Genomic DNA, 109563 nt, shown 5'->3' with positions numbered 1-109563 from the left:
TGCCAGCCCCCACCGCTGGGAGCACGGGTTGCCTCCGCCGCGGGGCACGGGGGGGGGCTCCCCTGCCTTGCTCTAGGGTCGTCCCCGCCGTTGTGCGTGATTCTTACCCCGACCGGGGGAAAAACCACCCACGGTGACGAACCGTTAGTCTTGTCTTCCGTGAGTGACGCACCCGCCCAGCCTGTAGACGACACCCCCGAGCAGCTGCGCATCCGCCGCGAGAAGCGGGAACGGATCCTCGAGCAGGGGCAGGAGGCCTACCCGGTCTCGGTGCCGCGCACCCACGCCCTCGCCGAGATCCGGGCGAAGTACCCCGACCTGGAGCCGGACGCCGCGACCGGCGAGCAGGTCGGCGTCGCTGGCCGGGTGATCTTCGTCCGCAACACCGGCAAGCTGTGCTTCGCGACCCTCCAGGAGGGCGACGGCACCCAGCTGCAGGCAATGCTCAGCCTCGCGAACGTCGGTGTGGACGCGCTCGCGGCGTGGAAGTCCGACGTCGATCTCGGCGACTACGTGTTCGTGCACGGCGAGGTGATCAGCTCGCGTCGCGGTGAACTGTCGGTGATGGCCGATTCCTGGCAGCTCGCCGCCAAGTCGCTGCGTCCGCTCCCGGTCGCGCACAAGGAAATGAACGAGGAATCCCGGGTCCGGCAGCGGTATGTCGACCTGATCGTGCGCCCGGAGGCAAGGGAGATGGCCCGCAAGCGGGTCGCGGTGGTGCGTGAGCTGCGCAACGCGCTCGAACGGCGCGGATTCCTCGAGGTCGAGACCCCGATGCTGCAGACCATCGCGGGCGGGGCCGCCGCGCGTCCGTTCGTCACGCATTCGAATGCGCTCGACATCGACCTCTACCTGCGGATCGCGCCGGAGCTGTTCCTCAAGCGCTGCGTCGTCGGCGGAATCGAAAAGGTCTTCGAGATCAACCGCAATTTCCGCAACGAGGGCATCGACTCGACGCATTCGCCCGAGTTCGCGATGCTCGAGACCTACGAGGCCTACGGCACCTACGACGATTCCGCGACGATGATCCGCGAATTGATCCAGGAGGTCGCGCAGAACGCGCTCGGCACCCAGGTCGTCACCCTCGCAGACGGGACCGAGTACGACCTGAGCGGCGAGTGGAAGACGATGGAAATGTATCCGTCGCTGTCCGCCGCGATCGGGGCATCGGTCACGCCGGACACCACCGTCGACGAATTGCTCGCGCTTGCCGCGAAGGTCGGGCTCGAGGTGCCGAAGGACAAGGGGTACGGCCACGGCAAGCTCGTCGAGGAACTGTGGGAGCACCAGTGTGGTGATCAGCTGAACGAGCCGACCTTCGTCCGCAATTTCCCGGTCGAGACGTCGCCGCTGACCCGGCAGCATCGGAGCCTGCCCGGGGTCACCGAGAAGTGGGACCTGTACGTCCGGGGGTTCGAGCTGGCGACCGGGTACTCGGAACTCGTCGACCCGGTCATCCAGCGGGACCGCTTCGTCGACCAGGCCCGCCTCGCCGCGGCAGGCGACGACGAGGCGATGGCGTTGGACGAGGAGTTCCTCGCGGCGATGGAGCACGGCATGCCCCCGACGACGGGGACCGGGATGGGCATCGACCGGCTGCTGATGGCGTTGACCGGATTGGGTATCCGGGAAACGATCCTGTTCCCAATTGTGCGCCCATCCGCACGCTGATCCATTTCGAATAGATTTGTCGAGCTCGAGCACTCGCAATTCTCGCCCCGGGGGTACACTCGCGGAATCCGGTGCGCGGGGCCCGGAATACGGAATTGTTCGAAGGGAACTCGGGACATGGCAAAGAAGGTCACCGTCACTCTTATCGACGACGTGGATCAGGAATCGACCGCCGACGAAACGGTCGAGTTCGGGCTCGACGGGGTGACCTACGAGATCGATCTCTCCTCGGAGAACGCGGCGCGACTGCGGGATCAGCTCGAGGAATGGGTCGCGCACGCCCGCCGGTCGACCGGCAGGCGGCGTGGAAAGCCCGCTCCAGCGGTAGGAAAGTCGCGGGTCGCTGCCGATCGGGAACAGAGCGCGGCGATCCGTGAGTGGGCACGACGAAATGGTCACCCGGTTTCCGCGCGGGGACGAATCTCCGCAGAAATCACCGAGCTCTACAACAAGGCGAACTGAACCGTCGTCCCTACTCGCACGTTTCGCCTGTCCGCGTCCGGCTGCACTGCTAGCCTGCGCGGACAGGCGAACACGGTGCGAAAATCAGGGGGAATGACGTGCGGGTGCGAAATGTCGTCGCGGCGAGAGTCGGCGCGGTTCTCGTCGGGATTGCGTCCCTGTTCTTCGGCGGCGTCGCGGGCGCGACGCCGCTGCCCGTGCCCTACCAGTTCCTCGCCGGCGTTCCCCTGGAACTCGGCAATCCCGGCGGGTCCGCGCCCGGCTCCAACGACTGGTCGTGCACCCCGACCGCGGAGCACCCGAATCCGGTGGTCCTCGTCCACGGCACCGGCGGAAACCGGCAGACCAACTGGGCAACCTATGCGCCACTCCTCGCCAACGAGGGGTACTGCGTCTACTCGCTGACCTACGGCGCCTACGAGCAGCTGCCCTGGCCGTTGAACGCGATCGGCGGGATGCGGCCGATGGAGGAGAGCGCGGCCGAACTGGGCGCGTTCGTGGACCGGGTGCTGGCGTCGACGGGGGCGGCCAAGGTCGACATCATCGGACACTCCCAGGGCACCTTGATGCCCACCTACTGGGTGAAATATCTCGGCGGCGCCGACAAGGTCGACCGGTACGTGTCCCTCGCACCGCTGTGGAAGGGGGAGGGCGCGTTCGACCTGCCCCGTGCCCTCGCGTCGTACCGCGATCTCGGTGTCGACGCGGCGGGCCCGGTGATGGCACCGTTGTGCGGCGCGTGCGGGCAGTTCCTTGCCGGCTCACGGTTCATGACCCAGCTGCGGGACGGCGGCGTCTACGCCCCCGGCGTCACCTACACGAACATCCTCACCCGGTACGACGAGCTGGTGGTGCCGTACACCAGCGGCTACGAGGAGGGCCCGAACGCGACCAACATCGTCGTCCAGGATCACTGCGCCCAGGATTTCGGCGACCACCTGTCGATCGCAGGCGAACCCGTTGCCGCCGCCCTGGTGCTCAACGCGCTCGATCCGGCGCATCCGCGGCCGGTCCCGTGCGTGTTCGTTCCGCCGGTGGTCGGCTGAGCGTCACCCGAAGGTCAGGACCTCGACGATCGGGCGGCGCGGGGTGTCGTTGAGTGGCGTGGGGCGGGTCGGGATTCCGACCCGCAGCAGCAGCTGCGGCACCTCCGCGCCGGGGATCAGCGTCCGGACGATGTCCCGGCTGCGGTCGATGTCGGTGAGATGGGTCAGCGGGCACGTCGCGAGCCGCTGCACCGTCGCTTCGAGCGCGATCGCGGACAGCGCCCGGCCGCACCGGAGCCACGCGGCGGCGTCGTCGGCGGTGGTGCTCAGGACGAGGACGGTCGATTCGTCGTCGGGGCCGTCGTCGGTGCGGGTCGCGCCGTGCGGATCGGGGAACCTGCGACCGACCGGTACGCGCTGCCGTTCGGTGCGGGTGGCAAGGGCGGCCTCCGGGATGCCGTCACCGTCCCGGATATGGCCCGCCCACCAGCGCAGTTCCGCCTGGTAGGAGGCGTCGTAGCGGCGCGCGGCCAGGCTCGACGCGGTCGCCTCCGCCAGGACGGGGCGGGCGTCGGCGCCCAGGAATGTCACCGTCACCTCCGCGCCTGCCGCGCCGAGCAGGTTCCGCAGCAGCGGGGTGTCGGGCAGCGGGGCGAACGCGGTTCGGTCGGTGCGCCTGCGCCGGATCGCCGCGAGCAGGTCGAAGTCGTGCGACTGTGGCCGGGCGTTGTTGGCGAACCGCATCGCCGCCACCAGTTGCGGGCGGGCGGGGTCGGGAAACAGGTCGATGTGCGTCTGCCAGCGCAGCGCGGTCAACGCGACGGTCAGATGCTGCAATGCGGCGCCGCAGCTGATCATCAGCTGGCGTCCGCGGGGGTCGGCGGCGACCAGCAGCCGGGCCGGGTCTGCGGACAGTTCGAGTCGGCCCGCGTCGTACCGCCACCGCCAGGGCTGGCTGTTGTGCACCGACGGTGCCCGGCACGCCAGGTCGACGGCGGTGCGCACCACCTCGGTGTCGGGAATGAGCGCGTCCATGGCGTTGTCCTCACTGTGCGGTGTGAGGACCAGTGTCGGCCTGGCGAAATCGGGCGACTAGGGCCGTTGGTCCCGACTTGGCCGGACGGATACGAGACCGGTCGGTCTCCCGGTGTTCGCTGTTGGCGTAGCGGCCGGTGGAAACGAAATACCTGGATGCCGCGTTGTCACGGGTAAGCATGCAGACTGTCCCCGTTGTCAATGGGATGGAGGCGGCGCAGGCCGCATCACCGGCCACTACAGTGGGAGGTGCGGCTCGTAAATCCCGCTGGGGATCTACCCATAAAGAACGTGAGGGAGAGCGATGTTCGAGAGGTTCACCGACCGCGCACGGCGCGTTGTTGTCCTGGCCCAGGAAGAGGCCCGGATGCTCAACCACAACTACATCGGCACCGAACACATCCTGCTCGGCCTCATCCACGAGGGCGAGGGTGTTGCGGCGAAGTCGTTGGAGTCGTTGGGCATCTCCCTCGAGGGCGTGCGCAGCCAGGTGGAAGAGATCATCGGTCAGGGCCAGCAGGCCCCGTCCGGTCACATCCCGTTCACCCCGCGCGCCAAGAAGGTGCTGGAGTTGAGCCTGCGCGAGGCGCTGCAGCTCGGCCACAACTACATCGGCACCGAGCACATCCTGCTCGGCCTGATCCGCGAGGGTGAGGGCGTCGCCGCCCAGGTGTTGGTCAAGCTCGGCGCCGACCTGAACCGGGTCCGTCAGCAGGTCATCCAGCTGCTGTCCGGCTACCAGGGCAAGGAGCCGCAGGAGACCAGCGGCGGCCGCGGCGAGGCCGGGACCCCGTCCACCTCCCTGGTCCTCGACCAGTTCGGCCGCAACCTGACGCAGGCCGCGCTCGAGGGCAAGCTCGACCCGGTCATCGGCCGCTCGAAGGAGATCGAGCGGGTGATGCAGGTGCTCAGCAGGCGCACCAAGAACAACCCGGTGTTGATCGGTGAGCCCGGCGTCGGCAAGACCGCCGTCGTCGAGGGTCTCGCGCAGGCGATCGTCAACGGTGAGGTCCCCGAGACCCTCAAGGACAAGCAGCTGTACACGCTCGACCTGGGTTCCCTGGTCGCGGGCAGCCGTTACCGCGGTGACTTCGAGGAGCGCCTGAAGAAGGTCCTCAAGGAGATCAACACCCGCGGCGACATCATTCTGTTCATCGACGAGCTGCACACCCTCGTCGGAGCGGGCGCGGCCGAGGGCGCGATCGACGCGGCGTCGATCCTCAAGCCGAAGCTGGCCCGCGGCGAGCTGCAGACGATCGGCGCGACCACCCTCGACGAGTACCGCAAGTACATCGAGAAGGACGCCGCTCTCGAGCGCCGCTTCCAGCCGGTGCAGGTCGGCGAGCCGACGGTCGAGCACACCATCGAGATCCTCAAGGGCCTGCGCGACCGGTACGAGGCGCACCACCGCGTCTCGATCACCGACGGCGCACTGGTCGCGGCGGCCACCCTCGCGGACCGCTACATCAACGACCGGTTCCTGCCGGACAAGGCGATCGACCTCATCGACGAGGCCGGTGCCCGGATGCGCATCCGCCGGATGACCGCGCCGCCGGACCTGCGCGAGTTCGACGACAAGATCGCCGACGCCCGCAGGGAGAAGGAGTCCGCGATCGACGCGCAGGACTTCGAGAAGGCCGCCAGCCTGCGCGACAAGGAGAAGCAGCTCGTCGCGCAGCGCGCCGAGCGTGAGAAGCAGTGGCGCTCCGGCGACCTGGACGTCATCGCGGAGGTCGACGACGAGCAGATCGCCGAGGTGCTCGGCAACTGGACCGGCATCCCGGTGTTCAAGCTGACCGAGGAGGAGACCACCCGGCTGCTCCGCATGGAGGATGAGCTGCACAAGCGGATCATCGGTCAGGAGGACGCGGTCAAGGCGGTCTCCAAGGCGATCCGGCGTACCCGCGCTGGCCTGAAGGATCCGAAGCGTCCGTCCGGTTCGTTCATCTTCGCCGGTCCGTCCGGCGTCGGTAAGACCGAGCTGTCCAAGGCCCTGGCGAACTTCCTGTTCGGCGACGACGACGCGCTCATCCAGATCGACATGGGCGAGTTCCATGACCGGTTCACCGCGTCGCGACTGTTCGGTGCCCCTCCCGGCTACGTCGGCTACGAGGAGGGCGGCCAGCTCACCGAGAAGGTGCGCCGCAAGCCGTTCTCGGTCGTGCTGTTCGACGAGATCGAGAAGGCCCACCAGGAGATCTACAACACGCTGCTGCAGGTGCTCGAGGACGGCCGCCTCACCGACGGTCAGGGCCGCACGGTCGACTTCAAGAACACCGTGCTGATCTTCACCTCGAACCTGGGCACCGCCGACATCTCGAAGGCGGTCGGGCTTGGCTTCACCTCCGGTAGCGGCAACGAGTCGAACTACGAGCGGATGAAGCTCAAGGTGCACGACGAGCTGAAGAAGCATTTCCGTCCCGAGTTCCTCAACCGCATCGACGACATCATCGTCTTCCACCAGCTGACGCAGGACCAGATCATCCAGATGGTCGACCTGATGATCGGCCGGGTGGAGAAGCAGCTGAAGAACAAGGACATGGACATCGAGCTGACCGAGCGGGCGAAGTCGCTGCTCGCGAAGCGCGGCTTCGATCCGGTGCTCGGTGCGCGGCCGCTGCGTCGCACCATCCAGCGCGAGATCGAGGACCAGCTGTCGGAGAAGATCCTCTTCAACGAGGTCGGCCCCGGTCAGATCGTCCTGGTCGACGTCGAGGGCTGGGACGGCGAGGGCGCGGGCGAGGACGCGAAGTTCACGTTCGCCCCGAGCCCGCGGCCGGTCGCGGTGCCGGACTCGTTGCCGGTCGACATGGCGAAGGCAGGCGAGGCCCCGGCCGAGGGCGGCGGCGCCGAGTAGGTCACGCATGACGAACGCCCCGCGAGCGAAGGCTCGCGGGGCGTTCGTCGTCCCTGTGCCCGGTGGTGGTTGCGGGAGCGTCAGGCGCGGGACGCCCGGTCGAGGCGCTCGGTCGGTCCCCGGTCAGCGTCGATGGACGTCACCAGCTCTCGGACGATTCCGAGCAGCGTCTCGTCGATCCGGGTCCGGGCCGCCGTCAGGGTCTCGGCCGTCAGGTCGTCAATGTCCGTGAGGCCTCACTCGCGCTCGAAGCGCGCGCGGACGGCGAGCATCTTCGCCCGCAACTCGTCCTCGGTGATCACCCCGCGCTCGAGCAGGGTGTGGGCGGTGACGATCGCCGATCTGGCGCGGACCGGGAACCCGACGTAGACCGACTCCCCGAGTGCGTCCTCCGCGTTGCGGCGGTCGAGATTGTCCAGCGCGCCCCGCCAGGACAGGCATTCGCACGTGGCCTGCATGCTCGACTCCCACGGTGACGGCGGGCCGTCCAGCTCGGGCAGGGCCTCCTCGCGCCGAGTTCCCGGGGCGAGGGTGGACAGCAGCACCTGATATCCGGTGCCGCCCATCACGCGCCAACCTCGGTCGGCGACTCGGTGGCGGTCCAGTCCACCTGCGGCAGCGCGACACCGATCATCGTGTCGCGGGTGACGATCGAAGCGAGCTGGTCTTCCGTCCAGCCCTCGGTGCCCTCGGGGCGCATCGGCATCACCATGAACCGCGACTTCTGATTCGAGTCGTGCACCCGGACCTCGACGTCGGCAGGGAAGTGCAGCCCGAACTCGCCGAGCACTTCCCGCGGCCAGCGCACCAGCCGACGCCGGTAGTTGGGGGTGCGATACCAGTCGGGAGACATGCCAAGGACCGGGCGCGGATAGCAGGAGCAGAGGGTGCACACGATGACGTTGTGCACGGTCGGGGTGTTCTCCAGGACGTAGAACCAGGTGTAGTCGCTCGGCGTTCCGGATCCGGTGGGGTCGCGCCAGTCGATGCCGATCTCCGCGCAGGTCTCGGTGCCGTCGGCGAGCAGGCGGGCCTTGAACTCCGGATCCGTCCATGCCTTTGCGACCAGACGCGACCCGGCCGCCGGGCCGATCGACTCCGCCCATTCGGAAAACCGGCGATGGTCCTCGTGGGAGAACAGGCCCTTCTCGATGGCGAGTTCGCGGATCGCGGTCTCAAGGACCTCGAACTCGCTGACCTCGGGAGACTCCTGAATCGGTGCGTGCTGGTCGTGGCTGTCGTTCACTGCGACTCCTCCTTGGCGTGCTCGAGCCACCGCTCGGAGCATTCGGTTTCGAGGGTGTCGCCGTCGCATCCGGTGTAGTTCGGCCAGAGCTCGCGTTGCCGGAAGCGGACCACGTAGAACGGCTCGGTGCGGCCGTCGTCGCGGCCCCACGCCTCGTCCTCGGGGATCACCCAGTCGGGACGGTGTTCGACGACGATTCCGGTGTGGCCTCGGGTGTAGGCCTGGGTCCGGGTGTGGAACATGGTCGTTGCGTCGCGGACGGTGACGCGATCGCCGATCTCGAATCTGGTCATGACGGTGCCTCCGCGCGCGCCCCGGTCAGCCTGGCCCGAACCTCGTCCAGCTTTGCCGAGAGTTCATCGGGTGTGACTAGGCCCTTGTTGATCAGCGTCTTTGCGGCGACGGTTGCCCAGCGTGCGTAGTACGGCAACCCGAAGTACAGGGTGGCACCGAGATCGTTCTCGGCCCGCCTGCGCTCCTCGGAGTTCCACACCCCGCGCCAGCCAAGGCATTCGCAGGTGACGTAGGTGTTCATCTCCCACTGCTCCTCGACCTTCTCCAGAAACGGCGTTGGCAGGTCGGGTTGCCCGCCGACGTCGTGCAGGACATGGCGAAGCGTGGCGAACAGGTCGTTGGAGATCGTGTAGGGGGAGTCGAGGGGAGTGCGGAGTGTGGGGGAGATGCGGGTGACCTCGCTCTGGAGGTCGTCGAACGTGCGGGGTGAACTCATGTCGAGTCCTTCGAAAAGATGTGTGCGACAACGCGAAAGGCTCAGTAGGTGATCCGCGCGGCGCGGGTCAGTGGCACGGCAGGCCAAGAAGGTGGCGGCCGTCGTGCATCAGTTCGTGCATGTACATGCCGGTGCGTGAGATCGCGCCCTGGTCGAATCCGACCAGGTACAGGGCGAGAAGTGCGAGGAGAACGATTCCGGCGGCGAGCAGGGCCGCGCCCATCGACTGCGTCGCGCTGCTTGGTGAATGGACTACAGCCATGTTTCCTCCCGGGAACGGCATGATCGTCGCGATTCAACGGGGTTCGGTTGTCGAGGCTACACCGTCCGCGGGCGCGGGCAGGGGGAATCGGGTGGCGGGCGGAGTCGGGGTGGTGTCCACTTGACCGGTGGCCATGAATGTCGATGCTCGGCCCGCGCGCGCCCTGCTCGTGCTGACGGGGCTGATTCTCGTTGCTGCGGTGGCGAATCTGAACCTGGCGGTCGCGAACGTGGCGTTGCCGGACATCGGGCGGGCCTTCGACGCGAGTCAGACCGAGTTGAATCTGATCGCCGTCGGCTACTCGGTGGGACTCGCCGCGTCGGTGCTCTATCTCGGTGCGGTCGGCGACCGCTACGGCCGGAAGCTGATGCTGATTCTCGGGATGACGCTGTCGGTACCGGTGTCGCTGCTGGCCGGGTACGCGCCGAACCCGGAGGTGCTGTTCGCGGCGCGCGTGGCAGGCGGCGTCTGCGCGGGTCTGGCGTATCCGACGACGCTGGCGTTGATCACCGCGTTGTGGTCGGGGCAGGCGCGGACCCGGGCGATCGCCCTGTGGTCGTCGATCGGGGGTGGGCTCACCGCGCTCGGTCCGCTGGTCGCGGGTGCGCTGCTCGAGCGATTCGACTGGGGGTCGGTGTTCCTGGTGACGATCCCGCTCGCGCTGGTGGCGTTGGCGATGACGGTGCTGGTTGTGCCGAGTCACGTCAACGAGTCCACCGATCCGGTCGACCACCTCGGGGGCCTGGTGTCGGTGGTCCTGGTCGCGGCGCTGGTCCTCGGGATCAACTTCGCACCCGTCGACGGGATGGCGGTGACCGCGATCTCCGCGTTGGGGATCGCGCTCGCCGCGGGCATCGCGTTCGTGATCCGGCAGGAACGGGCTCGGAATCCCTTGTACGACTTACACATTGCTCGACGCCGGATCTTCTGGGTCGCTGCGGTCGCGGGAATTATCGTGTTCGGAGCGTTGATGGGGACGATGTACATCAGCCAGCAGTACCTGCAGAACGTGCTCGGTTACTCGACCCTCGCGGCGGGCTCGGCGGCCCTGCCCGCCGCGCTGGTGATGGTTCTGGTGGCCCCCCGATCGGCGCGGCTCGTCGAGTCGCACGGGTCGCGTTTCACCCTGCTTGCCGGGTATGTCGCGATCGTCGCTGGACTGCTGGTGGCCTGGCTGATGTGGGACGAGACGGCGCACTATTGGCGGATCGCGCTCGGCTTCATGCTGCTCGGCGCGGGTGTCGGGCTGGCGGGCACCCCGGCCTCGCATTCGCTGACCGGGTCGGTTCCGGTGTTCCGGGCCGGAATGGCCTCGGGCACGGCCGATCTCCAGCGTGACCTTGGCGGAGCGATCGTGCAGTCCGTTCTCGGGTCCTTACTGACGGCCGGATACTCGGCATCGTTCGCGGCCACGATCGCGGCCACCCCACAGGCATCGGCGGTGAGCGAGCAGACGCAGGCCGCGCTGGAGAAGTCGTTCGCCGGCGCCGTGAACATCGCCGAGCGCTACCCGCAGTACTCGGAATCGATCCTTGCCGCCGCACGAGCGGCGTTCCTTGCCGGTGACGGTCGCGCGTACGCGGCGGCAATCGGAATCGTGCTGCTCGGCGCGGCGCTGGTGTTCCTGATGTACCCGAAGCGAGACGCGGAGCTGGCGCTCCTCGAGCGGTACCGCGCCGAGGATGCGACCGAGCCGATGGCGCGGTCCGGGCGGTGACCGGACCCGTCCGTCGTCCGGCACGACAGGGCGGCGGGGAGGGGGGAGACTGGGACGCATGCCCACTCGTACCGCACGCACCGCATGGAACGGCACTCTCCAGGATGGGTCCGGTCAGACGGAACTGACCAGTTCGGGCCTGGCGACATTCGACGTCTCCTTCCCCACCCGGGCCGCCGACGCCGCGAACGGCGCGACCAGTCCGGAGGAATTGATCGCGGCCGCCCATTCGGCCTGCTACGCGATGCAGTTGTCAGCGCTGATCGGGGAGGTGGGCGGGGTGCCGCAGAGCCTCGAGGTGACCGCGGTGGTGGGCCTCGGCCCCGACGATCCCGGATTCAAGCTGACCGGAATCGCGATCACCGTGCGCGCCGAGGTCGACGGACTCGATGCCGACGGCTTCGCGTCGGTTGCGCAGGCGGCGAAGGAATCATGCCCGGTCAGCAAGGCACTGACCGGCGTCGACATCACATTGGACGCCGCCCTCGTTTGATTCCGTACAAAAGATTGACCCTCGTCACCCGGCGAATTCTCGGTTATCCTGGATTCCGCCGCACTGACAGGTGAATACACCGTGAAGCGCGGAATTCCGTTTGAAATATCGGAATCTCCCTGGAAGTACCTGGCACAGGGTGAATGGCATCCGAAGGTCCAATGGTCGATGCCGTGGGTAGCACTTGTGCCGACGAACTGAGGATCACTCCCCGTGACGAACTCCGCCAAGGCTCCCGCTCGCCGTCTCGCCGCCAAGATCGCCCTGGTCGGCGTCTTGACCGCTCTCCCGGTCGGCGTCGTTGCCGCCCCGGCCGTTGCCACCAATCTCGGCGGCAGCTGCAACATCGACGGAAACGTGAAGGCAGTGAAGGACTGCCCCGCCGCGGAGTAGGCCGATGGTCAAGCCCGGTTCGGGGCGCGTGCAGGAACAAGATGTCGATGGTGGACGTTTCAACCATTCGTGACTCCCGAACCCGTTGACCAGTCCGCAGCCACCACCGTCGTGCTGGAGGTGTGGTCCGACATCGCCTGCCCGTGGTGCTACATCGGCAAGAAGCGCTTCGATACCGCGCTTGCGCTGTTCCCGCACCGCGACCGGGTGCAGGTGGTGTGGCGGTCGTACCTGCTGTCCCCGGACACCCCGGTCGGTCTGCGGCGCCCCGAGGTCGACGCCCTCGTCGAGATGAAGGGCATGCCCGCCGCCCAGGTGAAGCAGATGTTCGCGCACGTCGCGAGCACCGCGGCCGCGGACGGCCTGGTCATGGACTTCGACACCGTCATCGCCGCCAACACCGTCGACGCGCACCGGCTGATTCACTGGGCAGGGGAGCGTGGCGAGGACCTGATGTCCGCGCTGTTCCGCGCCCATTTCGAGCAGGGCCGGGTCGTCGACGACCGGGACGAACTGGTTGCGATCGCCGCCGAGGTCGGACTCGACGCGGGCGCCGCGCGGGCGGCACTGGACGCCGACGCCGAGGCGGATCGTGTCCGAGACGACGTTGAGCAGGCCCGCGCGCTCGGCGTCACCGGGGTCCCGTTCTTCGTCGCCAACCGTGCAATCGGCGTCTCGGGTGCGCAGCCCGTCGAGGTGTTCACCCAGTTGCTGGAGCGGGCGTACGCCGACGCCAACCCGATCGTCACCCTCGCAGGCGCGTCGGACGCCGACGGCTCCTGCACCGACGGCTCCTGCGCCGTCTGACCCCACCCGCGGGTTCCCTAATGTCACATTCGGGATCGTGAGGTGACCGAATGTGACATTAGGGAACGTTGGGTACCGGGGGTCGGGCTAGCTGGCGACGGCGGGCGCGCGCTGCGCACGCCCGGCGCGCTCGGTGAGAAACGCGAAACCGAGGCCGAGTGCCAGCCACAGCGTTGCCTGGATCGCCAGCGACGAGACCCGGAACTCCCACAGCAGGGTTGCCGGGAAGTCCTCCCCGACCTCGTTGACCCCCGGCATCAGCACATAGCCGACCGCGACGATCGCGAGGAAGGCCAGGGACGGCGCCCCGACCTGCACGGACAGGTAACCGGTCGACGCGACGAGCCGGGCCACGTACGCGGCGACACCGACCGCAACCAGTCCGAGGACCACCGTCGCCAGCCACAGCCAGGTGCGCTGATTGATCGTGTCGGGGTCGCCGACCGCGGGCGGGTTCGCCGGGTACTTGAAGAACGGCACCGCCTCGATCGCCAACCAACCGGCCCCGGCCAACGCCAGTGCGAGCGCCGGACCGGACATGGCGGTGACCCGCCGCGCGTAATGCGCGACGACGGCGAAGATCGCGCCGAGCGCGAGGCCGGCGAGCGTGGTCGCGAGAAACAGGCCGATGCGCTGGCCGTCGCGGCTGACCAGGGCATCCTCCCCGTGCGAGTGCCCCTCCTCGGCTGTCGCCCCGCCGTGCGCGCCCGCGTCGGCTGCGTGGTCCTCCGCCGGGGCGGCGGACTCCTCGATCGCGATGGCCGCATCGATGTGCGGTTCGCCGATCACGAAGGCGACGGCGCCGGCAAGCAGGCCCGCGACGAGGCCCGCGAGCAGGCCGCGGATGAGGAGTTTCGTGAAGTTCTCGGTCAGTGGCACGGCAGGCCCAGCAGGTGGCGACCGTCATGCATCAGTTCGTGCATGTACATGCCGGTGCGCGAGACCGCGCCCTGGTCGAACCCGACCAGGTACAGGGTCAGCATCGCGAGCAGGACGACACCCGCGATGATCAACGCGACACCGACCGATTCGGTCGACGTGCTGGGGGTGTGAACGACAGCCATAGGTTCCTCCTGGGATAAACGCGTCCCGCAAAGTCCATGCGATGGCGGCGGGGTCTGGCTGTCGAGGCAGTGCCTCGATCACAGTGGCGCGACCGCTCCGGAGTTGCACCGGAATTCCCGTCCGACATCGCTATTACTGGCGCACTGTCGCACCGAGGCGCCCGCCGTGTCAATTGGGACGAATCCCCCGCCCGCGGTACGGAACCGGCCGTGCCGCGGGCGAATCCGGTCAGGATGTCGCCGATCGTGGCTGCGACCACCGCGTGCCTGCCGCGCAAAATACCGGGCAGGCACGCGCAGGACCGTTGTGGTCAGCCCTGCTTCGCCGCGACGTCGAGCACGACCTCGAACTCGAGCAGCGAGGCGCCGGTCGCGACCGGCTTCTTCGCCTCACCCGCGTGCGCGGCGCGGGCGTCGCCGTCCCGCCACGCGGCGAAGGCGTCCTCCGATTCCCATTGCGTCACCACGAAGTAGCGGGTCTCCCCACCGGTCGGGCGCAGCAACTGGAAGCCGAGAAACCCGGGGGAGTTCTCAACGGTTCCGGCGCGCTGCGCGAAGCGCTTCTCGAGTTCGGGACCGGCGCCCTCGGGCACCTCGATTGCGTTGATCTTCACCACTGCCATGGCCGAGAGGGTACTCCCGATTCCTGCGAAGACCGCGACCTCACTCGGCGGTGGCGGCGCCGTCGCCGAGATGCTCGGTCAGCACGGCCATCTGGGTCCTGCCCGCATCGGCGTGCACCGCGCGTCCGGTGTCGGTCACGTCGACGAAGACGCCGCGACGGTCCGATTCGCACAGTGATCGCGCCACCAGGCCCGCCTTCTCGAGGCGGGCAACGCTGCGGGAGAGCGCGCTCGGGCTGAGGTACATGTCGGCGGCCAGTTCCTGCATGCGGGGATGCCTGCAGGTGACCGACACCAGCCGGTCCAGCGTCTCGAAGTCGCTCATGCTCAGCCCGTGTGCGCTCTGCATCCGCCGGTCGAGCTCGCACGCGATGCCGTTGTACCGGCTGAGCAGGGCGCGCCAACTCTCGCGCAGCTCCGCTTCTGAGGTCATGGCCGCATCATAGTGCGGCCCACAGATCAGTGCAAGGAAAATAAATGCAAAGAGAATTTATGCTTGTGCATTGATTGCACATGCATCTAGTCTGGCTGGCGTGACTTTCACCGAAACCGCCCCGAACCCAACGACATCGGATTCCTCAGTCCCGCAGCAGGGTTGGACCGGCCGGCTGTGGGGGATCCTCGCGGTGCTCTGCGTCGTGATGTTCCTGGACGGACTCGACGTCTCGATGGTCGGCGTCGCGCTCCCGTCCATCGGCACCGAACTCGGCCTCGACACGACCTCCCTGCAGTGGATCATCAACGGCTATGTGCTCGGCTTCGGCGGCCTGCTGCTGCTCGGTGGGCGCACCGCCGACCTGCTCGGCCGTCGCCGGGTCTTCCTCGCCGCACTGGCCGTCTTCGCGGTCGCCTCGTTGATCGGCGGCCTCGTCGACAACGGAACCCTGCTCATCGTCACGCGCTTCGTGAAGGGCCTCGCCGCGGCGTTCACCGCCCCGACCGCGATGTCCATCCTGACCACCACCTTCAGGGAGGGGCCTGCCCGCAACCGGGCGCTATCGATCTTCTCGGTGTTCGGTGCCAGCGGCTACTCGTCCGGCCTGATCCTCGGGGGGCTGCTCACCAGCGCGGGCTGGCGCTGGACATTCCTCATGCCGGTGCCGTTCGCGGCCGCGGCCCTCGCGGCGGCGTGGGTGCTGATCCCGCGGGACCGGCCCGCCGACAGCGGTGGTCACGACCTCGGTGGGGCGATCACCCTCGTCGCGGGCATGATGCTGGCCGTTTACACCGTCGTCTCCGCCCCGTCGCGGGGCTGGGCGGATCCGCTCACCCTTGGATCGTTCGCGCTCGCCGCCGTCCTGCTCGCGTCGTTCTTCCTGGTCGAGAACCGGGCGGCGCACCCGCTGGTGCGGCTGAGCATCCTTCGGGTCGGCACCATCGTGCGCGCCAATCTCAGCATCGTTGCGCTGTTCGGTTCCTACCTGAGCTTCCAGTTCATGATGACGATTTTCCTGCAGTCGGTCCTCGGCTGGTCGCCGTTGAAGATGGCGCTGGCGCTGCTCCCGACCGGATTGATCGTCGCCGTTGCCTCGCCGTTCGTCGGACGGCCGATCGACCGGTTCGGCACCTCGCCGATGATCCTGGCGGCGCTTGCCTCGCTCAGCCTCGGCTACCTGTGGTTCCTGTTCGTCGGCAACGATCAGCCGTCGTACGTGGTGGCCATCCTGCCCGCGGCGATCCTGCTCGGCGTCGGGTTCGCGCTCGGCTTCACCTCGATCATGGCGCAGGCCACCGCCGGGGTGGACGACGCGGAGCAGGGGCTGGCGTCGGGGCTGGTGCAGACCTCCGCCCAGGTCGGGGCCGCCCTCGTGCTGGCATTGACCACGGCGCTGGTCACGGCAGGCTCGCACACCGCCGAGGCGGCGGGCGCGGGCTTCGCGCAGTTCCGTCCAGGCCTCGTCCTGGTGACCGGGGTGGCGCTGGTCGGCCTCGCGATCACCGCCGCGCCGCTGATCCGGCGCCGTCGGTACACCGCGGTTCCCGCCCCCCGGCGGGACTGATCCGGGAGACTGCGCAACTGCGGCACGGTACCGGGCTAGCCTCGGTGCCGTGCTGCATGACGAGGGTGGGACGGGCCGACCGATTCTGTTGCTCCACGGGCTGATGGGCAGTGCCCGCACCTGGCGCCGACACGTGCCGTGGCTGCGCGAGCACGGGCACGTGTACACCTTCGACGCGGCGGGCCACGGCCGACCGGCACCCCCACGGTTGACCACCGAGGCGTTCGTCGACGACCTCACCGCCGCGCTCGCGCCGCTCGAGGAGCAGATCACCGTGATCGGCCACTCGATGGGCGGGCTGCACGGCTGGTGCTTCGCCGCCGCCAACCCCGACCGGGTGCGCGCCCTGGTTGTCGAGGACATGGCGCCGGACTTCCGTGGCCGTACCGCAGCGGACTGGGCGGCAATGATCGGTGCCTGGCCGACGCCGTTCCGCGACGAGCAGCACATGGTCGACTTCTTCGGACCCGTTGCCGCGCAGTACTTCATGGATTCGTTCGAGCGCCGGGAGGACGGATTTCACCTGCACGGTGAGGTGCCGGTGTGGCGCGACATCTCGGAGGAGTGGGGTACCCGCGACTTCTGGGCGCCGTGGTCGGCGGTGCGGGCGCCCGCACTGCTCCTGGAGGGGGAGTACACCATCACCCCGCCCGGTCAGATGCGCGCGATGGCCGAGACGGAACGGGGATCGACGACGCGATACGAACTGGTCGCGGGCGCCGGGCATCTGGTGCACGACGACCGGCCTGCCGAGTTTCGCGCTGCGGTGGAAGCGTTTCTGGACGGGTTGCCTGGTCACGTCCCCGCTCGGTGACCGTCACCCGCCGGGGTCGCCCGGGTGGCACCCGCGGCGAAGGCGCGCTCGAAGCCTGCCGCGCCAAGCGCGCTCGTCGCCGCGGCCGTGATCCGGTCGACGTCGCCACGCTCGCCCCCGGGCAGCGGTGCACCGACCGAGTCGCGAGCGGCCGCCGCGGCGCCGAGCAGTCGGGCGGCCGCCGCAGGCCACCCCGCCAGCACCTCGGCCCCGGCAAGGCCCTCCATTGCCAGGGCCGCAGCCCGGGGGTCGCCGAGGCGCAGCGCAGCGGCGTGCCCCTCCTCGTGCAGTGCGCGTGCGTGGTCGGCGTCGCCGCGCAGCTCGGCGAGGAAGCCGAGTTCGGCAAGCATGAGCGTGGTGATCGGACCGAAGTCGCTGCGCCTGCCCCAGTCGAGCATCGACCGGAGTCGGGGTTCCGCCTCCTCGAGGCGTCCGGCTCGGCGGTCCGTCAGTCCGAGCCCGATCTCGGCGGACACCTCCCCGTTCCGGTACCCGTGTTCCCGTGCAAGGCGCCGTGACCGCTCGTGCAGTTCGCGGGACGCGGCGAGATCACCGGTCAGGAGCGAGATTCGGGCCAGGCCGCACAGTCGATCGGTCACCTCGCGCCACAGGCCGAGCTCCCGAGCCACCCGGAGACCGTCGGCGTGCAGGCCCCGCGCGCGGGCGTAGTCGCCGGTGACTTCCGCGACAGTGGCGAGCGGGTAGGCAGCCTGGGCCTGACCCCAACGGTCGCCGAGCTCCCGGAAGATCGACATGGCCCGCTCGCCGTCGCGGGCGGTCGCGGCCAGTGCGTCCGGTCCGGTGTGGCACTGGGCCCGCGTGCACAGGGCCGCGCCCGTCGCCCACGGGTCGTCCTCCGCGCTCAGCCGGGCCAGCGCCAGGTCCGCCCATGCACGCCCGCCCACCACGTCGACGGCCCCGTATCTCGCGTACGCGAGGAACCAGGTGGCGCGGCCCCGGCCGGGGAACTCGCCGCCTGCCGGTGGCAGTGTTGGCTCGGTGCCGCGGTCGCCGGACCCGTCTGGTGTGTCACCAAGAATTCGAATTCCGCTGTGCCAGTGGGCGGCTCGGATGGCGATCGGATTCTCCGGGTCACCGGCGTTCCGCAGCGCCTCGCCGAGCCAGCGGTCGGCCTCGGTGAACCTGCCACGCAGCACCCAATACCAGGTCAGCGCGTCGGCCAGCCGCAGCCCGAGATCCGGGTGGTCGGCGCAGCCGACGGTCACAGCGCCGCGCAGATTCGCGCCTTCCGCGTCCAGCCGGGCCAGCCAGGCCGGCTGTGACTCTCGATGCAGGTGTGGCCGGGCGGTCTCGGCCAGTTCCGTGAAATGCAGGCAGTGCCGCCCGAGCGTCGCGTCGCGTTCCCCGGATTCGGCCAGCCGGTCGGCGGCGTAGACGCGGATCGACTCCAGGAGTCTGTATCTCGGTCCGTCCGGTGTCTCGGCAACGGACACCAGCGAACGGTCGACCAGACCGGAGATCAGGTCGAGCACATCGGACGCGTCGATGCCCGCATCCGAGCACACCACCTCGGCGGATTCGAGCGTGCAGCCGTCCGCGAAGACGGCAAGCCGATGGAACAGGGTGCGCTCGGCGGCGGTGAGCAGGGAACTGCTCCAGTCGATCATCGCGCGCAGGGTCTGTTGCCGCGGGGGCGCATCCCGGTAGCCGGAGGTCAGCAGCCCGAAACGGTCCTCGAGCCGCTCGAGCAGGCGGGCCACGCCGAGCACCCGGACGCGAGGTGCGGCCAGTTCCAGCGCGAGGGGGATCCCGTCGAGTCGCGCGCAGATCGCGGCCACCGCCGCGGCATTGTCCGGTGTCAGCGCGAAGCCGGGTGCCGACGCGGCGGCGCGGGAGACGAACAGTTGCACCGCGGCCGACTCCGCAATCGGCTCGTCGCCACGGGGGAGTCCCAACGGTTCCACGGCGAACAGTCTTTCGCCGCCGATCGCCAGCGGGGCCTGGCTGGTGGCGAGGATCCGCAGGCCGGGGGCGGCGGCGAGCAGGTGGCCCGCGACGAGGCCGACGGCGGCAACCAGGTGTTCGCAGTTGTCGATCACCAGCAGCGCCCGCCGGGTGCGGAGGACCTCGGTCAGGCGCTGGAGGTCGGTGCCGGTGTCGGGCGCGGGGAGGTCCGGAGTGGGGAGGTGCTCGCGGATGCCGAGCGCCGCCAGTGCCGCATCGGCGATGATCGAGGTGCCCGACTCCGGTGCGGGTGTCAGTGCTGCCAGCTCCACTAGCCAGGTGCCGTCCGGGCTCGAATCCCTCAGCTGCCGAGCGACTTCCACGGCGAGGCGGGTCTTGCCGACGCCGCCGGGGCCGGTGAGGGTGACCAATCGCGAGTCGTCGAGCGCGGCGCGAATGCCTGCCACCGCCGGAGCCCGCCCGACGAGGGCGGCGACCGGTACCGGCAGGTTGCCCCGCGGCGGGGGACCGCTCGCGTGGGCCCGCAGCACGCTGGGGTCGCCGCGCAGGATCGCGGTGTGCAGGGCAACGAGTTCCGGGTCGGGATCCAGGCCGAGGTCCTCCGCGAGGAGCGCACGCAGCCGCGCGAAACTCGCGAGCGCCTCCGGCTGCCGACCGGCCCGAGACAACGCCCGCATGTGGGCCCCGCGCAACCGGTTTCGGAGGGGGTTGCGGTCCACCAGGTCCGCCAGTTCGGCGACGAGCGTCGCGTGCTCGCCGAGTTCGAGGCGGGCCTCGGCCCGATCCTCAAGCGCGGTGAGCCGGGCCTCGTCGAGTCGGGCGGCGACGCCCCGGGCGAACGGACGGTCGGCGTGGTCGGCGAACGCCGGACCGCGCCAGAGTCCGAGGGCCTGATCGAGCAGGGCGATGCGCTCCCGAGGATCCGGCGCGGTCCGTGCCAGCGTCGTCAACCGGTCGAACTGGGCCGCGTCCACCGCATCGCCGTCGACCCTGAGCAGGTAGCCCGACGCCTCGAGCGCGACCGACTCCCGTCCCCCCGGCTCGGCCTCCCCGAACGCTCGGCGCAGCAGCGAAACCTTGGCCTGCAGGGTGTTCGGTGCGCTCGCCGGCGGCTCGTCACCCCACAGTGCCTCGATCAGTCGATCCGTGGACACCGGCCTGCCCGGCCGCACCAGCAGCGCGGCGAGCAGCGTGCGGACCTTGGGTTCGGTGATCGCGATCGGCTCGCCGCGCGCGGCCTCGACGCGTAGTGGGCCGAGGACTCCGAACCGCATGCCGCAACGGTAGTGCAGATCACCGACATCGCAGGGGGCGTCAGCGGACCGCAAGCGATACGCAAGGGGGTCCGTGCAGGCTCGGATCCGTCAGCAGCACACCGCCGCAGGAGAAAAGGGAAGGGCACACAATGAGCAGCAGCGCGAACGTCCCGGTCACCGTGATCGGACTCGGGCCGATGGGGCAGGCCATGGCCGGCGCGTACCTCGACAGGGGGCACCCGGTGACCGTGTGGAACCGGACGGCGAGCCGCGCGGACAACCTGGTCGCGAGGGGCGCGAGTCGAGCCCCGACACCCACCGAGGCCGTGCGGGCGAGTGAACTGGTGATCCTGAGCCTGACCGACTACGGCGCGATGTACGACATCCTCGACACGGTCGGGGACGCACTGGCCGGGCGGGTGGTGGTCAACCTCAGCTCCGACACCCCCGAGGCGACCCGGGTCGCGAGCGGGTGGCTCGCCGATCGGGGCGCCGACCTCCTGGTCGGCGGGGTGATGGTGCCCGCCCCGATGGTCGGGGGAGACGGCGCCTACGTCTTCTACAGCGGCTCCGCGGCAACCATGGACGCGCACCGGCAGACCCTCGCCGCAATCGGCCGACCCGATTATCGCGGTGCGGACCCGGCGCTCGCGCAGCTCTGGTACCAGGCGCAGCTGGAGGTGTTCCTGACCGCGCTGTCGAGCTTCGCGCACGCCGCCGCGCTCGTCGGCTCGGCCGGGGTGACCGCCACCGAACTCGTGCCCTATTCCGCGGAGACGTTCGCGTTGGCCGCGTCGATGCTGTCGGAGTCCGCGACCCGGTTCGACGTCGGCGATCATCGCGACGACGGTGCCAACGTCGCCATGATGGCGGCGACCGCCGACCACATCGTCGGCGCCAGCCGCGCCGCTGGCATCGATCTCGCGCTGCCGCTCGCGGTGCAGGAGCACTACGAGCGGGCCGTTGCGGCGGGGCACGGCCGGGACAGCTGGACCAGCCTGTTCGAGGTGATCCGCAAGCCGGGCGACCGCTGACCGAGGCGCACCGCCGCCCGGCCCCCGGGCTCGTCAGTGCTCGGGGCCGCCCTCGCCTGCCAGTGCGAACAACCCGTCCTCGGTCTGTTCGATCAGCCCGTCCACCAACAGCGACCCCAGCGCGCGGTCCCGCTGGGTCGGGTCGGCGTGCCACACCAGATCCAGACGGGCGCGTTCGACGGGGACGTGACTCTCGCGCAGCACGCCGAGCAGCAGGCCGCGCACCTGCCGGTCGGTGCCCGCGAACCGCTGCACCTTCCGCGGCGGGCCGGTGTGCGCGGGGCGGCCCGCGGCCACCCAGGCGCAGTCCGTCAGCGGACACCGGTCGCAGTCCGGGGTGCGGGCGGTGCACACCGTCGCACCGAGCTCCATCAACGCGGCGGAGAACACCGCGGCGCGGGCGCGGGTGCGGGGTAGCAGCGCCTCGGTGTCGGCGAGGTCCCTGCGGGTGGACGGATTCCCCGGTTCGGCGGACCCGTGCACCGCGCGGGCGACGACCCGTCGAACATTGGTGTCCACCACCGGAACTCGTTGACCGTAGGCGAAGCAGGCGACGGCCCGGGCGGTGTAGTCGCCGATGCCGGGCAGGGTGAGTAGCACCTGCACGTCGGCCGGGACCGCGTCGTCGTGGTCGGCGGCGAGGACGCCCGCGCACTCGTGCAGCCGCAGCGCCCGGCGCGGATAACCGAGCCGACCCCAGGCGCGCAGCACCTCGCCCTGGCTGGACGCGGCCATCGCTGACGGCACCGGCCAGCGCTGCACCCACTGCTCCCAGATCGGGGCAACCCGGGCCACCGGCGTCTGCTGCAGCATGATCTCGCTCATCAGGATGTGCCAGGCGGTCACGTCGTCGCGCCGCCAGGGCAGGTCACGGGCCGCACGCTCGTACCAGCCGATCAGCGCGGAGGAATTCACCGGAACGTCACACCTGTCCTTCGTCGATTCACCAGGTCGCCGCCATGTCCGATTCGGGGCCGGGTGCACAATGGCAGACATGCCGAATTCGAACCCCATTTCAGCCTGGAAGGCCCTCAAGCAGGGTAACGAGCGGTTCGTCAGCGACACCTCGCTGCACCCCAGTCAGGGCATCGCCGACCGGGCGAAGCTCGTGAACTCGCAGCATCCGACCGCAGTGCTGTTCGGATGCGGAGATTCGCGGGTCGCCGCGGAGATCATCTTCGACCAGGGACTCGGCGACATGTTCGTCGTGCGCACCGCCGGACATGTCATCGATAGCTCAGTTCTCGGTTCCATCGAGTATGCCGTCGACATCCTCAACGTGCCGCTGATCGTGGTGTTGGGCCACGACAGCTGCGGCGCGGTCGCCGCCACCCTCAAGGCCCTCGACAACGGCGAGGTGCCCGGCGGATTCATCCGGAGCATCGTCGAACGGGTCGCGCCGTCGATCCTGGTCGGGCGCAACGAGGGGCTGTCCACCATCGACGAGCTCGAAGGCAGGCATGTCGTCGAGACCGGTCATCTGCTGATGGAGCGGTCTCGGATCATCGCGGAGAGGGTCGAGAACGGCACCTGCGCGATCGTCGGCGTCACGTACACCCTCTCCGACGGCGGCATCAAGCTGCGCGGTTCGGTCGGGGAGATCGGGGAGGTCGTCGACGAGAAGGACGCCCTCTAGCGCCGGTCGGTGCGACACGCCGGACCTGGTGGCTGGTACCAATACCACGGGCACTTACCGTGGTAGCCGTGATGGAACCGTCCGGGCCGCTGCCCTCCGAGATCTACTGGCGACGTCGCTGGCTTGCCATCGGTGCAGCGGTCGTCGCGCTGGTCCTGCTGATCTGGATCGTCACCGCCCTCCGCGGCGGTGGCGACGACGATCCGACCGCCGAGGCGGCGGCCGCGAGCTCGTCCCTGACGTCGACGACCGCCGCCTCGGACACCACGTCCGCCACCGAGTCCGGTGCCGCGGACGGCGGCGAGTCGACGACCGAATCGGGCGACGACGCCCCGTCGGGCACCGCTGCCGCTGCACCGGCGGGTCAGTGTGCCGACAGCTCCCTCGCCATCAAGGTCAGCGCGGACAAGGCGACCTACCAGGCCGGGGAGGAACCCGAGTTCGGGATCGTCGTCACCAACATCGGCAACGCGTCGTGCGACCGGGATCTCGGCGCGGGCATGCAGCAGGTCCTCGTGTACAGCCTGGACGGCCAGCAGCGACTGTGGTCGAACAACGACTGCTACCCGAACTCGACCCCCGACGTGCGGACCCTCAAGCCGGGCGAGCAGGCCGCGTTCACGGTCAAGTGGTCCGGCTCGACGTCCGAGCCGGGGTGCGCGGCGCCCCGGACCCCGGTCGGCGCCGGCGCGTACTCCGTCGTCGGCCAGCTGGGGAACCTGCGTAGCTCCCCGGAGCCGTTCAACCTGAGCTGAGCTCCCGCCCGTCGGCCCCGCCCGTCCGCCGAGTGAACGGAACCGTTCAGTCGATCTAATCGAGTGAACGGAAGCGTTCAGTCGAACGGTCCCGCGATCGAGGTTTCGGCGAGCCGGGACAGGCCCTCCCTGATATGGCGGGCCCACAGGCCGCCGATCCCGTCGACCGACTGCAGGTCGGCGGCCGTCGCGGCCAGCAGGCCCTGCAGCGTCCCGAACGACGCGACCAGCCGGTGCACCTGGTGGAACTGCAGCCGCGGCACCCGCGCCAGCACCCGGTAGCCGCGGGGGCTCATCGGTGCGTCGAGGGCCTCGATCGTCGCCGGGTATCCGAATGCCCGTGCCAGGGTGGTCAGGTCCAGCAGGTCCGCGTCGGTGAGCTCGTCCAGCGCGGCGAGGGCACGCTCGACCGCCTCGGTGGATGGTTGGCCGGTGCCCGCCAGGTAGTCGCGCGCCACCAGCTGCCTGGCCACATCGTTGTCCCCGACGAGTTCCTCGAGTTGCAGCGCAAGTTGCCTGCCGTCGGTGCCGAGTTCGAGCACGTCGCGTTCGATTTCCACCGACACCCGACGCACCATCTCCAGCCGCTGTGACACGGTCAGCGCGTCGCGGAGGGTGACGAAGTCCTCGATCTCGACGACCGAGAGGGCGTTGGTGACCTCGGTGAGGCGCGACTTGTACCGCTCCAGGGTGGCGACCGCCTGGTTCGCGCGGGACAGGATCGTCGGCGACCCCTCCAGCACGTGCCGTACGCCGCCGACGTACACCGAGACGATGCTCATCGACTGGCTCACCGACACCACCGGGTACCCGGTCTGGATCGCGGTCCGCTCCGCCGCCCGGTGCCGGGTGCCGGACTCGACGGTGGGGATCTTGTAGTCCGGGACGAGCTGCACGTTCGCGCGGACGATCCGGGTGCCATCGGTGGACAGCACGACGGCACCGTCCATCTTCGACAGTTCCCGCAGTCGGGTCGGGGCGAACTCCACGTCGAGTTCGAACCCACCGTCGCAGAGTTCCTCGATCTGCGGGTCGTAGCCGAGCACGATCAGCGCACCGGTGCGTCCGCGCAGAATGCGTTCGAGCCCGTCCCGCAGTTCCGTCCCCGGCGCCAGCCTCGCGATCGTCTCGCGAAGCGTGGCCGCGGTGACCTCCATCGCCGTCCCCCCCCTTGCCTCGCCGTCGCCGAGTGGCGCGTGCCGGTGCGCGGGAGGCCGTCGTCCCGCGCAACTGTGTCGCGACTAGATTACCGAGACATGAGCGGTACCTGGACGTTGCCTGATGATCTCGAGATTCCCACCCGACCGGATTTCTTCCCGGAGCCCGGCGGAGCACTGCCCCAGCACTGGGCGAAGTGCTTCGGGTGCGGTGACGACCAGCCCACCGGACTCGTCATGCACTTCACCGCGACCGAGGGCATCGAGGTGGTCGGCAGGCTGACCGTCGCGTCCCGCTACCAGGGCGGCCCCGGCGTGATCCACGGCGGGATCCTCACGACCGCGTTCGATGAGACGCAGGGCATGGCGTGCATGGTGCTCGGCGTGCCGGTGGTGACCGGGCACCTGCAGATCGACTTCGCCCGGCCGATCCCGCTCGGGTCGGTGCTCGAGTTCCGAGCCCGGATCGACGGTCTCGTCCGGCGGAAGGCGTACACCAGTTCCGAGGTCCGGATCGTGGAGGGGCCCGCGGCGAGCGACGAGGTGGCCGCGACGTCGCGGGGCCTGTTCCTCACCATCAAGCCCGAGCACTTCACGCCGATGGCCGAATTCGTCGACGGGGAGCCCACCGCACCGAGCTTCGGCAATTCGACGCTGTAGGGCCTGCCTCCTAGACCACCTCCATCCGGCGCGGCACCGCGCGCAGCGCCTCCCTGATGGTCGCGACCTCGTCGACCCGCATGCCCTTCGGATGCGGGCCGGAGTCGCGCGGCACCACGGCATGAGTGAAGCCGAGGCGTTTGGCCTCGGCGAGCCTGCGTCCGACGGCGGTGACCCGGCGGACCTCGCCTGCCAGCCCGACCTCGCCGAGCACCACGAGCCCGGACGGCAGCGGCTTGTCACGGTCGGCGGACACGATGGCCAGCGCCAACGCCAGGTCGGCGGACGGTTCGGTCAACCGCATCCCGCCGACGGTGGCGGCGTACACCTCCTTGTCGTGGGTGCGGATGCTCGCGTGCTTGGCGAGGACCGCGAGGACCATCGCGACCCGGGCGGCGTCCATGCCGCTCACCGCGCGGCGCGGTGACGGGTTCTGCGTCGGCACGACCAGCCCCTGCACCTCCCCGAGGAGGGCGCGTTTGCCGTCCATCGCGACGGTCACCGCGGTCCCGGGAGCGGTGTCGTCGCGGTGGTGGAGGAACAGGCCGGACGGGTCGGTGACGCATTCGATGCCGTCCTCGTGCAGTTCGAAGCAGCCGACCTCGTCGGCCGACCCGAACCGGTTCTTGACCCCGCGGAGCATCCGCAGCGTCGAATGCTTGTCGCCCTCGAAGTGCAGCACCACGTCCACCAGGTGTTCGAGGGCGCGGGGGCCCGCGACGGCGCCGTCCTTGGTGACGTGCCCGATGAGCAGCACCGGGATGCCGCTGGTCTTGGCGAGGGTGGTCAGGGCCGCGGTGATCGCGCGGACCTGCGTCACCCCGCCGGTGACGCCGTCGACGTCGGCGGCGAGCATCGTCTGCACCGAGTCGACGATCAGCAGGGTCGGCTTCACCTGCTCGACGTGCCCGAACACGGTCGCGAGATCCGATTCCGCCGCCAGGTACACCCGGTCGTGGACCGCGCCGGTGCGGTCGGCGCGCAGACGCACCTGGCCTGCCGATTCCTCGCCCGTCACGTAGAGGGACCGGTCGTCGGGGCCGCGGCGCGCCCAACGGTGCACCACCTCCAGCAGCAGCGTCGACTTCCCGACACCGGGCTCGCCGGCGAGCAGCACCACCGACCCCGGCACGATCCCGCCGCCCAGCACCCGGTCGAGTTCGGGCACGCCGGTCGGTTTGGCCCGGCTGACGGTGGCACTGACCTGAGTCAGGGGGGTCGCGGGCGAGGTGGGCGTCAGCCCGGTGCCCGCACGGGCGGCGCTGGCGCCGGGCCGGTTGGCGACGGCGGTGAGGACGGGCGCGGCCTCCTCGACGGACCCCCACTCACCGCATTCCGGGCAGCGGCCGACCCACTTCGCGACGGCGTACTGGCAGGCGGTGCAGCGGTAGCTGGTCTTCGGTTTGGCCACGCCGGTGAGCCTAGGACCCGGCACCGACATTTAGCCTGACGGCGGGGCTCGCGGGCGGGTTCGGTCAGGAGACCGTCGCGGACCGGTGCTTCGCGGCGAGGGCCCGGTACCCCTCCGCGTTGTGCCCGATGTGCGCGACCTCCTCGTCGGTGAGTTGGCGCCGCACCTTCGCGGGCACCCCGGCGACCAGCGACCGGTCCGGGATCTCGGTGCCCTCGAGGACCACCGCGCCCGCCGCGACGAGGCAGTGCGCGCCGAGGCGGGCACCGTTGAGGACGACGGCGCCCATCCCGATCAGCGTGGCGTCGCCGATGGTGCAGCCGTGCAGGACCGCGTTGTGCCCGACGCTGACGTTCGCGCCGACCGTGAGCGGCAGCCCGGGATCGGCGTGCAGCGTGACGTTGTCCTGGATGTTGCTTCCGGTGCCGACCGTGATCGATTCGGCGTCGCCGCGCGCGACCGCGCCGTACCAGATGCTGGCCTGCTCGCCGAGGGTCACGTCACCGATGACGGTGGCGGTCGGTGCCAGCCATGCCGAGTCGGCGACGGTTGGCGTCGCGTCGTCGAAGGACACCACGTGCGGACCGGTCATGCGCTTCTCCTGATCGTCGGTCGAGCAGACTGTGCTGCACTCTATTTCGCGCTGCCCCCGGAACGACCGTGGCCCCCGACCTGGTACAGGTCGGGGGCCACGGCGGCGGTTCGGATCAGTGGCCGCCGACGAGTTCGGCCAGCGTGCCGGTGCCCGCGTTGCCGGAGACGTCGGACTCGTGGCGGTCGAGGACCGGGCCCGCGTCGACGGGGGCGTCAACGGTGATCTCCCCGGAGCGCTCGAACGTGAACGTGACCGGAACGGTCAGGCCGGGCCGGACGGTCTCGGCGACGTCGTTCAGGGTGACCAGGATGATGTCGGACTCGATCTGCTCGCCGTCGTCGGTCACCGTTGCGTCGGGGGTGCCCGCGCTCAGCGCGGTCTGCGGCTTGATCACCCGGCCGCCGACCTCGCCCGCGATGGTGACGGAGGCCGCCTTGTCGGTGGTGATCTTGGTGAGCCGCTCCGGCTGGAACTCGCTCTCGTTCACAGCGGTGAAGGCGAGGGCAACGGTGCCGCCCGCTTCCAGGCTGTGCTCGGACGCCGAGTCGGGGTACACGATGTGCACATTGCGCAGCGAGATGTCGCCCTGGTTGGCGTAGTTGCCGTTGACCGCGGCGACCTGCGTCGCGGTCTGGGAGATCTGGCCCGCGCTGCAGGCGGACAGCGAGATGGCCGCGGCTGCGGCCAGGGCAACGGCGGTGGCGACTCGGCGAGTCGACGCGTTCAGTGCTGTCACGGGGTGTCCTCCACGGCGTCGGGTCGTGTAACTCAACTAGGCAGAGTAGTAGTCACGCGGACATCGCGCGTCCCCGGGTCGATCTTCCCGGGTTGCGCACCGTTCGCGGGGTGCGCAAATCCCGGGGGGACGGGCCCCCGATCGGGTCCCGTCGATGCATGTTCGTGACCTCGTGTCAACCCCTCTGATCAGCCCACTGTGCGTCTGACCAGGGACGTTGGAACCGGTATCGGGAGAACCCGTGATAAACTGGGCAGATCGAAAGGGGCACGGGACAGATGATTTTTAAGGTCGGAGACACCGTCGTATACCCCCACCACGGAGCGGCGCTGATCGAGGCAATCGAAACTCGCACCATCAAGGGTGAAGCAAAGGAATATCTCGTACTGAAGGTCGCGCAGGGCGACCTCACCGTCCGGGTCCCCGCAGAGAACGCCGAGTACGTCGGCGTTCGTGACGTGGTGGGCCAGGAGGGTCTGGACAAGGTCTTCCAGGTGCTGCGCGCACCGCACACCGAGGAGCCGACCAACTGGTCGCGGCGGTACAAGGCCAACCTGGAGAAGCTGGCCTCCGGCGATGTGAACAAGGTGGCGGAGGTCGTCCGTGACCTGTGGCGTCGCGAGCAGGACCGCGGCCTGTCCGCGGGGGAGAAGCGGATGCTCGCCAAGGCTCGCCAGATCCTCGTCGGTGAGCTCGCGCTCGCCGAGGGCACCGACGACGCCAAGGCCGAAACCATTCTCGATGAGGTCCTCGCGGCTGCGTCCTGACGCCCGACGCAGGACGATGCAGACACGAATGCACCACAGATGAACACCGTGACAGGCCCGGCCGACGCACCCAGCGGAGGCCGGGTCGTCGCATTGGTGCCCGCGGCGGGGCAGGGCACCCGGCTCGGGGCGGGGATACCGAAGGCGTTCGTGACGCTGCGCGGCCGGACGCTGCTGCAGTGTGCCGTCGGCGGACTCCTCGACTCCGGCGCCGTCGACCGCGTCGTGGTGATCGTGCCGCCCGACGATGTCGACCGGATCCGCGGTGAGCTGCCCGCTGGCGTCGACGTCGTCGGCGGCGGAGCGGAACGGACCGACTCGGTGCGGGCGGGCATCGCCGCGGCGGGGGACGCGGACCTGCTGCTCGTGCACGACGCCGCCCGCGCGCTCACCCCGCCCACCCTGATCGCCAGGGTGGTCGCCGAGTTGCGGGCGGGCCGCGACGCGGTGGTGCCCGCCCTCCCGGTCGCCGACACCATCAAGACGGTGGACCTGCTCGGCGTGGTCACTGGGACCCCGGATCGGTCGCAGCTGCGGGCCGTGCAGACCCCGCAGGGCTTCGCCGCGGAACTGCTCCGGCGGGCATACCTGGCCGCCGACACGATCGCCACCGACGACGCCGGACTGGTCGAACGAATCGGTGCGCGGGTCCGCACCATCGCCGGCGAACCCCTCGCCTTCAAGATCACCACACCGCTCGACCTCGCGCTGGCGCGGGCGTTGACGGACCCCGACACCAACGAATAGGAGTGCGCGGCAGTGCGAGTGGGCATCGGAACGGATGTGCATCCGATCGAGACGGGACGGCCATGCTGGATCGCGGGCATCCTGTTCGAGGGCGAGGACGGATGCGCGGGCCATTCCGACGGTGACGTCGCCGCGCACGCGCTGTGCGACGCGCTGCTGTCCGCGGCGGGCCTCGGCGACCTGGGTTCGGTGTTCGGCACCGGCCGCCCCGAGTGGGACGGTGCGAGCGGGGCGACCCTGCTCATCGAGGTCCGCAGGCTGCTCCGTGAACACGGCTTCGAGGTCGGCAACGCCGCGGTCCAGGTGATCGGCAACCGGCCGAAGGTCGGGCCCCGGCGGGCCGAGGCGCAGGACACCCTCTCGGCGGTTCTCGGGGCGCCCGTCTCGGTGTCCGCGACGACCACCGACGGCCTTGGGCTGACCGGACGCGGTGAGGGCATCGCCGCGGTCGCGACCGCGCTGGTCATCACCGCAGCGGCGGACCGGTAGGATCGCACGTCGTGACCCTGCGACTGTTCGACACCGAAACGCGGGCCCTGCGTGAGTTCGTCCCGCTGGTCCCCGGCTACGCGTCGATCTACCTGTGTGGGGCCACCGTGCAGGGCGAGCCGCACATCGGTCACGTGCGCAGCGGGGTGGCGTTCGACGTGCTCCGCCGCTGGCTGACCGCGCACGGCAACGACGTCGCGTTCGTCCGCAATGTCACGGACATCGACGACAAGATCCTGAACAAGGCCGCCGACGCGGGCCGGCCGTGGTGGGAGTGGGCCGCGACCTACGAGCGGTCGTTTACCTGGGCGTACGACCAGCTCGGGGTGCTGCCGCCGTCGGTCGAGCCGCGGGCCACCGGACACATCACCCAGATGGTCGAGCTGATGCAGCGTCTCATCGACGCCGGGCACGCCTACCCGTCCGCGGGCGACGTGTACTTCGACGTGCTCAGCTGGAAGGCATACGGGGCGCTGTCCGGGCACAAGCTCGACGACGTGCACCAGGGTGAAAGCGCAGCCGAGGGCAAGCGCGACCCGCGGGACTTCACGCTGTGGAAGGCGCAGAAGCCGGGCGAGCCGTCCTGGCCCACGCCGTGGGGACGCGGGCGACCCGGCTGGCATCTCGAGTGTTCCGCGATGGCGGGTGCCTACCTGGGAGCCGAGTTCGACATCCACTGCGGTGGACTGGACCTGGTGTTCCCGCACCACGAGAACGAGCTCGCCCAATCGCGCGCCGCCGGCGACGGGTTCGCCAGGTACTGGCTGCACAACGGTTGGGTCACCATGGGCGGCGAGAAGATGTCCAAGTCCCTCGGCAACGTGCTGTCCGTCCCCAACGTTCTGAAAAGGGTGCGGCCCCAGGAGCTTCGGTTCTATCTCGGCGGCGCGCACTACCGGTCGATGCTGGAGTACTCCGATCACGCGCTCGATGTCGCCGCCGAGACCTACCGCGGTATCGAGGCGTTCGTGCTCAAGACCGCCGAGCGTGCGGGCGACGTACCGGTCGGCACCTGGACCGAGGCGTTCGCTGCCGCGCTCGACGACGACCTCGGGGTGCCGAAGGCGCTCGCCGAAATCCACGGCCGCCAGCGGGAGGGCAACCGGGCGCTGACCGCGGGCGACCTCGACACGGCAGTCGTGATCGCCGGGCAGGTGCGGGCGATGATGGGCATCCTTGGTGTCGATCCGCTCGACCCGCACTGGGCACGCGAATCCGGCGACGCCACCGCCGCCCTCGACGCACTGGACGTGCTGGTCCGCGCCACCCTCGACGCCCGCCAGCAGGCCAAGGCGGACAGGGACTGGGCGGCGGCCGACGCGATCCGGGACCGGCTCGCCGCCGCGGGCATCGCGGTCACCGATACGGCAAACGGGCCAGAGTGGTCCCTCGAGAAGAACCGCAACGAAGCAGGGTAGTGATGGCAGGCAATTCGAGCAGGCGCGGCGCGGTCCGCAAGAGCGGCACCAAGAAGGGGCAGGTCACCGGCTCCGGCGGCAAGGGGCGGCGCAGCCTCGAGGGCCGGGGGGCCACCCCGCCTGCGGTCGAGCGGACCAAGCACCCCGCCGCGAAGCGGGCCCGGGCGGCCGAGAAGGCCGCGGCCTCCGGACGTCCCGGCGGCAGCGCGCCCCGCGGTCGTGGCGGATCGCCGCGCAAGGGCGACGCAGGCCCGGAGAACGTCCTCGGCCGCAACCCCGTCCTGGAATGCCTGCGGGCCGGTGTGCCCGCGACCGCGCTGTACGTCGCGGTCGGCACCGAGAGCGACGACCGGTTGTCCGAAAGCGTCCAGATCGCCGCGGACAAGGGCATCTCCATCCTCGAGGTGCCGCGCACCGATCTGGACCGGATGAGTGCCAACGGCCTGCACCAGGGTGTCGCGCTGCAGGTGCCGCCGTTCCGGTACGCGCACCCGGACGATCTTCTCGCCAATGCCCGCGCCCAACAGGAGCCCGCGCTGCTGGTGGCGCTCGACAACATCACCGACCCCCGCAACCTCGGCGCCGTGGTCCGTTCGGTGGCTGCGTTCGGCGGTCACGGCGTGGTGATCCCCCAGCGGCGCAGCGCATCGGTCACGGCCGTTGCCTGGCGCACCAGCGCGGGCGCCGCGGCCCGGCTCCCGATCGCGCAGGCCACCAACCTCACCCGCACCCTCAAGGACTGGGCCGCGAAGGGCGTGCAGGTCGTCGGCCTCGACGCGGGCGGCGACACCACCCTCGACGAGTACGACGGCACCGGCCCGGTTGTGGTCGTCGTCGGCTCCGAGGGCAAGGGCCTCTCTCGTCTGGTCCGCGAAACCTGCGACAGCATCCTGTCCATCCCGATGGCGGGCCCCGTCGAGTCGCTCAACGCGTCCGTCGCCGCGGGCGTCGTCCTCGCCGACATCGCCCGCCAGAGGCGCTGACGCGCCCGTGCGCGATTTTTACCCCAACTGGGGTAAAAATCGCTCACAGTCGCTGATCTGCGGAGAAGCGGACGACGTCCCCGGGCACCAGTTGTGCGGCCGCGCCCAGATCCGCGTCGGCCACGACCGCGATCACCGGGTATCCGCCGGTCACCGGGTGGTCGGCGAGAAAGAGGACGGGTAGCCCGCTGCCGGGAACCTGCAGTGCCCCCGGAACCATGCCCTCACTGGGCAGTTCGGCGGTCACCGCTCGGACGAGGGGCGTGGGTCCGGCGAGCCGGGCGCCAACACGGTTGGTCTCGGTGGTCACCGTCCACGCCTGCTCGGTCAGGACGCGCAGCGCGCCGGGATCGAACATGTCCGCGCGAGGACCGATCCGCACCCGAAGCACGGCCGGTCGTGGCGGGGTGGGTGGCGGCGGGACGAGATCCGATGCGGGCCACTCCCGGGGGGACGGTCCGATCGGCAGCCGATCGCCGGCCCGAACGGGATCGGGACCGAGGCCGGCGAGGGTATCGGTTGCCCGGCTGCCGAGGGTGACGGGCGCGTCCACGCCGCCGCGCACTGCCAGGTAGCTGCGCAGGCCGCCGGTCACCCGGCCGAGGGCGAGTACGTCGCCGGGGGCCAGGTGCACGACGGTGTAGTCGGGGTGCGGAACCCCGTTGACGGACAGCGGAACCCGAGCCCCGGTGACCGCGACGGTGGCCGGCGCGGCGGCGCGCACTCGCAGTCCGCCGAGCAGCACCTCAAGGGTCGCCGCGTGGGGTGCGTTGCCCACCAGTCGGTTTGCGGTGTCGTGGGAGGTGAGGTCGGCGGCGCCCGACCGCCCGACCCCGAGGTGTGCGTAGCCGGGTCGACCCCGGTCCTGCACGGTGACCGATGCGCCGACCCGCTCAACGAGAAGCCATCCCACGAAACTGATTGTCGCGCATCCCTGGCGGCGGCGCCGGAGCGCCGTAGCATCACCGCATGGTGACCGCGCTGCTCTACGGTCTGGGGACCGCGCTGCCGATGCTCGTCGGCGCCTTCGTCGGGTTGCGGTACGACCTGCCCCGTCCGCTGCTGGCCGCATTGATGGCGTTCGGGTCGGGCGCGATGGTGGCCGCCGTGTCGACGGAACTGTTCCAGCCCGCGTTCGAGGCCGAGGGCATTGTGGTGGCCGGTGTCGCGCTGATGCTCGGTGCGCTGGTCTACGTCGTCGCCGACCGCCTGATCGAGAACAAGCTCGGCGCCGCCGCACTCGGGTGGGCACTGATGCTGGGTGCACTGCTCGACGGGATCCCGGAGAACACGGCTCTCGGCGTCTCCCTCGGTGTCGAGGGCGGGCTGGTCCTGCTGGTCGCGATCGCGGTCGGCAACGTGCCCGAGGCGGTTGCGGGTGCGGCGTCGATGCGGGCGCAGCCGAACTTCGACCGTCGCAGGGCCGCGCTGCTGTGGACGGTCACCGCCGTCGTGCTGATCCTCGTCGTGGTCGCGGCATATGCCGCGGCCGACAGCATCTCCCCGCAGCGGATCGCGGTGATCCAGGCGTTCGCTGGCGGTGCCACGATCGCGGTGCTCGCCGACTCGTTGATGCCGGAGGCGTACCGGGAGGGCGGCTGGTGGGTCGGGCTGTCGACGGCGCTCGGCTTCCTGGTCGCGTTCGCCCTGGGTGGCTGAATCTCGGCCCAGCCAACCGCTGAATGGGGGTTCATGCGTCACCTGCTCGCCCAGATCGACGCATGAACCCCCGTTCAATGCTTCGGGGGGGTTAGACGGGGTGGAAGCGGACGGTGGCGCCGGGTCGCAGCAGGGCAGGCGGATCGCGGTCCGCATCCCACAACCGGGCATCGGTGGTGCCGATGAGCTGCCAGCCGCCAGGCGACGATCGCGGATAGACGCCGGAGAACTCGCCAGCCAACCCGACCGCGCCAGCGGGAACAGCGGTGCGGGGCGTCCCTCGGCGCGGGACGTGCAGCGACGCAGGCCCCCCGACGAGGTAACCGAATCCGGGGGCGAAGCCGGCGAACGCGACCGTCCACGTCGCGGCGGTGTGCGCGGCAACCACCCCATCGACCCCGAGCCCGGTCAGCGCCGCCACCTCGTCGAGGTCCGGCCCGTCGTACCGGACGCCGACCCGGACGGTATCCCGGCGCCCGGTGTCCGCGTCCGGCAGCGGCGGGGTGTCGCGCAGCCAGCCGAGCACCGTCGCCCGGTCGACGACCGTCCGGTCGAAACGCACCAGGATGGTGCGGGCCGCGGGGACCACCTCGTCGACTCCGACCGGGCGGGTCCCGTCGAGCGCCCGGAACGCCGCGAGAACCGCGTCGAGGGAGTCGAACTCGGCGAGCATCGCGCTGTCCCCGACGTCGAGGATGCGCATCACACGAAGGGCGCCACGTCGACGCCCGCGCCGTCGAGCCGTTCCCGGATCCTGACCGCCATCGCGACGGCGCCCGGCGAGTCGCCGTGCACGCACACCGACTCCGGCCGGGCCTCGAGGACGGTGCCGTCGACGGCCTCGACCCGACCGTCCTCGACCATCCGAAGCACCCGCGCGGCGACGGCGTCCGGGTCGGTCAGCACGGCCCCCGGCTGCGAGCGCGGGACCAGTTCGCCGGTCGGCAGGTAGCCGCGGTCCGCGAACGCCTCGGTGACGGTGCGCAGTCCGGCCGCCTTCGCCTCGGCGAGGAACACCGACCCGGGAAGCCCGAGGACCGGAAGGGTCGGGTCGTATGCGACGACCGCCGCCACCACCGCCCGCGCCTGTTCGCGGTGTCGGACCACCGTGTTGTACAGCGCACCATGCGGTTTGACGTACCCGACCGCGGACCCGGACACCTGCGCGAGGCCGTTGAGCGCGCCGATCTGGTAGATCACGTCGGCGGTGAGATCGGCGGGGGAGACGTCGATGAACCGGCGGCCGAAGCCGGCCAGGTCGCGGTAGCCGACCTGGGCGCCGATCCGGACCCGGCGCGCGGCGGCGGACCGGCACGTCGACAGCAGGGTGGCCGGGTCGCCCGCATGGAAACCGCAGGCCACGTTCGCGCTGGTCACCAGCGCCAGCATCGCGGCGTCGTCGCCGAGGCGCCAGGTGCCGAAGCTTTCGCCGAGGTCGCTGTTGAGATCGATCATCGCCACGGGGCTGATCCTAGGCCGCGACCGCGAGCCGCCCGACACATCAGGCCGCGACGAGCCGCCCGACACATCAGGCCGCGACGAGCCGCCCGACACATCAGGCCGCGACGAGCCGCCCGACACATCAGGCCGCGACGAGCCGCCCCATGTTCGCGCGGCGCCGCGACCCGACGAACCGGCAGATCAGGTAGATCACGAACGAAATGGTGGTGACGAACGTCGACACCGGCACCCCGGGCGCGAGGGAGAGCAGGATCCCGCCGACCGCAGCGAGTTCGGCGAACAGGATCGCGAGCAGTGTCGTCTTCAGCGGGCTCGAGGTGATCCGGGCGGCCGCGGCGGCAGGCGTGATCAGCAGCGACAGCACCAACAGCGCACCGACGATCTGGACGCCGAGGGCGGCGGCGACGCCGACGAGGACAGCGAACACCAGTGACAGCCCGCGGACCGGGACGCCCCGCGCCCGCGCGACGTCGGGGTCGGTGCTCGCGAACAGCAGCGGCCGGTACACGAGCACCAGCACGGCGAGCACGGCAACCGCGCACACCAGCAGCAGCTGCAGACCGCTGTTGCCGACGCCGACGATCTGCCCGACGAGGAGTGAGAAGCTGGTGCCGGTGCGGCCGGGATAGAGCCACATGAACAGCACCGACAGACCGAGGCCGAACGACATGATGACCCCGATCACCGAATCCCGTTCGCGCGCCTTGCTGCCGAGCAGCGCGAACAGGACGGCGGCGATCACCGAGCCGACGATGGCGCCGACCCCGACGCTGATCCCGGCGAGCAGGGCGGCGGACGCACCGGTCAGTGACAGTTCGCTGGTGCCGTGCACGGCGAACGACATCTGCCTGCTGATGATCAGCGGGCCGATCGCGCCCGCGAGCAGGCCGAGGATCGCGGCCGCCAGCAGCGCCTGCTGGACGAAGTCGTACTGCAGCAGGTCGAGCGTGGTCCGCCAGTCGAGCATGCTCGACAGCGCGTCGGAGAGTTTGTCGTTCATGCGTCGCGGTCCTCGTGGTGTGCGCAGTCGGTGCTCAGTTCGCCAGCGCCGCCGAGCGCGTCGATCGCGTCGCCGGTCCCGACGACGACGAGCCTGCCGCGTACGTGCAGCACCTCGACCTCGGTGCGGTACAGCTCGGACAGCACCCGCGAGGTCATCACCTCGGCGGCGGTGCCGATCCGGAACCGGCCGTCAACGAGGTAGAGGACGCGGTCGACGAGCGGCAGGATCGGGTTGATCTCGTGGGTGACGAACAGGACCGCGGTGTCGTGGCTGCGGCGCCTGCGGTCGATCAGGTCGGACACGCGATGCTGGTTCGCCAGGTCCAGGCTGAGCAGTGGCTCGTCGCAGAGCAGCACCCGGGGGTCGCCGACCAGTGCCTGCGCGACCCGCAGACGCTGCTGCTCCCCGCCGGAGAGGGCGCCGATCGGGGCATTCGCGTACGACTGGGCGCCGACCTCGGCGATCGCAGCGTCGACGATCGCCCTCCTGGTCCGCCGCCCCCGCAGCCCGGTGCCCCAACGGTGCCCGTCGACGCCGAGGCCGACGAGGTCACGACCCCGCAGCGGCAAACCCTCGTCCATCGACTTCTGCTGCGGGATGTATCCGACGTGCGGGTTGCCGACCCGGACCGGGCTGCCCGCGATCCGGGCGCTGCCCGCGGTCAGCGGAACCTGGCCGAGGAGCATCTTCAGCAGCGACGTCTTGCCCGACCCGTTGGGGCCGAGGACCGCAATGAACTCGCCAGGGGCGACGTCGAGGTCGAGCCCCGACCACAGCGTGCGGGCGCCGTAGGACAGTTCGGCACCCTTCAGTTCGAGTGCGCTGGCGGTGCTCATGCGGCGGGTGCGGCGGCGGCGCCGTCCAGCGCCTGCGCGAGCCGTTCCGCGGTGCCGATCTGCCACTGCACGTAGTCGATGCCGTCGGGGAGGGTCTCGGTGACCTCGACGACGGGGATCCCGGCGGCCTCGGCGACCTCGCGGATGCTGCGGGTCACCTTGTCCTCGGTCTGGCCGTTGTAGACGAGCACGGACACCTTCTTACCTGCCAGCAGGTCCCGGGTGGCGGCAATCGCGGCGGGCGGCGGGTCGTTGCCCTCCTCGATGGCGCGGGTGAAGTCGGCCGGCGTTTCGTCGCGCAGGCCTGCTGCCGCGAGCAGGTAGTGGGCGATCGGCTCGGTCTGGGCGATCGCCGTCCCGGGGTGCCGTGCGGCGATGCCAGCGGTGACGTCCGCGACGGAATGCAGTTTCCCGTGGAACGCGTCGGCATTCGCGGTGTATGCGGCGGCGTTCGCGGGGTCGAGTGCGGCGAGTTCGGTGGCGACGCGGTGGGCGACGGAGTCGACGGTCGGGACGTCGAACCACACGTGCTCGTTGCTGCCGCCGTGCGAGTGGCCGTGTCCGTCCCCGGCCTCGGTGTCGTCGGCAGGCGCCGCGGTGTCGTGCCCGGCATGGTCGTCGCCCGCGTGCAGGTCGGACTCGATCCCGAGCAGGTCGACGGCGGTAACGGCGGGCTTGTCGGGCAGCGCGGCGAGGATGTCGTCGATGAACTCGTCGTAGCCGCCCCCGTTGTGCACGACGAGATCGGCGTCGGTCAGGGCTGCGGCATCCCGCGGTGACGCCTCATAGGAGTGGGGGTCGGCGGACGGTTCGTCGATCAGCGCGGTGACGTCCGCGTGCTCACCGGCGACGGCGGTCGCGACCGAGCCCCACACGTTCGTCGAGGCGACGACCTGGATGCGCCCGTCCCCGGCGGCGTCGGAGGCGGCGGTTCCGCAGGCGCTCAGGCCAAGGACGGTGACGGCGGCCAGTCCCAGTGCCGCCCCGGCCCGGCGGCCGAGCCCGCCGCGAGCGGGGCGCGGGGCGCGGTGGGGCGACGGCGGGGGGAGCGGCATGCCCATAACATTAATGGAAACCGTTTCCGTTGTACATTGGCGGGGTCGTGCGTTCGGTCACCCGACCGGGCGCGTACCGTCCCGTTATGCCCCGCTCCCCTCATCCGCATCGCCAGGCGACCCTGGCCTCCCTCGCGGCGGAGCTGAAGGTGTCCCGCACCACCGTCTCGAATGCGTACAACCGGCCCGATCAGCTCTCCGCCGAGCTGCGCGCTCGAGTCCTCGAGGCGGCCAAGCGGCGCGGCTACCCCGGCCCCGACCCCGTCGCGCGGTCGCTGCGCACCCGCAAGGCGGGTGCGGTCGGCCTGCTGCTGACCGAGGCGCTCAGCTACTCGTTCCGCGACCCCGCGGCAATGAGCTTCCTGGCGGGCCTTTCCGAATCCTGTGAAGAGGCGGGGCAGGGCCTGCTGCTGATCCCTGCGGGGCCGGGTCGCGCCGCCGACGACGCCGCCGCAGCCGTTCACAAGGCAGGCGTCGACGGATTCGTCGTCTACTCCGTCGCCGACGACGACCCGCACCTGGCCGCCGTCCTGGAACGCCGCCTGCCCGTCGTCGTGTGTGACCAGCCCCGCCGGGTCCCCGACGCCGCACTGGTCGGCATCGACGACCGCGGCGCAATGCGCGAGCTGGCGGACCACGTCACCTCATTGGGGCACAGCGAAATCGGGATCCTGTGCATGCGTCTCGGGCGCGACGCCCGCAACGGTCGCGCCGACCCCGAACGGCTCCGGTCGCCCCACTCCCACGTCCAACGGGAACGCATCGGCGGCGTGCAGGATGCGATGGTGGCCGCGGGCCACGACCCCGAGACGCTCACTGTCATCGAGAGCGCCGACCACACCGGCGACGCCGGATACGCCGCAGCCGAACGCGCCCTGGCGATCAACCCGCACATCACCGCGCTGGTGTGCACCACCGACGTCCTCGCGCTGGGAGCACTGGAATTCGCCAGGTGGCGCGGCATCGACGTGCCAGCCGAACTGACCGTCACCGGCTTCGACGGGGTGTCCAGGGCGCTGCGCATGGGATTGACGACCGTCCGGCAGCCCGCGGAGGAGAAGGGCAGGCGGGCAGGCGAGTTGCTGCACCGCACCGCGCAGTCCGGGATCGTCGACGTCGAGATGCTCGACACCGAACTCATCCGTGGCCGCACCTCGGCGCCGCCCCGCACCTGGCAGCGTGGCCCCGCCGAGTGACCCCAGCAGCGTGGCCCCGCCGAGTGACCCCAGCACGTCTCGCTGAGTAGGACCCGCCGGCGACCGTCGCCGATCCGACCTAGGTTGACCGTCGGGCGGGTCACTGCAGTGCGTGTGCCGAAACCGGCCACCGGTGCCCGCCCGTGACATGGGAGGTTCATCGATGGCGTCGGCCGAGGAATTGCGGGCAGTCGTGGAGCGCTACGTGCACCTGATCGCGACGGGCACCGGCGCGGAGATCGCCGCGCTGTACGCGGAGGACGGCAGCGTGGAGGACCCGGTCGGCAGCGAGCCCAAGGTCGGGCGGGCCGCCCTGGCAGAGTTCTACGACCGCGCCGCCGCGATGGAGAACACCACCGAGCTGCTCCGGGTTCGCGTCGCGGGCAATGAGGCGGCCGCGCACTTCCGGGTCGCCTCGAAGGCGGGCGACACGACATACACGACCGAGCCGATCGACACCTTCCGGTTCAACGACGCGGGCGAGATCGTCGCCCTCCGCGCCTACTGGGCGCCGTCGGACATGATCGTGTCGTAGGCGCTGCGCGCCGTGCGTGATGGGTACCCCGACCGGGGTGCACATCACGCACGGCGGCGGAGCCGATTCAGCTGAGGAGCTGGGCGCAGCGCAGCAGGCCGATGTGGCTGTACGCCTGCGGGTGATTGCCCAGCGAGCGCTCCGCGACCGGGTCGTACTCCTCGGCGAGCAGGCCGGTGGGGCCCGCGGCGTCGACCAGCTGCGCGAACAGCGCCTCCGCGTCGGCGCGCTGCCCCACCAGCAGGTACGCCTCCACCAGCCACGCCGCGCACAGGTGGAAGCCGCCCTCCCCGCCGGGCAGTCCATCGTCGTGGTGGTACCGGTACACCGTTGCGCCGCTCCGCAGTTCGGCCTCGGTGGCGGTGACGGTCGCCGCGAACCGGGGGTCGGACGGGTCGATCAGGCCGGACAGCCCGATGTGCAGGGTCGCGGCGTCGAGGTCGGTGCCCTCGTAGGCCGCGGTGTACGAGCCTGCGCGGTCGCTCCAGCCGCGGTCCTTCACCTCGTCGGAGATCTCCCGCCGCAGCGCCTCCCAGTCGGCGCCCGGCACTCGACCGAAGTCCGCGGCCAGCGCCAGCGCCCGGTCCACGGTCACCCAGCACATCACCTTCGAGTACACGTGGTGGCGCGGGGTTCCGCGGATCTCCCAGATCCCGTTGTCGGGTTCCGCCCACCGGCGCTGCACCGCCGACACCATTGCAAGGACCAGGTCCCAGTCCCGGTCGGTCAGCGGCTCGGCGGCACCCTTCTTCTTGCGGGCCTGCGCGAGGTCGGCGATCAACTCCACGATCGGCCCGAACACGTCCAACTGGACCTGGGAGTTCGCCGCGTTGCCCACCCGAACGGGCCGGGAGCCGCCGTAGCCGGGCAGCGAGTCGATCACCGCCTCCGGCGGCAGATTGGTGCCGTGGATCGTGTACAGCGGGTGCAGGCGTTCCGGTCCGGGGATGGTCTCGAGCACGCGGTGCACCCACTCGAGGAGTCCCTCGGCCTCGCCGACCGATCCGAGCGCGACGAGGGCGGACGCGGTCATCGATGCGTCCCGCAGCCAGCAGTAGCGGTAGTCCCAGTTACGGACCCCGCCGAGTTCCTCGGGCAGTGAGGTGGTTGCCGCGGCGAGGATCGCGCCGGAGTCCGCGTGCACGAGCCCGCGCAGGGTCAACGCGGACCGCTTCATCAGCCCGGTCTTGCGGGACGGCAGCTCCAGGCCGTCCGCCCAGTCCTGCCAGTACGCCTCGCTGGTGCTGCGTCGCTCCGCCTCCGGGACCGCGGACGGACCAAGATCTGTTGTTCCGCAGCGCAATTCGAGAACAATCGGGCCATTGCTCGGGTCGACAACGGCGTGCGCGGTCTGCTGGATGCCGTCGCTGGTGATCTCCCATTCGACCCCGGGCGACCGCAGCACCACCGGGTCGTTGGTGCCGTACACCTGCAGGCCGTTCTCCTCGACCTCCAGGTGCACCTGCACCTGACCGAACTCGGGGCGCGGCGCGAAGGTGACTCCAGCCTTGGCGCGCCCGGTGATGACCCGGGTCAGCTCCGTGTGTCCCTGCGGGACATCGTGCGGCAGGTAGTCGGTGACCTGCAGGCTCGCCCATCGGGTCTGCACCGTCATCGTGCCGTCGACGTAACTCTGGCTCAGCGGCAACCCGGGACGCAGCGGTTCGACCGTGAAGTGGCCCGCGCCGACCCCACCGAGCAGATGCGCGAAGACCGCCGCGGAATCCGGCTCCGGATGGCATAGCCAGGTCACCGTCGCGTCCGGCGTCAGCAGGGCAACGGTCCGGGGGTTGGCGAGCATGGTGAGCCGCTCGATCTGCGGGGCGCTCTCCCCGTGCAGCCAGGTCCGCCGCTCCTCGAGCAGAAACGCCAGCGCCGCCCCGACGTCCTCGGTGCGGTCGATCCGGAACTCCGCGAGGGACTCGCCGTCGCCGACCTTGATGCCGACGTCCGGTCCCTGCAGCCGGGCGAAGGCCTTCTCGTCGGTGACGTCGTCCCCGAAGAACACGGTCGCCGAGGCGCCCTCCCGATGTCGCAGGATGTCGAGGGCCTCGCCCTTGTCCGTGACGATCACCGCCAGTTCGATCACCGCCTTGCCCTCGGTGACCTGAACGCCGTTCCATTTGGCCGCGCCGTCGCGGACCCGGGCCAGGGCGTCCTCGGCGACGTCCGGCGCGGCGTTGCGCACGTGCAGTGCCGCGCTCGCCGGCTTGACCTCGACGTCGACCCCCGGGCCGTCGGCGGCGACGGCCTGCAGTTCCGCGGTCAGTTCCCGGAGCAGGCGGCGAGCGTCGTCGCTGATCTCGTGCACGAACCCGACGTCGAATTCGGACCCGTGGCTGCCGACGAGCTGCACCTCGACCGGGAGCCGGGACAGCATCGCCAGGTCGCGCAGCGCGCGACCGGAGATCACGGCGGAGGTGGTTCCGGGCAGGATCGCCAGCGCGCGCAGGGCACGCACCGCGTCCGCGTGGGGGAACGCCTTCGACGGGTCCGACACGATCGGCGCCATGGTGCCGTCGTAATCGGACGCGACAAGTAGGCGCGGCGTCCTCGCGATCGACACGAGACGCCGACGGAGCTCGACTGGCAGATCCTGCGCACTCACTGCGCAGAGTCTACTTAGGAAGTCGCCGGATCCTGGTACCCACCGAGCAACAGTTCGATGGTCAGTTCCAGACGCTTGGCGACATCGGTGGCGGAGGAGCGCCGCGTCAGCCACGCGACCAGGTTGGACAGCCACACGTCGGAGACGACGCGGGCGATCTGCAGCTGCTCCTCGCTGGGGGTGCCGTCGCTGATCGCGCGGGCGAACAGCGAGTCCATCAGCTGGCCGACCTGGTCGACCTCGGCCGCCGCCGACGCATCGGCGAACATGAACGCGCGGGTCATCGCCTCGGTCAGCAGCGGATCGCGCTGCATCGCCCGGGTGATCTGGCCGAGGATCAGGTTCATCCGCTCGATCGGGCTGTCGCCGGGCGGCATCTTCTTGCGGGAGTCGATCTTCTCGAACTCGCGGGCCAGCGCGGACACCAGCAGGTGAACCTTCGACGGGAAGTAGCGGTACAGGGTGCCGACCGCGACATCGGCCCGCTCGGCGACCGCCCGCATCTGCACCGCCTCGTAACCGCCCTTCGACGCGAGCGCGAGGGTCGCGTCGAGGATGCGCTTACGCCGTTCACGCTGGGCGTTGGAGCTGAGGTCGTCGTCCGTCAGTGTGGAGACGGTTCCATTGCCCTTGCCTGCGGAACGGGTGCGTGAAGAGGAGGTCATCAACGAGCTTCCTTGTTGTGCTGCTCAATGTCTAAAGGTTCTATGTGCGCTTGGCGTCCGGCCTTGACTGAGAGCCGACTAAGAGATTAGAACACGTTCTAGACTGTTTTGTCAGCACGGAAAGGGCGGCCAGGCTTGTGAGTATTGCCACGACGGAGGAGCAGCGGGCGGTCCAGGAATCGATCCGATCCTGGGCCCGTTCCGCGAACCCGGTCGAGACGCTGCGTCAGGGTCCGGCCGACTCGTGGCGCGAGCATTGGAGCGCGCTCGCCGAGCTCGGCCTGTTCATGGTCGCGCAGACGGAGGAGGTCGGCGGCGCGGACGGCGAGATCGTCGACCTGGCGGCGATGCTCGAGGAGGCCGCCGCCGCCCTCGCCGCGGGCCCGGTACTGTCCACGGCGCTCGCGGCGCTCGTCGTCGGTCGCAGCGGCGAACCGGCAGCGAAGCAGTGCGGACCGGAGCTGTCCGAGGGTGCCCTCCCGGTCGGGGTTGCCCTCGACGGTGACGTCGCGGCGGAGCCGGGCCCCGATGGCGGCCTGGTGCTTCGCGGTGCGGCAGGCCTGGTGCTTGGCGGCGCCCCCGATCTCGGGGTGTTGCTGCCCGCCACCGTCTCCGGTCGGGAGGTCTGGTGCCTGGTCGAGGCCGGGGCGGAGGGCCTGTCGGTTGACGCCGTGCAGAACGTCGACGTCAGCGTTCCGCTCGCGTCGGTCAGCTGCGACGGGGTGCGGGTGCCCGCCGAGCGGGTGCTGTCCGACCTGCGGCCGGGGCTGGTCCGCGACCTCGCCGCGACACTCGCGGCCGCCGAGGCGGCCGGGATCGCCGGCTGGTGCCTGAACACCGCCGTCGAGTACGCCAAGATCCGCGAGCAGTTCGGCAAGCCGATCGGATCGTTCCAGGCGATCAAGCACCTGTGCGCCGAAATGCTGTGCCGCACCGAGCAGATCCGTGCCGTCGCGTGGGACGCCGCCGTCGCGGCGGAGTCCGGTGAGGAGCTGCCGATCGCGGCCGCGGTCGCCGCGTCGGTCGCGCTGGACGCCGCCGTGGACACCGCGAAGGACTGCATTCAGGTGCTCGGCGGCATCGGGTTCACCTGGGAGCACGACGCGCATTTCTACCTGCGTCGGGTCGTGGCGCTGCGGCAGCTGCTCGGCGGCGGCGCCGCCTGGCGCGCCCGGGTCGCGGAACTGACCCGCGCGGGTGACCGCAGGCACCTCACCGTCGACCTCGGCGATCTCGAATCGCGGCGTGCCGCGGTGCGCACCGAGATCGAGGCGATCGTCGCGCTCCCCGAGGCGGAGCGCCGGGTGGCGTTCGCCGAATCCGGCTACCTGGCACCGCATTGGCCGGCGCCGTACGGCAAGTCCGCGAAGGCCGCCGAGCAGATCCTGATCGGCGAGGAACTCGTGCGCGCCGAACTGGAGACCCCGAACCTGGTCATCGGCTGGTGGGCGGTGCCGACCATCCTCGAGCACGGCACCGCCGAGCAGATCGAACGGTTCGCGATGCCGACCCTGCGCGGCGACCTGATCTGGTGCCAGCTGTTCTCCGAGCCGGGCGCCGGTTCCGACCTCGCCGCCCTGCGCACCACCGCGGAGAAGGTCGACGGCGGCTGGATCCTCAACGGGCAGAAGGTCTGGACCTCGCTCGCGATGGAGGCGGACTGGGCGATCTGCCTGGCCCGCACCGACAAGGACGCACCGAAGCACCGCGGCATCACCTACTTCGTGGTGGACATGAAGTCCGCGGGCATCCGGATCTCCCCGCTGCGCGAGATCACCGGCGACGCCCTGTTCAACGAGGTGTTCCTCGATGGCGTGTTCGTGCCCGACGAGTGCGTTGTCGGGCAGGTGAACGGCGGCTGGAAGTTGGCCCGCACCACCCTCGCCAACGAGCGGGTCGCGATGAGCGGCGGCTCCTCGCTCGGCAAGGCGATGGAGGAGCTCCTCGACCTGGCCGGCCGCGGCGGCACCGACCCGGTGACCGAGGACCGGATCGGCTTCCTGGTCGGCGAGGCACTGGTTGGGTCGCTGCTCGAGCACCGCACCACGCTGCGGCAGCTCGACGGGCAGGACCCGGGTCCGGCGTCGAGTGTGCGCAAGCTCGTCGGTGTCCGGCACCGGCAGGCGGTCGCCGAGTACGCGCTCGAGCTGGCAGGCGTCGGCGGCGCGGTCGAGGGCCCGCTGTCCCGGGAGTTCCTCAACACCCGCTGCCTGTCGATCGCGGGCGGCACCGAGCAGATCCTGCTCACCGTCGCCGCCGAGCACCTGCTCGGGCTGCCGCGCGGCTGACCACTACGCACTTCTACAGGACGGAAATCTCAGGTGGACTTCACTTTCGGTAGTGAACAGCAGGCGGTGGCCGAGGTGGCCGCCGCGGTGCTGGAGACAGCCGCGAGCGCCGAGGCGCTCGCGGCGATGGACCGTGGCGCCCCGGTGTGGGACACCACGCTGTGGCGTCGGCTGGCGGACGAGGGCGTGCTGTCGCTGCCGCTGCCGGAATCGCTCGGCGGCGACGACCTCGGCATCGCCGAGATCGGCGTGCTGCTCGGGCAGGTCGGGCGCAAGGCCGCTCAGGTGCCGGTGCTCGAGACCCTCGGCTTCGGTGTGCTGCCGCTGCTCGCGCTCGGCGGCGACCCGCAGCGGTTCCTCGCTGGCGTCGCGGGCGGCGGGATCCTCACCGCGGCGCTCGCCGAACCGGGTGCCCCGCTGCCCGCGGTCCCCGCCACCACGGCGACCGCCGACGGCGACGGCTTCGTGGTCACCGGTCGCAAGGTCGGTGTCCGCTACGCGGAGCAGGCCGCCTACGTGCTGGTGCCGACCTCCGCCGGTGTCGCCGTCGTCGCCCCCGACGCCGACGGGGTCACCCTGACCCGCACCTTCACCGCCTCGCTCGCCCCCGAGTACACGATGGCGCTCGACGGGGTGCGGATCGACGCCGGCGCCCTGCTCACCGGCGCCCCGGTCGAGGCGCTGTACCGGATCGCGCTCGCCGCGGTCGCCGCGCAGGCGGCGGGCCTCGGCACCGGGATGACCAACCTCACCGCGAAGTACGTGAGCGGTCGGGAACAGTTCGGCAAGCCGATCGCGGTCTTCCAGGCCGTCTCGCAGCAGCTCGCCGACTCTTACGTCACCGCCCGCACCCTCGAACTGGCCGCGACCTCGGCCTGCTGGCGGCTCGCCGAGGGACTCGACGCCACCGAGGACACCGCGGTCGCCGCCTACTGGCTCGCGGAGCAGCTGCCGGTGTCGATGCAGCAGTGCAGCCACCTGCACGGCGGCATGGGCGCCGATGTCACCTACCCGGCGCACCTGTTCTACGAGCAGACCAAGGACCTGGCCCGCCTCGTCGGCGGTCCCTCGTCCCGACTGACCATTCTTGGCGCGCTCAGCGCCCGCGACCTCGGTGTGGAGGCAGCATGCTCATCGATCTGACCCCCGAGCAGCGCAAGCTCCAGGCGGAGCTGCGCAAGTACTTCGCCGACCTGATCTCGCCCGACGAGGCCGAGGCGATGCTCACCGACCGGCACGGACCGGAGTACCACGAGGTCATCCGCCGGATGGGCCGCGACGGCTGGCTCGGTGTCGGCTGGCCGACGGAGTTCGGCGGCAAGGGTTTCGGTGAGATCGAGCAGCAGATCTTCACCAATGAGGCGGTTCGCGCGGACGTGCCGTTGCCGTCGGTGACGCTGCAGACCGTCGGCCCGACGCTGCAGGTGTACGGCACCGAGGAGCAGAAGGCGAAGTTCCTGCCCGGCATCCTTTCCGGCGAAGTGCATTTCGCGATCGGCTACACCGAGGCCGAGGCGGGCACCGACCTGGCGTCGCTGCGCACCACCGCGGTCCGCGACGGCGACGACTACATCGTCAACGGGCAGAAATACTTCACCACCGGCGGCCACGCCGCCGACTACATCTGGCTCGCGGTGCGGACCGGCAGCACCGAGGACCGGCACCGCGGCATCTCCATCCTGATCGTCGACACCACCGATCCCGGCTTCTCCTCCACCCCGGTGATCACCGCCGACGGCGCGCACCACGTCAACGCCACCTACTACGAGAACGTCCGCGTCCCAGCGTCGATGCTGGTCGGCGAGGAAAACAAGGGCTGGCGCCTGATCACCACCCAGCTCAACCACGAGCGTGTCATGCTCGGCCCGTGCGGCCGCGTCGGCGGACTCTACGACCACGTCAGCGAGTGGGCCGGGCGTCCCGGACCGGACGGCAACCCGCTGCTGACCCAGCCCGACGTGCAGCGCGCGCTCGGCGAGATCCGCGCGATCTACCGGCTCAATGAGCTGCTCAACTGGCAGGTGGCCTCGCAGACCGGGGCGCTCAACATGTCGGACGCGTCGGCGACGAAGGTGTTCGCGACCGAGCAGATCCAGCGGATGGGCAGGCTCGCCGAGGAGATCGTCGGACGCTGGGGCGACCCGGCGGACCCGGAGACCGGGCACCTGCTGCGGTGGCTGGACGCGCAGACCAAGCGCAACCTGGTGATCACCTTCGGCGGTGGCGTCAATGAGGTCATGCGTGACCTCATCTCCACCGGCGGCCTCGGCCTGCCGAAGGTGGCGCGGCGATGACCGACATCGACATTCTCGCTGCCGCGCAGCAGGTTCGGGACGCCGGCGGCAGCGCGCCGCGGCGTGGCCGGGACCCGATCAACCAGCCGATGGTGAACAACTGGGTCGAGGCGATCGGTGACCGCAACCCGATCTACGTCGACGCGGACGCCGCGAAGGCCGCCGGGCACGACGGCATCGTCGCCCCGCCCGCGATGGCGCAGGTGTGGACCATGCGCGGGCTCGGCGCGGTGCGCGAGGCCGACGACCCGCTCGGCCGGATGACCGACATCCTCAACGAGGCCGGGTTCACCTCGGTTGTCGCCACCAACTGCAACCAGACGTACCACCGGTACCTGGCCCCGGGCGACGAGGTCACCATCGAGTCGGTCCTCGAAGACGTTGTGGGACCGAAGAAGACCGGGCTGGGGGAGGGCTGGTTCTTCACCACCCGCAACTTCTGGCGGGACGCCGACGGCGAGGTCGTCGCGGAGATGGAGTTCCGGATCCTCAAGTTCCGGCCGCCCACCGCGGAGCCCGCCGCGGCCGAGCAGCCTGCCGCGGCCCGCGCGGCCAGCGGCGACGCCGTCGACGACCTCGACGGCGCCCGGCTGATGCGTCCGCAGGCCTCGCGCGACACCCAGTTCTTCTGGGACGGCGTCGCCGCCCACGAGCTGCGCCTGCAGCAGCGGCCGGACGGGTCGCTGCAGCATCCGCCGGTGCCGGCGCTCTGGAAGCCGAAGGGCGAGACCACCGACTACGTCGTCGCCTCCGGCCGCGGCACCGTCTTCAGCTACGTCGTGCACCGGGCACCGCAGGTTCCGGGCAGGCAGCTGCCGTTCGTGATCGCGCTGATCGAACTCGAGGAGGGGGTGCGGATGCTCGGCGAGCTGCGCGGCGTCGACCCCGAGGCCGTGGAGATCGGGCAGCCGGTGACCGTCGATTTCCTCGACTTCCCTGCCGACCCGGACAACGAGAAGCGGGGTCCCTGGACCCTGTACGCCTGGCGACCCGTTGAGGAGCAGCGATGACCACGACCGTGCAGGTACCCCCGGCGCAGCCGCCGGTCGTCGCGGTCGGCGACGCGCTGCCGTCGCTCGCGATCGAGGGCACGCCCACGTTCATCACGGCCACCGCGCTGGCGACCCGGGACTTCGAGGACGTGCACCACGACCGGGACCGCGCCCAGCAGCGCGGCTCGAAGGACATCTTCGTCAACATCCTCACCGACACCGGCCTGGTGCAGCGGTACGTCACCGACTGGGCGGGCCAGAAGGCCGTCGTCCGGTCCATCTCGCTGCGCCTCGGTGTGCCCTGGTACGCCTACGACACCCTCACCCTCACCGGCACGGTCGAGTCGATCGACGACGGCCTGGTGACCGTCGCGGTCACCGGCACCGACTCGCTCGGCAAGCACATCACGGCCACGGTCACGCTGGTCATGGACGGTTCGGACGCGAAGGGGGCGGGCGCATGAGCGGTCTGTCAGGGCAGGCGGCGATCGCCGGCATCGGCGCCACCGACTTTTCCAAGGACTCCGGCCGCAGCGAACTGCGCCTGGCCGCGGAGGCGGTGAACGCCGCCCTCGCCGACGCCGGTCTGACCGCCGCCGACGTCGACGGTCTGGTGTCGTTCACGATGGACACCAACATCGAGATCGCGGTCGCCCGCGCGCTCGACATCCCGGAGTTGAAGTTCTTCTCCCGCATCCACTACGGCGGCGGCGCCGCGTGCGCGACGATCCAGCAGGCGGCCCTCGCCGTCTCGTCGGGTGTCGCGGACGTGGTGGTGGCGTACCGGGCGTTCAACGAGCGGTCCGGGCATCGGTTCGGCCAGGTCGACACCGGCCTGGTCAACCGCGTCGACTCGTCCGGGGCGGACTACGCGTTCTCGTACCCGCACGGGCTGAGCACCCCGGCGGGCACGGTCGCGATGATGGCCCGCCGGTACATGCACCAGTACGGCGCCACCAGTGAGGATTTCGGCCGGATCGCGGTCGCCGACCGCAAGCACGCGGCGACCAACCCGAACGCCTTCTTCTACGGCAAGCCGATCACCCTCGAGGACCACCAGAACTCGCGGTTCATCGCCGAGCCGCTGCACCTGCTGGACTGCTGCCAGGAGTCCGACGGCGGCATCGCGATCGTGGTGGTGTCCGCGGAGCGCGCCAAGGACCTCAAGCAGAAGCCGGTGTCCATCGCGGCCGCGGCGCAGGGCAGCGCCAAGGACCAGTACACGATGATGAGCTACTACCGGCCCGACCTGGCCTGCATCCCGGAGATGGAACTGGTAGGCAACCAGCTGTGGCAGCAGTCGGGTCTGCGTCCGCAGGACATGGACATGGCGGTGCTGTACGACCACTTCACCCCGTACGTGCTGATGCAGCTCGAGGATCTCGGGTTCTGCGGGCGCGGCGAGGCGAAGGACTTCGTCCGGCAGCCCGGCGCCCTTGAGGTCGGCGGCGCGCTGCCGCTGAACACGCACGGCGGCCAGCTCGGCGAGGCGTACATCCACGGCATGAACGGCATCGCCGAGGGCGTCCGCCAGATCCGCGGCAGCTCCGTCAACCAGGTGCCCGGAGCCGAGAAGGTGCTGGTCACCGCCGGCACCGGCGTCCCCACCTCGGGACTCGTGCTCACCGCATAGGCGCTGCGCGCCCGTGAGTCCTTTTGGCCCCCCTGCGGGCCGAAAGGACTCACGGGGCGGCGGAGCCGACCGCGGCACGAGTTCGCCGGGCAGGTACCCGGTGCGGCCGCAGATACGGCTCGACCCGCCATCGTCAGTGCGTCGCCAGCGCGATCCGGCGACGCGCCTCCACGGTTTCGGGGCGCTCCTCGCCGGGCAGGTCAACGCGGACGTGGTCGAGTCGCCCGGTGAACACGAACCGGCCGACGATGTCGGCGCACACCGGGCTGCCGCGGTTGACGCCGATGTCGAGCTGCTCGTTCATGCTGAAGATCGCGCGGGTGGTTTCCGCGATCCGCTCCCGACCCACCTCGACACCGTCCACCGACAGAATCGCCGTGCCGCCCCTGCCGATTCCGCCGCCGTCGTAGACAAATTCGAGACGCACCTCGCGGGTGCCGCCGGTCAGTTCCACATCCGGACGGACGAAGGTCATGCCACCGCCGCTGAAGTTGTAGCAGAACACCGGCTTCGAGTCGGCGACATACAGTGCCAGCCCGCCGAAACGTCCGCCGAGACTGGCCAGCACGCCCTCGCATGGTCGGCCGCCGGTCGTGAGCGCGGCGGTGATCACGTAGGAGCGGTTGAACATCGGCGGCGCGGCCTTCTCGACCAGACCGTTCATGTGCGGGTACAGCGTGATGCTCGTCCGACCGCGCAGCGGATGCGGCGGACGGTCCCGCGGCGCCGCGTTTCTCGTCACGGTGCGGTCGTCGAGGGGGAGCACCTGGTACCGCGCGGCCTCGACGAGGAACTTCTCCTTGAGCTCCTCAAGTTTCTCCGGGTGCTCGGCCGCCAGGTCCCGGGCCTGCGACCAGTCGACGGTGGTGTCGTACAACTCCCACCGGTCCTCCTCGAAGGCGGGCAGGGTCAGCCCGCGCGTCGCCATCAGCCACGGCGCGCGGTGCAGCGTCACCGCCGTCCAGCCGTGGTCGTAGATGCCGCGGTTGCCGTAGATTTCGAAGTACTGGGTGGTGTGCCGGTCCGGGGCGGCGGCGTCGGTGAACGTGTAGTTCATCGCGACCCCCTCCATCGGCTGCTGCGGCACGCCGTCGACCGTGTCCGGGGCGGGGACCCCGACCGCCGCGAGGATGGTCGGGGTGATGTCCACGCAGTGATGCCACTGGTGTCGCAGCCCGCCGGTGTCGGTGATGCCCTTGGGCCAGTGCGCGATTAGACCGTTGCGGGTGCCGCCGTAGTGCGAGGCCGCCTGCTTGGTCCATTGGTACGGGGTGTCGAGGGCCATCGCCCAGGATGCCGGGTAGTGCGGGTAGCTGGTCGGGGTGCCCAGCTCGTCGAACCGCTCAAGCACCTCGGCGGTGGTCTGCTTGTACCCGTTGAGTCCGGCGAGGTAGTTGAACGAGCCCTCCATGCCGCCCTCCGCGGAGGCGCCGTTGTCGCCGAGCATGTACAGCACCAGCGTGTCGTCGAGCATGCCGAGCTGCTGCAACCGGTCGACGAGCCTGCCGACCTGGTCGTCGGTGTGCTCGAGGAAGGCGGCGTACAGCTCCATCAGCCGGGCCGAGACGGTCTTCTGGTCCTCGTCCAGTTCGTCCCAGTGCGGCAGGTCGGGCGCCCACGGCGCGAGTTCGGTCTCCGGCGGGACCACACCGAGCCGTTTCTGCCGTTCCAGGGTGATCTCCCGCTGCCGGTCCCAGCCGTGGTCGAACTCGCCCCGGTACTTGTCGAGGTAGCGATCGGGTACCTGCAGCGGTGCGTGGCAGGCGCCGAACGGCAGGTAGCAGAACCACGGCTTGTCCGGGTCCATCGCGGACACCGACTCGATCCACTCCATGGCGCGGTCCGTGAGATCCTCCGACATGTGGTAGCCCTCGGCGGGCGTGGCGGGGGGATCGACGATGGTGAAGTCCCGGTACAGGACCGGGGAGAACTGGTCCGACTCGGCGCCGAGGAAGCCGTAGAAGCGGTCGAATCCCTCACGGGTGGGCCACCGGTCGAACGGACCGGCCTCGCTGATCTCCCAGGTGGGCGTCTGGTGCATCTTGCCGAACGCGCCCGTCGCGTAACCGTTGCCCTGCAGGATCCGGGCCACCGTCGCCGCCGAGTCGGGTCGCGTTCCGTTGTAACCCGGTGCGGCCGTCGCCTGTTCGGCGATGACGCCGAATCCGACGCTGTGATGGTTGCGTCCGGTCAGGGTCGCCGCGCGGGTCGGCGAGCACAGTGCCGTGGTGTGGAAGCGGGTGTACTTGACCCCGTCGGCGGCCAGCCGGTCGGCGGTCGGGGTGCGGCACGGACCGCCGAACGCCGACGCGGCGCCGAACCCGACGTCGTCGAGCATCACCAGCAGGACGTTGGGCGCACCCGCGGGCGGCCGCACCGGCTGCGGCCGGACGAACGGCTCCTCCTGGTCGCGGTAGTCGACGGCGGCCGCGGGCTGGTGCCGTTGTCCGACAACGGGAATCGAGTGGCGGTTCATGAGGTCCTCCGAAAGAGAGTGTGCGAGTGTGTCACTGGGTGGCCATGCCCAGTTCGCGGAAATGCTCGATCATCATCGGGAAGGCGTCCGGGGCCAGCGTGCCGGGAACGTAGGTGACGCCCGTGATCCGCCCGCTGTAGCGGAAGGTGCCGTACTTGCTGGCCAGCTCCCAGGACACCGGGGAGCGGCGGGCCACGCCGACGTTGATCCCGTTGTAGGGCACCAGCCAAGACAGCTGAATGAACTCGTCGGACCGCGACACCACCTCGTCGTCGATGCGGATCTGCACCGACCAGCGGGCCTTGCCCGGTGCGGTGACCGCGACGGTGATGCGGCTGCACCGCCGCGGCAACGGCACCGGCGGCGCCTCGATCATCCGGCTGAACGCGTTCTCCACGAAGTGCAGGTACCCGTCCTCGACGTACAGGACGTAGCCGCCCTCCTGTCCGCCATGTGAGACGAGGACCCCGCTGTCGGCCAGGGTGAACGCGTTGAGGTCCACCACGATCTCGAACGAGCGGCCGTCGATCAGGTGGCCGGACCGGAACCGTTCGAGGGTGGGTGTGCAGGGCAGCAGGGTCACCGGCCGGGTGAACCGCTGCTCGTGCGGCGGACGCTGGAACCAGTGCAGCGGGGTGCCGTCCGCCATCGGCAGCACCTGGTTCTCCCCGGCGGCCTCCTCCCATGCCCGTACCAGCTCCGCCACCCGCTCCGGGTGCTCGGCGGCCAGGTCTCGGCACTGGGTGCGGTCGTCGGACAGATCGAACAGCTCCCAGCGGTCGTCCCGGAACGGGGTCAGCGGGGTGCGGACCGAGACTGCCTCCCAGCCTTCGCGCAGGTAAGCGCGCTCGCCGAAGGACTCGTAGTACTGCTCGTGGTGGTCGGACGGATGGTCGGCCGAGCGTAGTGTCGGAACCAGACTCACCCCGTCGAGGTCGCGGCCGCGGCGGCCGTGCCGTTCGACGGTGACCGGAAGTCCGATCAGGTCCATCAGGGTCGGCACCACGTCGGTCACGTGCGCGTACTGGTGCCGGATCTCGCCGCCCACCCCGTCCAGGCCGCGCGGCCAGGAGATCAGGAACGGCACCTGGTGCCCGCCGCGGAAGGTGCTGAACTTGTGCCTGCGGAAGGGGGTGTTCGAGGTGGTGGCCCAGCCAACCGGGATGGCGGGCCAGGAGGTGGGCCCGCCGATCTCGTCGATCCGGGCCAGCTCGACGGGCAGCCGCTCGGCGACCGTGCGCTTGGCGGAGCGGTCCAGGTTGCCGAGGTGATTGAACACCCCGATGTCGGTGCCGCCGTCGCCTGCCGCGCCGTTGTCGCTGAGGAACACGAAGACCGTGTTGTCCAGCTGGCCGAGGCGGCCAAGGACCTCACGGATCCGGCCGACGCTCTCGTCGATGGAGGTGACCATCGCGGCGTAGACCTCCATGTACCGGGCGGCCAGTCGCTGGCCGTCCGGGCCGAGGTCCGCCCAGGCGGGCACGTCGGGTCCGGTGGGGTCGTCCAGGGGCGCCAGGTCGGCCGACCGGGGAATCAAGCCCAACTCCTGCTGACGGGTGAACCGGCGATGCCGGATGGCGTCCCAGCCCTCCTCGTACGCCCCGCGGAAGGACTCGATGTACGAGTCCTTGGCGTGCAGCGGGGTGTGCACCGCGCCGTGCGCGTAGTACAGCAGGAACGGCTTGTCCGGATCGGATGCCACACTGTCGCAGATCATTTCGGTGGCGCGTCGGGTCAGGTCGTCGGTGAGGTAGTAGCCAGCGGGGTACTCGTCGACGTGCAGCGGGTTGTTGCCCTCGTACAGCTGGTGTGGGTGGTGGAAGTTGGTCTGCGCCTCCAGGAATCCGTAGAACTGGTCGAATCCGCGTTGCAGGGGCCAGGAGTGACGGTCCCCTGCCGCGTTGAGGTCGCTCTCCTTGCACAGGTGCCATTTGCCGACCATCAGGGTGCTGTACCCGTTGCCCCGCAGCATTTCCGCGAGGGTCGGCTGGTCGGCGGGCAGCTCGCCCGCGTAGCCGGGGAACCCGGGATCGGTGTTGCAGACGGCGCCGACGCCGACGGCATGCGCGTTGCATCCGGTCAGCAGCGCGGCCCGGGTTGGCGAACACATCGAGGTGACGTGAAAGTCCGACATTCGGATGCCCTCGTCGGCGACGGCGTCGAGGTGCGGGGTGGGGATCTCCGACCCGAACGGGGCGATGTCGGAATAGCCCATGTCGTCGACGATCATGACGACGACGTTCGGCGCGTCGGTAGGCGCCTGCGTCCGCGGCGGCCACCACGGCTGTGATGTCGACAGGCTGGTCGTGATCCGGCCAGGAAACTCGGTGTTCTCTGCGGTCATGGGGTGCTCTCTGTACGGGTCGGGGCGGGCGCATTGGATACGCCCGCCCCGGGAGGAATGATGAAGGCGTGTGCTACTTCTCGAGGTAGGCGCCGTCGAAGAACATGACCGCGTTCAGGGTCGGGACGACGCCCTTGACGGTCGGGCTGACAGCCACGAACTCCTCGACCGCGCCGTAGCTGACGATCGGCTGGTGCTCGTTGAGGATCGTCTGGACCTCGCCCATGATCTGCTTCTGCTCGTCGAGGCTGGTGGCAGCCTTGAGCTTGGCCACCGTCGCGTCGAGCTCGGGATTGCCGAAGCCGGTCATGTTGGTCGAGCCGCCGGTACCCAGGAAATTCGCCAGTGCCGCGTACGGCTGTGAATCCCGCAGCACCATTCCGCCGGTACCCACCTCGAAGTCGCCCTGGAAGGTCTGGGCGGTGACCTGGGCGACGGGGACGTTGCTGATCGTGACGTCGAAGCCGACCGCGTCGAGCAGCGCCTTAAGGACGATGCCCTGCTCGGTGCCCTCCGGGGTGGACGCCATCAGCATCTTCAGGCCTCCGTCCCAACCCTTCTCGGCCTTGACCTCGGCCACCAGCTTCTTGGCCTGCTCCGGGTCGTACTGGGGGCCTGCGGTGCCGTCGAACAGGGTCGACTTCTCGCTGAGCAGCGCAGAGCCGGGATCCCCGGTGCCGCCATTGATGCGCTGGTCGACCAGTGCCGGGTCGATCGCCGCTGCGATGGCCCTGCGCACGCGGACGTCGGTGGTGATGCCGGTGTATCCGCCGTTGCCGTTGTTGAGGACGAGGATCTTGCCGGAGTTGGCCAGTTCCGAGTAGCCCTTGGTGCCGTCCTGCTTGGCCTTCGCGATGATCGGCGCCTCGCGCAGGAACGCGGCCTGCAGCTCGCCGGTGGTGAGCGCGTCGTAGGTGGCCTGGGCGCCGGGCACCATCACGAACCGCAGGGCCGCGCAGACCGGGCCGCCGTAGTAGTTGGGGTTCGGCTCAAGCAGCAGCTCCTCGCCGGGGGCGTTGCGCTTGACGGTGTAGGCGCCTGCGCCTGCGCCGACCGGGTTCAGTGCGTACTGGTCCGCAGGCATCGACTGGTAGACGGCGGGATTGACCACCTCACCGGCGGGGCCGGCGAGGACGTAGGGGAAGGTGGTCCACGGACCGTCCAGGGTGAACTTCACGGTGGTGGGGTCGACGACCTCGATGCCGGTGATCGACTGGACGTCCTGCAGTGCGCTCGAGCGCAGGGCGGGGTCCTTATGCAGTTCGACGCTGAACTTCACGGCCTCGGCGGTGACTGGGTCGCCGTTGCTGAACTTGACGTTCGGCCGCAGCTTGAGGGTCCACACCGTGCTGGTCTCGTCGGCGGTCATCGACTCGGCCATCTTCGGGGTGTAGTCGTTGGTGGCCGGATCCCAGCGCATCAGCCGGTCGAAGACCGCGGCGGACTGGCCGCCGCCGCGCGCCCCGAAGCCGCCCTGGCCGGGCGCGAAGCTGGGGAGCATGAAGTACTCGCCCATCGAGATGGTGCCGCCGACCCGTTCGGCGGTGCACCGCTGACCGTTGTCGACGGGGGTGGCGTCGCCGCCGGTGCCGGAGGCGGTGGTCGAGCCGCCGCCCGAGCCGCACCCGGCCAGCAGCAGGGCCGCGGCAACGGCCGCGGTGGTGGTCTTGGTGATCGACTTCATCAGTTCTCCAACAGGGGGTGGTGGCAGGCGGCGTAGTGCCCGGGCTGCACCTCGCGCAGTTCCGGTTCGACAGCGGCGCACTGGTCGGTGGCCAAGGGGCAACGGGTGCGGAATCGGCAACCCGAGGGGGGATCGAGGGGGGAGGGCAGCTCCGCGTCGACCTTGCGGACGGGCGTCACCGCCTCGTCGTCGAGAGTCGGGATCGACGACAGCAACAGCTGGGTGTAGGGGTGGGCGGGCCGGTCGTAGAGGTCGAGCGTCGGCGCGATCTCGCACAGTTTGCCGAGGTACATCACCGCGACCCGGTCGCTGATGTTGCGTACCACCCCGAGGTCGTGGGAGATGAACAACATGGTCAGGCCATAGCGGTCCTTCATATCCTCGAGCAGGTTGAGGATCTGTGCCTGCACCGAGACATCGAGGGCGGAGACCGGCTCGTCGCACACGAGCAACTCCGGCTCGAGCACCAGGGCGCGGGCGATGGCGATGCGCTGGCACTGTCCTCCGGAGAACTCCGACGCACGCCGGGTGCGGGCCCTGGCGGGGTCAAGGCCGACGGCCTCGAGGACGCCGTCGACGACCGTGGTGACCTCCTCCTTGGACATCTCGGGTCGTTGGATCCGCAGGCCCTCGGCCACGATGTCGCCGACCCTGCGCCTGGGGTTCAGCGAGGAGATCGGGTCCTGGAACACCATCTGCACGTGCCGGCGCTGCTCCTTGAGCGCGTCCCCGCTCAGCGTGCAGAGATCGATGTCCCGCAGTCGGACCGAACCCGACGTCGGCGCGGGCAGCTGCAGCACGCCGCGCCCGAGGCTGGACTTGCCGCAACCGGATTCGCCGACCAGGCCGAGGGTCTCGCCGCGCACGAGGTCGAGGCTGATGCCGGAGACGGCCCGCACGGTGCCCTTCGCGGTGGGGTACTCGACGACCACTCGGTCGAGCGTGACCATGGCGTCCTCGCGCAGGTGCGCGGTGCCGGTGCCTGCCATCAGTGCGCTCCGATCAGTTCGGTGGTGGACGAGTCGGGGTGGGATGGGCCGAGGGGGAAGTGGCACGCGGCGGGATGCTCACGCCGGTCGTCGAGGTGCAGCAGGGGCTCCTCGGTGCGGCAGCGGTCCCGGACATATCCGCAACGCGGCGCGAACCGGCACCCCGGCTCGAGGTGCAGCAGGTCCGGGGGCCGCCCGTCGATGGCCTGCAGTCGGGTATGCGGGGGCAGATCGGTGCGGGGTATCGACGCGAGCAGCGCCTCGGTGTAGGGGTGCCGGGCCTGTCCGCGCAGACCGGTCGTCGCGGCGGTCTCGATCAGTCGGCCGGCGTACATCACCCCGATCCGGTCGGTGTACCGAGAGACGACACCGAGGTCGTGGCTGACCAGGATCATCGCCATCTGTCGCTCCATCTGGATGGACTGCAGCAGTTCGAGGATCTCGTACTGCACGGTGACGTCCAGCGCTGTCGTCGGCTCGTCGGCGATCAGCAGGGTGGGATCGCAGGCCAGCGCGATCGCGATCCCGATGCGCTGGCGCATGCCGCCGGACAGCTGGTGGGGGTACTCGTCGAGCCGGCTGGCCGCGGAGGGGATGCGGACCAGATCCAACAGTTCGAGCGCCCGGGCCCGGGCTTGCTTCCGGCCGAGGCCGAGGTGGAATCGCAGTGGGTCGGTGATCTGGCTGCCGATGGTGCGCACTGGGTTCAGCGAGGTCAGCGGGTCCTGGAAGATCATCGCGATCTCGGTGCCCCAGAAGTGCCGGGCCTGCTTGCGGTCGAGGCGGGTGACGTCCTTGCCGTCGAAGAGGATCCGGCTGTCCGGGTGCACCGTGGCCGCGGATGGCGCGATGCCCATGATCGACCGCACCAGCATCGACTTGCCCGAACCGGACTCGCCGACGATGCCGAGGCTCTGACCGCGATCGAGGGTCAGGTCGACGTCCGCGACGGCGGTCAGGGGACCGCCGGGGGTGGCGAGGGTGGTGCGCAGCTTGGTCACGGACAGCAACGGTGTGGGGTCGGACATCGAGTTCTCCTCGTTGCTACTGACGGATTTCACTCGGTGGGACGGCCGGGTGCGGCGCCTCGATATCGGAGATAAGAATCACTCTTAATCGGACGATGTGGTGAGTGTCACCGAACAATTGGGGGGTTGTCAAGGAAACTCCCACTCTGTTTAATGCACTGCATTGACGCGTCGTCGCGTCGACTTCTCCCGGAAGGGGTCCCTACCCTTGCTTCGCTACACGCTGGGCAAACTCGCCCATGTCGCGGTCGTGGTGGCGCTGGTCTCCACACTGACCTTCCTGATCCTCGAGTTCACCCCGGGTGACCCCGCTGCCGCGGTCGTGGGACCCAACGGCACGGCCGAGCAGTACGAGGCCGTGCGGGCCGAACTTGCCCTCGACGCGCCGGTTGCGGAGCGGTTCTTCGGCTGGGCGGGGTCGGCGCTCACCGGTGACCTTGGCACCTCGCTGCTGCCGCCGCGTCAGGACGTCACCGACATCATCATGTCCAAGCTGCCGGTGACCCTGGAACTGGCGCTGGTGGCGATCGTGCTGTCGCTCGCGATCGCCGTGCCGGTCGGGATCTGGTCCGCCTATCGTGCGGGCCGGACCTTCGACAGGGTGTCCTCGGCCGCGTCCTTCGCGTTGATCTCGACCCCCAGCTTCCTCGCCGGTCTGCTGCTGATCTACCTGTTCGTCTTCAACCACTCACTCGCCCAACAGATCATCATCGGTATCGGTGTCCTGATCGGTGCGGCCGTTGCGCTCGGGCCGATTCTCCGGCGCGGTGTTGGCGGCGCGCTCGGCGCCCGCTGGGGGCGGTCGTTGCTGGCAGGCATGGGTGTCGCCGCGGTGTTGTGCGTGATCGGGTACCTGCTGCCCGAGTTCCCGCGGCAGGGCTTCTCCCGGCTGACCGACCCGGCTGGCCTTGGGGAGAACCTGCGGACGGTCTTCCTGCCCGCGCTGACCCTGGCGTTGACCGAGATCGCGATCTTCACCCGGGTGCTGCGCACCGACATGATCTCCACGCTGCAGCAGGATTTCGTGCTCTCGGCCAAGGCTAAGGGCATGCCAGCCGGGCACGTCCTGGTCAAGGAGGCGTTGCGCCCGTCGACCGTCTCCCTGATCACCATCGCCGGCGTCAGCCTCGGGCGGCTGATCGGCGGCACCGTCGTGGTCGAGACCATGTTCAACCTCCCCGGCATGGGGACGATGATCGTCGAAGCCGTTCAGCTCAAGAACTTTCCCGTCGTCCAGGGTGGCGTGCTCGTCATCGCCATCGTCTACGTGCTGATCAATGCGCTCGTGGACATCGCATACGCCGCCATCGACCCGAGGATCCGCCGTGCCTGACACCCTGACCCCCGAATCCGTCCGGACCGCCCGCCCCGCCACCCCCGCAGTCGAGAGCAAACCCACGCCGCGCGTGACGCGCAGGCTCGACCTGGGCACCGCCTTGGCCCTGGCCTGGCTTGCCGTGGTCGCCCTGGCCGCCGTGGTCGCGGACTGGCTTCCGCTCAGCGAGTCCCGCGACCCATCGAAGACCCTGCTCACCCCGTCGATGCAGCCGCCGAACCTGTTGTCCGCCAACCCGCTCGGCACCGACAAGCAGGGTCTCGACCTGCTCGGCGGGCTGATCTACGGGGCCCGGGTCTCGCTGATCGTTGGCCTCGGCGGAGTGATCTGCGGGGTGTTGGTCGGCGGGGCGATCGGGATCGTCGCCGGCTACTATCGCGGCCGCACGGACACCCTGGTCTCGGTGCTCAGCGACACGATGCTGGCGTTCCCGCCGCTGATCCTGCTGATGGCCCTGGTGACGATCCTCGAGCCCAACGTCCGCAACGTCGCGATCGCGCTCGGCATCATGGTGGTGCCCACCTACATCCGGCTGGTGCGGGCCAACACCATGAGCCTGCGTTCTCGCGAGTTCGTCACCGCGGCCCGATCTCTCGGGGCGAGTAACCGCAGGATCATGGTCCGGGAGATCGCACCGAACCTGGTCCTGCCGGTGCTTTCGTACAGCTTCATGGTGGTCGCGGTGCTGATCGTCGCGGAGGCCTCGCTCAGCTACCTCGGGTTGAGCATTCCCCGTCCCGAGCCGACGTGGGGAAACATGATCGCCGCAGGCCAGAGCGAGTTCCAGGACAACCCGTACCTGGTGCTGGTCCCCGGTGCCGCGCTCTTCCTGACGGTGTTCTCGCTCAACCGGATCGGGGAAACCGCGCGAAAGTTGTGGGATCCGACCGCGAGCAAGCTCTAGCCCGAGGAGCTACGCTCTGAACGATCTGTTAAGACACTGATTTAGCGGGGTGTAACAATGGTGTCGAACCAAGTTAGTGCCAAGGATGTCATGATCGAGGTCGCCGAACGCATGTTCGCCGAACGCGGTCTGGACGGGGTATCCATGCGGGATATCGCCTCGGCGGCCGGGCAGAAGAACAACTCGGCCGTGCAATATCACTTCGGTGGCCGGGACGGGCTCATCTTTGAGGTGTTCCGCCGCCGGATGGCGACCGTCAACGCCGCTCGCGAGCAGTTCATCGCCACTATCGACGCCGAGGGCCGGGGCAAGGACGTGCGCGCCCTCGTCGAGGCGGTGGTGGTTCCCCTTGCGGACTACATCGCCGAACGCGGTGTCGATTCCTACTATGCCCAGTTCCTGGTTCGGGTGTCGCCGGCCATCGACTTCGACGAACCCGACATGGCCGGCATCTCCGCGGGCAGCAGGGAGGTCTCCCGACGCCTGATGGGCGTCCTCGGCCACCTGCCGCGCCGGGTGGCGGTGGCTCGGGTGGACCTGATGCTCAACATGGCGGTCTCCGCGCTCGCGACCTTCGAGCAACGCCATGCGAGCGGAAACATCGTGGTGCACACGAGTTTCGAGGACACCGTGCACCACGTGATCGACATGTCAGTGGGGGCGCTGGGCGCTCCCTGTTCGGACACGGATTGAGTCGGCGACGCCCGGCGCCCAACATCTACGGAGGAAACTTGTCAACTCTGACCACGTCGCGGACGGTGGAGATCGGTGGGCACTCCATCGAGTTCGGTCCACGCGGAATGCGGTTGAACGCGGACGGTGTCGAATCGATGCCGTACGAGCGATTCGAGGTTCGGCCGGTGACGCCGTTCATCGGGGCGGAGATCCATGGGGTGGATCTGCGGGACCCGAGTGCGGAGGTGATCGACGACCTGCGCCGGGCACTGCTCGAGTGGAAGGTGATCTTCTTCCGCGATCAGGACATCAGCAGTGTGCAGCATCGCGACTTCGCCCGGAACTGGGGTGAATTGGAGGTACACCCGCTGCTCCCGCAGGGCGAGGTGCCCTCGGTGGTCCGGTTCGAGCGCGGCGAGGACAGTCCGGGCACCGAGAACATCTGGCACGTCGACGTGACGTGGCAGCAGCGTCCACCGCTCGGATCCGTGCTCCGTGCCATCGACGTGCCCCCGGCAGGTGGCGACACGCTCTGGGTGGACATGGGTAACGCCTACGACTGCCTGTCCGACGAGGTCAAGGCTCGGATCGACGGCCTCGAGGCCGTGCACGACTTCATGCCCTCGTTCGGTCGCTCGATGTCCCCGGAGAAGCAGGCCCAGATGCAGGAGCTGTACCCGCCGGTGCGGCACCCGATGGTGCGGACCCACCCGGAGACCGGCCGCAAGACGCTGTTCGTGAACAGCCTGTTCACCACCCACATCCCCGACCTCGACCCGAAGGAAGGGGAAGCGCTGCTGCGGCACCTCTTCGATCAGGCCAAGGTCCCGGACTTTCAGTGCCGGTTCCGCTGGCAACCGAATTCCATTGCCTTCTGGGATAACCGGGCCACCCAGCACTACGCGGCCAGCGACTACTTCCCGCACCGGAGGGTGATGGAGCGGGTGGCGATTCTCGGCGATGTCCCGCGCTGACCTCCTGGACACGGAGCGGGTAGCGGGTACCGGACCCGCGGGCAGCGGGCGGTGGCGACCGCGCGCACTACGGGACGGCGACGATCCGGATCCGCGGTTCACCCTCGCCAACGAGCGCACCTTCCTTGCCTGGATGCGGACGGCGATGGGGTTGATCGCCGGCGCGGTGGGATTCGAGGCGTTTGGCGCCGAGATCGTCCGGCCTGCGGTGCAACTGGTGCTCGTGTTGGGCATGCTTGCGGGAGCAGCCGTGATCGCCGGCTTCGCGTTCGTTCGCTGGCTCGGTGTCGAGCGCGCGATGCGGATGGGGCGGAGCCTGCCGGTCCCGTCCCTGGGTGCGCTGGTGGCTGTGCTGGTGGGCGGGGTCGCGCTGGCACTGCTCGCGGTCCTGACGATCGGGTGAACGTCGGCGTGCGCGTTGACCCCGGTCTGCAGCCGGAACGGACGACGCTGTCCTGGGTACGGTCGGCGTCCGCTCTCGCCGCACTGGGCGCGATCTATCTCCGATGTGTGCCCGCGGCGGGCGGTGCGACGGCGGCGGTCGGCGTCGCGATGCTGGTGGGTGCGGGGGCGCTGCTTGCCTCCGCACCCCGGCGACACCGGCGGGTGTGTGGCGAGTTCGCGAGGGGGCGCGTACGGGCGGAGTTGGGGGGAAACGTCCTCCTGCTCGTGATCGTGCTCGTCGCGGCAGGCGCGGGCGCGGTCACGATCGGCTACGGAACAGCGTGAGACACCGCGTGCTGTTGTGCGTCGTTGCGCCTTCGGGTGATCACCCACCCGACCAGCGCCGCGACCGGGAACATGACCACGCCGTACACCGCCGCCGGGACCGCGATGCGGGTGCTGTCGAGGAGGCTGATGGCGATCGTGATCGCCAGGGTGCTGTTGTGGATCCCGATCTCCATGGCGCAGGCAATGGACTGCCGATCGGAGACGCGCAGCGCCCGCGGGACGAGGTACCCGATGGCCAGGCTCGCCAGGCAGAAGATCAACACGACCAGCCCGACGTCCGCGAGGTAGCCGCCGACGTTCTCCCGTTCGGCGGCGACGGTGCCGACGATGACCAGCGCCAACACCACGGCCGACCCGATCCGCACCGGACGATCCATCCGGTCCGCGAACACGGGACGGATCCGGCGCACCCACACGCCGAGCGCGACCGGCACCAGCACGATCGCGAAGATCTGCACCACCTTGGCGAACTGCAGCCCCAGTTCGCCGCCCTCGGACGGCTCGAAGTAGCCGATCGCGAGGTTGGTGACGAGCGGCAGCGTGACCACCGCGATCACGGAGTTGACCGCGGTGAGCGTGACGTTGAGCGCGACGTCGCCGCGGAACAGGTGCGAGAACAGGTTCGCCGTCGTCCCGCCCGGTGACGCGGCGAGCAACATCATGCCGACCGCGAGAAGCGGGGACAGGCCGAACGCGAGTACCAGCCCGAACGCGATCGCCGGGAGCACCAGCAGCTGGCAGACCAGCGCGATCGCGACCGCCCGCGGATGCCGGGCGACGCGGGCGAAGTCGGCGACCGTGAGCGACAGGCCGAGCCCGAACATGATGATCGCCAGCGCGATCGGAAGGGCGGTCGTGGCGAGCGCGGAATCCATGGAGCCCCATCGAGGTCGGCGGCGGGCGGGTGCTCACGATATCGACCGCCGGTCCCCATCCGTGGAGGAACAGGACAATTCGGGGCATGGTGGACGGTGGCCCGCCCGCCGGGGTACCGGTGGTCGGGATTGCCATGCGCCGAACGCGGCCCGCGCGGTAGTGATGACGTGCACCCGACTACGAGGAGGACAACGACATGGGCGAGTTCGACGGCAAGGTCGCACTGATCACGGGCGGCGCCAGGGGGCAGGGCCGCGCGCACGCGGTCGCGTTCGCCGAGCAGGGTGCCGACGTGGTGATTTGCGACCGCTGCGAGGACAGCGACGTGGTCTTCTACCCGCTCGCCACCGAGGCGGACCTCGCCGAGACCGCGCGCCTGGTCGAGGCCGCCGGCCGGCGTTGCATCGCGGTCAAGGCCGACACCGCGGATCGGGCCGCGATGGACGCCCTCGTCGCGCGCGCCGAGGCCGAGTTCGGCAGCGTCGACATCGCGGTCGCGAATGCGGGCGTTTCGGTGGCCGCACCGGTCCAGTCGATGACCTCGGCGCAGTGGAACGAGGCGATCGCCAGCAACCTGACCGGTGTCTTCAACACCATCGGCGCGGTGGCGCCGGGCATGATCTCCCGCGGGTATGGCCGGATCGTGACGATCTCGTCGATGCTCGGCCGCGCAGGCAACACCAACATGGCGGCGTACTCCGCATCGAAGTGGGGTGTGATCGGCCTGACCAAGAGTTCGGCGCTCGACCTCGCCCAGGACGGCATCACCGTCAACGCGATCTCCCCTGGCAACATCTCGACGCCGATGATTCACAACGCCGCCCTGTACTCGATGATGCGCCCCGACCTCGAGTCCCCGACCCGCGACGACGTCGCCCCGGTGTTCGAGTCGCTGCACGCGCAGCCGGTGCCGTGGCTCGACCCGACCGAGATCACCCGCGCGGTCCTGTTCTTCGCGGCGGAGGCCAGCGCCCACATCAGCGGCACCGTGCTGCCCATCGACGCAGGCAACGCCGCGCGCGTGACCGGGTGACGGTCGGCGTCGCGGCGCCCGACGTCTCGACCGGTGCGGCGCGCCAACGCCTGATCGTCGCGGTGCTGAGCCTGACCGGCGTGGTCGTCGCGCTCCAGCAGACGCTGGTGGTGCCGATCCTCCCTGCGTTCAGCACGGCGCTGGACGTGTCGCACACCACGACATCCTGGTTGGTGACCGCGACGCTGCTGACCGGGGCGGTGGCCACACCCCTGATCGGCAGGCTCGCCGACCTGACCGGCAAGCGGAAGATGATGCTGCTGTGCCTGGTCGTGATGGTCGGCGGGTCGGTGGTCGCGGCGCTCGGGCAGAGCTTTCCGATGGTGGTGGCCGGTCGGGTGATGCAGGGATTCGCGATCGCGCTGCTGCCGGTCGGGATCGGTCTGTTGCGCGATGTGCTCGAGCCCGCCCGCCTCGGCGGTGCGGTCGCGCTGATGAGCGGCACCCTCGGGATCGGCGGCATGATCGGCATGCCGATGGCCGGTGTCATCTACGCGCACCTCGGCTGGCAGGCGCTGTTCTGGGTCTCCGGCGGTGTCGGTGTGCTGCTGGCGATCCTGTTGCCGCTCACCGTCCCCGAGTCGACGGTCCGGGCGAGGGGGCGATTCGACATCGCCGGCGCGGTGCTGCTGACCACCGGGCTGACGGCCCTGCTGCTCGCCATCTCGAAGGGCGGGCAGTGGGGCTGGGGTGCCCCGGTCACGGTGGGATGCGTGGTGGGCGGCGCGCTGACCCTGACGGTGTGGGTATGGCTCGAACTGCGCATCCCGGACCCGCTGGTCGACCTGCGGACCTCGTTGCTGCCTCCGGTACTCATCTCCAATGTGTGTGCGGTCCTGCTTGGTTTCGCGATGTTCCTCAGCGCGTACACGGCGACGCAGGAATTGCAGGCCCCCGTCGAATCCGGTTATGGCCCCGGGCTGTCCGAGGCGGCGGCCGGGCTGGCGATGATGCCGGGCGGGCTGCTGATGGTGGTGCTGGCCCCGCTGTCGGCGCGGATGACGAGGCGCCGCGGCGCCCGAGTCACCCTGGTCGTCGGGGCGATCGTCATCGCGGCGGGCTACCTCCTGCGGGCGGTGCTCGGGCCGTCGGTCGCGAACGTGACCGTTAGCGCCGCCATGATCTCCGGCGGGGTGGCGTTGACGCTGGCGGCGATGCCGGTGTTGATCACCGACGCGGTCCCGGTGGACCAGACCGCGACCGCGAACGCCGTCAACGGGCTGCTCCGATCCCTCGGCACCTCGTCGGCGGCCGCGGTCGGAGCGGCGGTACTCGCCGCGTCCACCCTCACCGTCTCGGGGGTGACGGTACCGACGCTGGGGGCCTTCACCGCCATGTACTGGATCGGTGCCGCGGTGTCGGTGGCGGCGGTCCTCGTCGCGCTGCTTCCGCTGCGGGGACGCTGACCGGCCGAAGGCCCGGTGCCGCAGCGGCACCGGGCCTTCGCCCGGGGAGCGTGGATCAGGGCAGCAGCTGGTCCATGAACGAATTGCTGTACACCTTGTGCGGGTCGAACTCGTTGAACACCTGCACGGCGGTGTCCCAGTTGTCGGATGCGGGAAGGCCGTCGCGGTAGCTCTTCGGCAGCGCGCCGCTGATGATGCCGCCGTCGGTGTACGGCTTGTCCGGGCCGAACGCCCAGCCCTTCGACCACTCGGGACGGAAGGTGTAGTCGGCGCCCGTGTAGTGCGAGCGCATCCACTGCTCCATCTCGCGGTAGAACGCGAACATGCCGGGGGTGCCGGGCACGCCGAGCACGTTCAGCCAGATCGCGGTGTCCCATTCGGGGCGGTCCGGGCGCGGCCGCATCGCGGAGATCGTCGGCGCGCCTGCCGAGTCGACGAGCACGTCCGCGGCCTCGTCGAGACCGCAGCAGCGAATCTCGACCGGGCCGTTGAGCGGGAATTCGCCCTTGCCGCGGTAGTACTCGATCCGCTCGTTGAACCAGTGCGTGAAGTCGTGGATCACCTGACCGATGTTCGCCCGGCTGGTGATGACGGCGCCGCCGCCCTCGGTCAGCCGCAGCGTGGTCGCCTTGATGTAGAACTGGACGTCCTTCGACCAGCCCCAGATGTCGGTCGAGTTGGTGGCGGCCAGTCCCGCGACGGTGACCCCGTACATCGCGGGGCCGAAGAGCGGCGCGATGCCCGGCACGCCCGCGTTCATCTGACCGATCATGTCGGTGATCGGTTCGGGCAGGTTGTCGGAGAACGGGTAGTTGTAGGGTCCGGTGACCTCGCGGGACCCGGCGGGCTTGTCCGGGGCCACCGTCCACACCTTCAGCCACGGCTTGTCGGTGAACGGGTACCAGATGGCCTCGACGCCGCCGTCGGACTTGACGAAACTCTCGAAGGTGCGACCGTCCGCGCCCTTGGCGCCGAACATTTCCTCCCACCCGATGTCGGTGATGCTCCGGCAGCGCATCCGGAAGTTCGGCCCGGCCTGCATCGTCACCGACGTGATGAAGGTGCGCCCGAGTCCGGCCAGCAGCGGCTTGATCTTGGGATCGCTGCGGGAGAACGTGCGTTCCGCGTACTCGGTGCCGTTCCACACCACCGCGGTCAGTTCGGTGACGAGGTTCGACAGCGACCCGTAGGTGTGACCCTTCATCGCGCTCTGCCCGTCCGCGGGCAGGGCGGCGCCGTGCGCATCCACCGCGAGGCAGCCCGCGATGGTCAGCACACCCGGCGCGGGCAGGTTCGCCCAGCCGAGCCCCTTGTCCTGCAGCGCGCTGGTGATGGCGCCGAGGGTGGCGCCCGGTCCCGCGGTGACGGTGGCCGGGCTGCCCGCGTTGACCGCGATGCTCGCCAGGTGCGTGGTGGTGTCGGCGAGGATCACCTTGTCGACGTTGGCACCGTTCTCCACGGTGAGCGGGGTCCAGCCGTGCATCGCCCCGCGGGGACGGATGGTGTAGCCGTTCTTGTGCGCCCAGTTGGTCAGTCGGACAACGTCACCGGCGTTGCGGGGGAACGCGGTCCAGGTGGCGTCCAGCATGATCTCCTTGGACCAGTTCTGGTACGCCTGCTGGGCGAGTTCGATGTCGGTCGGGAAGTCCGGCGGCGCGGGCAGCGTTGCGCCGCCAGCGGACCCGGACCCGGAGCCGAGCGATCCGGTGTCGAGGGGGAGGGCGTAGACCGGGGTCCACCCGCCCATCGCGGTGACCGCGAGGGCACCCGCGCCCGCGGTGAGGAAGCCGCGCCGGGAGAACCCGGTGGCGTTGTCCGATTTCGGCATGCAAGTACTCCAGTCGTAACGAGGGGGGTGAGACCGAGCGAGGGCGCGCGTCCCGACAGCGCCGACCCGGAAGTTTAGGCGAGCGTAAGAACCACGTCTGCCAAAGCGGGCGAATTCTCGCGCGCCGGAACGGAAGCCGAGATCAGCAGCCGGTCCCGTTCCGCCCAGATTCGCACCAGCAGGGTCTCCCCGGGGTAGACCACACCGGCGAACCGGGCCTTGTAGCCCTTCACCCTCGACGCGTCGGCGGCCAGCGCGGTGTCCACCGCGGCCTTGCAGACGATGCCGTAGGTGCACAGCCCGTGCAGGATCGGGGCGGGGAACCCTGCACCGGTGGCGAAGTCGGGATCCGAGTGCAGCGGGTTACGGTCCCCGCACATCCGGTACAGCAGCGCCTGCTGCGGCAGGGTGGCGATCTCGACCTCGTGGTCCGGCGCGCGATCCGGAAGGGCGACCGCCTCGGACGGTCCGCGCTCACCGCCGAATCCACCCTCGCCGCGGGCGAAGATGGACGACCGGGCGGTCCACAGCGGGTTGCCGTCGGGATCGGTGGTGACCGATTCCTGCACGATCACCGCGGCCTTGCCCTTGTCCCAGACCTCGGCGATCCGGGTCGTGGTGCGGCCCTTGCCGGATGCCGGGATCGGCTGGTGCACGGTGACTTCCTGGCTGCCGTGCACGACCTTGGCGAGGTCGATCTCGACGCCGGGGAAGGAGACCTTCGGGGCCTCGGTGGCGTGGATGTTCGCGACGACGGTGGCGAAGGTCGGCAGCACCTGCGGGGCGGCGTCGTCGAGGTAGCGCAGTTCGGCGGCGTCGAGCGGACGCACGCCCGCACCGACACCGAGGTGGTAGAGCTGGACGTCCGAGGCGGTCCAGGTGAAGTCCTGGGCCGGAAGTTCGGCGCCGATCGCGATCGAGGGGTCGATGGGCACGAATGGATCCTGTTCTGTCGTGGGTAGCGGTGCGCCGTGCGTCCGGCCCGCGCAGCGGACCGGGCGCACGGCGCACGGGGGAGATCTAGTTAGCGACGACGTCGCCCGCCGAGGCGGCGTCCTTCGCGCGCTTGGCCGCATCGAGAACCGCGAGGTACCCGAAGGTCATCGCGGGGCCGATGGTGGCGCCGGGGCCCGCGTAGGTGTGGCCCATGACCGGCGAGCTGGCGTTGCCCGCGGCGTACAGGCCCTCGATCCAGCTGCCGTCCTCGCGCAGGGCGCGGCCGTCGATGTCGGTGCAGATGCCGCCCTTGGTGCCGAGGTCACCGGGGACCATCTTGATCGCGTAGAACGGCGCCTTGCCGATCTCGGCGAGGCTCGGGTTCGGCAGCCGGGGGTCACCGTAGTAGTGGTCGTAGCCGCTGTCGCCGCGCCCGAAGTCCTCGTCCTTGCCGTTGCGCGCGAACCCGTTGAAGCGCTCCACCTCGGCGGTCAGCGCGTCGACCGGCAGGCCCGCCTTCTCGGCGAGCTCGGCGATCGTGTTGGCCTTGACCACGATTCCGGCCTTGAGCCAGCGGCCGGGGAACGGGGTGCGCGGGGTGATGCCCGCGAAGGTGTAGCGGTTGCGGTAGCGCTGGTCGAGGATCATCCAGGTCGGGATGTTCTCGCCGGGGCCCTCGCCCTGACCGTAGGTGCCGCCGTACATGGTGTGCACGGCCTCGACGTACGGGGCAGCCTCGTTGCCGAACCGCTTGCCTGCGGTGTTGACCATCATGCAGCCGGGCAGGGTGCGCTCGGACAGCGCGAACCACGGGCCACCGGTCAGCGGGATGGACGGACCCCACCAGGCGTCGTCCATGAAATCGACCGCCGCGCCCAGCTTTTGGCCTGCGATGATGCCGTCACCGGTGTTCGCCTTGGCGCCGACCGTCCATTCCGTTCCGATCGGGGCGCGCTGGTACTTCTTGCGCATCTCGTCGTTGTGCTCGAAGCCGCCGGAGCCGAGGACGACACCGTGCCTGGCGTGGATGACCTGCTCGGTACCGTCGATCAGCACCTTGACGCCCCGCACCGCGTCGCCCTCGGTGTAGAGCTCGGTCAGCGGGGTGTTCAGCAGGATCGGCACCCCGGCGTCGCGCAGGCCGAGGCGCAGGCCCGCGACCAGCGCCTGCCCACGCACCAGCAGATCCTTGCCGGTCGCCTTGGCCTTGAGGAAGCGCATGCCGACCTTCATCGCGCGCATCGGGCCGCGGCGGTTGCGCATCAGCAGGTTGAGCCACTTGTAGTCGGCCTGGGTGATGACGAAGTTCTTGGGGCCCTTGACGTAGTCGGGCTCAAGGTTCTTGCGGTCCTCGCCGAGCCGGTTGCCGTCGAACACCTGGGGCTCGACCGACCGGCCGCCGAGGCGGCCGCCGGGGGCCTCCGGGTAGTAGTCCGAATAGCCCGGTACCCACTGCAGTTCGAGGGCGCTGTTGCGCAGGACGAACGAGAGCATCTCCGGTCCGCGATCGATGTAGGTGTCGATCCGCTCCGGCTCGACGACGTCGCCGATGATGCTGTGCAGGTACTTGCGCGCGTCCTCGACGGTGTCGGTGACGCCGTCGCGCTGCAGCACCTCGTTGTTGGGGATCCAGACTCCACCACCGGACCGGGCGGTGGATCCGCCGTAGTGGGCGGCCTTCTCGACGATGACCGCGCTGAGGCCGTGGTGTGCGGCGGTCAGGGCCGCGGTCATGCCCGCCGCGCCGCTGCCGACGACGACGATGTCGTATTCCTGCTTGCTCATGTAGAACACGTTATAGAATGATGTAGGGGTAGGTCCATGCTTTCTGCCAGGAACTATTCCGGACTACCGCGGAACGGCCTGGTCACGAACGGCAACACGTTCAGTTGCGGAAAAGGGGATGCCCGGTGTCCTGGGACATGTCAACCGACGTCGTGGTCGTCGGATGTGGGGTCGCCGGTGCGTCGGCGGCCATCGAGGCCATCGACGCGGGCGCGGAGGTCGTCGCCCTCGACCGGTTCGCCGGCGGCGGGGCAAGCACCATCTCCGGAGGCATCGTCTACGCGGGCGGCGGCACCTCGGTGCAGCGTGCGGCGGGCGTGGCGGACACCGTCGACGCGATGTTCGCCTACCTGAGCCTCGAGGTCGGGGATGCGGTCCGGCCCGAGACGCTGCGCCGATTCTGCGAGAACAGCGCGTCGACGGTGGACTGGCTGCAGGCGAACGGGGTTCCGTTCGAGGGATCGCTGTGCCCATACAAGACGTCCTATCCCACCGACCGGCACTACCTGTACTACTCCGGGAGTGAGGCGGCGGGCGGCTTCCGCGACGCCGCGGCGCCCGCCCCGCGCGGGCACCGCCCGAAGGGCAAGGGCACCTCCGGGAAGATGCTCTACCGTCCGCTGGTCGAGTCCGCGCTGGCCAAGGGGATGCGGCTGGAAACGCAGACCAGGGCGGTTCGGCTGGTCACCGACGACGCCGGCGCGGTGACCGGGGTCGAGTGCCTGAGCCTGCGGGACGCGCCCGCCGGGGTGCGGGCGAGGCACGCGCGGTTCGCGGCACTGTCCTCGAAGCCGGGCGTCTACTTTCCGCCGCTGCGCAAGGCGATGGACCGGCAGATGGCGCGGATCGAGGAGCGGTACGCGCGGCCCTTCCGAATCGAGGCCCGGTCCGGCGTGATCCTCAGCGCGGGTGGCTTCTTCGCGAACCGGGCGATGGTCGCCGAGCACGCCCCGCGCTACCTCGGCGGGCTGCCGCTCGGTACCTCCGGCGACGACGGCAGCGGCATCGCGCTCGGGGAGTCGGTCGGCGGCGCGACCGACAAGCTCTCGAACGTCTCGGCATGGCGGTTCATCGTGCCGCCGACCGCCTTCCTCGGATCGATCCTGGTCGATCGACGGGGCAACCGGATCGTCGACGAGTCCCGCTATGGGGCGGCCCTGGGGCACGCGATGATCGCCGAGGGGGACGGGCACGGCTGGCTGGTAGCCGACGCCGACCTGGTGACCGAGGCGCGGTCGCAGATGGGCAGCCGGACCACCTGGTTCCAGCGGGTGCAGTCCGAGACGATGACGCGGATCGACGGCACCACCGCGGGCACGCTCGACGAGCTCGCCGCGAAGGTGGGCATCGATCCGGCTGGCCTCGCCGCCACCGTTGCCGCACACAACGAGGCGATCGTCGCCGGGGCGACCGATCCGATGGGCAAGCCGGACGAATTTCGCCGCCCGATCCTGGCCGCGCCGTTCTCGATGTACGACGTGTCCCTGAAGAAGAGCCTGTCGAATCCGCTGCCAATGATCACGCTCGGCGGACTGGTCGTCGACGAGGACAGCGGCGAGGTGCTCGACCGGGACGGCGACCCGATCGTCGGACTGTACGCGGCGGGGCGGACCGCGGTCGGCATCTGCTCGAACTCCTACGTCAGCGGGCTGTCGCTGGCGGATGCCGTGTTCTCCGGTCGCCGGGCCGCATCACACGTTTCCCGTCGCGGAGTTCCCCGTTCCGGTACGGTCGCCGGCACCTGATTGCCGAATGCCACCATGAGGAACGACTATTGCTCACCTCCGATCTGCGTCTCACGGTCGCGGACCTGCTGCACGCCGCCGAGAAGGGGCTCGCCCCGATAGCGCCCCTTTCGGTGACGTACCCCGCGATCGATGTTGCCGACTCGTATGAGATCCAGCTGATCAACATTCGCCGTCGCATCGCCGCGGGGGAGCGGGTGGTCGGGCACAAGGTCGGGCTGACCGCCGAGGCGATGCAGCAGATGTTCGGCGTCACCGAACCGGATTACGGGCACCTGTTCGACACCAGGGAACTGCGCGAGGACGCGCCGGTCCCGTGCGCGAACTACCTGCTGCCGCGGGTGGAGGTCGAGGTGGCCTTCATTCTCGGCGCGGACCTGCCCGGTGCCGGGTGCACGGCCGACGACGTGCTGCGGGCAACGGAATTCGTGATTCCGTCCGTCGAACTGATCGACTCCCGCATCGTGGACTGGCAGATCGGGCTGGTCGACACGATCGCCGACAACGCCTCGTACGCCGGCCACGCGATCGGGGCGGCCCGGGTCCGGCCCGCCGATATCGACGTGACCGCGATCGACGCCACCCTCACGGTCAACGGTGAGCAGGTCGCGGCCGGGCGCAGTGATGCGGTGCTCGGCAACCCGGCCGCCGCGGTGGCCTGGCTCGCCAGGGAGGTTGCCGACTACGGCGTTCGCCTCCGGGCCGGGGACATCGTGCTGCCCGGATCGTGCACGCGGGCGGTCGATGTCCGGCCGGGTGACCGGGTCCGTGCGGACTTCACCGGGCTCGGATCGGTGTCGCTGCAGTTCGTCTAGCCGTCCTCCGGCGGCCAGGCCGGCAAACGGTGAAGGGCACTTTCGCCCGGCCAGGCCGGGTAAAAGTGCCCTTCACCATGTGGGGGTGCGGGTGGCGGTCAGGGATTCGGGTCCCGGACCTCGACGATGCCCTCGAGCACCGCGTGGTTGATGCTCGCGACCAGGCGCGGGCAGGTCTGCCGGGACCCGGTGCTCCCGCCCGCGCCCGCGAACTCCGGGCACACCGTTGCCGGATCGGACTGCCACTGGATGCTGGTGTGGTTGAAGCTGTTCTTGCGGACCAGCACACAGGTGTGGCAGCTGCGGCACTCCACCTCCTGCAGCCCATCCTCGAGATAGGTGTGCAGGTCGACGGCGGTCTGCGCGCGAATGGCCTCGACCCGGGCCGGGTTGTCCGCGAAGTCCGGGGCCTTGGACCAGGTCGAGGTCATCGTCTACACGCCCGTCTTGTTGTCGGATTCGGCGGCGGCCTTCTCCTCGGCCTGGCGGGCGAGGTTTGCGTCGACCTCGCGCTGCCACGCCTCGACGGCCTTGGTGGTGTCGATCTCGAACTCGAAGCGCTGCGTCATCTTCTCGTCGACGTCGGCGATGTCGACGTAGAACTGCTCGTACCACCGGCGCAGCTGGTAGACCGGGCCGTCTTCCTCGCAGAGGAGCGGGTTCTCGATCTTGCTCTTGTTCTTCCAGATCGCGACGTCCTGCTCGAAGCCCATCGCGACGCCCTCGGTGAACTTGCGGGCGAGCTTGACCGAGGTGGCCTCGTCCAGGCCCTTGGGCTTCTCGACGCTCACGCCGTACATCAGCATGAACGAGTCCTGGGTGATCGGGTAGTGGCAGTTGATCAGCAGGCTCTCGACCTTGAACCCGCTGTAGTTGTTGTGCAGCCAGTTCACCATGAAGGACGGTCCGAAGTACGACGCCTCGGAGTCCAGCACCGAGTCGCCGTACTGGGTGCCCATGGTCCCGACGTCGGGCCTGCCGTGGTTCTGCAGGTACTGCGTCGCGACGTGACCCTCGAAGACGTTCTTGAAGTACTTCGGGAAGCCGAAGTGCACGTAGAAGAAGTGCGCCATGTCCACGACGTTGTCGACGATCTCGCGGCAGTTGGAGCCCTTGACCTCGAGCCGGTGCCACTCCCAGTCGGTCCACTCGTCGGTGAGCACCTCCGGAAGCTCCGGAATGGTGACGTCCTCCGGCGGCTGGTTGCCCTCCGCGTCGTGCCACACGTACAGCATCTTGTTGCGCTGCAGGGTGGTCCACGACCGGGTGCGCGCCAGCGGCGGAACCCGGCGGGCGTAGGGGATGTCGGTGCACTTGCCGTTGCCGCCCCAGCGCCAGTCATGGAACGGGCAGGCCACCGAGTCGCCCTTGATGCTGCCCTGGCTGAGATCGCCACCCATGTGCCTGCAGTACGCGTCGAGGACGTTCAGCTTGCCCTCGCTGTCGGCGAAGACGACGAGCTTGGTGCCGAACGCCTCCACCGCGTGTGGCTTGCCGTCCTGGAACTCTCGCTCGAGTCCGATGCAGTGCCAACCGCGGGCGAACCGGGTCGGCGTGGTGCCCACGTCGATTTCCCGCACCTTGCGGGGGGTGGGTGCGCCGCTCGTCTGCGTCATCTCTGCCCTCACATCCCTTCGTCTTCCTGTACTAGAACACGTTATAGAACCCGGCAGCATTTCGCTAGATTTCACGGCGAGTCGGTCGTGTCGTGAACGTCTGACCTGCGCTGCATCGCTCCTCTCGACACAAATGGGAACGTGTTCTAGTCTCAGGTGCGAAGGTGAACCGCCTGCAATGCGAGATCCACGCGCGGCGCGTATCGACACCCCCAACCGACATACACCCATATCGACACACATGAGGGAGCGACCAGTGAGTGAGCACGACAGTCACGTGGTGATGGAGAAGCTGAACGAGCTACTGCCGGCCTTCCGCGAGCGTGCCCAGGAGACCGAGGATCTGCGTCGCATCCCGGACGAGTCGATCAAGGCGTTGCAGGAGGCGGGCTTCTTCAAGCTGCTGCAGCCGAAGCAGTGGGGCGGATACGAGGCCGATCCGGTCACCTTCTACACCGCGGTCCGCAACATCGCGAGCGCCTGCGGCTCCACCGGCTGGGTCGCCGGCATCATCGGCGTGCACAACTGGCACCTGGCGCTGTTCGACCAGCAGGCGCAGGAGGACGTGTGGGGCACGGACACCGACGTCCGGATCTCCTCGTCCTACGCGCCGATGGGTGCCGGTGAGGTCGTCGACGGCGGATACAAGGTCAACGGCTCCTGGGCCTGGTCCTCGGGCTCCGATCACGCGACGTGGGTCGTCGTCGGCGGTCCGGTCATCAAGGACGGCCGCCCGGTCGACTTCGGCAGCTTCCTGATCCCGCGCGAGGACTACGAGATCGACGACGTGTGGAACGTGGTCGGCCTGCGCGGCACCGGCTCGAACACCGTCGTCGTCAAGGACGTTTTCGTGCCCCGGCACCGCTTCCTGAGCTTCAAGGCGATGAGCGACCTGACCGCGCCCGGTCTGCAGCAGAACACCGCCCCGGTCTACAAGATGCCGTGGGGCACCATCCATCCCACCACCATCTCCACCCCGATCGTCGGCATGGCCTACGGCGCGTACGACGCCCACGTCGAGCACCAGGGCAAGCGGGTCCGCGCCGCGTACGCGGGCGAGAAGGCCAAGGATGATCCGTTCGCCAAGATCCGGATCGCCCAGGCCTCCAGCGACATCGACGCCGCCTGGCGTCAGCTGTCCGGCAACGTCGCCGACGAGTACGCCCTCCTGTTGGCGGGCAAGGAGATCCCGATCGAGCTGCGACTGGCTGCCCGACGAGACCAGGTCCGCGCCACCGCGCGGGCGATCGCGTCGATCGACCTGCTCTTCGAGAACTCCGGTGCCACCGCCCTCGCGAACGGCACCCCGATCCAGCGCTTCTGGCGTGACGCCCACGCAGGCCGGGTGCATGCGGCCAACGACGCCGAGCGGGCCTACGTGATGTTCGGTGGCGCCGAATTCGGCCTGCCGCTGACCGACACGATGGTCTAGGAGAACGCCCGTGACAGTTACCGACGAACTCACGTACGAGTCGACTTCCCGGTTCGCCCAGGTCCGCGAGGATCTGAAGCTGCACTACCACGAGGCGGGCGTCGGAAACGGCCCCACCATCGTGCTGCTGCACGGCGGCGGCCCCGGTGCGTCGTCGTGGTCCAACTTCGCCAAGAACATTCCGGTCCTTGCGGAGCGATTCCACGTCATCGCGGTCGATCAGCCCGGCTACGGCCGCTCCGACAAGCCGACCGAGCACCCGCAGTACTTCCGGCACAGTGCATCGGCGCTCAAGGATCTGCTCGACACCCTCGGCATCACCGATCGCGTGCACCTGCTGGGCAATTCGCTCGGCGGCGGTGCGGCGGTCCGGTTCGCGCTGGACCACCCGGACCGGGCGGGCCGGCTGGTGCTGATGGGTCCCGGCGGGCTGAGTGTCAACCTGTTCGCGCCGGACCCGACCGAGGGCGTGAAGAACCTCGGCAAGTTCAGCTACCAGCCGACCAGGGAGAACCTTGAGGCGTTCCTGCGCATCATGGTGTTCGACCAGAAGCTCATCACCGACGAGCTGATCGACGACCGGTTCGCGGCGGCGAGCACGCCCGAGTCCCTCGCCGCGGCGAAGGCGATGGGCAAGTCGTTCTCCGGCCCGGAGTTCGAGCTCGGGATGCTCTGGCGCGACGCGTACAAGCTGCGTCAGCGGGTGCTGTTGATCTGGGGCCGCGAGGATCGGGTCAACCCGATCGACGGGGCGCTGGTGGCGCTGAAGATGATTCCGCGCGTGCAGCTGCACGTGTTCGGCGGCTGCGGGCACTGGGCTCAGCTCGAGAAGTTCGACGAGTTCAACCGGCTCGCATCTGACTTCCTACTCGAAGGGGGCAAGTAGATGAGTATTCGCGCACTGGCCTACCTGCGCATCGAGTCGACCGACATGGCGGCCTGGCGCGAGTACGGGCTCAAGGTGCTCGGCATGGTCGAGGGCAAGGGCAACCCCGAGAACCTCTACCTGCGGATGGACGACTACCCGGCCCGACTGGTGATCGTCCCCGGTGAGCGGGACGGCCTGTACTCGACCGGCTGGGAATGTGCGAACGCCGAAGGCCTGCAGGAGATCCGGGAGCGGCTCGCCAAGGCCGACTGGGAGTTCGAGGAGGGCACCAAGGAGGAGGCGGCCGAGCGCAACGTCGTCGAGTTCATCACGTGCCGCGACGCCTCCGGTTCCCGCCTGGAGATCTTCCATACCATCGCCCTGCAGCACCGCCGGATCGTCAGCCCGTACGGACACAAGTTCGTCACCGGCGAGCAGGGGCTTGGGCACGTGGTGCTCGCAACCAAGGACGATGCCGCGGACCTCGAGTTCTACCGGGACGTGCTCGGGTTCAAGCTGCGCGACTCGATGCGCCTGCCCCCGCAGGTCGTCGGCCGTCCGGCGGACGGGGACCCGGCCTGGCTGCGTTTCCTCGGCTGCAACCCGCGGCACCACAGCCTGGCGTTCGCGCCGCTGCCGAACCCGAGCGGGATCGTGCACCTGATGGTCGAGGTGGAGAACTCCGACGACGTCGGACTCTGCCTGGACCGCGCGATCCGCAAGAAGGTCAAGATGTCGGCCAGCCTCGGCAGGCACGTCAACGACCTGATGCTGTCCTTCTACATGAAGACGCCGGGCGGATTCGACGTCGAGTTCGGGTGTGAGGGGCTTGAGGTCGAGGACGAGAACTGGATCGCGCGCGAGTCCACCGCCGTGAGCCTGTGGGGCCACGACTTCACCGTCGGGTTCAAGTAGTGACGGCGCCCGAACCCGGAACCGGCGCGGCCATCGACCCGCGTCAGTTCCGAAACGTCCTCGGACAGTTCTGCACCGGCGTCACGATCATCACGACCGTGGACGACGGGCAGCCGGTCGGGTTCGCGTGCCAGTCCTTCGCGGCCCTGTCGCTCGACCCGCCGTTGGTGCTGTTCTGCCCGACCAAGGGGTCCCGCTCCTGGGCGGCAATTGAGCGGACCGGGAAGTTCTGTGTGAACGTCCTCGCCGAGGAGCAGCAGGACGTGTGCGCCCGGTTCGGATCCCGCGAACCCGATAAGTTCGCCGGGATCGGGTGGGAGCCGTCGCCGCTCGGGTCGCCGATCATCGAGAACTCGCTCGCCCACATCGACTGCACCGTCGAGACCGTGCACGACGGCGGTGACCACTACGTGGTCTTCGGTCGCATCTCGTCGATGAGCGAGGTCAAGACGGAACGGCCGTTGCTGTTCTACCGCGGTCAGTACACCGCCATCGAGCCGGAGAAGACCGTGCCGGCGCCGTGGCGGGACGACCTCGAAGCGTTCCTCACCGCGACCACGGAGGACACCTGGCTGTAGCGGCACCGCCGCACACGCCACCACATACCCGGAGGGGCGACAAAGGGCCCGTCCACACGAGAGATCGTGTGGACGGGCCCTTTTGGCTTCCCCCCGCACCACCACCCCAATGTCCGACTGAACGGAAGCGTTCAGTCGATCAGATCGAATGAATGTGCCGTTCGCTCGCCGGGATGCCGGCGGCTCTGCGGCCCTCCCACCGGCGTGCCGGGCGAGGCGATCCGCGGGCGGTTGTCAGATCTCGAACTCCGCGGAGGTGCCGGTGAACGGCACGACGACCCCGCCCGGGTCCTTGCGGTCGCCGAAGTGCAGGATCCGATAGCGGCCGCGGGACGTTCCCGCGGGCACGTCCCAGCTGATCGTCGCGACCGACCCGTTCGGTCCCTCGCGGCGCCACCGGTACCGCGTGGACCAGTCCCCGTCATCGGCATGCCGGACCCACCGCCCGCCGTCGCGACGCTGCACCTCCAGGTATGTTCCGCCGCGGTGCAGGTTGTTCTTCGGGTGACCGGTGGCGAACTCGACGACGACGCGGCTCCCGACCTCGACCCGGGCCGGGGGCTGAACCAGGGCGTCACCGAAGGAGCGGCCTGCGGGCGGGGCGTCGACGGGGAAGTCCGCGCCAAATCCGGGCTGGAACGCAGACAGGTCCCGCGGCGCAGGCCCGCGGGGGACGTCGATGCCGTCGCGCAGGGCGCCAGCGAGCCGCGCGTAGCCCTGCTGGTAGGCGGGCAGGGTGTTGCGCCCGAAGAGCGTCGAGCCGCCCTCGTACTGCTGTGCGTCGTACTCCTCCGGGGTGGTGCAGTAGCTCGAGTACGCGTTCGCGTAGCCGTTGAAGATCACGTTCTCCAGCGGCACACCGAGTTCCTCGGCGACGGTGCGGCGGATCCGCAGTCCCGAGACGATCGTGAACTCGGCCGGGCCGCCGACCACGTAGACCTCACCGATGCGGAGGATCTGGATCTTGAGCACGTGCGGCACCCAGCCGTCGGGTGGCAGCAGTCCGACCGGAACCAGCACCAGCTTGGGCGCCTGCGCGTCGGCGAGCCACTGTGGGGTGGTCTGCTCGGCACCGCCAAGGGCGCCAAGGAGCGGATTGCGGGTTCCCTCGGTGAAGATCTCGATCGCCGGCCCGTCCTCGGTGCTGCCCGCGGCCATTGCCGCGCCGATGCACGCCGGCGCCGTCCGTCGGGGCTGGCCGTCACCGGTGTACCGGCCGTCCACCTCCTGGTTGGCCATGTCCAGGTACATGATTCGGCTGTCGACCACGGGGGAGGAGAGGGGGGATGCACCGTCGAAGGCCTCGCGGGCGGCCGCGACCTGACGTTCGCCGATGATCCGGGCGTTCTCGAACTCGTCGTCGGTGGGCCCGGTGCCCGGCCGGAGGTCCAGGTTCGGGGACATGTCGCCGGTGTTGGTTTGGGGGAAGCACGCGACGAAGCCGGGGGCCTCGTCCAGGTAGCGCACGCCCGCGACATCGTGCTCCCAGAAGTAGGCCGCAGCCCCCTTGTTGTCCCCCGACACCAGGTGGTTCTCGTTGGTCAACGATGCGCCGTGGGTGGGGAACCAGGCGATGGCCCCGACATTCTCGTCGCCGCGTCCGATCCGGAGCACCCGCATCGCGGTGTCGATGCCCAGCGGGTAGTAGTCCTTGTCTCGCTGCGGGTTCCGATCGAAGGCCGCGCGGGACCGGTTGACGCTGGCGTCGCGGAGTTCGCTGCGCCCGTATGCGAGCGTGCCCGTCGCGAGATCGTCGTGGGCGGCGCTGATCGCCTCCACCATCCCGTCCACCTCGGCATCGAAGACCTGCGGCTGAAACCCGAGGGTGGCCAGGCTGTATGCGTAGTCGTGCGATGCACCGCCACACGCCGCGTGCGAGTGCACGGCGGTGAGCATCACGTTGCTCTCGGTGTAGAGCGGACCGTACTTCGCGGCCAGTCGGGCGAGGACCGCGTCGTGCACGGACTGGAACACCATGCAGGTGTCGGCGCAGGCGTAGACGACGCGACGGTCCTCGGTGTCGGCGAAGACGTAGGCGCGCACCCGGGTGCGCTGGTGCAGCCCCTCGGTGCGTTGGTCGAACTGTGAGTAGCCCATCATGCCGTTCTCGGCGACCGGACCGGTCACGTCGGCGCGGCCGACACCGACCCGGAATCCCACGCCCGCGCGGCCGTTACCGGGTGTCGAGGGGGCTGGGCTAGCGTTGGCGGCGCCGGAGGACCCGGCAACGGCAGCGAGCACCGGTGCGGTCGCGGCGCAGGCGAGCACACTGCGTCGACTGATCTTCACGAGGAAATCCTTTGGGAGGCTGTCGAAAATACAATCTGGTCAACTGTCCAGCTGACAGCACACACGACCGGAGTGCGGTTTGGCAAGACCTTGTGCAGGCCTTCTGTCGTGCCGCGGGCGGGACTACGATGAGAACGCCAGTAGGTCGTCACCGGGACCGCCGGGGCAGGCATCGAGCGGCGCGAACGCCGCGACAGCAGCAACCGTCCCGAACATCGTCGGGCCCTGCCCCCGGCCGCCGCTGGGCGATCGTCACCGCCGTGTTCGTCGGTCGAGGATGAGCACGCACTCGCGAGGCAGGAAGCGTCATGGCAAGGACACTGAGAATCGAGGAATCGATCACGATCGCCCGCCCGCTCGGCGACGTGTTCGACTACCTGTCGAACCCGGCGAACGCCACCGCGTGGAACAGCAACGTCGTTGACTACAACACCCAGTCTGGCCAGCCGGGCGAGGCGGGCTCGACGGCGGCCTATGTCGCCAAGGTTGCGGGACTGCGGCTCGACGGTGAGGAGGAGGTGGAGGTCCGCGAGGCGAACAAGCACCTGCGGTACCGCTCGACGCGATCGAAGATCGGTTACGTTCGCGACATCGACTTCGCCACCGACGGAACGGGAACCAGGGTGACCCTCAGTCAGGAGTCGGAGGCGGGCACCGGGATCTTTACGTTCGCCGACTCGATCGTCCAGAAGCTGTACGCGCACGACGTTCGGGGCAACCTCGAGAAGGCGAAGACCATCCTGGAGTCGTGACCGTCACACGGGGCGCGCGTCCCCGAAGGTCATCCTCAGGCTGGGAATGGACGTGGTCATCAGCGCCCGGCGTGGCAGGCCGAGGGTTCGCAGCTCGGCGGCAATCGGATGCGATCCGAGGGTCAGGTCGCCGCCGCCAGGGCGGGCGCGGACCCCGCTCGGATTCATCTCCCACGCGGTGCGGCGGGTGGTGCCGTCGAGATGCGAGTACGCCTGCATCGTCGTGCCCGGCCCCCGGTCCGGCGTCTTAACGCCAGGCCGCACCGTCAGGTTCGCGATCAGCTGGCCGTCCCGGCTTACCGACGCATGCTTGACGTCCGACGCGTGATCGGCGTGAAAGTCCGCAAGCACCTTGGGGAATCCCCAGATGCCGCGGCCCGCGGCAAGGGTGAAGTCGCCATCGACGGGGAGGTGGTGGATCAGTGCCCCCGCCCGGCCCCTCGCGAGCGCGGTCAGATCGCCGAGGACCGAACCGCCGACGGTGTGGTGGTCGCGGACCATGAACACCACCCCGAACTCGTTGTAGGGTCCGAGGTCGCCGTCGACGTAGTCGACGAAGACGAGGCCGCACAGTCCGCGACCGGGGCGGAATTGGAGCATATTTAGGCCGGTGTGGTCGATCAGGTGCTGCGCCGCCGCCGTCGGCACCGAGTACATCGCCATGAACGCCGTCGCGTGCCGGATCCGCACCGGCATCTGGACCCGCTGCCCGAGGATGTCGTGGGCGGTCACGGCCGGGCCGCCGCACCCGCGCGGTCGGCGTCACGGGCGGGCTCGGGCGGTGAGCTGAAATCCGCTCCACGACGCCACATCCGGCTGTCAAGCTCGGGCATCGCACCCCAACCGTTGATGTCCACCGCGCGCTCCCCTCGACTGGGTGGAACCTGTTCTACCTGTTCTATCATGCCGACCTCATTCGGGCATGCCGTGGACCGTGAGCGCCTACGCTCGGCCCGGACGGTGTCATCAGGACGGACCGAGGGGATGGCGATGCGACCCGACATCGAGCTGGTCGACGGGCGGTTCTACGCGGGGGAACTCGGCGATCCGCGGGAGGCGTACGCCTGGATGCGGGTCAACGAGCCGGTGTTCCGCGACCGCGCGGGGATGGCCGCCGCCGCGAGCCATGCCGCCGTGGTCGCCGCCGAGCGCGATGCGGGTCTGTTCTCCAATGCCGGGGGGATCCGGCCCGAGATCGGGCCCCTGCCGCACATGATCGACATGGACGATCCTCGCCACCTGCACCGGCGCAAGCTGGTCAACACCGGGTTCACCCGCAAGCGGGTCGAGGCGAAGGTCGACGACATCGCGCGGATCTGTGACGACCTGATCGACGCGGTCGTCGACAGGGGGGAGTGCGACTTCGTCCGGGATCTCGCCGCACCGCTCCCGATGGCCGTGATCGGCGACATGCTCGGGGTCCGTCCCCAGGAGCGGGCGATGTTCCTGGAGTGGAGCGACGACCTCGTCAGGGCGCAGGGAAGCAACGCGTCCGACGAAGCGATCGACAGGATGATGGCCGCCTACGTCGCATTCGTCGAGTTCACGATGCGGACCATCGAGGAGCGGCGGACCGCGCCGACCGACGACCTCACCAGCGTCCTGGTGCACGCCGAGGTCGACGGGCAGCGGCTCACCGACGAGGAGATCGTCGCGGAGACCCTGCTGATCCTGATCGGCGGCGACGAAACCACCCGGCACGTCCTCAGCGGGGGGATGGAACAGTTGCTGCGCGATCCGCGGCAGCGCGACACGCTGATCGCCGACCGCGCCCTGATGCCGTCGGCGCTCGAGGAGATGCTGCGCTGGGTGTCACCGGTGAAGAACATGTGCCGCACGGTGACCCGCGATGTCGAGTTCCACGGCACCCGCATGCACGAGGGCGAGAAGATGATGCTGCTGTTCGAGGCCGCAAACTTCGACGAAGCGGCCTTCGAGAACCCCGCGACCTTCGACATCACCCGCAACCCGAACCCGCACATCGCGTTCGGTTTCGGATCCCACTTCTGCCTTGGGAATCAGCTGGCCAGGCTGGAGGGGCGACTGATGTTCGAGCGTCTTCTCGACCGGATCCCGACAATGGAACTCGCCGCGGACGGACCGCTGCCGAGGCGCCCGGCGAACTTCGTCACCGGGATCGAGACGATGCCCGTGACATTCGTCGCGAGCGCCCCGCGCAGGTAACCGGCCCGTGGGCCACCGACTCAGCTCGGGGCGCCGAGGTTCATCTCGTCGGGATGGAAGCCGACCCGGATACCGGTGTCGAGGGTCGCGAGGTCGGCGAGATCCCGCTCGGTGAGCGTGAAGTCGAGGACGTCGGCGTTCTGGGTGATGCGGTCCTCGTGCACCGATTTCGGGATCACGATCAGCCCGTTCTGCAGGTGCCAGCGGATCAGGACCTGCGCGGGGGACTTGCCGTGCCGCTCCCCGACGCGGGCGACGAGCGGGTCGCCGAGCAGCGTGTTGGGCTTGGACGCCGGACCCCACCCGGCGTTCGCGGTGCCGCCGAGGGGACTCCACGACTCGACCGCGATGCCGTGCCGCGCCGCGGCGTCGCGGATCGCGTGCTGGGGCAGGTGCGGGTGCAGTTCGACCTGGTCGACGGCGGGGAGCATCCCGCCGCGGTCCACCAGCTCCTGCAGGTGGTGCGGCTCGAAGTTGCACACACCGATCGCCCTGGCACGCCCCGATCCGGCGATCTCCTCCATCGCGTCCCAGGTGCGCAGCCGGGTGTCCCGGTCCCGGAGCGGCCAGTGGATCAGGTACAGGTCGACGTGGTCGAGCCCCAGCCTGGACAGGCTCGCGTCGAACGCCTTCAACGCGGGGGCATAGCCCTGGTCGGTGTTCCACAGCTTGGTGGTGACGAAGACGTCCTCGCGGGGCACGGCCGCCGACGCGATACCGCGCCCGACGCCCGCCTCGTTGCCGTATGCGGCCGCGGTGTCGATGTGTCGGTAGCCCGCCTCGTCGATGGCGAAGCGGACGGCGCGTTCGGTCTCGTCGTCGGTGGCCTGCCACACGCCGAGGCCCAGCTGCGGGATGACGGTTCCGGAATTCAGGGTGATCTCTGGAGTGGTCATGGGTCCAGGCTAGGCGTGCCGACGCGGGAAGGGCCGACCCGAAATGTTCGGGCCGGCCCTTCCACGGGTGGGGACTGCGGTCAGGCGGGCAGGCCCGCGAGCGACTCCATCTCCTTGACGAACTCCGCGGGCTGCCCGAACAGCTGCGCGCTGCCGTGCGCACGCTTGAAGTACAGGTGCGCGTCGTGCTCCCAGGTGATCGCGATGCCGCCGTGCAGCTGGATCGCGTCGCCGGTGACCGCGAGCAGCGCCTCGGAGCAGTACGCCTTCGCGACCGCGGCGTCGGCGGCCGCGGACGGCAGGCCCTCGCTCAGCGAGTACACCGCCGCGTAGGACGCCGACCGGGCCGTCTCGACCAGGAAGTACAGGTCGGCCATCCGGTGCTTGAGCGCCTGGAAGCTGCCGATTGCGCGACCGAACTGGACCCGGTCCTTGCTGTAGTCGACGGTCATCTGCAGGCAGCGCGCCGCGGCACCGACCTGCTCGGCGGTCTGCGCGACGATCGCGATCTGCCGGACCCGCTCGAGCGCCGGGGAGGCGTCGCCGTCGGTGAGCCGGACCGCCGACGCGGCGGTGAACTCCACCAGCGACAGCGGACGGGTGAGGTCCATCGTCGGCAGCTGCCTGCGGGCAACACCGTCGGCCGACGGATCCACCTCGAACAGTTCGATGCCGCCGCCGATCGAGGCCGCGACGATCAGCACGTCGGCGTGCGCACCGTCGAGCACGTAGTGCGCGGTGCCCGAGACGGTGTAGCCGTCGGCCTCGCTGCCGGACGCGGAGGTCGCGACATCGTCGCTGCGCCAGTGTCCCTCGGGGCCGACCCAGCACAGCGCGGCGATCGAGGCACCCTCAGCGATGCCGGGGAGCAGGCGCTCGCACGCCTCGGCGTTCCCGGTCGCCAGGATCGCCTGCGCGGCAAGGACCGCGGAACCGAACATCGGCGACGGCGTCAACGCGGCACCGAGCTCCTCGAGCACCAGGTGCTGCTCGACGACGGTGGCGCCGAAGCCGCCGAACTCCTCCGGGATCGCCAGCGCCGCGACACCGACCTGCTGGCACAGCACGTCCCACAGGCCGCGGTCGAAGGCATCGCCGGACTCGAGGGTCTTGCGCAGCGCGGCCGGATCGGCGCGCTTGGTCAGCAGCTGCGCGACGGTCTTGCGAAGCTCGAGCTGCTCCTCCGCGAACACCCCGACGCCGCTCACAGCGCGCTCGCAACCCGCGCGCGGTGCGCGGCGGTGGTGCCCCATGCGGACTGCAGCGCACGGACCTTGGTCAGCCACAGCGACAGATCGCACTCGAGGGTGTAGCCGATCGCGCCGTGCACCTGCAGCGCCTTGCGGGACGCGAGGTAGGCGGCATTCGCGGCGGCGACCTTCGCGGCGGAGACGTCGCGGGCGACGGTGTCGGCGCCGTCGGCGATCGCGATCGCCGCGCCGTACACCAGCGGGGTGGCCATCTCGACGGCGACCTTCGCGTCGGACAGGTGGTGCTTGACGGCCTGGAAGCTGCCGATGACCCGGCCGAACTGCGCGCGGTTCTTCGCGTAGTCGGTTGCCGTGTCGATCATCGCGTGACCGGCGCCGATCAGTTGAGCGGAGACCGCGAGCACCGCGAGGTCGTAGGCCTGCTCGGCGGCCGCGGCGACGTCCGGCCCCTGGGCCAGGGTCTCGACGGCCTCCACCTCGAACAGGCGCCGGGCCGGGTCGACGGACTCGAGCTGCGTGGTCGGGCGGACCAGTTCGAGGGTGTCGCCGCTGACTCGCAGGACGGGGTCGGCCAGGTCGGCGTCGAGGGCGCGCGGGGTGGACGGTTCGAGCACCAGCGATGCGAGGGAGGTGCCCTCGGCGATGCCGGGCAGGAACCGCTTCGCGAGCGACTGGTCACCGAGGGCGGACAGCAGTGCGGGGACCGCGGCCGCGGTCTCGACGAGCGGTCCGGGGACCGCGGCGCGGCCCAGTTCGAGGAAGGCAACGGCGAGATCGGCCGGGTGCGCGGCGATCCCGTCGTACTCCTCGGGGATCGCGAGCGCGGTCACGCCGGTCTCGGCGAGCTGGGTCAGCAGCTCACGACCGGGGGCGGTGTCGTTCTCGCCCCAGGAGCGGACGACGGCCGGGGTGTTGGCACCGGCGAGCAGGCCGCGGAGGCTGTCCGCGAAGTCGCGCTGCTCGGTGGATAGGGAGAATTTCATCGATCCGCCTTCGGGAGTCCGAGCAGCCGCTCGGCAACGATGTTGCGCTGAATTTCGTTGGTGCCGGCATAGATCGGGCCGGACAGCGAGAACAGGTAGCCGTCCTGCCAGGTGCCGGCGAGCTCGCCGTCGGCACCGAGCAGGTCGAGGGCCGTCTCGTGGATGCGGACGTCGAGCTCGGACCAGAAGATCTTGTTGATGGAGCCCTCGACACCCAGCGGAACGCCCTCAAGCATCCGGGTGACGGTGCCCCAGGTGTGCAGCCGGTACGCCTCGGCGCCGATCCACGCGTCGACGACACGATCCCGTGCGGCGGTGTCGGTGGTGTCGGCGCCTGACTTCCACACCTCGACGAGACGGTCGACCGCGGACATGAAGCGGCCCGGGCTGCGCAGCGACAGGCCACGCTCGTTGCTCGCGGTGCTCATCGCCACCCGCCAGCCGTTGTTCACCTCGCCGACGACGTCGGTGTCCGGGACGAACACGTCCTCGAAGAAGATCTCCGCGAAGCCCGGCTCGCCGTCGAGCTGCGGGATCGGCCGCACCGTGACGCCATCCTGGTTCAGCGGGAACATGAAGTAGGTCAGACCCTTGTGGCGCTGCGCCTCCGGGTCGGTGCGGAACATGCCGAAGCCCCAGTCGGCGTACACCGCGCGCGAGCTCCACGTCTTCTGCCCGTTGAGGATCCAGCCGCCCTCGGTGCGGCGGGCCGTCGAGCGGATGCCGGCAAGGTCGGATCCGGCCTCCGGCTCGGACCAGGCCTGCGCCCAGATGTCGTCGGCACGCGACATGCGCGGCATGATCCGGGCGAGCTGCTCCGGCGTGCCGTGCTCGAACAGGGTCGGCGCGAACAGGAAGATGCCGTTCTGGCTGACCCGGCCGGGCGCGCCCGCCTTGTAGTACTCCTCTTCGAAGAGCACCCATTCGATCATCGACGCGTCGCGGCCACCGAATTCGGCGGGCCAGGCGACGGTCGACAGGCGGGCGTCGGCCAGCTTGTGCTCCCACTCGCGGTGGGCCTCGAAGCCCTCCGCGGTGTCCATCGACGGCAGCGGCTGTGCCGGGACGTTGGCCGCGAGCCACTCCCGCACTTCCAGCTGGAAGGCGCGGGCCTTGTCGTCCAGTTCGAGATCCACTATTTCGCCTTCGCTTTCATACTGTTGACGTCCATTCCACCCAGCGAGTCCCTGCCCACCTCGGCGTTGTGCGCGTGGGCGAAGTGATGCAGGCCGAAGACCGAGTCCATGCCCGCGCGCTGACCCATCAGGTCCTCGCACTGGTTGACGGCCTTCTTGGTCAGGGCAAGGCCGAAGCGCGGCATCTGCGCGACCCGGTCGGCGAGGTCCTTGGTCGCTGCGGCGAGATCGGCGCGGGGCACCACCCGGTTGACCATGCCGACCTCGTACCCGCGCTGCGCGGTGAAGCGGTCTCCGGTGAAGAGGATCTCCTTGGCGAACCGCGACCCGAGCACCCACGGGTGCGCGAAGTACTCGACCCCGGGAATACCCATCCGGACAACGGGATCGGAGAAGAACGCGTCGTCGGAGGCGACGATCAGGTCGCAACACCACGCGAGCATCAGACCACCCGCGATGCACGCGCCGTGCACCTGCGCGATCATCGGCTTCGGAATCTCCCGCCAGCGCCTGCACATTCCGAGGTACACCTCGGTTTCTCTGGCGAAACGCTGGTCGCCGCCGGGCTTTCCGAGGTGATCCCACCACAGTGCGGCCTTGTTCTCGTAGTGCACGTGATGGTCGCGGCCCGGCGTGCCGATGTCGTGACCGGCGCTGAAGTGCTCGCCGTTGCCCGCCAGCACGATCACCTTGACGTCGTCGTCCTCGACGGCCCGTTCGAAGGCGGCATCGAGTGCGTACGTCATCACCGAGTTCTGCGCATTGCGGTACTCGGGGCGATTGAGTGTCACGTACGCGATGTGGTCGCGCACCTGGTAGGTGACGACCTCGCCCTCGTCCGGAAGGGGAGGGGTCACGACTTTCCCTCGCGCAGATCGTTCTTGAGGACCTTGCCGGACGGGTTACGGGGCAACCCGTCGACGATCCGCACCTCGCGCGGAATCTTGAAGCCGGCCAGACGCTCCTTGCAGAACGCGATGACCTCGTCGGCGGTGAGGGTGGCGCCCGGCTTCACGACCACGTACGCGCGGCCGACCTCGCCCGCCCGCTCGTCCGGAATGCCGATGACCGCGGCCTCGGCAACGGAATCGATGCGCGCCAGGGTGTTTTCGACCTCGGCCGGGTACACGTTGAACCCGTTCGAGATGTACATGTCCTTGAGACGGTCGGTGATGTCCAGGTAGCCGCGCTCGTCGAGGACGCCCACGTCGCCGGTGTGCAGCCAGCCGTCGGCGTCGATCGTCTTCGCGGTGGCCTCGGGATCGTCGAGGTAGCCGAGCATGACGTTCTCGCCGCGCACCAGGATCTCGCCCTGGTCGCCGATCCGCACCTCCATACCGGGGATGGCGCGTCCGGACGACGTCGCGACCGTGACCGGATCGTCGTCGGTGCGGCACATCGTCACCACGACCGCCTCGGTCTGGCCGTATGCGGTGAGGACCGCCTCGTACCCGAGTTCGGCCTGCAGCCGCTCGACGAGGACGACCGGGACCGCGGCGGCGCCGGTGATCGCGATCCGCAGACTCGACAGGTCGTAGTCGTCGCGGGTCGGGAAGTCGAGGATCGTCTGATGAATCGTGGGTGCGCCGGGCAGGACGGTGACCTTCTCGGCGGCAACGGTGTCCATCACCTTCGGCACGTCGAAGGTGGCGAACGGCACGTTGGTGGCGCCGCGCAGCAGGCACACCATGATCCCGGCCTTGTAGCCGAACGTGTGGAAGAACGGGTTGATGACCAGGTATCGGTCGTTGGAGTCGATCTCGGCGCAGTCGGCCCACGCGTCGGCGATGCCGACGGTCTGGCGGTGCGCGGTCATGACGCCCTTGCTCTTGCCGGTGGTGCCGGACGTGAACAGGATGTCGGCGATGTCGTCGGGGGAGACGGCGGCGGCGCGGGCGTCGGCGTCGGCGACCGACACCGGCTCGGCCGCTGCGGCGAGCCGATCCCACTCGAGGATCTCGCCGCCGGGGAACGCGGTCGTTGGGACGCCGTCGGCCGGGTTGTCCGACGGGGTGCGCACCACGAGCTTCAGGTCCGGCAGCCCGCCGGGGCCAGCTGCGTCGAGCACGTTCGCGAGCCGGTCCGCCTTGAGGAACCGGGCGGGCACGACGAGCGCCTTGGCCGCGGTGCGCTGCAGGAGGTCGAGGGCCTCGTGACCGGTGTACCGGGTGCTGATCGGCACCACCGTTGCGCCCGCGTACTGGGCGGCGAGCAGCGCCTCCACCCAGTGGTGGGTGTTGGGAGCCCAGATGGCGACCCGGTCCCCGGGCTCGATGCCCGCGGCCATCAGTGCCCGTGCCGTGGTGCGGACCCGGTCCAGCAGTTCGGTGTAGGTGACGCGGTCGGACCCGTCGGCGATGGCCTCGTTCGACCCGTACAGTTCCGCCGCGCGCAGCAGCGCGGCCGGGGTCGTCCGGGGCTCGGTGGTCACATCTGTGCTCACTATTTCTCCTAGGGCGAGGCGAAACCTCTATACAAAGCAAGTGCTTGGTAGGGTACCGTATCGCTGTGGACGTTAGCCAGGGTGAGAGCGAGGTCGCGGACGCGGCCTTCGCCAAAGAAGTGCGCGAATGGCTCGAGGAGAACCTCTCGGGGAAGTTCGCCGAGCTGAAGGGCCTCGGTGGGCCGGGGCGTGAACACGAGGCGTTCGAGGAGCGACTCGAATGGGACCGTCACCTGGCCGCGGCCGGCTGGACGTGCCTCGGATGGCCGAGGGAGTACGGCGGCCGCGAGGCGACGCTGAGCCAGCAGATCATCTTCCACCAGGAGTACGCGCGCGCCAACGCGCCTGCGCGGGTGAGCCACATCGGTGAGGAACTGCTCGGCCCGACGCTGATCGCGTTCGGCACCGAGGAGCAGAAGCAGCGGTTCCTGCCCGGCATCAAGACCGTCACCGAGCTGTGGTGCCAGGGCTACTCCGAGCCCGGCGCAGGCTCCGATCTCGCGAACGTGTCGACCACCGCCCGGATCGAGGGCGATCAGTGGGTCGTCAACGGGCAGAAGGTGTGGACCTCGCTCGCGCACCTGTCGGACTGGTGCTTCGTCGTCGCCCGCACCGAGCCGGGGTCGTCGCGGCACAAGGGCCTGTCGTACCTGCTGGTCCCGATGAACCAGGACGGCGTCGAGGTGCGCCCGATCATCCAGCTCACCGGCACCTCCGAGTTCAACGAGGTGTTCTTCGACAACGCCCGCACCGACGCTGACCTCGTCGTCGGTGGCGAGGGCAATGGCTGGGCGACGGCGATGGGCACCCTCACCTTCGAGCGCGGTGTCTCCACCCTCGGCCAGCAGATCGGCTTCGCCCGCGAACTCGAGTCGATCGTCGAACTGGCCGAGCGCAACGGCGCCGCCACCGATCCCGCGATCCGCACCAAGATCTCCCGGGCATGGATGGGGCTGCAGGTGATGCGCGCCCACGCGCTGCGCACCCTCGCGGCCGTCGACGCCAGCGAAAGCGGCGGCGAGGCGTCCGTCGCCAAGCTGCTGTGGGCCAACTGGCATCGCGGCCTCGGTGAACTCGCGATGGAGGTGCAGGGGGCGGCCTCCCTCGTCGGCGTCGAGGACACCGAGCCCGGCGAGGAACTGAACGACCTGCAGCGGCTGTGGCTGTTCAGCCGCGCCGACACCATCTACGGCGGATCCAACGAGATCCAGCGCAACATCATCGCCGAGCGGGTGCTCGGCCTTCCCCGAGAGGCACGCCCGTGACCACTTCCGTCCAGTCCCCGCTCTCCGTCGCTCCCGCCGAGATCGAGGGCCACAACCTGCTCAAGGGCAAGAAGGTCGTCGTGACCGCCGCCGCGGGCACCGGCATCGGTTTCGCCACCGCCCGCCGCGCCCTGCTCGAGGGCGCCGACGTTCTCGTCTCCGACTTCCACGAGCGTCGTCTCGGCGAGACCGTCGAGAAGCTGGCGGCCGAGTTCGGCGGCCAGCAGATCACCTCCTTCGTGTGCGACGTCTCCAGCACCGAGCAGGTCGACGCCCTGATCGCGAGCGCCGCCGAGCAGCTCGGTCGCATCGACGTCCTCGTCAACAACGCGGGCCTTGGTGGCGAGACCCCGGTCGTCGACATGGCCGACGAGCAGTGGGACCGCGTCCTCGACATCACCCTGACCAGCACCTTCCGCGCCACCCGCGCGGCACTGCGCTACTTCAAGAGCGTCGACCACAACGGTGTGCTGGTGAACAACGCGTCGGTCCTCGGCTGGCGTGCGCAGCATTCGCAGGCGCACTACGCGGCGGCGAAGGCGGGCGTCATGGCGCTGACCCGCTGCTCGGCGATCGAGGCCGCCGAGTACGGCGTCCGGATCAACGCCGTCGCCCCGTCCATCGCCAAGCACCCGTTCCTGGCGAAGGTGACCAGCGACGAGCTGCTCGACACTCTCGCCTCCCGCGAGGCGTACGGCCGCGCCGCCGAGGTGTGGGAGATCGCCGCGACGATCGCGATGCTCGCCAGCGACTACACCACCTACCTGACCGGCGAGATCGTCTCCATCTCCAGCCAGCGCGCCTAGGCGGCTCCGCCGCCTGTGAGTCCTTTTGGTCCCCACCGGGGCCAGAAGGACTCACAGGCGCGTAGCGCCTGTGGATAACCCTTCCCGGGGTCGGTGCGCGTGTCGGACCGGGCGGTCATGGTCCGGTGTATGCCTCCGGAACAGACACCTCGCGAGCTTCAGGTCCTCCTCGATGCGCAGCTCGGCCTGGTTACCCAGGCTCAGCTGACCGCATGCGGCTTCCCGCGCACCCGGGTCCGTAAACGGCTTGAGGCCGGGCACTGGCAGCGGGTGCTGCACGGCGTCTACTGCGTGACCACCGGCCCGCTGACCCGGCCGATGACGCTCATGGCCGCGTTGATCTACGGCGGTGGCCCGGCACTGCTGAGCCACCGAACCGCTGCGGAGGAATGGGGCATCGTGCCCGCCGATCCATCCGTTCCCGTGCACATCACCGTGCCGTACCGACTCTCGGCCAAGGGCCAGTCACCCACGTACGTCGGGGGCGGCAGTGCACGGTTCCCGGTGCCCGCCGTCGGGTCCGTCCTGCACCCCGGGGTGGTCGTGCACCGTTCGCGTGCGCACGCCTACATCGGTCTCGACACGGCAATGCCCCGGACCACGCTGGCCGACACGGCGATCGACCTCGCGGTGGCGGAGCCAACCGCACGGGCCGCCTACGTCAGCCTGATCTCGTCGGTCACGAACCGCCGCATCCGGCTGGCGGACGTACGGCAGCGCCTGCAGGAACGGACACCCCGGCGTTATCGCAGGGCGCTCAAGGACGCGGTCCGCCTGCTCGCCGAGGGTGTGCAATCGGTACTCGAATACCACTTCGCGGTCGACGTCGAGCAGGCGCACGGTTTGCCACGAGCGGACCGGCAGGGGCCGGTGATCGTCGACGGCAGGACCCTGTGGGAAGACTGCGAGTACACCGGATGCGGCATACCCCTGATCGTCCGACTGGACGGGCGTTGGTCGCACTCGATGCGTGAGGTGAAGTTCCGCGACCGGCGTCGGGACAACGCCGCCGAACTGGCGGGACGACCTCGATTGGTGTTCGGCTACGAGGAGACCGTCGGGACCCCGTGCGTGGTGGCACAGGAGGTCGAGCGGGTCCTGCGTCGCGAGGGCTGGGTGCGGCGGGACGAAAACCCCTGTCCCGCCTGTGAGTCCTTCTGGTCCGAGTGGGGGCCAGAAGGACTCACGGGCGGCGAAGCCGCCTAGACGGTGTAGCCGCCGTCGACGTTCAGCTTCTGGCCGGTGATGAAGCCCGCCTTGTCGCTGGCGAGGAAGCTGACGGCCTCCGCGATGTCGGTGGCTGACCCGAAGCGGCCAAGGGGGATCCGGCTCATCGCGACCGCCTGCGCGCGCTCGTCGAGATCGGCGCTGCCCATCAGTCGCGCGGCCATCCCGTCGGTGAGCATGCCGGGCCCGACCGCGTTGAACCGCACCCCGAACCGGCCCTCCTCCGCCGCGAACGCCCGCACCAGCGCCTCGACGGCACCCTTGGTGCCCGAGGACAGGCCGTCGCGCACGGGGTAACGATCGGTGGCCGCGGTGGTGACCGCGACGACCGAGCCCGCGGTGGCCCGCAGCGCGGGCAGGAACGCCGATACGATCGCGAAGAACGCGGTCGCCTCGGCATTCAGGTGCTCGGCGTACGTCGCGGGGGAGACCCGCGACAGGTGGACCATCGGGATGTGCGGGCCCGCCGCGTGGACCAGCACCGACGGCTCACCGAACCCGGTGCGCACCGCGTCGGCCCACTCCGCGACGGCGGCCGGGTCGGTGACGTCGACGCGGTCGGCCCGCGCCAGCCCGCCCGCGGCCGCGACCTCGGCGACGGCGGCCTCGGCCCGGCCGGCGTTCGCCCGGTAGGTGAGCGCCACCGGGTGTCCCGCCGCGGCGAGCCGTCGGACGATCGCGATGCCGATGCCGCCGGAACCTCCGGTCACGACGGCGCAGTGCGTTGTGTCAGCCATCCTCGGACCCTAGCAATCGCTTGGTTGGTATGATGGCGATGTGACACCACCGCCCCGTGCCGAAGAGTCCGCCACCAAGTCCGGTCGCCGCGCTGAGCTGCTCGACCTCGCGGCGGCACTGTTCGCGGAGCGCGGAACCCGTGCGACCACCGTCCGCGACATCGCCGACGCCGCGGGGATCCTGTCCGGCAGCCTCTACCACCATTTCGACTCCAAGGAGTCGATGGTCGACGAGATCCTCAGCGGATTCCTCGACGACCTGTTCGGGCGGTACCAGGCGATCACCGACTCCGGGCTCGGCGCCCGAGCCACCCTCGAGGCGCTCGTGGTCGCCTCCTTCGAGTCCATCGACAGTTCGCACGCCGCGGTCGCGATCTACCAGGACGAGGCCAAGCATCTCGTCGGGAGCGACCGGTTCGCGTACATCACCGACCGCAACCGGGAGTTTCGGACCCTGTGGGTGTCCGTGCTCGAATCCGGCATCACGGACGGCAGCTTCCGCCCCGACATCGATGTCGAGCTGGTGTACCGCTTCATGCGGGACACCGTCTGGGTCGCGGTCCGGTGGTACCGGCCCGGCGGACCGATGACCGCGGAAACCGTCGCCAAGCAGTACCTCGCCATCGTTCTCGACGGGCTGTCCAGCCCCGCGAGCCGGTCCTAACCCTAGGGAGATCCCATGCCTGAGGCATACATCGTCGACGCCATCCGCACCCCCATCGGGAAGAAGAACGGCGCGCTCGCCGGTGTCCACCCGATCGACCTGGGCGCGCACATCGTCAAGGCGCTGGTCGAGCGCACCGGCATCGACCCGTCCGAGGTCGACGACGTCATCTTCGGCTGCGTCGACGCGGTCGGCGGCCAGGCAGGCAACATCGCCCGGCTGTCCTGGCTGGCGGCGGGGCTGCCGCAGCACGTCCCCGGCGTCACCGTGGACCGTCAGTGCGGCTCGAGCCAGCAGGCCATCCAGTTCGGCGCGCAGGCCATCCTGTCCGGCACCGCCGACCTGATCGTCGCGGGCGGCGTGCAGAACATGAGCCAGATCCCGATCTCGTCGGCGATGGTCGTCGGCGAGCAGTTCGGGTTCAGCACCCCGACCGCCGAGTCCACCGGCTGGACCGAGCGTTACGGCGATGCGGAGGTGTCCCAGTTCCTTGGCGCCGAGATGATCGCCGACAAGTGGGACATCAGCCGCGAGGAGCTCGAGAAGTGGGCGCTGCAGAGCCACGAGCGGGCCAAGGCAGCGATCGCCGCGGGCCGCTTCGACAACGAGACCGTCCCGCTCGGTGACGCGACCGTCGACGAGGGCCCGCGGGAGACCAGCCTGGAGAAGATGGCGAGCCTGAACGTGCTCGTCGAGAACGGCAAGATGACCGCCGCCGTCGCCAGCCAGATCTCCGACGGCGCCAGCGCGCTGCTGCTCGCCTCGGAGGAGGCCGTCGCCAAGCACGGCCTCAAGCCCCGCGCCCGGATCCACCACGTCAGCGCGCGCGGCGACGACCCGATCTTCATGCTGTCCGCGCCGATCCCGGCCACCCAGCACGCGCTCGCCAAGACCGGCCTGACCATCGACGACATCGACGTCGTCGAGATCAACGAGGCGTTCGCGCCGGTCGTGCTCGCCTGGATCAAGGAGATCGGCGCCGACCCGGCGAAGGTCAACGTCAACGGCGGCGCGATCGCGCTCGGCCACCCGCTCGGCGCGACCGGCACCAAGCTGATGGCGACCCTGCTCAACGAGCTCGAGCGGGTCGACGGCCGCTACGGCCTGCTGACCATCTGCGAGGGCGGCGGCACCGCGAACGTCACCATCATCGAGCGCATCAAGTAGGCACCGCGATCGAATCCCGATGCCCTCCCGATCCGCCGGATCGGGAGGGCATCGGTGTTTTCGCGAGCCGGCGGTTTAACGCAGCGTCGAGATCAGGGCGTTGAGGGCGTCGGCCAGCTTCGCGCACCACTCGTCGGCGTCCTCGTCGCCGTGCGTGACACCGCGAATCATCGTGGCGGAGACCAGCATGTCGAACACGATGCCCGCGGTGTCCTCGGCCTTCGGGTCCGGCAGCGACACGGACCCGAGGACCCGCGCGACGAACGCGGCGCGGGCCGGTGCCTCGGCTCGTTGGACGAGCCGCTCGTGCACGCCGTCGTGGTGGTGGTAGGCCGAGAGCAGTCCGGGGATCGCCGAGCGGGCCGCCGGATGGGCGGTGCTGTCGAGGAACTTGCGAGTCCACACCAGCAGGTCCGCGTGCAGGTCGTCGGTGGCCGGGGGCGCAGGCATTTCGTCGTCCTCGCGGAGGCCGAAGATCGCGTCCTCGATGATCATCTCGCGGGTCGCCCACCGCCGGTAGATCGCTGGCGCACTGACCCGGGCCCGGCGGGCGATCGCCTGGATGGTGGTCTTCTGGTATCCGGACTCGACCAGCAGGTCGACCGTTGCCTCGAGCACCGCGCGATCGACCTGCGGATCACGGGGACGCCCCGGTCCGGTGGCCTGCTCACCCCGTTCACGCGTCAGCTTCACAGGGGCTGACGTTACCGGAGGGGAGTCCACCGACCTGGGTGTCCGCGCGCGGCACGCTCGTCGCGCCGCGCGCCGTCGGGGTCTACCGTCGAGGCATGTGCCGAAACATCACCGAGCTGCGCGGCCTGGAACCGGCCGCGACCGCGGAGGAGATCGAGGCCGCCGCGGTCCAGTACATCCGCAAGGTCAGCGGAATCCACAAGCTGTCCGACCACACCAGGGAGCCGTTCGAGCGGGCCGTCGCCGAGGTCACCGCCGCCACCGAACGGCTGCTCGCCGAGCTGCCGGAGCGGCGGCAGCCACCATCGACGGTGCCGCCACTGCGCCGACCCGAGGTGCGTGCCCGGATCGCCGCCCGCCAGGGATGAGCGGAGGTCGGGCGGCGGCGACCCTCACCGGGATCCGGATCGGGTCTCGATGCAGCACCGGACGAAGTCGCGCAGCACCGGGTCGCCGTCGCGTTCCTCGGCCCACCCGACGGCGACCCGGCTCCCGCTCACGCCCGTGACCGGGACGAACGTGATGCCCGGACGTCGATAGAAGCGGGCGACGCCCTCGGGGGCGAGCGCGACGCCGTAGCCGTTCGCGATCGCCGCCAGCCACTCGTCCGAGTTGTGGGCGACGGCGCCGATGATCGGGGCCCGGTCGTCGCGCTCCGCGGTAGCGAGCCAGTGGTCACGCGCGCGCCCGGCCTCGGCGGGCCCGGCAACGAACGGGTCGTCCCACAGTTCGGGGAAGTCGATCGACTCGCGCCCGGCCAATCGGTGGCGGGCGGGCAGTGCCACCCAGCGCGGTTCGGTGAACAGCACCTCGACGCGCAGCCGCGGGTGGTCCGGGACCGGTAGTCGGAGGAACGCGGCGTCCACCCGGCCGTCGGCGAGCCCCGCGGTCGGGTCGGCCCAGTCGGTCCTGCGCATGTCGACGCGCCAACCCGGGTGCCGGCGAGTGAAGGCGGCGACGATCCGCTGAGTCGACTCGTTGGCTGCGGTCGCCACGAACCCGACCCGCAGCACCCCCGCCGTGACGGCGGCGGACTGTCGTGTCTCCCGCACCGCGGTGTCCCAGCCGTCGAGCAGCGCGGGGAGGTGGCCGGCGAGGGTACGTCCGGGATCGGTCAGGGACATGCCGGTGTGGGACCGCACGAACAGATCCACCCCGAGCGTGGTCTCGAGTTGCCGGATCTGCCTGGTGAGCGTCGGCTGCGACACGAACAGCCGTTCCGCGGCCGCGGTGATGCTTGCCTCCTCGGCGACGACGACGAAGTAGCGCAGCAACCGGATGTCCACATCCATGCAACCAGCGTATGGACGCGGGTATTGGACGGGCAATGTCGCGATGGGAAGGATTGTGGCAGAAGGTGTTTGCCTTCGCGTTCGCTGGAGGGTTCGATGTTCACCGCCTACGTCACCGTCACCGCCGCTGCCGTGCTCGCCAACGGCTACGCGGCCGTCGCCGACTTCCTGCAGACGAACGCCGCCGTCGCCAATGCGGTCAGGGTGGGGCTCTCCCGCTCCTGGCTGCTGCCGTTGGGTCTGGTCAAGGCGGCCGGTGTCGTCGGCCTGCTTGTTGGGATCGTCGTGCCCGCGATCGGGGTAGCCGCGGCCGTCGGCCTTGTCCTGTACTTCACCTGCGCCGTCGCCGCCCACCTGCGGGTGCGGTGGTACCGGACGCTGCCGTTCCCGGCCGGGTTCCTGCTGCTGGCGGTCGCCGCGCTCGTGCTGCGGGTGGCGACGGCCTGACGGCGTCGGAAACGGGTGAAGGGCACCCCCGACCGGTTCAACCGGTCGATGGTGCCCTTCACCCGGAGGGGGGTCGGTGCGTTCGGCTCAGGCCTTGAGCGCTCCGAGCGCGTCGATGCGCTTGACCGCGTCCGCGACGATGCGGTCGATCAGTTCCTGGCAGCTGGGCAGGTCCTCGATCATGCCGACCACCTGACCGGACGCCAGCACGCCGGCCTCGGTGTTGCCCTCGACCAGACCGGCCTTGAGCAGCATCGGGGTGTTGGCGGCCATGATGATCTGCTGCCACGTCCGGTCGCCGGACTTCTTCATGGCGAGGCCGTCCTTGGCCAGCGTCGACCACTTCATGCCGGTCATCGCCTTGAACTTCATCGCGTTCTTGGTGGCGGCGACGAGTCCCTTGGCGTAACTGGACTTTTCGAGTGCGTTGACCAGGTCGGTGTTGAGCACCCGGTGCGGCATGCCGTCGACCTTCACCGACACCGTGGTGTCGGTGAGGCCGCGCTGCAGGTACTGCTGCTTGACCGAGTCCGGCACCGCGGAGTCGCTGGTGAGCAGGAAGCGGGTGCCCATCGCGACACCGGCCGCGCCGTAGGACAGCGCAGCAGCGAGCCCACGACCGTCGAAGAAACCGCCGCCAGCGATGACCGGGATGTCGACGGCGTCGAGCACCGACGGCAGCAGCAGCGTCGTCGCGACGCCGCCGGTGTGGCCGCCGCCCTCGCCGCCCTGCACGACCACCGCGTCGGCGCCCCAGGAGGCGACCTTGACGGCGTGCTTGGCGGCACCGATCGAGGGGACAACGACGATGCCGTTGTCCTTGAGCTTGGCGATCAGGTCCTTCTTCGGCGCCAGCGCGAAGGACGCGACCTTGACACCCTCACGGATGAGCAGGTCGCACCGCTGGCCGGCGTCGGACGCGTCGGCGCGCATGTTGACGCCGAACGGCTTGCTCGTGAGCTGCTTGGTCTTCTTGATCGCGACCTCGAGCTCGTCGTAGGTCATCGTCGCCGAGGCGAGGATGCCCAGACCACCCGCGTTGCAGGTGGCCGCGGTCAGGCGCGGACCGGACACCCAGCCCATGCCGGTCTGCACGATCGGGTGCTCGATGCCGACCAGCTCGGTCAGCGGGGTACGCAGTACCTGGCTGCTCATGCCGGAATCTCGCGGTCGCGGAAGCTCTTCGGGTCGAGGACCTCGCGGATGATCCGCAGTTCCTCGGCGGTGGGCTCACGGGTCACGCCCGCCTCGGCCAGCCCGGCGACCTCGAAGGAGGTGTTCTCGGCGACCTCGTCGGCGGTGACGCCGGGGTGCAGCGTGACGGCACGGAAGGTACGGCCGGGACCCTGGAAGTCGAACACACCGAGGTTGGTGATCACCTGGTAGTTGTTCAGGAAGCGGAACGCCGGGTTCTCCGGGTCCACCTTGTCGTAGCCGACCCCGCACACCACGTCGACCTGCTCGGTGAACACTCGGGTGGAGTGCTTGCCGACCCAGTAGCTGGTGGCGTGGTTGATCGAGTTGCCGGGGGCGCCACGCAGGCCGAACATCTGGCGGGTCGGCTTGTCCAGCGGGCCGAACGCGGAGAGGTTCTGGTTGCCGAACTTGTCGATCTGGTTGGCGCCCATCACCACGTGACGACGGCCCGACGCGACCACGTCGAAGACCTTCGAGAACGGGATGTAGCCCTCGATCGGTGCGGCGGCGCCGATCGCCGGGGCGTCGGCGAAGATCAGGGCCTCCCCGTCGGTGATGATCAGGTCCGGCTCGGAGGTGAGCTTCGCCAGGCGGGCACCGATGAGCGACATCGTCGACATGGGCGAGGCGAAGATCTCGCCAGCGTCGGCGAACAGGTCGGCGCACGCGACTGCGCAGTACTCGGCGCGGGTTACCTCGGTCATGCGTTCTGCTCCTCTGCGAACTTGCGCACGGCGGCCTGGTAGTCGTCCTCGCTGCCGGACAGGTAGGTGTCGGCGAAGGCCTGCCATGCCTCGGGGGTCTTGGCGGACTCGGCGTAGTGGCGCTGGAACTTCTCGTCCCGCTTGTACCCGCCCGCGAAGGTGAAGTGTGCGCCGTTCGGGGCCTCGGTGACGGTGTCGACCATCGCGCGGTTCAGGATCAGCGCCTGGTTCGGGACGGACTTGACGAGTTCCTCGGTCGAGACGATCTTGTCGACGCTGAGGATGCGCTGCTCGGCCGCGAGGCAGAACAGGTCGTCGAAGTACGGGTCCACGCCGGTGTAGGCGGCGTTGCCGCGCTCGTCGGCCAGGTCCAGGTGGACCAGGGCAGCGTCGAGGTTCAGCGCGGGCATTGCGATGAGGGACTCGATGCGGCCGTCGGCGTCCGGGTACGGGGACGCGACGGTCTTGAGCTCGTCGCCCCAGACGGTCTGCGCGTCCGAGCCGAGGCCGGCGCGGATCGGCATGAACGGCAGGCGCGCGGCGGCGGCCTGCAGGCCGGCCTTGACCATGCCCTCGTCCATCTCGCGGGACTCGACGGTCCCGGCGACGCGGGCCTTGGCGAACCAGGGGTCGTAGAAGGGCGCCGAGTCCAGGGACACGAATCCGTAGTAGGCGCGCTTGACCTTGCCCGCGGAGATCAGCAGACCGAGGTCCGGGCCCAGGTAGCCGACGACGGTCAGGTCGGTGACGTCACTGCGCAGCAGGGCGCGCACGAGGGCCATCGGCTTGCGCCGCGAGCCCCAGCCGCCGATGCCGATGGTCATCCCGCTCTGGATGCCGGCGACGGCCTCGTCCAGTGAGCGGCGCTTGTCGCGCTTCTCGGCCATTAGTTGCCCTCTCCCTTGGTGTTCGACTTCGGCTTGCCGGTCGCGACGAACTCGTCGCGGTGCTCGTCGGCGACGCCTGCGAGGTTCAGCTCGAACGTGAAGCCCTGCTCGATCCGGTAGCTGGTGTGCACGTCCATCACGTCGATCCGGTTGATGGCCTCCTTGGCGCGCCGGATGACCCGGGTGTCCTTGGCGGCGATCTCACCGGCGATCTTCAGCGCGCAGGCGTCGAGCTCCTCACGCGGGACCACGTCGTAGACGGACCCGAAGTGCTTGAGGGTCTGGGCGTCGACGTTCTTCGCCGTGTAGTACAGCGTCCGCATCATGTGCTGCGGGACAAGGCGGGCCAGGTGGGTGGCCGCGCCGAGCGCGCCGCGGTCCACCTCGGGCAGGCCGAAGATCGCGTCGTCGGAGGCGACGATGACGTCCGCGTTGCCGACCAGGCCGATGCCGCCGCCGACGCAGAAGCCGTTGACGGCGACCACGACGGGGACCTCGCAGTCGTAGACGGCGCCGAACGCCGCCGCGCAGCCGCGGTTGGCGTCGATCAGTGCGCCGTGACCCTCGGTGGCCTGCATTTCCTTGATGTCGACACCGGCGTTGAAGCCGCGTCCCTCGGCCCGCAGGATCACCACGTGGGTGTCCGGCTTCTGCCCGGCCTCGCGGATGGCGTCGGCCAGTTCGAACCATCCCTTCGAGGGGATCGCATTCACGGGCGGGTAGTTGACGGTGACCGTGACGATGCCGGCCCCGTCGGAAGTGGAGGTGATTCCCATCGTGATTCCTTAGGTAGGTCGCCAAACCAAGCGATTGCTTGGTAAGTTAGCACACCTGCGGGCCTGGCCGGAGTCCGTCGCCGATGCGACCGGAGCAGCCCCCCGGTCCGCAGGCGAATCATCGGGCGGCCGTGAGGGGGCCGCTGACAGCGGAGGTGCGTTGGTGGATTTGGGTCTCAGTGGCAGCGTCGTGCTCGTCACCGGAGGGGTGCGGGGGGTCGGGGCGGGCATCAGCCGCACCTTCCTGCGAGCGGGGGCGACGGTGGTGACCTGCGCGCGCAGGCCCGCGGACGACCCGATCGAGGTCGACGGCCGCGGGGTGGAGTTCGTCGCCTGCGACGTCCGCGACCCCGAGCAGGTGCAGGCAATGATCGACGGGATCGTCGCGCGGCACGGCAGGCTCGACACCGTCGTCAACAACGCGGGCGGCGCACCGTTCGCCCTCGCCGCCGACGCGGGCCCGAAATTCCATTCGAAGATCGTCGAACTGAACCTGCTGGCCCCGCTGCTGATCTCGCAGGCGGCGAACGCCGTTATGCAGCAGCAGGACGGCGGCGGTTCGATCGTGAACATTTCATCGGTGAGCGGCAGCCGCCCGTCGCCGGGCACCGCGGCGTACGGCGCGGCGAAGGCTGGCGTCGACTCCCTGTCGGCCAGCCTGTCGGTCGAGTGGGCGCCGAAGGTGCGGGTGAACTCGATCGTCGTCGGGCTCGTCGAGACCGAGCAGGCGCACCTGCACTACGGCGACGAGGCCGGTGTCGAGGCGGTCGGGGCCACGGTCCCGCTGGGTCGGATGGCCCGCCCCGAGGACATCGGAAACTGTGCAGCATTCCTGGCATCGCCGCTGGCGTCCTACGTCAGCGGTTCGACCCTGACCGTCCACGGTGGCGGTGAACGCCCCGCCTTCCTGGCGGCGGCATCAACGGAGGAGAAGTAGTGAGCGGACTGGTAGACGGTCGCGTCGTCATCGTGACGGGCGCGGGCCGCGGCATCGGACGGGCGCACGCACTGGCGTTCGCGGCGGAGGGCGCGAAGGTGGTCGTCAACGACATCGGCGTCGGCAGCGACGGCACCGCCACCGGTGAGAGCCCCGGCGAGCAGGTCGTCGCGGAGATCATCGCCGCGGGCGGCCAGGCCGTCGTCAACGGTGACGACGTCGCGGACTGGGAGGGTGCGCAGAACCTGATCAAGACCGCGATCGACGCCTTCGGCGGCCTCGACGTGCTGGTCAACAACGCGGGCTTCCTGCGGGACCGGATGCTCGTCGGGATGAGCGAGCAGGAGTGGGACGCGGTGATCCGCGTGCACCTCAAGGGCCACTTCGCCCCGCTGCGGCACGCCGCCGCGTACTGGCGTGCCGAGTCGAAGGCCGGACGCCCGGTCGACGCCCGGATCATCAACACCAGCTCCGGCGCGGGCCTGATGGGCTCGATCGGCCAGGGCAACTACGCCGCGGCGAAGGCGGGCATCGCCGAGATGACCATCCAGGCCGCGGCCGAGCTGAAGAACTACGGCGTCTCCGTCACCGCGATCGCGCCCGCCGCGCGCACCCGGATGACGGTCGGCGCTGGCGGTGCGATGGCCGAGGCGATGGCCGCCCCGGAGGAGGGCTTCGACGCGATGGCGCCGGAGAACATCTCCCCGCTCGTCGTGTGGCTCGGCTCGACCGAGGCGAAGGACGTCACCGGCCGCGTGTTCGAGGTCGAGGGCGGCAAGGTCACCGTCGCCGAGGGCTGGCGGCACGGCCCGAGCCAGGACAAGGGCGCGCGCTGGGAGCCGAAGGAACTCGGCCCGGTCGTCGCGGACCTGCTGGCCAAGGCCGAGACCCCGACGCCGGTCTACGGGGCGTAGGCGGCTGCGCCGCCCGTGAGTCCTTTTGGCCCGCCAGGGGACCAAAAGGACTCACGGGCGCTACGCGCCTGCCGGGGTGCGGACGACGACGACGGTGCCAGGGAAGTAGGCGGCCAGCTCGGTGCGCGACTGCTTGAGCGCGGCGGTGCCGTAGCCGTGCTTGCGTGAGGCAGGCGCCACCCAGACGGCGATGTCGACCTCCTGGCCGGTCAGTTCGCCGAACACCAGCCCGACGCTGCGCGGGGCGTCACCGCTGACGTCCTCGCACACGAACCAGGCCGCGGTCTCGTCGTCGACGCGGCGCAGCCCCCGCTCCCGCTCGGATTCCACCCGGTCCGACGACCACGGATTCCCGTTGTCGTCGAACTGCTCCTCGGACCGCAGCCGGAACAGGTCGGCATCGGAGTCGCTGCCGCCGAACGGTCGCAGCCGGACGCCGGACCCGGTCGCGGCGGGTCGCTGTTCGGGAAGCCATTTCAGGGTCGCGTCGAGGTTCTGCACCTCGTCGCGCAGCCGGTCCCGTTCGAGGCGGGTCAACCGCCCGAGCTGCAGCCCGAGCACCACCTCGGCGTTCGCCTCGGTGCTGTCGAGCAGCCCGCTCACCGCGCGCACCGCCCCCGCGTGGTCGTCGCTCTCGACGATCGCGTCGAGGACCTCGTGTCGCATCTCGAGCGCCTTGAGTAACGCGGACGCGAGTTCGCGTCGGTCCAGGATCTGATCTTGGGGGCCGGCCGTCATGACGATCTCCCTCATCTGTTGGGTGAGCATTGCCGAGTCATCTCGCATTGTCGGCCACCCGAAGGGGATTTTCTAGGAACACACGACGACCGGGATCTGCCGGTCGGTCCACGCCTGGTAGTCGTCGAATTCCGGGTACATCGCCACCAGCTTCGGCCACAGCCGGGCGCGTTCCTCGTCGTCGGCGACGCGCGCGACGAGTGGGCGTAGCCGGGACCGGATCTGGATGGTCACCCGGGGGTCGGCCTTCAGGTTGAGGTACCACAGCGGGTGCTTCGGCTGGCCGCCCTGCGACGCGACGAGCACCACGCTGTCGCCGTCCTCGAGAAACAGCAGCGGGCTGACCCGGTGCGCACCGGACTTGCGTCCGGTGGTGGTGAGCAGGCAGATCGGCAGCCCCGTCCGCGCGGCGCTGCCGACCCGCCACTTGCCGCCGATCCGCCCACCGGTCGCCCGGTACGTGACCACGTTCGCCCTCGACATCCACTTGATGATCGAGCGCGTGAATCTCGTGTCGAGCAGCGGTGGGCGGTTCATCGCGGCGTCAGATCCGTTCGATGATGGTGCCGGTGGCCAGCGCGCCGCCCGCGCACATCGTGATCAGCGCGGTCGAGCCGTTGCGACGCTCCAACTCGTGCAGCGCGGTGGTGATCAGCCGGGATCCGGTGCTGCCAACGGGATGTCCGAGCGCGAGCGCGCCGCCGTTGACGTTCACCTTGTCCATGTCGGGGCCGTGCACCTGCGCCCACGACAGCGCAACCGACGCGAACGCCTCGTTGACCTCGAACAGGTCGAGGTCGCCGATCTTCATGCCCGCCTTCTCGAGCACCTTGGCGGTCGCCTGCACGGGACCGTCGAGGTGGAACTCGGGCTCGGCGCCGACGAGGACCTGCGAGACGATCCGGGCCCGCGGCTTCAGGCCGAGCGCCAGCGCCCGGTCCGAGTCCATCAGCAGCACGGCGGCGGCGCCGTCGGAGATCTGCGAGGAGGTGCCCGCGGTGTGGATCCCGCCCTCGATGACCGGCTTGAGCCCCGCGAGGGACTCCGCGGTGGTGTCGCGCAGACCCTGATCGCGTGAGATCACCGTGGTCTCGGAGGTGGGCAGCTTGTCCGCGCCGATGACGGGGGCCGTCACGGGCAGCACCTCGCGGTCGAAGCGGCCCTCCTCCCATGCCTGCTTGGCCAGGGCCTGCGACCGGACGCCGAGCGCCTCGATGTCGTCGCGGGTGATGCCGCGGCGCTTGGCGATTCGCTCGGCGGCCTCGAACTGGGCGGGCATGTCGATGTCCCAGGAGGCGGGGCGGCGCGGTCCGGCCTCGGTGCCGACGTTGGCGCCGAGCGGGACCTGGCTCATCTGCTCGACACCGCAGGCGATGCCGACGTCGATGGCGCCGGTCGCGATGAGGCCCGCGATCAGGTGGTTGGCCTGCTGCGCGGAGCCGCACTGGCAGTCGATGGTGGTTGCGCCGACCTGCCAGGGCAGGCCCGCGGCGAGCCACGCGGTCCGGGTGACGTTGTTGGACTGCGCACCCGCCTGGGTGACGCAGCCGCCGATGACCTGCTCGACGAGCTGCGGATCGATGCCGGAGCGCTCGAGGAGGCCGACCTGCGCGGCGCCAAGGGTTTCGGCCGCGTGCAGGCCGGACAGCCATCCGCCGCGCTTGCCGATCGGGGTCCGGACGGCCTCGACGATTACTGGTGTGCCCACTGCGGGCTCCTTTCATATTCTTCTTAGGAAAGTAGAACAGGTTCCGCGCCTCGGCAAGGACTCTGGCTGCAGATCTTCCCTAGACGTTGGGGGTGTGATTCAATATCGATAGAACGTGTTACAGATCACTTGCGACTTGATACGCGAGGGCAGGAGACAGCAGTGGCGCAGCCCAACATCCCCGCCGGGTTCGACTTTACGGACCCGGACATCTACGCACATCGACTCCCCGTCGAGGAACTCGCCGAGGTGCGCAACACCCAGCCGGTGTTCTGGGTCGAGCAGCCGGACGGCGTCGGCGGCTTCAGTGACGGTGGCTACTGGCTCGTCACCAAGCACGAGGACATCCGCGACGTCTCGATGCGCAGCGACGTGTTCTCCACCTGGGAGAACACCGCGATTCCGCGGTTCGCCGACGACATCGACCGTGCGAACATCGAACTGCAGCGGTTCGTGCTGCTGAACAAGGACGCCCCGGAGCACACCAAGCTGCGCAAGCTGGTCTCCCGCGGCTTCACCCCCCGCGCGATCAATGCGATCAAGGACGAGCTGCACGAGCGGGCCGAGGCCATCGTCAAGGCCGCCGCCGCAGAGGGCAAGGGCGACTTCGTCACCCAGGTCGCCTGTGAGCTGCCGCTGCAGGCCATCGCCGAGCTCATCGGCGTGCCGCAGGAGGACCGCGGCAAGGTCTTCGACTGGTCCAACCAGATGACCGGCTACGACGACCCGGAGCTGGACATCGACCCGGTGACGGCGTCGATGGAGATCCTCGGCTACGCGTACCAGATGGCGGAGGCCCGCAAGGCCGACCCGCGCGAGGACCTGGTCACCACGCTCATCGAGGCGGACGTCGACGGCGAGGCGCTCAGCGCCGAGGAGTTCGGGTTCTTCGTGATCCTGCTCGCCGTTGCGGGCAACGAGACCACCCGCAACGCGATCACCCACGGCATGAAGGCCTTCATGGACCATCCCGAGCAGTGGGAGCTGTACAAGAAGGAGCGCCCGAAGACCACGGCGGACGAGATCATCCGCTGGGCAACCCCGGTCGCCGCCTTCCAGCGCACCGTGCTCGAAGACACCGAGATCGGCGGCGTCACCGTCACCAAGGGTCAGCGTGTGGTGATGAACTACATCTCGGCGAACTTCGACGAGGACGTGTTCGAGAACGCGCATGACTTCAACATTCTGCGGGACCCGAACCCGCACCTGTCGTTCGGCGGCACCGGCGCCCACTACTGCCTGGGCGCCAACCTGGCCCGCATGGAGATCGATCTGATCTTCAACGCGATCGCCGACTTCCTGCCGGACATCACCGAGGTCGCGGACCCGCGTCGCCTGCGCTCCGGCTGGCTCAACGGCCTCAAGGAGTACCAGGTCGACTACCAGACCCAGGGCACCGGTGGGGGTTGCCCCGTCGCGCACTGACGGCTCGGTGAGGGCGAGCCGACGGTAACGCGAAACAGCGCCGGGGGGGACACACAAGGCCCCCCGGGGTGGTGTTTTTTTTGAGGGGGGGACGGTTTTCTTCACAACCCCCACCAAGCCCTGAAAAAAAAAGGAAATACCCCCCACCGCGTGTC

Annotated in this window: 106 protein-coding genes, 1 pseudogene and 1 riboswitch; of the genes and pseudogenes, 54 read left to right on the top strand and 53 right to left on the bottom strand. The window is 69.7% G+C overall.

Annotation, left to right across the window (positions count from 1 at the left end; genetic code table 11):
* The first annotated feature begins 159 nt into the window (after positions 1-159).
* The 3 genes from lysS to ACFWQG_RS10070 all read left to right on the top strand — a co-directional run bounded on the left by lysS (position 160) and on the right by ACFWQG_RS10070 (position 3179).
* Entirely contained in the window at positions 160-1671 is a 1512-nt protein-coding gene (gene lysS / locus ACFWQG_RS10080) for a lysine--tRNA ligase (RefSeq protein WP_378507471.1), read from the top strand.
* A 117-nt stretch (positions 1672-1788) separates the two neighbouring features.
* On the top strand, positions 1789-2133 hold the full coding sequence (locus ACFWQG_RS10075; protein WP_378507470.1) for an Lsr2 family protein: 345 nt from the start codon (positions 1789-1791) through the stop codon (positions 2131-2133).
* Positions 2134-2237: 104 nt separating this feature from the next.
* Positions 2238-3179, top strand: a complete 942-nt coding sequence (locus tag ACFWQG_RS10070; protein ID WP_378507469.1) for an esterase/lipase family protein — start codon at positions 2238-2240, stop codon at positions 3177-3179.
* Between the two features lie 3 nt (positions 3180-3182).
* Here ACFWQG_RS10070 and ACFWQG_RS10065 read toward each other — a convergent pair whose 3' ends face one another.
* Positions 3183-4154, bottom strand: coding sequence for an Acg family FMN-binding oxidoreductase (locus ACFWQG_RS10065; RefSeq protein WP_378507468.1), 972 nt, complete (start codon positions 4152-4154; stop codon positions 3183-3185).
* Between the two features lie 304 nt (positions 4155-4458).
* On the opposite strand from ACFWQG_RS10065, the gene ACFWQG_RS10060 reads away from it, so the two are divergent.
* Complete coding sequence (locus ACFWQG_RS10060; RefSeq protein ID WP_378507467.1) at positions 4459-7011, top strand: ATP-dependent Clp protease ATP-binding subunit; 2553 nt, start codon at positions 4459-4461, stop codon at positions 7009-7011.
* Positions 7012-7247: 236 nt separating this feature from the next.
* Here the strand turns inward: ACFWQG_RS10060 and ACFWQG_RS10055 are convergent, their stop codons facing one another.
* From ACFWQG_RS10055 to ACFWQG_RS10035, 5 genes are all read right to left on the bottom strand, one after another.
* Entirely contained in the window at positions 7248-7577 is a 330-nt protein-coding gene (locus ACFWQG_RS10055) for a ScnB (RefSeq protein ID WP_378507466.1), read from the bottom strand.
* Positions 7577-8257, bottom strand: coding sequence for a thiocyanate hydrolase subunit gamma (gene scnC / locus ACFWQG_RS10050; protein ID WP_378507465.1), 681 nt, complete (start codon positions 8255-8257; stop codon positions 7577-7579). Before scnC ends, ACFWQG_RS10055 begins: the two co-directional genes overlap by 1 nt.
* A complete protein-coding gene (locus tag ACFWQG_RS10045; RefSeq protein WP_378507464.1) occupies positions 8254-8550 on the bottom strand; it encodes an SH3-like domain-containing protein in 297 nt (98 codons plus the stop codon). Before ACFWQG_RS10045 ends, scnC begins: the two co-directional genes overlap by 4 nt.
* Positions 8547-8987 carry a hypothetical protein gene (locus ACFWQG_RS10040; RefSeq protein ID WP_378507463.1) on the bottom strand — a complete coding sequence of 147 codons (441 nt, stop codon included), beginning with the start codon at positions 8985-8987 and terminating at the stop codon, positions 8547-8549. Before ACFWQG_RS10040 ends, ACFWQG_RS10045 begins: the two co-directional genes overlap by 4 nt.
* Before the next feature lie 67 nt (positions 8988-9054).
* Positions 9055-9249, bottom strand: coding sequence for a CbtB-domain containing protein (locus ACFWQG_RS10035; RefSeq protein WP_378507462.1), 195 nt, complete (start codon positions 9247-9249; stop codon positions 9055-9057).
* A 133-nt stretch (positions 9250-9382) separates the two neighbouring features.
* Between ACFWQG_RS10035 and ACFWQG_RS10030 the strand changes: the two genes are divergently transcribed.
* From ACFWQG_RS10030 to ACFWQG_RS10015, 4 genes are all read left to right on the top strand, one after another.
* Positions 9383-10966 (top strand): MFS transporter, encoded by a 1584-nt coding sequence (locus tag ACFWQG_RS10030; RefSeq protein ID WP_378507546.1) that lies wholly within the window; start codon positions 9383-9385, stop codon positions 10964-10966.
* Between the two features lie 58 nt (positions 10967-11024).
* A complete protein-coding gene (locus tag ACFWQG_RS10025; protein ID WP_378507461.1) occupies positions 11025-11459 on the top strand; it encodes an OsmC family protein in 435 nt (144 codons plus the stop codon).
* Between the two features lie 213 nt (positions 11460-11672).
* The gene (locus ACFWQG_RS10020) at positions 11673-11852 is read left to right on the top strand and encodes a hypothetical protein (RefSeq protein ID WP_378507460.1); all 180 of its coding nucleotides are present in this window, start codon (positions 11673-11675) and stop codon (positions 11850-11852) included.
* A gap of 69 nt (positions 11853-11921) precedes the next feature.
* The gene (locus ACFWQG_RS10015) at positions 11922-12659 is read left to right on the top strand and encodes a DsbA family oxidoreductase (RefSeq protein ID WP_378507459.1); all 738 of its coding nucleotides are present in this window, start codon (positions 11922-11924) and stop codon (positions 12657-12659) included.
* Positions 12660-12746: 87 nt separating this feature from the next.
* Here the strand turns inward: ACFWQG_RS10015 and ACFWQG_RS10010 are convergent, their stop codons facing one another.
* The 4 genes from ACFWQG_RS10010 to ACFWQG_RS09995 all read right to left on the bottom strand — a co-directional run bounded on the left by ACFWQG_RS10010 (position 12747) and on the right by ACFWQG_RS09995 (position 14779).
* Positions 12747-13538, bottom strand: a complete 792-nt coding sequence (locus tag ACFWQG_RS10010) for a CbtA family protein (RefSeq protein ID WP_378507458.1) — start codon at positions 13536-13538, stop codon at positions 12747-12749.
* A complete protein-coding gene (locus ACFWQG_RS10005; RefSeq protein WP_378507457.1) occupies positions 13529-13723 on the bottom strand; it encodes a CbtB domain-containing protein in 195 nt (64 codons plus the stop codon). Before ACFWQG_RS10005 ends, ACFWQG_RS10010 begins: the two co-directional genes overlap by 10 nt.
* 28 nt (positions 13724-13751) lie before the next feature.
* Positions 13752-13887, bottom strand: a riboswitch (cobalamin riboswitch).
* A 147-nt stretch (positions 13888-14034) separates the two neighbouring features.
* On the bottom strand, positions 14035-14346 hold the full coding sequence (locus ACFWQG_RS10000; protein ID WP_378507456.1) for an antibiotic biosynthesis monooxygenase family protein: 312 nt from the start codon (positions 14344-14346) through the stop codon (positions 14035-14037).
* Between the two features lie 40 nt (positions 14347-14386).
* Entirely contained in the window at positions 14387-14779 is a 393-nt protein-coding gene (locus tag ACFWQG_RS09995) for a MarR family winged helix-turn-helix transcriptional regulator (RefSeq protein WP_378507455.1), read from the bottom strand.
* A 100-nt stretch (positions 14780-14879) separates the two neighbouring features.
* Between ACFWQG_RS09995 and ACFWQG_RS09990 the strand changes: the two genes are divergently transcribed.
* Together ACFWQG_RS09990 and ACFWQG_RS09985 are read left to right on the top strand one after the other, a co-directional pair.
* The gene (locus ACFWQG_RS09990; protein WP_378507454.1) at positions 14880-16346 is read left to right on the top strand and encodes an MFS transporter; all 1467 of its coding nucleotides are present in this window, start codon (positions 14880-14882) and stop codon (positions 16344-16346) included.
* Positions 16347-16395: 49 nt separating this feature from the next.
* Positions 16396-17160 carry an alpha/beta fold hydrolase gene (locus tag ACFWQG_RS09985; protein WP_378507453.1) on the top strand — a complete coding sequence of 255 codons (765 nt, stop codon included), beginning with the start codon at positions 16396-16398 and terminating at the stop codon, positions 17158-17160.
* Here ACFWQG_RS09985 and ACFWQG_RS09980 read toward each other — a convergent pair.
* Positions 17142-20360 carry a BTAD domain-containing putative transcriptional regulator gene (locus ACFWQG_RS09980; RefSeq protein WP_378507452.1) on the bottom strand — a complete coding sequence of 1073 codons (3219 nt, stop codon included), beginning with the start codon at positions 20358-20360 and terminating at the stop codon, positions 17142-17144. The two genes, ACFWQG_RS09985 and ACFWQG_RS09980, sit on opposite strands and share 19 nt — an antisense overlap.
* Before the next feature lie 131 nt (positions 20361-20491).
* Between ACFWQG_RS09980 and ACFWQG_RS09975 the strand changes: the two genes are divergently transcribed.
* Positions 20492-21376: an NAD(P)-dependent oxidoreductase gene (locus tag ACFWQG_RS09975; RefSeq protein ID WP_378507451.1), complete on the top strand. Its 885-nt coding sequence runs from the start codon at positions 20492-20494 to the stop codon at positions 21374-21376.
* Between the two features lie 33 nt (positions 21377-21409).
* On the opposite strand, the gene ACFWQG_RS09970 is transcribed toward ACFWQG_RS09975, so the two are convergent.
* On the bottom strand, positions 21410-22291 hold the full coding sequence (locus tag ACFWQG_RS09970; RefSeq protein ID WP_378507450.1) for an A/G-specific adenine glycosylase: 882 nt from the start codon (positions 22289-22291) through the stop codon (positions 21410-21412).
* A gap of 79 nt (positions 22292-22370) precedes the next feature.
* Between ACFWQG_RS09970 and ACFWQG_RS09965 the strand changes: the two genes are divergently transcribed.
* Both ACFWQG_RS09965 and ACFWQG_RS09960 read left to right on the top strand, forming a co-directional pair.
* Entirely contained in the window at positions 22371-23012 is a 642-nt protein-coding gene (locus ACFWQG_RS09965; RefSeq protein WP_378507449.1) for a carbonic anhydrase, read from the top strand.
* Positions 23013-23080: 68 nt separating this feature from the next.
* Positions 23081-23767 (top strand): hypothetical protein, encoded by a 687-nt coding sequence (locus ACFWQG_RS09960; protein ID WP_378507448.1) that lies wholly within the window; start codon positions 23081-23083, stop codon positions 23765-23767.
* Positions 23768-23844: 77 nt separating this feature from the next.
* Here the strand turns inward: ACFWQG_RS09960 and disA are convergent, their stop codons facing one another.
* Entirely contained in the window at positions 23845-24924 is a 1080-nt protein-coding gene (gene disA, locus ACFWQG_RS09955) for a DNA integrity scanning diadenylate cyclase DisA (RefSeq protein ID WP_378507447.1), read from the bottom strand.
* 99 nt (positions 24925-25023) lie between these two features.
* On the opposite strand from disA, the gene ACFWQG_RS09950 reads away from it, so the two are divergent.
* Positions 25024-25584, top strand: coding sequence for a PaaI family thioesterase (locus ACFWQG_RS09950; RefSeq protein ID WP_378507446.1), 561 nt, complete (start codon positions 25024-25026; stop codon positions 25582-25584).
* Positions 25585-25594: 10 nt separating this feature from the next.
* Here the strand turns inward: ACFWQG_RS09950 and radA are convergent, their stop codons facing one another.
* From radA to ACFWQG_RS09935, 3 genes are all read right to left on the bottom strand, one after another.
* On the bottom strand, positions 25595-26995 hold the full coding sequence (gene radA, locus ACFWQG_RS09945; RefSeq protein ID WP_378507445.1) for a DNA repair protein RadA: 1401 nt from the start codon (positions 26993-26995) through the stop codon (positions 25595-25597).
* Positions 26996-27059: 64 nt separating this feature from the next.
* On the bottom strand, positions 27060-27587 hold the full coding sequence (locus ACFWQG_RS09940; protein WP_378507444.1) for a gamma carbonic anhydrase family protein: 528 nt from the start codon (positions 27585-27587) through the stop codon (positions 27060-27062).
* A gap of 115 nt (positions 27588-27702) precedes the next feature.
* Complete coding sequence (locus ACFWQG_RS09935) at positions 27703-28326, bottom strand: hypothetical protein (RefSeq protein ID WP_378507443.1); 624 nt, start codon at positions 28324-28326, stop codon at positions 27703-27705.
* Between the two features lie 278 nt (positions 28327-28604).
* Here ACFWQG_RS09935 and carD point away from each other — a divergent pair, with 278 nt between their 5' ends.
* Genes carD through rlmB form a run of 5 tightly spaced genes read left to right on the top strand, consistent with a single transcriptional unit; the run spans position 28605 to position 32730 of the window.
* The gene (gene carD, locus ACFWQG_RS09930; RefSeq protein ID WP_378507442.1) at positions 28605-29093 is read left to right on the top strand and encodes an RNA polymerase-binding transcription factor CarD; all 489 of its coding nucleotides are present in this window, start codon (positions 28605-28607) and stop codon (positions 29091-29093) included.
* Positions 29094-29132: 39 nt separating this feature from the next.
* A complete protein-coding gene (ispD, locus tag ACFWQG_RS09925) occupies positions 29133-29840 on the top strand; it encodes a 2-C-methyl-D-erythritol 4-phosphate cytidylyltransferase (protein WP_378507441.1) in 708 nt (235 codons plus the stop codon).
* 12 nt (positions 29841-29852) lie between these two features.
* Positions 29853-30329, top strand: a complete 477-nt coding sequence (gene ispF / locus ACFWQG_RS09920; protein ID WP_378507440.1) for a 2-C-methyl-D-erythritol 2,4-cyclodiphosphate synthase — start codon at positions 29853-29855, stop codon at positions 30327-30329.
* An 11-nt stretch (positions 30330-30340) separates the two neighbouring features.
* Positions 30341-31747, top strand: a complete 1407-nt coding sequence (cysS, locus tag ACFWQG_RS09915; protein ID WP_378507439.1) for a cysteine--tRNA ligase — start codon at positions 30341-30343, stop codon at positions 31745-31747.
* Positions 31748-31749: 2 nt separating this feature from the next.
* The gene (gene rlmB, locus ACFWQG_RS09910; protein WP_378507438.1) at positions 31750-32730 is read left to right on the top strand and encodes a 23S rRNA (guanosine(2251)-2'-O)-methyltransferase RlmB; all 981 of its coding nucleotides are present in this window, start codon (positions 31750-31752) and stop codon (positions 32728-32730) included.
* Between the two features lie 43 nt (positions 32731-32773).
* Here rlmB and ACFWQG_RS09905 read toward each other — a convergent pair whose 3' ends face one another.
* Positions 32774-33643, bottom strand: a complete 870-nt coding sequence (locus tag ACFWQG_RS09905) for a biotin-dependent carboxyltransferase family protein (protein ID WP_378507437.1) — start codon at positions 33641-33643, stop codon at positions 32774-32776.
* A gap of 56 nt (positions 33644-33699) precedes the next feature.
* Here ACFWQG_RS09905 and ACFWQG_RS09900 point away from each other — a divergent pair, with 56 nt between their 5' ends.
* The gene (locus ACFWQG_RS09900; protein WP_378507436.1) at positions 33700-34389 is read left to right on the top strand and encodes a ZIP family metal transporter; all 690 of its coding nucleotides are present in this window, start codon (positions 33700-33702) and stop codon (positions 34387-34389) included.
* A gap of 91 nt (positions 34390-34480) precedes the next feature.
* On the opposite strand, the gene ACFWQG_RS09895 is transcribed toward ACFWQG_RS09900, so the two are convergent.
* The 5 genes from ACFWQG_RS09895 to ACFWQG_RS09875 form a co-directional block, all read right to left on the bottom strand.
* Entirely contained in the window at positions 34481-35092 is a 612-nt protein-coding gene (locus tag ACFWQG_RS09895; RefSeq protein ID WP_378507435.1) for an allophanate hydrolase subunit 1, read from the bottom strand.
* The gene (locus ACFWQG_RS09890) at positions 35092-35850 is read right to left on the bottom strand and encodes a LamB/YcsF family protein (protein WP_378507434.1); all 759 of its coding nucleotides are present in this window, start codon (positions 35848-35850) and stop codon (positions 35092-35094) included. The genes ACFWQG_RS09895 and ACFWQG_RS09890 overlap by 1 nt, the downstream gene beginning before the upstream one ends.
* Before the next feature lie 121 nt (positions 35851-35971).
* Positions 35972-36850 (bottom strand): metal ABC transporter permease, encoded by an 879-nt coding sequence (locus ACFWQG_RS09885; protein WP_378507433.1) that lies wholly within the window; start codon positions 36848-36850, stop codon positions 35972-35974.
* Complete coding sequence (locus tag ACFWQG_RS09880; protein ID WP_378507432.1) at positions 36847-37689, bottom strand: metal ABC transporter ATP-binding protein; 843 nt, start codon at positions 37687-37689, stop codon at positions 36847-36849. Before ACFWQG_RS09880 ends, ACFWQG_RS09885 begins: the two co-directional genes overlap by 4 nt.
* Entirely contained in the window at positions 37686-38744 is a 1059-nt protein-coding gene (locus ACFWQG_RS09875) for a metal ABC transporter solute-binding protein, Zn/Mn family (RefSeq protein WP_378507431.1), read from the bottom strand. The genes ACFWQG_RS09880 and ACFWQG_RS09875 overlap by 4 nt, the downstream gene beginning before the upstream one ends.
* An 86-nt stretch (positions 38745-38830) precedes the next feature.
* Here ACFWQG_RS09875 and ACFWQG_RS09870 point away from each other — a divergent pair, with 86 nt between their 5' ends.
* Together ACFWQG_RS09870 and ACFWQG_RS09865 are read left to right on the top strand one after the other, a co-directional pair.
* Positions 38831-39940 (top strand): substrate-binding domain-containing protein, encoded by a 1110-nt coding sequence (locus ACFWQG_RS09870; RefSeq protein WP_378507430.1) that lies wholly within the window; start codon positions 38831-38833, stop codon positions 39938-39940.
* 163 nt (positions 39941-40103) lie between these two features.
* Positions 40104-40475: a nuclear transport factor 2 family protein gene (locus ACFWQG_RS09865; RefSeq protein ID WP_378507429.1), complete on the top strand. Its 372-nt coding sequence runs from the start codon at positions 40104-40106 to the stop codon at positions 40473-40475.
* Positions 40476-40542: 67 nt separating this feature from the next.
* Here ACFWQG_RS09865 and otsB read toward each other — a convergent pair whose 3' ends face one another.
* Together otsB and kstR are read right to left on the bottom strand one after the other, a co-directional pair.
* The gene (gene otsB, locus ACFWQG_RS09860; RefSeq protein WP_378507428.1) at positions 40543-43083 is read right to left on the bottom strand and encodes a trehalose-phosphatase; all 2541 of its coding nucleotides are present in this window, start codon (positions 43081-43083) and stop codon (positions 40543-40545) included.
* Between the two features lie 14 nt (positions 43084-43097).
* Positions 43098-43748, bottom strand: coding sequence for a cholesterol catabolism transcriptional regulator KstR (kstR, locus tag ACFWQG_RS09855; RefSeq protein WP_378507427.1), 651 nt, complete (start codon positions 43746-43748; stop codon positions 43098-43100).
* 137 nt (positions 43749-43885) lie between these two features.
* Between kstR and ACFWQG_RS09850 the strand changes: the two genes are divergently transcribed.
* Genes ACFWQG_RS09850 through ACFWQG_RS09825 form a run of 6 tightly spaced genes read left to right on the top strand, consistent with a single transcriptional unit; the run spans position 43886 to position 50955 of the window.
* On the top strand, positions 43886-46036 hold the full coding sequence (locus tag ACFWQG_RS09850) for an acyl-CoA dehydrogenase family protein (protein WP_378507426.1): 2151 nt from the start codon (positions 43886-43888) through the stop codon (positions 46034-46036).
* Between the two features lie 33 nt (positions 46037-46069).
* On the top strand, positions 46070-47179 hold the full coding sequence (locus tag ACFWQG_RS09845) for an acyl-CoA dehydrogenase family protein (RefSeq protein WP_378507425.1): 1110 nt from the start codon (positions 46070-46072) through the stop codon (positions 47177-47179).
* Positions 47164-48330 (top strand): acyl-CoA dehydrogenase family protein, encoded by a 1167-nt coding sequence (locus tag ACFWQG_RS09840; protein ID WP_378507424.1) that lies wholly within the window; start codon positions 47164-47166, stop codon positions 48328-48330. The genes ACFWQG_RS09845 and ACFWQG_RS09840 overlap by 16 nt, the downstream gene beginning before the upstream one ends.
* A complete protein-coding gene (locus ACFWQG_RS09835) occupies positions 48327-49340 on the top strand; it encodes a bifunctional MaoC family dehydratase N-terminal/OB-fold nucleic acid binding domain-containing protein (protein WP_378507423.1) in 1014 nt (337 codons plus the stop codon). Before ACFWQG_RS09840 ends, ACFWQG_RS09835 begins: the two co-directional genes overlap by 4 nt.
* Positions 49337-49786: a MaoC family dehydratase gene (locus ACFWQG_RS09830; protein ID WP_378507422.1), complete on the top strand. Its 450-nt coding sequence runs from the start codon at positions 49337-49339 to the stop codon at positions 49784-49786. Before ACFWQG_RS09835 ends, ACFWQG_RS09830 begins: the two co-directional genes overlap by 4 nt.
* Complete coding sequence (locus ACFWQG_RS09825) at positions 49783-50955, top strand: lipid-transfer protein (protein WP_378507421.1); 1173 nt, start codon at positions 49783-49785, stop codon at positions 50953-50955. Before ACFWQG_RS09830 ends, ACFWQG_RS09825 begins: the two co-directional genes overlap by 4 nt.
* A 133-nt stretch (positions 50956-51088) precedes the next feature.
* Here ACFWQG_RS09825 and ACFWQG_RS09820 read toward each other — a convergent pair whose 3' ends face one another.
* The 5 genes from ACFWQG_RS09820 to ACFWQG_RS09800 all read right to left on the bottom strand — a co-directional run bounded on the left by ACFWQG_RS09820 (position 51089) and on the right by ACFWQG_RS09800 (position 59476).
* A complete protein-coding gene (locus ACFWQG_RS09820) occupies positions 51089-53431 on the bottom strand; it encodes an arylsulfatase (RefSeq protein ID WP_378507420.1) in 2343 nt (780 codons plus the stop codon).
* A gap of 31 nt (positions 53432-53462) precedes the next feature.
* Entirely contained in the window at positions 53463-55775 is a 2313-nt protein-coding gene (locus tag ACFWQG_RS09815; RefSeq protein WP_378507419.1) for an arylsulfatase, read from the bottom strand.
* A gap of 73 nt (positions 55776-55848) precedes the next feature.
* Positions 55849-57459: an ABC transporter substrate-binding protein gene (locus ACFWQG_RS09810; RefSeq protein ID WP_378507418.1), complete on the bottom strand. Its 1611-nt coding sequence runs from the start codon at positions 57457-57459 to the stop codon at positions 55849-55851.
* Positions 57459-58448 carry an ABC transporter ATP-binding protein gene (locus ACFWQG_RS09805; RefSeq protein WP_378507417.1) on the bottom strand — a complete coding sequence of 330 codons (990 nt, stop codon included), beginning with the start codon at positions 58446-58448 and terminating at the stop codon, positions 57459-57461. The genes ACFWQG_RS09810 and ACFWQG_RS09805 overlap by 1 nt, the downstream gene beginning before the upstream one ends.
* A complete protein-coding gene (locus ACFWQG_RS09800) occupies positions 58448-59476 on the bottom strand; it encodes an ABC transporter ATP-binding protein (protein WP_378507416.1) in 1029 nt (342 codons plus the stop codon). The genes ACFWQG_RS09805 and ACFWQG_RS09800 overlap by 1 nt, the downstream gene beginning before the upstream one ends.
* A gap of 208 nt (positions 59477-59684) precedes the next feature.
* Between ACFWQG_RS09800 and ACFWQG_RS09795 the strand changes: the two genes are divergently transcribed.
* From ACFWQG_RS09795 to ACFWQG_RS09770, 6 genes are all read left to right on the top strand, one after another.
* Positions 59685-60809, top strand: coding sequence for an ABC transporter permease (locus ACFWQG_RS09795; protein WP_378507415.1), 1125 nt, complete (start codon positions 59685-59687; stop codon positions 60807-60809).
* A complete protein-coding gene (locus ACFWQG_RS09790) occupies positions 60802-61716 on the top strand; it encodes an ABC transporter permease (protein ID WP_378507414.1) in 915 nt (304 codons plus the stop codon). The genes ACFWQG_RS09795 and ACFWQG_RS09790 overlap by 8 nt, the downstream gene beginning before the upstream one ends.
* A 90-nt stretch (positions 61717-61806) precedes the next feature.
* On the top strand, positions 61807-62409 hold the full coding sequence (locus tag ACFWQG_RS09785) for a TetR/AcrR family transcriptional regulator (protein ID WP_378507413.1): 603 nt from the start codon (positions 61807-61809) through the stop codon (positions 62407-62409).
* A gap of 38 nt (positions 62410-62447) precedes the next feature.
* On the top strand, positions 62448-63365 hold the full coding sequence (locus ACFWQG_RS09780) for a TauD/TfdA dioxygenase family protein (protein WP_378507412.1): 918 nt from the start codon (positions 62448-62450) through the stop codon (positions 63363-63365).
* On the top strand, positions 63352-63768 hold the full coding sequence (locus ACFWQG_RS09775; RefSeq protein ID WP_378507411.1) for a YidH family protein: 417 nt from the start codon (positions 63352-63354) through the stop codon (positions 63766-63768). Before ACFWQG_RS09780 ends, ACFWQG_RS09775 begins: the two co-directional genes overlap by 14 nt.
* Positions 63769-63776: 8 nt before the next feature.
* Positions 63777-64094, top strand: a complete 318-nt coding sequence (locus ACFWQG_RS09770) for a DUF202 domain-containing protein (RefSeq protein WP_378507410.1) — start codon at positions 63777-63779, stop codon at positions 64092-64094.
* Here ACFWQG_RS09770 and ACFWQG_RS09765 read toward each other — a convergent pair.
* Positions 64079-64975, bottom strand: a pseudogene (locus ACFWQG_RS09765) (bile acid:sodium symporter family protein); the annotation flags it as partial. The gene ACFWQG_RS09770 and the pseudogene ACFWQG_RS09765 overlap by 16 nt on opposite strands.
* 194 nt (positions 64976-65169) lie before the next feature.
* On the opposite strand from ACFWQG_RS09765, the gene ACFWQG_RS09760 reads away from it, so the two are divergent.
* Positions 65170-66006 (top strand): mycofactocin-coupled SDR family oxidoreductase, encoded by an 837-nt coding sequence (locus ACFWQG_RS09760; RefSeq protein WP_378507409.1) that lies wholly within the window; start codon positions 65170-65172, stop codon positions 66004-66006.
* A complete protein-coding gene (locus tag ACFWQG_RS09755) occupies positions 66003-67412 on the top strand; it encodes an MFS transporter (protein ID WP_378507408.1) in 1410 nt (469 codons plus the stop codon). Before ACFWQG_RS09760 ends, ACFWQG_RS09755 begins: the two co-directional genes overlap by 4 nt.
* Before the next feature lie 55 nt (positions 67413-67467).
* On the opposite strand, the gene ACFWQG_RS09750 is transcribed toward ACFWQG_RS09755, so the two are convergent.
* The 3 genes from ACFWQG_RS09750 to kstD all read right to left on the bottom strand — a co-directional run bounded on the left by ACFWQG_RS09750 (position 67468) and on the right by kstD (position 71961).
* Entirely contained in the window at positions 67468-69240 is a 1773-nt protein-coding gene (locus ACFWQG_RS09750) for a cholesterol oxidase substrate-binding domain-containing protein (protein ID WP_378507407.1), read from the bottom strand.
* A gap of 74 nt (positions 69241-69314) precedes the next feature.
* Positions 69315-70175 (bottom strand): MaoC/PaaZ C-terminal domain-containing protein, encoded by an 861-nt coding sequence (locus ACFWQG_RS09745; protein WP_378507406.1) that lies wholly within the window; start codon positions 70173-70175, stop codon positions 69315-69317.
* A gap of 85 nt (positions 70176-70260) precedes the next feature.
* Positions 70261-71961 carry a 3-oxosteroid 1-dehydrogenase gene (kstD, locus tag ACFWQG_RS09740; protein ID WP_378507405.1) on the bottom strand — a complete coding sequence of 567 codons (1701 nt, stop codon included), beginning with the start codon at positions 71959-71961 and terminating at the stop codon, positions 70261-70263.
* Between the two features lie 137 nt (positions 71962-72098).
* Here kstD and ACFWQG_RS09735 point away from each other — a divergent pair, with 137 nt between their 5' ends.
* The gene (locus ACFWQG_RS09735) at positions 72099-73706 is read left to right on the top strand and encodes an FAD-binding protein (RefSeq protein WP_378507404.1); all 1608 of its coding nucleotides are present in this window, start codon (positions 72099-72101) and stop codon (positions 73704-73706) included.
* Between the two features lie 29 nt (positions 73707-73735).
* Positions 73736-74521 (top strand): 2-keto-4-pentenoate hydratase, encoded by a 786-nt coding sequence (locus ACFWQG_RS09730; protein ID WP_378507403.1) that lies wholly within the window; start codon positions 73736-73738, stop codon positions 74519-74521.
* Between the two features lie 98 nt (positions 74522-74619).
* Here the strand turns inward: ACFWQG_RS09730 and ACFWQG_RS09725 are convergent, their stop codons facing one another.
* Positions 74620-74952: a hypothetical protein gene (locus ACFWQG_RS09725; RefSeq protein ID WP_378507402.1), complete on the bottom strand. Its 333-nt coding sequence runs from the start codon at positions 74950-74952 to the stop codon at positions 74620-74622.
* Positions 74953-74955: 3 nt separating this feature from the next.
* A complete protein-coding gene (locus ACFWQG_RS09720; RefSeq protein ID WP_378507401.1) occupies positions 74956-76137 on the bottom strand; it encodes a Rieske 2Fe-2S domain-containing protein in 1182 nt (393 codons plus the stop codon).
* Between the two features lie 256 nt (positions 76138-76393).
* Here ACFWQG_RS09720 and hsaA point away from each other — a divergent pair, with 256 nt between their 5' ends.
* The 4 genes from hsaA to hsaB are packed head-to-tail and all read left to right on the top strand — an operon-like array spanning position 76394 to position 79930.
* Complete coding sequence (hsaA, locus tag ACFWQG_RS09715) at positions 76394-77569, top strand: 3-hydroxy-9,10-secoandrosta-1,3,5(10)-triene-9,17-dione monooxygenase oxygenase subunit (protein WP_378507400.1); 1176 nt, start codon at positions 76394-76396, stop codon at positions 77567-77569.
* A 10-nt stretch (positions 77570-77579) separates the two neighbouring features.
* Positions 77580-78455: a 4,5:9,10-diseco-3-hydroxy-5,9,17-trioxoandrosta-1(10),2-diene-4-oate hydrolase gene (hsaD, locus tag ACFWQG_RS09710; protein WP_378507399.1), complete on the top strand. Its 876-nt coding sequence runs from the start codon at positions 77580-77582 to the stop codon at positions 78453-78455.
* Positions 78456-79352: an iron-dependent extradiol dioxygenase HsaC gene (gene hsaC / locus ACFWQG_RS09705; protein ID WP_378507398.1), complete on the top strand. Its 897-nt coding sequence runs from the start codon at positions 78456-78458 to the stop codon at positions 79350-79352.
* Positions 79352-79930, top strand: a complete 579-nt coding sequence (gene hsaB / locus ACFWQG_RS09700; RefSeq protein WP_378507397.1) for a 3-hydroxy-9,10-secoandrosta-1,3,5(10)-triene-9,17-dione monooxygenase reductase subunit — start codon at positions 79352-79354, stop codon at positions 79928-79930. Before hsaC ends, hsaB begins: the two co-directional genes overlap by 1 nt.
* Positions 79931-80164: 234 nt before the next feature.
* On the opposite strand, the gene ACFWQG_RS09695 is transcribed toward hsaB, so the two are convergent.
* Positions 80165-82219: a neutral/alkaline ceramidase gene (locus tag ACFWQG_RS09695; protein ID WP_378507396.1), complete on the bottom strand. Its 2055-nt coding sequence runs from the start codon at positions 82217-82219 to the stop codon at positions 80165-80167.
* 308 nt (positions 82220-82527) lie between these two features.
* Here ACFWQG_RS09695 and ACFWQG_RS09690 point away from each other — a divergent pair, with 308 nt between their 5' ends.
* Positions 82528-82971 (top strand): SRPBCC family protein, encoded by a 444-nt coding sequence (locus tag ACFWQG_RS09690; RefSeq protein WP_378507395.1) that lies wholly within the window; start codon positions 82528-82530, stop codon positions 82969-82971.
* 3 nt (positions 82972-82974) lie between these two features.
* Here the strand turns inward: ACFWQG_RS09690 and ACFWQG_RS09685 are convergent, their stop codons facing one another.
* Positions 82975-83703, bottom strand: coding sequence for an acetoacetate decarboxylase family protein (locus ACFWQG_RS09685; RefSeq protein ID WP_378507394.1), 729 nt, complete (start codon positions 83701-83703; stop codon positions 82975-82977).
* A 252-nt stretch (positions 83704-83955) separates the two neighbouring features.
* On the opposite strand from ACFWQG_RS09685, the gene ACFWQG_RS09680 reads away from it, so the two are divergent.
* A complete protein-coding gene (locus ACFWQG_RS09680) occupies positions 83956-85155 on the top strand; it encodes a cytochrome P450 (RefSeq protein WP_378507393.1) in 1200 nt (399 codons plus the stop codon).
* Positions 85156-85175: 20 nt separating this feature from the next.
* Here ACFWQG_RS09680 and ACFWQG_RS09675 read toward each other — a convergent pair whose 3' ends face one another.
* The 6 genes from ACFWQG_RS09675 to ACFWQG_RS09650 form a co-directional block, all read right to left on the bottom strand.
* Complete coding sequence (locus tag ACFWQG_RS09675; protein ID WP_378507392.1) at positions 85176-86051, bottom strand: aldo/keto reductase; 876 nt, start codon at positions 86049-86051, stop codon at positions 85176-85178.
* An 80-nt stretch (positions 86052-86131) separates the two neighbouring features.
* Positions 86132-87304, bottom strand: coding sequence for an acyl-CoA dehydrogenase family protein (locus tag ACFWQG_RS09670; RefSeq protein WP_378507391.1), 1173 nt, complete (start codon positions 87302-87304; stop codon positions 86132-86134).
* Complete coding sequence (locus ACFWQG_RS09665; RefSeq protein ID WP_378507390.1) at positions 87256-88245, bottom strand: acyl-CoA dehydrogenase family protein; 990 nt, start codon at positions 88243-88245, stop codon at positions 87256-87258. The genes ACFWQG_RS09670 and ACFWQG_RS09665 overlap by 49 nt, the downstream gene beginning before the upstream one ends.
* Positions 88242-89381 (bottom strand): acyl-CoA dehydrogenase family protein, encoded by a 1140-nt coding sequence (locus tag ACFWQG_RS09660; protein WP_378507389.1) that lies wholly within the window; start codon positions 89379-89381, stop codon positions 88242-88244. The genes ACFWQG_RS09665 and ACFWQG_RS09660 overlap by 4 nt, the downstream gene beginning before the upstream one ends.
* Complete coding sequence (locus tag ACFWQG_RS09655) at positions 89381-90238, bottom strand: enoyl-CoA hydratase (protein WP_378507388.1); 858 nt, start codon at positions 90236-90238, stop codon at positions 89381-89383. The genes ACFWQG_RS09660 and ACFWQG_RS09655 overlap by 1 nt, the downstream gene beginning before the upstream one ends.
* Positions 90235-91812: a FadD3 family acyl-CoA ligase gene (locus tag ACFWQG_RS09650; RefSeq protein WP_378507545.1), complete on the bottom strand. Its 1578-nt coding sequence runs from the start codon at positions 91810-91812 to the stop codon at positions 90235-90237. The genes ACFWQG_RS09655 and ACFWQG_RS09650 overlap by 4 nt, the downstream gene beginning before the upstream one ends.
* Positions 91813-91889: 77 nt before the next feature.
* On the opposite strand from ACFWQG_RS09650, the gene ACFWQG_RS09645 reads away from it, so the two are divergent.
* The 3 genes from ACFWQG_RS09645 (at position 91890) to ACFWQG_RS09635 (ending at position 95101) form a co-directional block, all read left to right on the top strand.
* Positions 91890-93089: an acyl-CoA dehydrogenase family protein gene (locus ACFWQG_RS09645; RefSeq protein WP_378507387.1), complete on the top strand. Its 1200-nt coding sequence runs from the start codon at positions 91890-91892 to the stop codon at positions 93087-93089.
* A complete protein-coding gene (locus ACFWQG_RS09640; RefSeq protein WP_378507386.1) occupies positions 93086-93895 on the top strand; it encodes an SDR family oxidoreductase in 810 nt (269 codons plus the stop codon). The genes ACFWQG_RS09645 and ACFWQG_RS09640 overlap by 4 nt, the downstream gene beginning before the upstream one ends.
* 129 nt (positions 93896-94024) lie before the next feature.
* Complete coding sequence (locus ACFWQG_RS09635; protein ID WP_378507385.1) at positions 94025-95101, top strand: type IV toxin-antitoxin system AbiEi family antitoxin domain-containing protein; 1077 nt, start codon at positions 94025-94027, stop codon at positions 95099-95101.
* On the opposite strand, the gene ACFWQG_RS09630 is transcribed toward ACFWQG_RS09635, so the two are convergent.
* Positions 95098-95859 (bottom strand): SDR family NAD(P)-dependent oxidoreductase, encoded by a 762-nt coding sequence (locus ACFWQG_RS09630; RefSeq protein WP_378507384.1) that lies wholly within the window; start codon positions 95857-95859, stop codon positions 95098-95100. The two genes, ACFWQG_RS09635 and ACFWQG_RS09630, sit on opposite strands and share 4 nt — an antisense overlap.
* 40 nt (positions 95860-95899) lie before the next feature.
* On the opposite strand from ACFWQG_RS09630, the gene ACFWQG_RS09625 reads away from it, so the two are divergent.
* Both ACFWQG_RS09625 and ACFWQG_RS09620 read left to right on the top strand, forming a co-directional pair.
* Positions 95900-96523 (top strand): TetR/AcrR family transcriptional regulator, encoded by a 624-nt coding sequence (locus ACFWQG_RS09625; protein WP_378507383.1) that lies wholly within the window; start codon positions 95900-95902, stop codon positions 96521-96523.
* Between the two features lie 15 nt (positions 96524-96538).
* Positions 96539-97690 (top strand): acetyl-CoA C-acetyltransferase, encoded by a 1152-nt coding sequence (locus tag ACFWQG_RS09620; protein WP_378507382.1) that lies wholly within the window; start codon positions 96539-96541, stop codon positions 97688-97690.
* Positions 97691-97765: 75 nt separating this feature from the next.
* Here ACFWQG_RS09620 and ACFWQG_RS09615 read toward each other — a convergent pair whose 3' ends face one another.
* Positions 97766-98383, bottom strand: a complete 618-nt coding sequence (locus ACFWQG_RS09615; RefSeq protein ID WP_378507381.1) for a TetR/AcrR family transcriptional regulator — start codon at positions 98381-98383, stop codon at positions 97766-97768.
* Between the two features lie 95 nt (positions 98384-98478).
* Here ACFWQG_RS09615 and ACFWQG_RS09610 point away from each other — a divergent pair, with 95 nt between their 5' ends.
* Entirely contained in the window at positions 98479-98751 is a 273-nt protein-coding gene (locus tag ACFWQG_RS09610; RefSeq protein WP_378507380.1) for a DUF2277 domain-containing protein, read from the top strand.
* A 24-nt stretch (positions 98752-98775) separates the two neighbouring features.
* Here ACFWQG_RS09610 and ACFWQG_RS09605 read toward each other — a convergent pair whose 3' ends face one another.
* Complete coding sequence (locus tag ACFWQG_RS09605) at positions 98776-99675, bottom strand: LysR family transcriptional regulator (protein ID WP_378507379.1); 900 nt, start codon at positions 99673-99675, stop codon at positions 98776-98778.
* A gap of 96 nt (positions 99676-99771) precedes the next feature.
* On the opposite strand from ACFWQG_RS09605, the gene ACFWQG_RS09600 reads away from it, so the two are divergent.
* Complete coding sequence (locus ACFWQG_RS09600; protein WP_378507378.1) at positions 99772-100122, top strand: DoxX family protein; 351 nt, start codon at positions 99772-99774, stop codon at positions 100120-100122.
* Between the two features lie 87 nt (positions 100123-100209).
* Here the strand turns inward: ACFWQG_RS09600 and ACFWQG_RS09595 are convergent, their stop codons facing one another.
* From ACFWQG_RS09595 to echA20, 4 genes are read right to left on the bottom strand one after another with little or no spacing between them, the layout of a single operon-like run.
* On the bottom strand, positions 100210-101277 hold the full coding sequence (locus ACFWQG_RS09595) for an NAD(P)H-dependent flavin oxidoreductase (RefSeq protein WP_378507377.1): 1068 nt from the start codon (positions 101275-101277) through the stop codon (positions 100210-100212).
* A complete protein-coding gene (locus ACFWQG_RS09590) occupies positions 101274-102023 on the bottom strand; it encodes a CoA-transferase subunit beta (RefSeq protein ID WP_378507376.1) in 750 nt (249 codons plus the stop codon). Before ACFWQG_RS09590 ends, ACFWQG_RS09595 begins: the two co-directional genes overlap by 4 nt.
* Positions 102020-102910: a CoA transferase subunit A gene (locus ACFWQG_RS09585; protein WP_378507375.1), complete on the bottom strand. Its 891-nt coding sequence runs from the start codon at positions 102908-102910 to the stop codon at positions 102020-102022. The genes ACFWQG_RS09590 and ACFWQG_RS09585 overlap by 4 nt, the downstream gene beginning before the upstream one ends.
* Complete coding sequence (gene echA20 / locus ACFWQG_RS09580; protein ID WP_378507374.1) at positions 102910-103686, bottom strand: (7aS)-7a-methyl-1,5-dioxo-2,3,5,6,7,7a-hexahydro-1H-indene-carboxyl-CoA hydrolase; 777 nt, start codon at positions 103684-103686, stop codon at positions 102910-102912. Before echA20 ends, ACFWQG_RS09585 begins: the two co-directional genes overlap by 1 nt.
* A gap of 163 nt (positions 103687-103849) precedes the next feature.
* Here echA20 and ACFWQG_RS09575 point away from each other — a divergent pair, with 163 nt between their 5' ends.
* On the top strand, positions 103850-104623 hold the full coding sequence (locus ACFWQG_RS09575; protein WP_378507373.1) for an SDR family oxidoreductase: 774 nt from the start codon (positions 103850-103852) through the stop codon (positions 104621-104623).
* Positions 104623-105537, top strand: coding sequence for an SDR family oxidoreductase (locus ACFWQG_RS09570; RefSeq protein WP_378507372.1), 915 nt, complete (start codon positions 104623-104625; stop codon positions 105535-105537). Before ACFWQG_RS09575 ends, ACFWQG_RS09570 begins: the two co-directional genes overlap by 1 nt.
* A 60-nt stretch (positions 105538-105597) precedes the next feature.
* Here ACFWQG_RS09570 and ACFWQG_RS09565 read toward each other — a convergent pair whose 3' ends face one another.
* The 3 genes from ACFWQG_RS09565 to ACFWQG_RS09555 form a co-directional block, all read right to left on the bottom strand.
* Entirely contained in the window at positions 105598-106275 is a 678-nt protein-coding gene (locus tag ACFWQG_RS09565; protein WP_378507371.1) for a GNAT family N-acetyltransferase, read from the bottom strand.
* A gap of 72 nt (positions 106276-106347) precedes the next feature.
* Complete coding sequence (locus ACFWQG_RS09560) at positions 106348-106812, bottom strand: nitroreductase family deazaflavin-dependent oxidoreductase (protein WP_378507370.1); 465 nt, start codon at positions 106810-106812, stop codon at positions 106348-106350.
* A gap of 7 nt (positions 106813-106819) precedes the next feature.
* Positions 106820-107983, bottom strand: a complete 1164-nt coding sequence (locus ACFWQG_RS09555) for a steroid 3-ketoacyl-CoA thiolase (protein ID WP_378507369.1) — start codon at positions 107981-107983, stop codon at positions 106820-106822.
* A 162-nt stretch (positions 107984-108145) separates the two neighbouring features.
* Here ACFWQG_RS09555 and ACFWQG_RS09550 point away from each other — a divergent pair, with 162 nt between their 5' ends.
* Complete coding sequence (locus ACFWQG_RS09550; RefSeq protein WP_378507368.1) at positions 108146-109408, top strand: cytochrome P450; 1263 nt, start codon at positions 108146-108148, stop codon at positions 109406-109408.
* Positions 109409-109563 lie beyond the last annotated feature (155 nt).

The sequence above is a fragment of the Rhodococcus sp. NPDC058532 genome (assembly GCF_042719255.1).
Taxonomy (GTDB): Bacteria; Actinomycetota; Actinomycetes; order Mycobacteriales; family Mycobacteriaceae; genus Rhodococcus_G.
This window is presented reverse-complemented; position numbering and strand designations above follow the sequence as displayed.

Excerpts from the sequence above, each read along its gene's own strand:
- ACFWQG_RS09805 (WP_378507417.1), bottom strand. The coding sequence starts at position 58,448 with ATGGCAGGCACCGGCACCGCGCACCTGCGCGAGGACGCCATGGTCACG.
- ACFWQG_RS09870 (WP_378507430.1), top strand. The coding sequence starts at position 38,831 with ATGCCCCGCTCCCCTCATCCGCATCGCCAGGCGACCCTGGCCTCCCTC.
- ACFWQG_RS10040 (WP_378507463.1), bottom strand. The coding sequence starts at position 8,987 with ATGAGTTCACCCCGCACGTTCGACGACCTCCAGAGCGAGGTCACCCGC.
- ACFWQG_RS09785 (WP_378507413.1), top strand. The coding sequence starts at position 61,807 with ATGATCGAGGTCGCCGAACGCATGTTCGCCGAACGCGGTCTGGACGGG.
- ACFWQG_RS09980 (WP_378507452.1), bottom strand. The coding sequence starts at position 20,360 with ATGCGGTTCGGAGTCCTCGGCCCACTACGCGTCGAGGCCGCGCGCGGC.
- kstD (WP_378507405.1), bottom strand. The coding sequence starts at position 71,961 with ATGAGCAAGCAGGAATACGACATCGTCGTCGTCGGCAGCGGCGCGGCG.
- ispD (WP_378507441.1), top strand. The coding sequence starts at position 29,133 with ATGAACACCGTGACAGGCCCGGCCGACGCACCCAGCGGAGGCCGGGTC.
- ACFWQG_RS10005 (WP_378507457.1), bottom strand. The coding sequence starts at position 13,723 with ATGGCTGTCGTTCACACCCCCAGCACGTCGACCGAATCGGTCGGTGTC.
- ACFWQG_RS10065 (WP_378507468.1), bottom strand. The coding sequence starts at position 4,154 with ATGGACGCGCTCATTCCCGACACCGAGGTGGTGCGCACCGCCGTCGAC.
- ACFWQG_RS09585 (WP_378507375.1), bottom strand. The coding sequence starts at position 102,910 with ATGGCCGAGAAGCGCGACAAGCGCCGCTCACTGGACGAGGCCGTCGCC.
- ACFWQG_RS09725 (WP_378507402.1), bottom strand. The coding sequence starts at position 74,952 with ATGACCTCGACCTGGTCCAAGGCCCCGGACTTCGCGGACAACCCGGCC.
- ACFWQG_RS09815 (WP_378507419.1), bottom strand. The coding sequence starts at position 55,775 with ATGACCGCAGAGAACACCGAGTTTCCTGGCCGGATCACGACCAGCCTG.
- ACFWQG_RS09720 (WP_378507401.1), bottom strand. The coding sequence starts at position 76,137 with ATGACGCAGACGAGCGGCGCACCCACCCCCCGCAAGGTGCGGGAAATC.
- ACFWQG_RS09595 (WP_378507377.1), bottom strand. The coding sequence starts at position 101,277 with ATGAGCAGCCAGGTACTGCGTACCCCGCTGACCGAGCTGGTCGGCATC.
- rlmB (WP_378507438.1), top strand. The coding sequence starts at position 31,750 with ATGGCAGGCAATTCGAGCAGGCGCGGCGCGGTCCGCAAGAGCGGCACC.
- carD (WP_378507442.1), top strand. The coding sequence starts at position 28,605 with ATGATTTTTAAGGTCGGAGACACCGTCGTATACCCCCACCACGGAGCG.
- ACFWQG_RS09900 (WP_378507436.1), top strand. The coding sequence starts at position 33,700 with ATGGTGACCGCGCTGCTCTACGGTCTGGGGACCGCGCTGCCGATGCTC.
- ACFWQG_RS09670 (WP_378507391.1), bottom strand. The coding sequence starts at position 87,304 with ATGGGGCACCACCGCCGCGCACCGCGCGCGGGTTGCGAGCGCGCTGTG.
- ACFWQG_RS09820 (WP_378507420.1), bottom strand. The coding sequence starts at position 53,431 with ATGAACCGCCACTCGATTCCCGTTGTCGGACAACGGCACCAGCCCGCG.
- kstR (WP_378507427.1), bottom strand. The coding sequence starts at position 43,748 with ATGACCTCCTCTTCACGCACCCGTTCCGCAGGCAAGGGCAATGGAACC.
- ACFWQG_RS10035 (WP_378507462.1), bottom strand. The coding sequence starts at position 9,249 with ATGGCTGTAGTCCATTCACCAAGCAGCGCGACGCAGTCGATGGGCGCG.
- ACFWQG_RS09950 (WP_378507446.1), top strand. The coding sequence starts at position 25,024 with ATGAGCGGTACCTGGACGTTGCCTGATGATCTCGAGATTCCCACCCGA.
- ACFWQG_RS09825 (WP_378507421.1), top strand. The coding sequence starts at position 49,783 with ATGAGCGGTCTGTCAGGGCAGGCGGCGATCGCCGGCATCGGCGCCACC.
- ACFWQG_RS09665 (WP_378507390.1), bottom strand. The coding sequence starts at position 88,245 with ATGAAATTCTCCCTATCCACCGAGCAGCGCGACTTCGCGGACAGCCTC.
- ACFWQG_RS09605 (WP_378507379.1), bottom strand. The coding sequence starts at position 99,675 with ATGGATGTGGACATCCGGTTGCTGCGCTACTTCGTCGTCGTCGCCGAG.
- ACFWQG_RS09885 (WP_378507433.1), bottom strand. The coding sequence starts at position 36,850 with ATGAACGACAAACTCTCCGACGCGCTGTCGAGCATGCTCGACTGGCGG.
- hsaC (WP_378507398.1), top strand. The coding sequence starts at position 78,456 with ATGAGTATTCGCGCACTGGCCTACCTGCGCATCGAGTCGACCGACATG.
- ACFWQG_RS09565 (WP_378507371.1), bottom strand. The coding sequence starts at position 106,275 with ATGACGGCCGGCCCCCAAGATCAGATCCTGGACCGACGCGAACTCGCG.
- ACFWQG_RS09560 (WP_378507370.1), bottom strand. The coding sequence starts at position 106,812 with ATGAACCGCCCACCGCTGCTCGACACGAGATTCACGCGCTCGATCATC.
- ACFWQG_RS09840 (WP_378507424.1), top strand. The coding sequence starts at position 47,164 with ATGCTCATCGATCTGACCCCCGAGCAGCGCAAGCTCCAGGCGGAGCTG.
- ACFWQG_RS09975 (WP_378507451.1), top strand. The coding sequence starts at position 20,492 with ATGAGCAGCAGCGCGAACGTCCCGGTCACCGTGATCGGACTCGGGCCG.
- ACFWQG_RS09835 (WP_378507423.1), top strand. The coding sequence starts at position 48,327 with ATGACCGACATCGACATTCTCGCTGCCGCGCAGCAGGTTCGGGACGCC.
- disA (WP_378507447.1), bottom strand. The coding sequence starts at position 24,924 with ATGGAGGTCACCGCGGCCACGCTTCGCGAGACGATCGCGAGGCTGGCG.
- ACFWQG_RS09620 (WP_378507382.1), top strand. The coding sequence starts at position 96,539 with ATGCCTGAGGCATACATCGTCGACGCCATCCGCACCCCCATCGGGAAG.
- ACFWQG_RS09875 (WP_378507431.1), bottom strand. The coding sequence starts at position 38,744 with ATGCCGCTCCCCCCGCCGTCGCCCCACCGCGCCCCGCGCCCCGCTCGC.
- ACFWQG_RS10060 (WP_378507467.1), top strand. The coding sequence starts at position 4,459 with ATGTTCGAGAGGTTCACCGACCGCGCACGGCGCGTTGTTGTCCTGGCC.
- ACFWQG_RS09610 (WP_378507380.1), top strand. The coding sequence starts at position 98,479 with ATGTGCCGAAACATCACCGAGCTGCGCGGCCTGGAACCGGCCGCGACC.
- ACFWQG_RS09965 (WP_378507449.1), top strand. The coding sequence starts at position 22,371 with ATGCCGAATTCGAACCCCATTTCAGCCTGGAAGGCCCTCAAGCAGGGT.
- ACFWQG_RS09600 (WP_378507378.1), top strand. The coding sequence starts at position 99,772 with ATGTTCACCGCCTACGTCACCGTCACCGCCGCTGCCGTGCTCGCCAAC.
- ACFWQG_RS09680 (WP_378507393.1), top strand. The coding sequence starts at position 83,956 with ATGGCGATGCGACCCGACATCGAGCTGGTCGACGGGCGGTTCTACGCG.
- ACFWQG_RS10000 (WP_378507456.1), bottom strand. The coding sequence starts at position 14,346 with ATGGCAGTGGTGAAGATCAACGCAATCGAGGTGCCCGAGGGCGCCGGT.
- ACFWQG_RS09830 (WP_378507422.1), top strand. The coding sequence starts at position 49,337 with ATGACCACGACCGTGCAGGTACCCCCGGCGCAGCCGCCGGTCGTCGCG.
- ACFWQG_RS10045 (WP_378507464.1), bottom strand. The coding sequence starts at position 8,550 with ATGACCAGATTCGAGATCGGCGATCGCGTCACCGTCCGCGACGCAACG.
- ACFWQG_RS09630 (WP_378507384.1), bottom strand. The coding sequence starts at position 95,859 with ATGGCTGACACAACGCACTGCGCCGTCGTGACCGGAGGTTCCGGCGGC.
- ACFWQG_RS09750 (WP_378507407.1), bottom strand. The coding sequence starts at position 69,240 with ATGCCGAAATCGGACAACGCCACCGGGTTCTCCCGGCGCGGCTTCCTC.
- ACFWQG_RS09635 (WP_378507385.1), top strand. The coding sequence starts at position 94,025 with ATGCCTCCGGAACAGACACCTCGCGAGCTTCAGGTCCTCCTCGATGCG.
- ACFWQG_RS10030 (WP_378507546.1), top strand. The coding sequence starts at position 9,383 with ATGAATGTCGATGCTCGGCCCGCGCGCGCCCTGCTCGTGCTGACGGGG.
- ACFWQG_RS09590 (WP_378507376.1), bottom strand. The coding sequence starts at position 102,023 with ATGACCGAGGTAACCCGCGCCGAGTACTGCGCAGTCGCGTGCGCCGAC.
- ACFWQG_RS09865 (WP_378507429.1), top strand. The coding sequence starts at position 40,104 with ATGGCGTCGGCCGAGGAATTGCGGGCAGTCGTGGAGCGCTACGTGCAC.
- ACFWQG_RS09760 (WP_378507409.1), top strand. The coding sequence starts at position 65,170 with ATGGGCGAGTTCGACGGCAAGGTCGCACTGATCACGGGCGGCGCCAGG.
- echA20 (WP_378507374.1), bottom strand. The coding sequence starts at position 103,686 with ATGGGAATCACCTCCACTTCCGACGGGGCCGGCATCGTCACGGTCACC.
- ACFWQG_RS09675 (WP_378507392.1), bottom strand. The coding sequence starts at position 86,051 with ATGACCACTCCAGAGATCACCCTGAATTCCGGAACCGTCATCCCGCAG.
- ACFWQG_RS10055 (WP_378507466.1), bottom strand. The coding sequence starts at position 7,577 with ATGGGCGGCACCGGATATCAGGTGCTGCTGTCCACCCTCGCCCCGGGA.
- ACFWQG_RS09735 (WP_378507404.1), top strand. The coding sequence starts at position 72,099 with ATGTCAACCGACGTCGTGGTCGTCGGATGTGGGGTCGCCGGTGCGTCG.
- ACFWQG_RS09880 (WP_378507432.1), bottom strand. The coding sequence starts at position 37,689 with ATGAGCACCGCCAGCGCACTCGAACTGAAGGGTGCCGAACTGTCCTAC.
- ACFWQG_RS09895 (WP_378507435.1), bottom strand. The coding sequence starts at position 35,092 with ATGCGCATCCTCGACGTCGGGGACAGCGCGATGCTCGCCGAGTTCGAC.
- ACFWQG_RS09690 (WP_378507395.1), top strand. The coding sequence starts at position 82,528 with ATGGCAAGGACACTGAGAATCGAGGAATCGATCACGATCGCCCGCCCG.
- ACFWQG_RS10075 (WP_378507470.1), top strand. The coding sequence starts at position 1,789 with ATGGCAAAGAAGGTCACCGTCACTCTTATCGACGACGTGGATCAGGAA.
- ACFWQG_RS09940 (WP_378507444.1), bottom strand. The coding sequence starts at position 27,587 with ATGACCGGTCCGCACGTGGTGTCCTTCGACGACGCGACGCCAACCGTC.
- ACFWQG_RS10025 (WP_378507461.1), top strand. The coding sequence starts at position 11,025 with ATGCCCACTCGTACCGCACGCACCGCATGGAACGGCACTCTCCAGGAT.
- ACFWQG_RS09800 (WP_378507416.1), bottom strand. The coding sequence starts at position 59,476 with ATGTCCGACCCCACACCGTTGCTGTCCGTGACCAAGCTGCGCACCACC.
- ACFWQG_RS09810 (WP_378507418.1), bottom strand. The coding sequence starts at position 57,459 with ATGAAGTCGATCACCAAGACCACCACCGCGGCCGTTGCCGCGGCCCTG.
- ACFWQG_RS09775 (WP_378507411.1), top strand. The coding sequence starts at position 63,352 with ATGTCCCGCGCTGACCTCCTGGACACGGAGCGGGTAGCGGGTACCGGA.
- ACFWQG_RS09995 (WP_378507455.1), bottom strand. The coding sequence starts at position 14,779 with ATGACCTCAGAAGCGGAGCTGCGCGAGAGTTGGCGCGCCCTGCTCAGC.